This window comes from Microbacterium sp. PI-1 (assembly GCF_004337555.1).
Classification (GTDB): Bacteria; Actinomycetota; Actinomycetes; order Actinomycetales; family Microbacteriaceae; genus Microbacterium; species Microbacterium aurugineum.
On record NZ_SJYZ01000002.1, the window covers coordinates 225,121 to 339,905 of the forward strand.

Below are 114,785 nucleotides of genomic sequence, written 5' to 3' on the forward strand. Positions count from 1 at the left end.
AGCGTGTCCTGCAGGACGGTGTCTTCTACGCGGCGACGCGGCTGTACGGCGTCACCTTCGCCGAGCGTGAGGATCTCGTCGCCTACCACCCGGGTGCGCGGGTCTTCGAGGTGCGCAACGCCGACGGCTCACCTGTCGGCCTCTACGTGCTCGACCTCTACACGCGTGACTCGAAGCGCGGCGGCGCCTGGATGAACGCGATCGTGAGTCAGTCGCGACTGCGCGGCACGGCTCCCGTCGTCGTCAACAACCTGAACGTGCCGCTGCCGGGTGACGGGGAGCCGACCCTGTTGACGCTCGACGAGGTGACGACGCTGTTCCACGAGTTCGGGCATGCCCTGCACGGACTCTTCGCGCGCGTGACGTACCCGCACTTCGCGGGGACGAACGTGTTCCGCGACTTCGTCGAGTTCCCGAGCCAGGTGAACGAGATGTGGATCCTGTGGCCGGAGGTCCTCGACAACTACGCGCGTCATCATGAGACCGGCGCCCCTCTGGATCCCGCGATCGTGGAGCGTCTGCGCGCCACCGAGACGTTCGACCAGGGGCACGCGACGAGCGAGTACCTGGCTGCTGCCTGGCTCGACCAAGCCTGGCACCGGCTGGGCACCGACGCGAAGGTCATCGACGTCGCCGCGTTCGAGGCTGCCGCGTTGGCCGACATCGGCCTCGATGACCCCGCGGTGCCGACGCGCTACTCCTCCACCTACTTCGCCCACGTGTTCTCCGGCGGATACAGCGCGGGCTACTACTCGTACATCTGGAGCGAGGTGCTCGACGCCGATACCGTCGAGTGGTTCCGCGACAACGGCGGTCTCACTCGCGGCAATGGCGATCGGTTCCGCGAGCGGCTGCTCGGTGTCGGGGGCTCGAAAGATCCTCTCGCCGCCTACCGTGACTTCCGTGGACGCGACGCCGAGATCGAACCGCTCCTGAAACGGCGGGGACTCAGCGACGGAATCGTGGGACGCTGACCGCTTTCGTGCCTATCGCGACGATCCCCGCGCCATGCCGATACTCCTCGACGAGGATGGCATCATCGGTCCTCGACGATGGTCTCGCTCGACGGCGTCGTCCAGGGCGCCGGGCGTCCGGTCACGCGCTCTTGCGCTTGCGCTCCATCACGATGGTCGGCGGCGCGCCCTCTTCGACAGCCGCCCGAGTCACGATGACCTTGGCGACGTCTTCCGCCGACGGGATCTCGAACATGATGGGTCCGAGGACATCCTCGAGGATCGCGCGGAGGCCACGCGCGCCGGTCTTGCGCTCCACGGCGAGGTCGGCGATCGATCGCAGTGCGTCCTCTTCGAACTCGAGCTGCACACCGTCGATCTCGAACATGCGCTGGTACTGCTTCACCAGCGCATTGCGAGGCCCCGTGAGGATGTCGATCAGGGCGTCCTGGTCGAGGGGCGAGACGTTCGTGACGACGGGGAGACGCCCGATGAACTCGGGGATCAGGCCGAACTTGTGCAGGTCTTCCGGGAGCACTTCGCTGAAAAGATCGAGGTCTTTGCCCTTGTCATGCAACGGGGCGCCGAAGCCGATGCCGTGCTTGCCGACCCGCGCCGACACGATGTCTTCCAGGCCGGCGAAGGCTCCCGCGACGATGAACAGGACGTTCGACGTGTCGATCTGCAGGAACTCCTGATGCGGATGCTTGCGTCCGCCCTGCGGGGGCACCGAGGCCACCGTGCCCTCGATGATCTTGAGCAGTGCCTGCTGCACACCCTCGCCCGAGACATCACGCGTGATCGACGGGTTCTCCGCCTTGCGGGCGATCTTGTCGACCTCGTCGATGTAGATGATGCCCTGTTCGGCGCGCTTGACGTCGTAGTCGGCGGCCTGGATGAGCTTGAGCAGGATGTTCTCAACGTCTTCACCGACATAGCCGGCCTCGGTCAGCGCCGTGGCATCCGCGACGGCGAAGGGAACGTTGAGGCGCTTGGCGAGCGTCTGCGCGAGATAGGTCTTCCCGCAGCCCGTCGGGCCGATGAGGAGGATGTTGCTCTTCGCGATCTCGACTTCTTCGGCGCGCTGCTCCGCCGTCTGAAGTGTGCCGTGCGCGCGGACGCGCTTGTAGTGGTTGTAGACCGCGACCGAGAGAGCGCGCTTCGCGGGCTCCTGGCCGACGACGTACTCCTCGAGGAAGGAGAAGATCTCACGAGGCTTGGGCAACTCGAACTCCGCTGCCCCGTCGGCGGACGACTCCGCCATCCGCTCCTCGATGATCTCGTTGCACAGCTCCACGCACTCGTCGCAGATGTACACGCCGGGGCCGGCGATGAGCTGCTGGACCTGCTTCTGACTCTTTCCGCAGAAAGAGCATTTGAACAGGTCAGCGCTTTCACCGATGCGTGCCATGCGCGTCCTCCTATGGGGGGATCAGAGATCGTCCTTCGAGCCTAACCGCTGCATGTGACACAGGGCCGCATTGGCGCGGACACGTCGGAAGCCGGACGACGTTGCGGCGCCTCGCCCGGTGCGCACCGGGCGAGACGCCGCAGCATTCGGAGAGATCCGCGGACGCGGATCAGACCATGCTCTTGGTGTGCCAGACGGTCTTCACCTCGGTGAAAGCACCGATCCGCTCCGGGGAGGCGATCACTTCACCCGGCGTGAGCACGCGCTTGAGCGTGTCGGCGGCCGCGATCTGCATGTCGACCCAGTCGAGGTCGCCCGCGCCGGCCAGATCGAGGGCGTTCACGTCCTGATGCGAGGCGAGCCACGGGGCGATCTCGGCCGGCGAACCGGTGAGCACGTTGACGACGCCGCCGGGGACGTCGCTCGTGGCCAGAACCTCCGCAAGGCTGATGGCCGACAGCGGGTGCTGCTCACTCGCGACGACCACGACGGTGTTACCCGCGACCAGAGCAGGCGCGACGACCGAGACGAACCCGAGCAACGACGAGTCCTGCGGGGCGACGATGGCCACCACACCGGTCGGCTCCGGTACGGAGATGTTGAAGTACGGACCGGACACCGGGTTCGCATTGCCCGCCACCTGGGCGTACTTGTCGCACCATCCGGCGTACCAGACCCACAGATCGATCGCCTCGTCGACCTGAGCGGCAGCAGCGGACGACGAAGCCCCCTCCTGCGCCACGATCTCGTCGATGAACTGCGCTCTGCGGCCTTCGAGCACCTCGGCGACACGGTACAGCACCTGCCCGCGGTTGTAGGCGGTCGCACCCGACCAGCCCTTCACCGCGGCACGCGCGGCGACCACGGCATCGCGGGCATCCTTGCGTGACCCCTTGGCGGCGTTCGCGAGGAACGCGCCCTTGGGTGAGAGCACCTCATAGGTGCGTCCGGACTCACTGCGCGGGAAGGCGCCGCCGATCGCCAGCTTGTACGTCTTCGGAACGGTCAGACGCTTGCTCATGCTGCGGCTCCCTTGAGGTAGGCGGTGAGTCCCTGACGTCCGCCTTCGCGGCCGTACCCGGATTCCTTGTAACCGCCGAACGGGCTCGACGGGTCGAATCGGTTGAACGTGTTGGCCCAGATCACACCGGCGCGCAGTCGGTCGGCCACCGCGAGGATGCGCGATCCCTTGTCCGACCAGATGCCGGCGGAGAGGCCGTAGGGCGTGTTGTTCGCCTTCGCGATCGCCTCCGCCGGGGTGCGGAAGGTCAGCACCGACAGCACAGGGCCGAAGACCTCATCGCGGGCGATGCGGTGCGACGCCTCGACCCCGGTGAAGATCGTCGGAGCGAACCAGAACCCCTGTTCGGGGATGGCGCAGTCGGCGGTCCACCGCTCCGCGCCCTCCGCCTCACCGATGTCGCTGAGCTCGCGGATCCGCGCGAGCTGCGCGGCGGAGTTGATCGCACCGATGTCGGTGTTCTTGTCGAGGGGATCCCCCAGCCGCAGCGTCGACAGGCGAGTCTTGAGTCGGTCGACGACCTCGTCGTGGATCGACTCCTGGACCAGCAGACGGCTTCCGGCACAGCACACATGGCCCTGATTGAAGAAGATGCCGTTCACGATGCCCTCGACGGCCTGGTCGATCGGCGCGTCGTCGAACACGATGTTCGCCGCCTTGCCGCCGAGCTCCAGGGTGACCTTCTTGGCGGTTCCTCCCACGGCCCGGGCGATGTCACGACCGACCCCCGTGGAACCGGTGAAGGCGACCTTGTCCACGTCGGGGTGGCGCACCAGCGTCGATCCGGTCGCGCCGGCTCCGGTCACGATGTTCACGACACCGGCCGGAAGGTCGGCCTGCTGCAGGATCTCCGCGAAGAGGAGCGCCGTCAGCGGGGTGGTCTCGGCGGGCTTGAGCACGACGGTGTTCCCGGCCGCGAGAGCGGGCGCGATCTTCCACGCGAGCATCAGCAGGGGGAAGTTCCACGGGATGATCTGTCCGGCGACGCCGAGCGCGCGCGGGTTCGCCCCGAGTCCGGCGTGATCGAGCTTGTCCGCCCACCCTGCGTAGTAGAAGAACCAGGAGGCGACGAGGGGCACGTCGACGTCACGGCTCTCCTTGATCGGCTTTCCGTTGTCGAGGCTCTCGGCGACCGCGAGCTCACGGGCGCGCTCCTGCACGAGGCGGGCGATGCGGAAGAGGTACTTCCCGCGGTCGCGTCCGCTCATCTTCGACCACGTCTTGTCATAGGCGCGGCGCGCGGCGGCGACCGCACGGTCGACGTCCTCGTCGCTGGCGGAGGCGATCTCGGCGATGTGCTTCTCGCTCGACGGCGAGATCGTCGAGAAGGACGAACCGGAGCCGTCGACGAACTCGCCGTCGATGAACAGACCGTAGCTGTCCTTGAGGTTCAGGATCGCGGTGGACTCCGGTGCCGGAGCGTATTCCAGAAATGACATGTTCGTCTTCCCGTCAGTCGATCGTGACGTAGTCGGGGCCCGAGTAGTGGCCGGAAGTGAGCTTCTGACGCTGCAGGAGAACGTCGTTGAGGAGGCTGGAGGCTCCGAAACGGAAGAGGTGCGGCTGCAGCCACTCCTCGCCCACCGTCTCGGCGACGGTGACCAGGTACTTCACCGCGTCCTTCGAGGAGCGGATGCCACCGGCGGGCTTCACACCGATCTTCTCCCCGGTCCCGCGATACCAATCGCGGACGGTCTCGAGCATGAGCAGCGTCGTGGGGAGCGTCGCAGCTGGCTGGACCTTGCCGGTCGAGGTCTTGATGAAGTCGCCGCCGGCAAGGATGCCGAGCCAGGACGCGCGCTTGATGTTGTCGTACGTGTTCAGCTCACCGGTCTCGAGGATCACCTTGAGAGAGGCGTACGAGCCGTCCTCACGCCGGCAGGCTTCCTTGACCTGGGCGATCTGGTCGAACACGAGCCCGTAGCGGCCGGAGAGGAACGCCCCGCGGTCGATGACCATGTCGATCTCGTCAGCTCCGGCGGCGACCGCCTCAGCGGTGTCGGCGAGCTTGATCGCGAGCGATGAGCGCCCACTCGGGAATGCCGTGGCCACCGCCGCGACCGAGATCAGACCGTCGTCGGGGTCGCCGTGCAGACCGCCGAGCGCGCTCACCGCGTCGCCGACCATGTCGCCGTAGACGCAGACCGCCGCAACGCGCGGTGTCGACGGATCGGCGGCATCGGGGGTCTTCGCCTTGGCGACGAGCGAGCGCACCTTGCCGGGGGTGTCCGCTCCCTCCAGCGTCGTGAGGTCGATCAGCTTGATGATGGTGTCGAGCGCCCAGGCCTTCGACGTGGTCTTGATCGAACGCGTGCCGAGTCCGGCTGCGCGCTGTTCCAGACCGACGGCGTCCACTCCCGGAAGTCCGTGCAGGAAGCGCCGGAGAGTGGCGTCGTCCGGCTCGGCGCCGAGAACATCCACCGCCGCCCTGCGGCTGAGTTCTTTGGTCGTCACTGTTCCTCCAACAATGCTCGTGCTGTGGTCTCATCGGTCACCAGAACGCCGCACAGGCCACTGGTCACGACTGTACGTGCGATGTCGTGCTTGGCGGGACCCGCCGTCACGAAGATCGCATGGGTGGCTCCGCGAAGACGGTCGAGCGAGACGCCGACCGTCCGGGCGTCGAGTTGCGAGTCGACGATGTTGCCCTCCGCGTCGACGTAGCGGCCGAGAACGTCGCCGACCGCGCCTCGGCGTGCGAGTTCCTCCACGTCCTCCGCACGGAGGTATCCGTTCTCGACATGGGCGGACGAGGCATCGCAGGGGCCTGCGGTGAAGAGGAACGCCTGCGCCTCCGCAGCCTCTTCGAGCACGGCCGCGACCGTGCGGTCCGACTCGATGGCCTGCTTGGTCTCGACTCGCTCGAGGATGGCGGGACTGGGGAGCAGCGATACCTGACCCGAGGCCCTCTGGGCGATCGTGACGGCCAGCCCCGCGGCGCCACCCGAACGGCGGTTCAGGCTCACTCCCCCATTGAGCTGCACCACGGTGACACCGTTGGCCCACCCGTCGGGAAGGGCCTCCGCGACGGCGCGCAGGGTGCGACCCCAGCTCACGCCGAGGGTGCGGGGAACCGGTCGCAGAGCGGTGAGGAAGTCGGCCGCGGCTTGCGCGACGCGCTCCAGCGTCCCGTCGTCACCCTCCGGCGAAGGAACGACGACGGCGTCCGTCAGTCCGAACCTCTCGACGAGGAGCCGTTCGAGGCCGAGGCGCCGGGCCCGAGGATGCACGATCTCGATACGCACGATTCCACGTTCCCTCGCCTGAGTGAGCAGACGACCGACCTTCCAGCGGGAGATCTTGAGAAGTCCGCCGATCTCGTCCTGGGTCTTGTCCTCGTCGTAATACAGCTCGGCGACGCGAACCATGAGCAGATCTTCTTCCACGGCATCCTCCTTCCTCCTCCAGGGTAGGCCCAATACTGCGTCCGCGCACCTGTGTGCTCATATGCGCAGATCGAGCGAAGGAGGTTGCACATCCGCCGGAGACGACGAAAGGACGCCCGTCAGATCCGACGGGCGCCCTTTCGATGTCATAGACGCTCAGACGCGCTTGCGCGTGGTGAGCACCTGGTCGACGATGCCGTACTCGAGTGCCTGCGTGGCGGAGAGGATGTTGTCGCGATCGATGTCGCGGTTCACCTGCTCCGGGGTGCGGTTCGTGTGCCCGGCCAGGGTCTCCTCGAGCCAGGTCCGCATGCGGAGGATCTCCGCGGCCTGGATCTCGATGTCGGAAGCCTGTCCGTGACCGGCTTCGCCCATCGCGGGCTGGTGGATGAGCACGCGAGCGTTCGGAAGCGCGAGTCGCTTGCCCGGCGCACCGGCCGCGAGCAGCACGGCGGCCGCCGAGGCCGCCTGCCCGAGGACCACGGTCTGGATCTGCGGCGCGACGTACTGCATCGTGTCGTAGATCGCCGTCATCGCGGTGAACGAGCCACCGGGCGAGTTGATGTACATCGTGATGTCGCGCTCGGAGTCCTGGCTCTCCAGGACGAGGAGCTGAGCCATCACATCGTCGGCAGACGCATCGTCGACCTGCACGCCGAGGAAGATCACGCGGTCTTCGAACAGCTTGTTGTACGGGTCCTGACGCTTGAAGCCGTAGGCGGTGCGCTCCTCGAACTGCGGGAGCACGTAGCGGCTGGAGGGCAGGTCACCGGATGAGCGGAAGGTGGGTGTGTACATGAGCGTCCTTTCGCTTTCCGTTACTCGGTGTCCTGGTCGGTTCCGCCGCCGCCGATGACGTCGGAGGCCGATTCGCGGATGTGGTCGACGAAGCCGTATTCCAGCGCTTCCTCGGCGGTGAACCAGCGGTCGCGGTCACCATCGGCGTTGATCTGCTCGACCGACTTGCCGGTCTGGGCCGCGGTGATCTCCGCGAGACGGTTCTTCATCGACATGATGAGCTGCGCCTGGGTCTGGATGTCACTCGACGTCCCGCCGAAGCCACCGTGCGGCTGGTGAAGCAGCACACGCGCGTTCGGGGTGATGTAGCGCTTGCCCTTGGTGCCCGCGGTCAGGAGCAGCTGCCCCATCGATGCGGCCATACCGATTCCGACCGTGACGATATCGTTCGGCACGAACTGCATCGTGTCGTAGATCGCCATGCCGGCGGTGATCGAGCCACCGGGCGAGTTCACGTAGAGGTAGATGTCTCGCTCGGAGTCCTCTGCGGCGAGAAGAAGGATCTTCGCGCAGATCTCGTTCGCGTTCTCGTCTCGCACCTCCGAGCCGAGCCAGATGATGCGGTCCTTCAGCAACCTGTCGAAGACGCTCGTTGCGAGGAGGGGTTCTGCAGCCATGTCAGCTCCTGATTCCGTGTTTCAGTGATTCGAATCTACCGGCGCAGGCGCGGCACCCAGGCCGTGTTCGCCGTCGGCATATCAGGTGTCGGCGTCAGCGATCTCGAGGGCGTATGCCGTCATCGACCGGTGGTAACGCGGAAGGTGGGGCACCAGGGCGAGCAACGCCACGGAGAGGCCCTGTGCCGGCCGACCCGCGCTCGCGAGGATGAGCGCGTGCACCGTGGCGACGGCATCGCGGTACGGACCGTCGGCCGACCGTTCCTCCTCCGCGCGGATGACGGCGAGGGCGTCGTCGTACTCACCGAGGTTCCGCAGCGAACTCGCCAGCTGGATCACGCACTGCGGACGGTGCTCCTCGTCGATCCCCAGCGCGAGAGCACGTCGATACAGCGCGACCGCTTCGGCCGGCAAGCCCGCGGAGTCGCGGGCACCGGCCCGTTCGAACTCCGCACGGGCGTCATCGGGTCCGCGTTCCGCGGCCAGTGCGTCGATGCGCGCGATCGTGTCGGCTCCGACCTCCTCGCCGGAGGCCTGCGCCCACACCTCATCCACGCGCTCGTCCCAGCTCTTCGTCATGGTTGTCCCCTCGATAGGAAAAGAGGGCGGATGCCGCAGCATCCGCCCTCTTCACTGGATCGTGTAGATCACTCGGCCTTGTCGGCAGCCTTCTTGGCCGGAGCCTTCTTGGCAGCCGGCTTCTTGGCGGCCGGCTTCTCGGCCTCGTCAGCCTCGTCGGCCTTCTTGGCCGGAGCCTTCTTGGCGGCCGGCTTCTTGGCCGGCGCCTTCTTGGCGGGCTTCTCCTCGGCCTCGGCGGTCTCAGCCTCAGCCTCAGCGGCCTCGTCATCGGTCACGATGAAGTCGGACAGGTCGACGGCCTTGCCGTTGCTGTCGACGACCTTCACCTTGCCGAGCGCGATCGCGAGGGCCTTGTTGCGGGCGACCTCACCGACGAGCGCGGGGAGCTGGTTCGAGGACTGCAGAGCCTCGACGAACTCCTGCGGAGCCATGCCGTACTGCGCAGCCGACTGGATGAGGTACTGGCTGAGCTCCTCCTGCGAGACCTGCACGTCGGCCTGTTCGGCGATCGTGTCGAGCAGCACCTGCGTGCGGAACTGCTTCTCGCTCGCCTCGGTGACCTCGGCACGGTGCACGTCGTCCTCGAGACGGCCTTCGCCCTCGAGGTGGTTATGGACCTCGTCTTCGATGAGCTGCGGCGGAACCGGGATCTCGATCTGCTCGAGAAGCACCTCGACCAGCTTGTCGCGCGCCGCGGAGCCCTGCGTGAAGACGCCCTGCTGAGCGACACGCTCGGCGAGGCTCTCGCGGAGTTCCGCGATCGTGTCGAACTCGCTCGCGATCTGAGCGAAGTCGTCGTCCGCCTCGGGCAGCTCGCGCTCCTTGACGGCCTTGACCGTCACGGAGACCTCGGCCTCGGAGCCGGCGTGGTCGCCACCGACGAGAGCCGAGCGGAACGTGGTGTCCTCACCCGCGGTGAGGGACTCGATCGCGTCGTCGATGCCCTCAAGCAGCTCGCCGGAGCCGATCTCGTAGGAGACGCCCTCGGCGCGGTCGATCTCGGCGCCGTCGATGGTGGCGACGAGGTCGAGGTCCACGAAGTCACCCTTTGTGGCCGGACGGTCGACCGGGACGAGCGTGCCGAAGCGGGCACGCATGTTGTCGAGCTCAGCGTCGAGCGCAGCGTCATCCGCCTCGACGGCGTCGACGGTCACCGTGATGCCGTCGTAGGAGGGGAGCTCGATCTCCGGACGGACGTCCACCTCGATGTCGACGAGCAGATCGCCCGAGAAGTCCTTCTCGCTCGGCCACTGGGTGATATCCGCCGCGGGACGACCGACGACACGCAGCTTGTGCTCGACCGTGGCGTCGCGGAAGAACTTGTCCAGGCCCTCGTTCACCGCGTGCTCGATGACGGCACCGCGGCCGATGCGCTGATCGATGATGGGCGCCGGAACCTTGCCCTTGCGGAAGCCGGGGATCTGCACGTCCTGAGCGATGTGCTCATAGGCGTGCGCGATGCTGGGCTTGAGGTCGTCCGGGGTGACCGTGATGGTGAGCTTGACCCGGGTCGGGGTCAGCTTCTCGACGGTGCTGTTCGCCATGCTGGTGTGTTCTCCTTGTGATTTCCGCGCGGTATCGCGGCTGTAAGGTCCGTGGGGCCGTGTCGGGGCGACAGGAGTTGAACCTGCGACCTCCCGCTCCCAAAGCGGGCGCTCTACCAAGCTGAGCTACGCCCCGGGGAATCCGCACGCAGATTCAGCCCCACCGAGTCTAACGGACCGGAGCATGCGCCAGAGTCCGGTATAGTCGTTGAGTCGGTACCGAGACTTCCGGAGTCTCGGATCCGGGGCTGTAGCTTAGTGGTAAAGCCTTAGTCTTCCAAACTAATGATGCGGGTTCGATTCCCGTCAGCCCCTCCACTCCAGAAGGCCCCCACCCCCGCGGTGGGGGCCTTCTCGTCTCTCCGCCCGGCAGTCGAATACGCTGACAGCATCGATGCAGGCAGCCACCGGCCGGAAGGCCCCACCGAATGGGCACGATGTGACAATCCCGACCCCGCCACCTCTCGACACGCCGACGCCTTCTTCCGGCGAGCATCGACTACCTGTCGCGTTCTGGTCCACCCCGCCTCCCCTCTCCCCTCCCGCACAGCGGAAAAATCGCCGTGGGCTGATCCTGGGACTGGTCGGCGGCGTCGCGGTGATCGCCGCTCTCTCGATCACGCAGGTGGCTGCGAACCTCGGCTACGACAACGCCGCATCGCGGTACGCCGAGGCCGCGGAGACGGCGTCCACGGCGAAGACGGAGGTCGGCAGCGACATCACCGAACTGCGCGATGTCACCGATGCGGCGGAGCAGATCCTCTCCGTCGAGAAGCCGGCTGTCGCCGTGGATGCGGAGCTGGGGGCCGCGCTGACCATTGCGACCGAGGACGCGGAGATCGTCGCCGTCTCCGCCGAGGAGATCGTGGCGACCGAGGTTCCCTCATCCGGCGAGAAGCCGGTGTGGTTCTGGGAGCTCTTCGGATCGACGACGCTTCTGGAGCAGCACCTGGCATCGACAAGCCGCCTCTCCGACGATCTGCGCACGGTGACGACCGAGATCGCCACCGTCGGTGACGGTGTCTCCCGGAGCGGGGTGGCCCTTCTCGCGACAGCGGGCGAGGCCGCCGCCGGCTTCGAGAAGGCGCATCTCTCCGCGAGGAACGATGCCGTGATCGCGTTGCGGAACGCCGCTGCAGACGCCGCCGCGACGACCACCCTGGACGCCGCTGCGGCGACGACGTACCTGTCCCTGCAGGGAGCCGCCGCCGAGGTCGTCGCCACCGAGGCCCAAGAACTGGCGGAGAAGGCGGGGCCCCTGCAGAACGCGAGACTGGAGATCGAGGCCTTCGCGCGGTCACTCGCCCCCGGAGTCCTGCTGGAGTTCGACTGGGCTCCCGTGGTGAACGGTGCGGGGTACAACGGCAGCATGGGCGGCTACACGACGTGGTGGTGGGACGACCCGGATCGCGCGATCATCGAGTTGTCGAACTCGGTCGCCGAACAGTGGCCCGCCGAGCGGAGCAAAGCACTCGTCGCACACGAGGTGGGCCACGCGATCAGCGTGAAGTGCGAGGACATGTACGACGCCTCCACGCAGGACAGCATCGAGAAGTGGGCGACCGCCTGGGCGATCAGCATGGGATACACCGATGACGCCAACGGAGTCTGGGCATACGGCTACCCGCCGCAGGAGTACATCGACGCCGCTGCCGGGTGCCGCTGAGCCCCGCACCCGGGCGAGACGAGAGAAGCCGCCGCGAGTGATCGCGGCGGCTTCTTCGATGTCAGGTCGAGGTCACTGGCCCCGACGCTCACGCAGCTGCGTGAGCGCGTCGTCGAGCAGCTGGACCGCTTCCTCGTCTGTACGACGCTCCTTCACGTACGCGAGGTGCGTCTTATAGGGCTCCGCCTTCGCGAGCGCAGGCGGATTCTCCTTGTCGCGTCCGGCAGGCAGACCGGACTGCGGGTGGTCGATCGTCTCCGGGATCTCCTCTTCCGGGAGACCGGCTGCGAAGTAGCGCACGGTCTCGTTGCCGAGCCCGTCCCAGTACGAGACCGCGATGCGGTCGGCGTGATAACCGTGGTCCTGCTCCCCCATCGGGCCGGAGCCCACGCGGGTGCCGCGGATCGCGTTTCCACCGGTAGCCATCAGATGACCTCGAATTTCGTGATGAGGCCCAGCGCGACGATGGAGATAAACCACGTCAGAGCCAGGACGACGGTGAAGCGGTTCAGGTTCCGCTCCGCAAGGCCGGAGGAGCCGACGGCAGACGTCATGCCGCCACCGAACATGTCGGACAAGCCACCGCCGCGACCTTTGTGCAAGAGGATGAGGAGGGTCAGCAGGACGCTGGTGATACCCAGCACGACCTGCAGGACGAACTCAAGAATTGCCACGAGAAAGAGCCTTTCGATGGGGCCGGAGCGCCCCCGTAACGGTCAAGTATACGGTGCAGCGGGGCCGCAGCCCCGCTGCACTCACACGCCGACGTGCTTCTCGAAGCGGATGATCGCCGCGAACTCGTCCACGACGAGGCTTGCCCCGCCGACGAGAGCGCCGTCCACATCGGGCTCACGCATGAAGCTGGCGATGTTCGCCGCCTTCACGGACCCGCCGTAGAGGATCCGCGTGCGCGCGGCGGCCTCGTCGCCCAGAACCTTCGCGATGACCCCACGCAGGGAGGCGCAGACATCCTGCGCCTGCTGCGGAGTCGCCGCCTGACCGGAGCCGATGGCCCACACCGGCTCGTACGCCACGACGATGTCCGCCTGCGCGGAGACGCCCTGGAGTGCGGCCTCGAGCTGACCGGCGGGAACCGCGCTCGCCCCGAACTTCTCGAGGTCCTCTGCCGTCTCACCGACGCAGATCACCGGAACGAGGCCATGCTTGAGGGAAGCCTGCACCTTGGCCGCCACGACGTCGTCGCCTTCGGAGTGGTACTCGCGACGCTCGGAGTGGCCGATGATGACGTACTTCGCGTCGAGCTTCGCCAGGAATGCGCCCGATACCTCGCCGGTGTATGCACCGGAGTCGTGCGCCGAGACATCCTGCGCGCCGAGAGCGAAGGGGATCTTGTCCGCATCGATGAGCGTCTGCACGCTGCGGATGTCCGTGAAGGGCGGGAAGACCGCCACCTCGACGGACCCGTCTTCATGCTTCGCATCCTTCAACGTCCAGTGCAGCTTCTGCACGAACGCGACCGCCTGAAGGTGGTCGAGATTCATCTTCCAGTTTCCCGCGATCAGCGGGGTACGGGAGTTCACGCCCATCCGAGGACCTCCAGCCCAGGTAGTTTCTTGCCCTCGAGGAATTCGAGGCTCGCGCCGCCGCCGGTCGAGATATGACCGAACTGTTCATCGGAGAAGCCCAGCTGACGCACCGCGGCAGCGGAGTCGCCCCCGCCGACGACACTGAGACCGTCGACCTCGGTGAGCGCCTGCGCGACGGCCTTGGTCCCCGCTGCGAAGGCGGGGAACTCGAACACGCCCATCGGGCCGTTCCAGAACACCGTCTTCGAGTCGCGGATCACCTCGGCGAATCGCGCAGCCGTCTCGGGACCGATGTCCAGGCCGATGCCCGAGGCGCCGAACGGCGTGGATTCGATGGCATCGGCCGCAGCGACCTCGTGCGCGGCGTCCGCGCCGAAGGACGCGGCGACGACGACGTCGGTGGGGAGCACGAGCTCCACACCGCGCTCGGCGGCTTCGGCGATGTAGCCACGAACGGTGTCGAGCTGGTCCTCCTCCAGGAGGCTCGATGCCACGGCGTGGCCCTGTGCCTTGAGGAAGGTGAACAGCATCCCGCCGCCGACGAGGATCTTGTCGACCCGCGGAAGCAGATGCGAGATGACGCCGAGCTTGTCGCTGACCTTCGAGCCTCCGAGCACGACCGCGTAGGGACGCTCCGGATTCTCGGTCAGACGGTCCAGCACATCGAGCTCGGCTGCGATCAGCAGACCGGCAGCGGAAGGCAGCAACTCGGCGAGTTCGTAGACGCTCGCCTGCTTGCGATGCACCACCCCGAACCCGTCGGAGACGAGCACGTCGCCGAGCTTCGCGAGCTCTGCCGCGAAGGCCGCACGCGTCGCCTCATCCTTCGAGGTCTCCCCCGGGTTGAACCGCAGGTTCTCGATGACGACGACTCCACCGTCCTCGAGCGACTCGACGGCATCCGTCGCCGACTCGCCGACCGTGTCGCGTGCGAACGCGACCGGGGAGCCGAGGAGTTCGGAGAGGCGTTGCGCCACCGGCTCCAGGCTGTACTGCGGGTCGGGCGCGCCGTCCGGGCGTCCGAGGTGGGAGCACACGATGACGCGGGCGCCCGCGTTGATCAGTGTGTTGAGGGTCGGCAGCGAGGCGCGGACACGGCCATCGTCCGTGATGATCCCATCCCGCAGGGGGACGTTGAGATCACAACGGACGATGACACGCTTGCCCTCGAGCGACCCCAGAGTGTCCAGGGTGCGCAGAGTCATGTTTCTGAGTTTAGAGGCGCTCGGCCACGTACTCGGTCAGGTCGACCAGACGGTTGGAGTAACCCCACTCGTTGTCGTACCAGCTGGACACCTTGATCAGGTTTCCGCTGACGTTGGTGAGGGTGGAGTCGAAGATCGACGAGTGCGGGTTGTGCACGATGTCGCTCGAGACGATCGGATCCTCGTTGTACTGGAGGAAGCCCGCGAGGCGACCCTCGGCCGCAGCCTTCTTGTAGGCCTCGTTGACCTCGTCGACCGTCAGGTTCTCGCGGTCGGTGATGAGGGTGAGGTCGACGATCGAGCCGGTGGGAACCGGGACGCGGTAGGACGAGCCGCTGAGCTTGCCCTGGAGTTCCGGGAGCACCTCGCCGATCGCCTTGGCAGCGCCGGTCGACGCGGGCGTGATGTTGATCGCGGCGGCGCGTGCACGACGGAGGTCGCTGTGCGGACCGTCCTGCAGGTTCTGGTCTGCGGTGTAGGCGTGCGCGGTCATCATGAAGCCGCGGTCGATTCCGAACGCGTCGTTGAAGACCTGTGCGAGCGGCGCGAGGCAGTTCGTGGTGCACGACGCGTTGGAGATGATGTGGTCCGTCTCCGGGTTGTACGTGTCCTCGTTCACGCCCATCACGAACGTGCCGTCGACACCGGTACCCGGAGCCGAGATGAGGACCTTCTTCGCACCGGCCTCGATGTGCTTCTTGGCGAGTTCGGCCTTGGTGAAGAAACCGGTCGACTCGATGACGATGTCGACACCCAGCTCACCCCACGGAAGACCGGCGGGGTCGCGCTCGGCGAAGGCCTTGATGGTCTTGCCGTTGACGGTGATGCTGTCGTCGTCGTAGCTGATCTCGGCGTCGAGGACGCCGCCGACCGAGTCGTACTTCAGCAGGTGCGCCAGGGTCTTGTTGTCGGTGAGGTCGTTGACGGCGACGATCTCAAGGTCTGCTCCCTGCGCGAGAGCCGCGCGGAAGTAGTTGCGTCCGATGCGGCCGAAGCCGTTGATACCGATCTTGACAGACACTCAGGTCTCCCTGTTTCTCGTGCGCAGCACGCCACTTTCCAGCATGCGTGATGCGCGGGGGTTTTTTGGCTGAGAGAGCGTCCCGACGAGCCGAGGCCCGCCGGGACGCAACCCGACTACGACAGTACCAGCAGGCCGTTCGTCTGCTTACGGGCGACCTCGAGACGCTGGGCGACGTTCTCCCAGTTCGCGATGTTCCACGCCGCCTTGACGTAGTCCGCCTTGACGTTGAGGTAGTCGAGGTAGAACGCGTGCTCCCACATGTCGAGCTGGAACAGCGGAATCGTGCCCTGCGCGGTGTTCGACTGCTGGTCGAACAGCTGCTGGACGATCAGACGCGAGCCGATCGAATCCCAGCTGAGCACGGCCCATCCGGAACCCTGGATGCCGGTGGCGGCAGCCGTGAAGTGCGCCTGGAACTTCTCGAACGAGCCGAAGTACTCGTCGATGGCGGCCTTCAGCTCACCCTCGGGCTGTCCCCCGCCGTTCGGCGACAGGTTCGTCCAGAAGATCGAGTGGTTCACGTGACCACCGAGGTTGAACGCGAGGTCCTTCTCGAGCTTGTTGACGTTCGCGAGGTTGCCGCTCTCACGGGCCTCGGCGAGCTGGTCGAGAGCAGTGTTCGCGCCGGCGACGTAGGCCGCGTGGTGCTTGTCGTGGTGCAGCTCCATGATCTTGCCGCTGATGTGCGGCTCGAGCGCTGCGAAGTCGTAGGGAAGGTCGGGGAGCGTGTAGGTCGCCATATCGCTTTCATCCAATCCGCGCCGCGCCGCGGCGCTTGCCGATCCTCCGCGCCGCCGATGTGCGGCGTAGAGCGGACGTGATTCATCCTACTGACGACAACGCGGATGCGCCCTCGAACCTTCCGCCACATGACGAAGACCCGCGCCCTCATCGTGGGCGGCGGGTCTTCGTCGAAGGATACGGATCAGACGTCGAGTCCGACGGGGACGGCGGCTTCCGTCCCGGGGATGCCCTCCTGCTGCGCGCGCTTGTCCGCCATCGCGAGCAGACGACGGATGCGGCCGGCGACGGCATCCTTCGTCAGGGGTGGATCGGCGTGGTGACCGAGCTCGTCGAGGCTGGCGTCGCGGTGCGCGAGACGAAGCTCACCGGCGACCTTCAGGTGATCGGGCACCTCGTCGGCAAGGATCTCCAACGCCCGCTCGACACGCGCGCACGCGGCCACGGCAGCCTGAGCCGACCGGCGCAGGTTGGCGTCGTCGAAGTTCACCAGGCGGTTGACACCGGCGCGGACCTCACGTCGCTGACGGAGCTCTTCCCACGCGATGGCGGTCTTCTGCGCGCCCATCTCGTTGAGGATCGTGCGAATCGCCTCACCCTCACGCACCACGACCCGAGGCATGCCCCGCACTTCGCGCGCCTTGGCGGCGACACCGAGACGGTGGGCAGCGCCGACGAGTGCCATCGCCGCTTCCGACGAGGGGCAGACGACCTCGAGCATCGCGGATCGACCGGGCTCGCTCAGGGACCCCGCCGCCAGGAACGCGCCGCGCCAGAGACCGGCGACCTCGGCACGAGAGCCGGTGGTGAGGCGGTTCGGAAGCCCGCGCACGGGGCGACGGCGCTGGTCGAGGAGACCGGTCTGGCGCGCGAGGGTCTCGCCCTGGGCGATCACACGGACGGCCCACCGCGCTCCGTCGTTCGCGGTGCTCGACTGCACCTGCGCGATCTCGGGGCGCACTCCGTAGATCTCGGCGAGGTCTCGTGCGACGCGACGTGCGAGCGTCTCAGCGTCCACCTCGGCCTCCACGGCCACGCGACCGGCGATCGAATGCAGACCACCGGCGAACCGGAGGATCGCGGTGACTTCCGCAACCCGCACCGTCGGGGGTGCGTTGCGGATGCTGACCAGCTCGGCCTTGACGTCGGTGGTTAGTGCCACGACACTCCTTCACGTTCACGCGTCGGATCGCGACGCAAACGTCCAGCTTACTCGGACGGAAGGCTCGCTACTCTCGGCCGAGGTCCCGGTGACGGACGCTCACGGCGACGCCCGGGACGGCGGCGAGCCTGCGCGCAAGCTCTTCCGACATCGCGACCGAGCGGTGCTTCCCCCCGGTGCAGCCGATAGCGATCGTCGAGTGACTCTTGTTCTCGCGCTGGTATCCCTCCAGCACCGGCACCAGCGCCGACGAGTAGGCATCCAGGAACTCCGTCGCACCCTCGCGGGAGAGGACGTACTCCCTGACGCGTTCGTCCTGGCCGGTGAGACCGCGCAGCTCCTCATTCCAGAACGGATTCGGCAGGAACCGCATGTCGGCGACGATATCGACGTCGGTCGGCAGCCCGTACTTGAAACCGAAGCTCAGCAGGGTGACGCGGTGACGGGCTTCGCCCTCTTCCGAGAAGATGTCCGAGACCTGGGTCGCCAGCTGATGGATATTCAGCGTGGACGTGTCGATCACCATGTCGGCGCCCTCGCGGATCGGGGCCAGCCGGGTCCGTTCGACACGGATGCCATCGAGCAGGGTACCTTCGCCCTGCAGCGGGTGCGGGCGTCGGACGGACTCGAACCGTCTCACCAGCACATCGTCGGACGCATCGAGGAACAGGACTCGCACGGAGCCGCGCGAGCGCAGGGCACGCGCCACACCCGGGAAGTCGTCGAAGAGATTGCGGCCGCGCACATCGACGACGGCAGCGACCTTCGGCAATGCGGTGCCGCCCATGTCGGTCAAGTCGAGCAGAGGGCGCAGGATCTGCGGCGGAAGGTTGTCGACCACGTACCAGCCGAGATCTTCCAAAGCGTTCGCCACGGTGGTCCGACCCGCGCCGGACATCCCTGTGACGATGAGGAACTCGCCCTTTTCCTCGTCAGCCATTACTCAGTGCTCCCTCTCCCCCTCGGACTCCAGCCTAGCGAGTGGACAGGTGCGTGTGGATGTTCTGGGCGAGCACGGGGCCGATTCCCTGGACTTCTTCGATCTCCGCTGGTGCGGCCGCACGGAGCGCGGTCACCGAGCCGAAATGCTTGAGCAGCACCTTGATCCGTGAACTGCCGAGTCCCGGCACTTCTGCGAGCACGGAACTGATGTCGTTGCGCCGTTTCTTGCGCTGATGCGTGATCGCGAATCGGTGTGCCTCGTCACGCAGTCGTTGCAACAGATAGAGGGCCTCACTCGTGCGAGGCAGGATGACGGGGAAATCGTCTCCGGGCAGCCAGACCTCTTCGAGGCGCTTCGCGATTCCACAGACCGCGATCTCCGTGTGCCCCGCGTCGCGGAGTGCTCGTGCTGCGGCCTCCACCTGGGGCTGCCCGCCATCGACCAGCAGAAGCTGGGGTGGGTAGGCGAAGCGGGGCTTGCGACGCACCGTCGCTGCGCCGACGTCCTCGGACACGACCTCTTCGGTCGTCGGGTCGACCACCTCGGACTCCTCTTCGGGACGGTCGAGATAGGCCAACCGCCGACGGAGCACCTGGTACATCGAATCGGTGTCGTCCGTGGTCTCGGCGATGTTGAACGACCGGTACTGGTCCTTGCGAGGCAGCCCGTCTTCGAAGACGACCATCGACGCGACGACATTCGTCCCTCCGAGGTGAGAGATGTCGAAGCACTCGATCCGCAGCGGGGCTTCGTCCATGCCGAGCGCTTCCTGCAGGTCGGTGAGGGCCTGGGTGCGGGCGACATAGTCTGTCGTGCGTCGAGTCTTGTGCCGGATCAGCGCCTGTTGAGCGTTCAATGTCGCCGTGCGCATCAGGTCGGCGCGCTGGCCGCGCTGGGCGACGGCGATCTCGACTCTCTTGCCGCGTCGCTCGCGCAACCACGTCTCGAGTTCCGCGGCGTCGTCGGGCAGTGTCGGAACCAGGATGCGACGAGGGACGTCCTGCGCTTCACCGTATGCCTGCTGCAGCACCTGCTCGACGAGCTCGCCACTGGAGATGTCGATCTCCTTCTCGATGGTCAGCGCGCGCACACCCCGCACTCGGCCGCCGCGGATCACGAAGTGCTGCACCGCGGCGGAGAGCTCGTCCTCCGCGATGCCGAACAGATCCGCGTCCTCGTCCGCGGGCAGCACGAGCGCACTCTTCCCCAGCACAGCCTCGATCGCGGAGAGCTTGTCGCGGTACTTCGCCGCGGCCTCGTAGTCCATCGCCGCGGATGCAGCCAGCATCTGCTTCGTGAGTTCCCGGGTGAAGCGCTCGTCACCGCCGGCCATGAATGCGACGAAGTCATCGACCATCGCGCGATGCTCCTCGATGCTCACCGTCATCGAGCACGGGCCACCGCACTTGCCGATCTGTCCGGGGAAGCAGGGTCTGCCCGTCTGCATGGCGCGCCGGTAGCTGGAGTCGCTGCAGGTGCGGATCGGAAACGCCTTGATCATCAGATCGATCGTCTCGTGCACCGCCCAGACCTTCGGGAACGGACCGAAATACCGTGCTCCAGGAATCTTCCTGTTTCGGGTGACGATCACGCGAGGTGCCTCGTCCGCGAGCGTCACCGCCATGAAGGGATAGGACTTGTCGTCCTTGTAGCGCACGTTGAAGGGTGGATCGAACTCCTTGATCCACATGTACTCGAGCTGCAGGGAGTCGACATCCGTGGAGACGACGGTCCACTCGACGGAGGCCGCCGTGGTGACCATCCTTCGAGTGCGCTCATGCAGCGTCCGCAGGGGCGCGAAATAGTTCGAGAGCCGTTGACGCAGGTTCTTCGCCTTGCCGACGTAGAGCACGCGCCCGGCGGCATCCCGGAAGCGATACACACCGGGGTCGGTCGGGATCTCCCCCGGGCGCGGCTTGTACGGCAGCACGTCGGCCATCAGCTGGCCTTCCGCGCAGCGCGCCCCTCACCCAGGATCTCGCCGAGGAACAGGCCGGTGTGGCTCTCCTCGACACGCGCGATCTGCTCCGGGGTGCCCGTGGCCACGATCTGACCGCCGCCGGAACCGCCCTCGGGGCCGAGGTCGATCACCCAGTCGGCGGACTTGATGACATCGAGGTTGTGCTCGATGACGATCACGGTGTTGCCCTTGTCGACCAGACCGTTGAGGACCTCGAGGAGCTTGCGAACGTCTTCGAAGTGCAGGCCCGTGGTCGGTTCGTCGAGCACGTAGATGCTGCGTCCGTTGCTCCGGCGCTGCAGCTCGGTGGCGAGTTTGACACGCTGCGCTTCCCCGCCCGAGAGCGTCGTCGCCGACTGCCCCAAACGCACGTAGCCGAGCCCGACGTCGACGAGGGTCTTCATGTAGCGGTGGATGGCCTGGATCGGCTCGAAGAACTCCGCCGCCTCCTCGATCGGCATCTCGAGGACCTCGGCGATGTTCTTGCCCTTGTAGTGCACCGCCAAGGTGTCGCGGTTGTAGCGCTTGCCGTGGCAGACCTCGCAGTCGACATACACGTCGGGCAGGAAGTTCATCTCGATCTTGATGGTGCCGTCGCCGGAACAGGCCTCACAGCGGCCACCCTTGACGTTGAAGCTGAAGCGGCCGGGGAGATACCCGCGGACCTTCGCCTCGGGCGTCTCACTGAACAGGGTGCGGATGCGGTCGAAGACGCCGGTGTACGTCGCCGGGTTCGATCGCGGGGTGCGGCCGATCGGCGCCTGGTCCACGTGCACGACCTTGTCGAGGTTGTCGAGTCCCGTCACGCGCGTGTGCTTTCCCGGAACCGTGCGGGCACCGTTCAACCGAGAAGCGAGCACCTGGTAGAGGATGTCGTTGACGAGCGACGACTTTCCGGAACCGCTCACGCCGGTGACCGCGGTCAGCACGCCCAACGGGAAGTCAGCCGTGACGTTGCGGAGGTTGTTCGCCCGCGCACCGACGACACTCAGCATCCGCTTCTTGTCGATCTTGCGACGCTTCGTCGGCATCGGGATCTCGCGGCGGCCGGAGAGATACTCCCCCGTCATTGACGCGCTGTCGTTGAGCAGAGCCGAGTAGGGGCCCGAATGCACGACTTCGCCGCCGTTGACGCCGGCACCGGGTCCGATGTCGACGACCCAGTCTGCCGCTTCGATCGTCTCCTCGTCGTGTTCCACCACGATGAGCGTGTTGCCGAGATCGCGCAGCGTGAGCAGGGTCTCGATCAGGCGACGGTTGTCACGCTGGTGGAGTCCGATGGAGGGCTCGTCGAGCACGTAGAGCACGCCGGTGAGGCCGGAACCGATCTGCGTGGCCAACCGGATGCGCTGCGCCTCACCACCCGAGAGCGAACCCGCCGAGCGGCTGAGATTGAGGTACGAGAGCCCGACCTGCAGCAGGAAGTCGAGACGAAGCCGGATCTCACGCAGAACCTGCGCAGCGATCTTCGCCTCGCGGTCGGTGAGGGTCAGCGTCTCCATGAACGCGCGGGCGTCGGCGAGGCTCAGGTGCGAGACCTCTGCGATCGAGTGCCCGTGGACCTGGACGGCGAGCACCTCGGGCTTGAGCCGGTCGCCGTCGCAGACCGGGCACGGCACCTCGCGGAGGTATTCGCCCCACCGGTTGCGCTGGTTATCCGACTCCGCCTGCAGGTACTGCCTCTCGATGTAGGGCACCACGCCCTCGAAACCGGAGGCGTAGCGCATCTCACGCCCGTAACGGTTCTTCCACTTGACGGTGACCTTGTAGTTCTCCCCCCGCAGCACGGCGTCCTGCACATCGGAGTGGAGCTCGCGCCAGGGCGTGTCCAACGAGAAGTCGAGGTCACGCGAGAGCCCTTCGAGAAGGCGCTCGTAGTACTGGAACAGACCCTTGCCCTGGGTGGTCCAGGGGATGATGACACCCTCACGGATCGAGAGGTCTTCGTCGCCGAGCATCAGGTCGACGTCGACGGACATCCGGGTGCCGAGGCCGGAGCACGCGGGGCAGGCACCGAACGGCGCGTTGAAAGAGAACGTGCGGGGCTCGATCTCGGTGAGAGTGAGCGCGTGCCCATTCGGACATGCCAGCTTCTCGGAGAACGTCTGCCACGCGTCGTCGCCCTCGCCGTCGACGTAGTTGATCTGCACCACTCCCCCGGCGAGCCCGAGTGCGGTCTCGACGGAGTCGGTGACGCGACCGAGGATGTCATCGGAAGCGACGAGGCGGTCGACCACCACGGCGATGTCGTGCTTGTAGCTCTTCTTGAGCGTCGGCGGCTCAGCGAGCTGGATCAGTTCCCCGTCGACGATCGCACGGGAGTACCCCTTGGCACCGAGTTCGCGGAACAGGTCGACGAACTCGCCCTTCTTCTGCGAGACGATCGGGGCGACGACCTGGTACCGGGTGCGCTCGGGCAGCTCCATGAGCTGATCGGCGATCTGCTGCACCGTCTGACGCTGGATCCGCTCACCGCACTCGGGACAGTGCGGGACGCCGATGCGCGCCCAGAGGAGACGCATGTAGTCGTAGATCTCGGTGATGGTGCCGACGGTCGACCGCGGGTTGCGGTTGGTGGACTTCTGGTCGATCGAGACCGCCGGGCTCAGCCCCTCGATGAAGTCGACGTCTGGACGGTCGACCTGACCGAGGAACTGGCGCGCATAGGCGCTCAGCGATTCGACATAGCGACGCTGCCCCTCGGCGAAGATCGTGTCGAACGCGAGACTGGACTTCCCCGACCCGGACAGGCCGGTGAACACGACCAGGGAGTCGCGTGGGATGTCGATGTCGACGTTCTTGAGATTGTGGACGCGGGCACCGCGGACACTGAGTTTTCCTGAGGAAGCAACGGGGACGATGGGCACCCGACAAGTCTACGAGGGGCCACCGACATCGGCTCCGCTGGAGCCTCTCGCGATCTCTTCCGCCTCCGACGCGGGTCGAGGCGAAAGCGATGACGAGTCAGCCGAGCTCGGGACGCCGCCCTGCGAACGGGCTGAGGCCGTCCCTGAGTGCCGCGATCTCGTCGACGTCCATACCCACCGCCTCCATGACTCGACGAGGGACGTCGACGGCTCTCTCGCGCAGGGCCGCCCCCGCCGTCGTCAGCGTGATCTCGAGGCGCCTTTCGTCCTCAGTGCTGCGTTGCCTGGCCACCAGCCCCTCAGATTCGAGCCGCTTGACCAGAGGCGATGCCGTGGCCGGTTCGAGTGCGAGGTCGACCGCCAGCTCATTCAACGTGCGCGGGGCCTTCTCCCAGAGCGCGAGCATCACGAGGTACTGCGGATGCGTGAGCCCCAACGGCTCCAGGATCGGTCGGTAGAGGGCGACGACATTGCGCGCCGCGGTCACCAGCGCGAAGCACAGCTGGTTCTCCAACTTGAGCAGGTCATCGGTCGCCGTCACAGGGGAAACTATACATCCGCGCTAATCATTAGTACACTAACCAACATGGCAAAGGACTCGGACCGCCCACCCCTCCGTACGCGCATCCGCGAGGCAGGGGGCGTCTACTCCTGGGTGAACACGAACCTGATCCGGTTCGCGGGCCCCGCCTCGGTCGGTCCGTACGAGAAGACTCCTCCGCCCAGCCCTGCGGAACGAGCCGAACGGGCATGTCCGCTCTGCGGGGCACCCATGACGCTGCACACGATCGACCGTTCCGGGCCGAAACCGCTCGTGCACTGCCCCTGATGTCAGTCCGTCTCCGGCGTCGCCACGGCTGACCCTGTCGACTCCCGCGCGACGTCGAGCCAGAACATCAGCTCGTCGTCGTCTTCGATCACACCGGGCACGACGTCGAGCCAGCCTGAGCTCATCGTGCGTGATCCCATCACCGCGCGCGCGGCTCCCGGTCGGGTGAGCAGCGTCGCCCCGCTCTCGTCATCGACCCGCACCAGGAGGACGCCGCCCGGTCGCGCTCCCAAGAGGATGCGGCCGTCGTCGAGGAAGGCCCGCGTGCCGAACATGCGCCGCTCCTCGATCTCGACGTCGGCGCTCAACAGTGCCCTGATCCGGTCGGCGAGTTCGTCTCCTGCTGCATCCATCGATCCCCGCCTCGCTTACGCGTGTCCCGCGCGCTCCATCGCGCGAAGCTCCTTCTTGAGGTCCTGCACCTCGTCGCGCAGTCGCCCCGCGAGCTCGAACTTCAGCTCGGATGCGGCCGCGAGCATCTGATCCGAGAGATCTTGGATCGTGGCCTCGAGCTGCTGGGCCCCTTCGGCGGCGATGCCGGTCCGGCGAAGGTTCGGCGTCGGCGACTTGCCCTTGCCCGACGCGCGACCACGACCCGACAACATCTCTGCAGTGTCAGCACCTTCGCGTGCCAGCACCTCGGTGATGTCCGCGATGCGCTTGCGAAGCGGCTGTGGGTCGATGCCGTTCTCCTTGTTGTACGCGATCTGCTTCTCGCGACGACGGTCGGTCTCCTCGATGGCCTTCGCCATAGAATCGGTCATCTTGTCGGCGTACATGTGCACCTCACCCGAAACGTTACGAGCGGCACGCCCGATCGTCTGGATCAGTGAGGTTCCCGAACGGAGGAAGCCTTCCTTGTCGGCGTCGAGGATCGCCACGAGCGAGACCTCGGGAAGGTCGAGGCCCTCTCGGAGCAGGTTGATGCCCACGAGCACGTCGTAGACCCCCGACCGCAGCTCGCTGAGCAGTTCCACACGACGCAACGTGTCGACGTCGGAGTGCAGGTAGCGCACCCGCACACCGTGCTCGCCGAGGAAGTCGGTGAGCTCCTCGGCCATCTTCTTCGTCAGGGTGGTCACGAGCACGCGTTCGTCGCGTTCGACGCGGAGGCGGATCTCTTCGAGCAGGTCGTCGATCTGCCCCTTCGAGGGCTTGACGACGATGTGGGGATCCACCAGCCCGGTCGGACGGATGATCTGCTCGACGACGCCGTCAGCGATCCCCATCTCGTACTTGCCGGGGGTGGCCGACAGATACACGGTCTGACCGATCCTGTTCTTGAACTCGTCCCAGCGCAGCGGACGGTTGTCCATCGCGCTCGGGAGTCGGAACCCGTGGTCGACGAGGGTGCGCTTGCGGGAGGCATCTCCCTCGTACATCGCCCCGATCTGCGGCACCGTCACATGCGACTCATCGATCACCATGAGGAAGTCGTCGGGGAAGAAGTCGAGCAGCGTGTGCGGCGGCTCCCCCGGCTCGCGACCGTCCATGTGCCTCGAGTAGTTCTCGATCCCCGAGCAGAACCCCAGCTGCTGAAGCATCTCGAGGTCGAAGGTGGTGCGCATGCGCAGGCGCTGCGCCTCGAGGAGCTTGCCCTGCCGTTCGAACTCCGCCAGACGCTCTTCCAGCTCGGCCTCGATGGTGCCGATCGAACGCTGAATCACATCGGTTCCGGCCACATAGTGCGAGGCGGGGAAGATCGGCACGGAGTCGAGCTTCTCGATGACTTCACCCGTGAGCGGGTGAAGTGAGTACAGCGCTTCGATCTCGTCTCCGAACAGCTCGATCCGGATGGCGTGCTCTTCGTAGACGGGGATGATCTCGATCGTGTCGCCGCGGACACGGAAGTTGCCGCGGGAGAAGTCGACGTCGTTGCGGTTGTACTGCATGGCTATGAACTGCCGGATGAGTGCATCACGGTCGTAGCGCTCTCCCACCTGCAGCGCCACCATCGCCCGGAGATACTCTTCGGGCGCACCGAGACCGTAGATGCACGAGACCGTGGAGACCACGATGACGTCGCGTCGGCTGAGCAGCGAGTTCGTCGTGGAGTGCCGGAGCCGCTCGACTTCGGAGTTGATCGACGAGTCCTTCTCGATGAAAGTATCCGTCTGCGGCACATAGGCCTCGGGCTGGTAGTAGTCGTAGTAGGACACGAAGTACTCGACCGCGTTGTTCGGCATCAGCTCACGGAACTCGTTCGCGAGCTGCGCGGCCAGGGTCTTGTTGTGCGCCAGCACGAGCGTCGGACGCTGCACCTGCTCGACGAGCCACGCGGTAGTCGCCGACTTTCCGGTACCTGTCGCTCCGAGCAGCACGACGTCGGTCTCCCCCGCATTGATACGTGCCGCGAGTTCGGCGATCGCTTGCGGCTGGTCTCCGGCCGGCGCGTACTCGCTGATGACCTCGAAGGGGCGGACGCTGCGCGTGGGTTGCATGACTCCAGCGTATGCCGCCCCTCCGACATCGAGGCCGTGAGCGGCGGACTCGACCTCGAACGGAGAGAGACGCGGGGATCAGGAAGACCGGTGAACGCCCGGAGCGCCACGAAGGACCGAGATGGCGGCGAGAGCCGCGGCCGCGCACATCACGATGACGGCCGCCACGAACCATCCCCAGCTCGCGCCCACGAACACGAGGCCGAGCATCCATCCGAACAGGCTGGATCCGGCGTAGTAGGCGAAGTAGTACAGGGACGACGCCTGGGCCCTGCTGCCGGGGGTGGCCGCGACCGGTGTCCACCCCGAGGCGATGGCATGGGCTCCGAAGAAGCCGCCCGTGAAGAGCACGAGCCCCAACAACACCAACACCGCGACCTGCGCCAGCAGCAGCACGGCGCCCACAGCCATGACGCCGATCGAGGCGAGCAGCACGGGGAAGCGTCCGATCCGCGAAGCGAGCACGCCGGCCCACGGCGAGGACACCGTGCCCGCGAGGTAGGCGAGGAAGAGCATCGTCACCAGCCACGCCGGCAGGTCGAACGGCTCTGCCGCGAGGTGGAAGCCGAGGTAGTTGTAGACCGCGACGAACGCTCCCATCAACAGGAACCCCTGCGCGTACAGCGCCCACTGGCGAGGAGATCGCAACGGCCCACGGAGCTTCTCGAGGATGCCCGGACCCCGATCCGTACGCAGTCGTCCGGGGACGAATCCTCGGGCGCGGGGAGTGAGCCAGAGGAAGAGCACCGCGGCCACCGCGCACATCACGGCGACGGCCAGGACCCCGGCCCGCCATCCGGCCACTTCGCCGACGATCCCCGCGCCGATCCGGCCGAGCAATCCACCCACTGTGGTGCCCGCGATGTAGCTGCCGGCCGCCGCAGCAGCGTAGCCCGCCTCGACCTCCTCGCTGAGATATGCGAGAGCCACTGCGGGGACCGCCCCCAACGCCACTCCCTCCACGAACCGCAGGGCGAGCAGAGCGAAGATCTCGTTGCTCAGCGGCGCCGAGAGACCGACGGCGGTGGCCGTGAGCACACCTGTGGCCATCGCAGGTACGCGACCGATACGGTCCGCCACCATCGACCATGGGACCACGGCCAGCGCCAGGCCGAGGGTGGCAGCCGACACGCTGAGGGCCGCCGTCGCCGGGCTGACCGAGAGGTCGGAGGAGATCTGCGGCAGCACGCCCTGCGCGGAATAGAGTTGCGCGAAGGTCGCGATGCCCGCGAAGAACAGGCCGACGATGAGACGCCGATACTCACGTGAACCACGCGCGTGACCGGAGAAGGTCACTGCGCGCTGATCCGCTCCCAGAGAGCGTCCGTCTGCTCATGAGTCCGCTCGAGGGTATCCGACGTGTCGATCACGACGTCGGCGATGGCGAGTCGCCGATCATCGGACACCTGGGCATCGATGCGGTCCTGCGCCGCACGTTCGTCCAAGCCTCGCAGTTCGACGAGTCGACGGCGTCGAATGGCCGACGGCGCGTGGGCGACCACGATGAGATCCCACGGATCGTCCACTCGGGCCTCGACCAGGAGAGGCACGTCGTACACGACGACGGCGTGCGGATCACCGGCGAAGGCATCGTCGAATCGACGCTGAGACTCCTCGCGCACCGCGGGATGCACGATCGCGTTCAGCTGAGAGAGGAGCTCGGGCTCTCCGAAGACCCTCGAACCGAGGGCGGTGCGATCGAGCGCGCCGTCCTCGCCGATGACCTCGGGGCCGAAGGTCTCCGCGATGCGATCGAGCACCGCTGAGCCCGGAGCCTGCACGTCGCGCACGATCTGATCGGCGTCGACGACGATCGCGCCGTGCTCCGCCAGACGCCGGGCGATGGTCGACTTCCCGGAGGCGATACCGCCGGTGAGCGCGATGAGAGGCATGACGCCAGTCTAGGGTTCGCCCGATTGCGGTTCAGCGTGCGAGCAGCTGCCGCCGTGAGCTGATCACGCCCGTGTCGAAACCTGCGAGGTGGAGCCCGCCGTGGAAGCGTGCGTGCTCGATCTTGATGCACCGATCCATCACGACCGACAATCCTGCCGACTCCGCGATCGCTGCCGCGTCCTCGTTCCAGGAACCCAGTTGCAACCAGAGCGTCCGCGCGCCGATGTCGATCGCCTCCTGCGCGACGCCGGGGAGGTCATCGTGCCGGCGGAACACATCGATGATGTCGGGGACGACGGGCAGATCGCTCAGCGATGCGTAGACGGGCTGCCCGAGGATCTCCTTCTCGCGCGGGTTGACGAGATACACGTCGTACGCTGTGCTGGAGAGCAGATACGTCGCCACGAAGAAGGAGGCGCGCGCAGGGTTGTTCGATGCTCCGACGATCGCGATCGACGTCGCGCGCCGGAGCAGCGAGAAGCGCTCCTGCTGATTCGGTCCCCGCCAGCTCCGCTCCGGATGTGCGGCTGCGGTGCCGGGGAGTGCGCAGGAAACGGCCTCCGTCGTCGACGGCAAGCTGCACGCCTCGCCGCCGGTGGTTTCCGTCGCGGTCATCGGTTCGCTCCCGTCGCGGTCGTGAGTGCCTGGTCGAGGTCCCAGATGATGTCTTCGGGGTCTTCCAGGCCCACGGAGATGCGGATCAGGTCGGGGCGCACACCGGCGGCGACGAGCTGCTCCTCGGTGAGCTGGCGGTGCGTGGTCGACGCGGGATGGATGACCAGCGTGCGGGCGTCACCGATGTTCGCAAGATGAGAGGCGAGCTGCAGGTTCTCGATCACGCTCTCCCCCGCGCGCCGGCCGTCGTCCGCTGCGACGCCGAACGCGAAGACGGAACCCGGTCCGAGAGGCAGGTACTTCGCCGCACGCTCGTGGTGCGGGTGTCCCTCGAGTCCTGCCCAGGTGACGTACGCGACCCGGGGATCGGTGGCGAGCCAGTTCGCGACCACCCGTGCGTTCGCGAGGTGCGCATCGATCCGCTGCGGCAGCGTCTCAATACCCTGCAGCAGATTGAACGCCGCCTGCGGGCTGAGCGCCGGGCCGATGTCGCGGAGCTGTTCGGAGCGGAGCTTGGTGAGGAAGCCGTACTCGCCGAAGTTGTCCCACCACTTGATGCCGCCGTACGACTCGACGGGCTCGGTCATCTGCGGGAACTTGCCGTTTCCCCAGTCGAACGTGCCCTTCTCGATCACGACACCGCCGAGAGTCGTACCGTGACCGCCGAGGAACTTCGTCACGGAGTGGATCACGATGTCTGCGCCGTGTTCCATCGGGCGTGCGAGGTACGGCGTGGCGAGCGTCGCATCCACGACGAGCGGCACCCCGGCCTCGTGCGCGACGGCGGAGAGCCCCTCGATATCGGCGATCTCGCCCGACGGATTGCCGATCATCTCGACGTAGACGACCTTGGTCTCCGGACGGATCGCCGCAGCGAAGTCAGCGGGGTCGGTCGAGGCGATGAACGTGGTCTCGACGCCGAACCTCCGCAGCGTCACGTCCAGTTGCGTCACCGTCCCGCCGTAGAGCTGGGCTGCAGCGACGACGTGGTCGCCGGCACCGACGAGCGCAGCGAAGGTGATGAACTCCGCGCTCATGCCGGACGCGGTCGCCACCGCTCCGATGCCGCCTTCGAGCGAGGCCAGACGCTCCTCGAGTGCCGCGACGGTCGGGTTGCCGATGCGGGAGTAGATGTTGCCGTACTTCTGCAGGGCGAAGAGATTGCCCGCATCCGCGGCGTCATCGAAGACGAAGGACGTCGTCTGATAGATCGGCACCGCCCTCGCGCCGGTCGACGCGTCGGGGGTGCCCCCGGCATGCAGGGCTCGGGTGCGGAATCCGAAACGGTGTTCTTCCGTCATGCTGTCCTCAGTTCGGCGTCGGTGAGCGCGTCGGCGATGTCGTCGACGGCCCAAGGGTTCTGCAGCGAAGTGGTGTCGCCGAGCGGAAGCGGCTCGCGCCCCGCGCGGCGGTCCTGCTCGGCCTCCCACAACTGTGCCAGGAGTCGGCGCATGATCTTGCCCGAACGCGTCTTCGGCAGATCGGGGACGACGACGATGTGCTTCGGCTTGGCGACGGGGCCGATCGCCTGAGCGACCTGGGTGCGCAGATCGGACGGGGTCACGTCTGCACGCCCGGACGGGGTCACGAAGACCGCCACGGCCTGCCCCGTGACCGGGTCGGAGACTCCGGCAGCCCCGGCCTCTCCGACCGTGTCGTGAGCGACGAGCGCCGATTCGATCTCGATCGTGGAAAGCCGATGACCGGAGACGTTCACGACGTCATCGAGACGACCGAGGATCCAGATGTAACCGTCGGCATCCCGCGTCGCGCCATCGCCGGCGACGTAGAAACCGCCGAACTCACCGAGTCCGGCGAACGTGGACCAGTACGCGTCCCGATAGCGCTGCGGATCTCCCCACACGGTGCGGGCCATCCCCGGCCAAGGACGTCGGACGACGAGTGTCCCGGAACGGCCGGGCGGCACCTCGCGTCCGTCCGCATCGACCACCGCGACATCGATCCCCGGAAGCGGCACCGACGCCGACCCCGGTTTGAGGCTCGTGATCCCCGGGAGCGGAGCGATCATCGCGGCACCGGTCTCGGACTGCCACCACGTGTCGATCACCGGCAGTTCGTCGCGACCGAAGTTGCGACGGAACCAGACCCACGCTTCGGGGTTGATCGCCTCGCCGACCGTGCCGAGGAGCCGAAGGGTCGACAGGTCGTGACCGGCGGGAAGCTCGGCACCGAACCACGTCATGAAAGTGCGGATCAGCGTCGGCGCCGTGTAGTAGACGGTCACCCCGTAACGCTCGATGATCTCGAGGTGGCGTTCGCGATGCGGGGTGTCCGGCGTCCCCTCGTAGATGACCTGTGTGAGTCCGTTGGAGAGCGGGCCGTAGATCTCGTAGGTGTGCGCGGTGACCCATGCGAGGTCGGCGGTGCACCAGTGCACATCATCGGGTTTGGCATCGAAATGCGCCCAATGCGCCCAACTCGCCTGGGCGAGGTATCCGCCGGAGGTGTGCACGAGCCCCTTGGGCTTTCCGGTGGTGCCGGAGGTGTAGATGATGAAGAGCGGATGCTCGGCGTCGAACGAGTCCGCCTCATGCACCGGGGAGGCCGAGTCGACGACGTCGTGCCACCACACGTCACGACCGGAGGTCCACGGCACGTCCTGGCCCGTGCGGCGGAGCACGAGAACGTGCTCGAGCTCGGGCAGACCAGCGACGGCGACATCGGCCGTGGACTTGACCTCCGTGGCGACGCCGCGTCGGTACTGACCGTCGCTCGTGACGAGGAGCTTCGCCCCGGTGTCCGAGAGCCGGAACCGCACCGCCTCCGCAGAGAACCCGCCGAAGACGAGAGAGTGCACGGCACCCACCCGCGCGCACGCGAGCGTGATGACGATCGTCTCCACGAGCACGGGGAGGTAGATCACCACGCGGTCACCCGGTCGGATGCCGAGCGCGAGCAAGGCGTTTGCCGCGCGGGCGACACGCTCCTGCAGCTCGGCGTAGGTGACGGCGCAGCGATCGCCCGGTTCGCCTTCGAAGTGCAGTGCGACCTTGTCGCCCCGTCCCGCGTCGACATGCCGATCGACACAGTTGACGGCGACATTGAGACGCCCGCCGACGAACCAGCGCGCGGCGGGGACGGCGTCCCCGACCGGCGGATCCCACTCGTGTGCCGTCTCCCACGGGACAGACCAGTCGAGCCGACGCGCCGCCTCTTCCCAGAACGCGATCGGATCCGCCGCGCCCCGTGCATATGCTTCCTCGGTGACGTTCGCGTCGCCGAACCCGGACGCCGCCGTGTACACCCGCGACTCCTGCAGTCGTGCCTCGGTCACGCTCACACCCATCGGCGGAGCAGGTACTTCTCCAGCAGCGCGAGGATGCCGCTGGTCAGCGTTCCGAGCAGTGCGAGCAGCACGATGGAGAGAAGGATGCGGTCGATGCGCCCCGTGCTCTGCGAGTCGGTCAGCAAGAAGCCGAGGCCCATGGATGAGGCGATCAACTCCGCAGCGACGAGGAACAGCCACGCCTGCGCGAGCGCGAGACGAAGGCCGGACACGACCGAGGGGACGACGGCGGGAAGCTGCACCGTGCGGAACAGAGACCATCCGCGCAGGCTGAACGAGCGTCCGGCTTCGACCAGATGCGGGTCGACGTGCCGCAGAGCCGAGGCCACCGTCGTGTAGACCGGGAAGAACGCGCCGATCGCGATCAGTGTGACTTTCGACTCCTCGCCGATCTGCATCCACAGGATGAGAAGCGGCACCCAGGCGAGCGACGGCACCGCCCGGGCCGCAGCGAGTGTCGGGCTGAGGAGCACATCGCCCCAGCGGGACAGCCCCACGATGCCCGCCGCCGCGAGCCCGATCACCGATCCGATCGCGAACCCGAGGAGGACGCGCTGCACCGAGATCGCGATATGCGTCCAGAGCTGCCCGCTCTCAGCCAGCTCGACGCCCGCCTGATAGACCGAGGCGGGCGTCGGCAGCCGATAGGACTCGACGAGACCGGACGTCGTCGCGAGTTGCCACACGAGGAGGATGACCGCCGGCAGCAGAAGCCCGCCGAGTACCCGCACCGCGGGACGATCCCAGGTGCGGCGACTCGCGCTTGCCGAGCTCGCGAGCTTCCCCGTGGCGAAGTCGAGGGCGTCCTGCGAGTCCGCAGGGACGATCAGCCGATCCGGAATCGTCACTCGCCGCCGACCGCCTTCTTCGCGAACGTGTCGTTCACGATCGATGCCAGCGCCTTGTCGACGGACTCCTTGCCGCCCTGGACGTCGCCGGATTCGACGAGCACGGGAGCGATCTTCTCGAGCACCGCGATCTGGTCATCGCCGGGGATCCCGCTGACGTCGAGGTTCGAACGCTCCTGGATCACCGTCGTCGCGACCTCGGAATCGATACCTGCGACCTCGGCGAGCAGCGCCGCGGTCTCCTCGGGGTGATCGAGCGCCCACTCGCGCGCCTTCTCGTAGGCGTCCACGACGGCCTGCGCGAGGTCGGGGTGGTTGGTGAGGAAGTCCTCGGTGGCGTTGAGGAAGCCGTAGGTGTTGAAGTCCACGTTCCGGTAGATCAGCTTGTCCCCCGACTCGACCTCAGCCGCGGCCATGATCGGGTCGAGTCCGGCCCATGCGTCCACCGAGCCGCCGTCGAGCGCGGCCCTGCCGTCGGCGTGCTGCAGGTTCTGCACTTCGACGTCGGAGAGAGACAGCCCGCCCTCTTCAAGCGCCTGCAGCAGGAAGAAGTACGGGTCCGTGCCCTTCGTGGCCGCGATCGAGGCGCCCTTGAGGTCTTCGATCGAAGCGATGTCACTGTCCGGGCCGACGACGATGGCCGACCATTCCGGCTGCGAGTAGATGTCGATGACCTGGATCGGAGAACCGTTGGCACGCGCGAGCAACGCAGCCGATCCGGCTGTCGAGCCGACATCCACCGACCCCGAACGAAGCAACTCGTTGGCCTTGTTCGAGCCGGCCGACTGCACCCACTCGACGTCCACGTCGTCCCCGAGGATGTCATCGAGAAGGCCCTGGTCGCGGACGACGAGGCTGAGCGGGTTGTATGTCGCGAAGTCGACGGACAGCGTGTCGGACGACCACTCCGTGGACCCCGAGGTGCTCCCGGTGTCGGATGCGGTGGCGTTCTCGCCGGCGACGCAGCCGGTCGCGACGAGCATCATCGTCCCGGCGACCGCGATCGCAGGGATGATTCGGCGGGTGGTGATGCTCATCTGGACTCCTCGGTGATGCGGTGGTGGGTGTCGACGCCGAGGCCTTCGAGAAGCTCGGCGCGCAGGTCGGCGAGTCCGCGATCGGCGCGGTCGCGAGGACGGATGCCCGGCACGAGGATCGTGCGCGAGATGGACGGCTCGTCGACGTCTGCACCGTTCAGCGTTCGCAGCAACAGCACTCGGTCGGCGAGATAGAGGGCCTCTTCGACGTCGTGCGTGACGAGGAGGATGGTGGTGGGCTCGGCCGCATGGATCTTGAGAAGCAGATCGTGCATGCGCAGGCGCGTCAGAGCGTCGAGCGCGCCGAAGGGCTCGTCGAGCAGCAGCACACCAGGGTTCCGGGCGAGAGCGCGGGCGAGCGAGGCACGCTGGGCCATTCCGCCGGAGACTTCGCGCGGACGCTGATCGGCGGCCTGTTCGAGGCCCACCAGGTGCAGCAGCTCCCGCACGCGCTCACGTCCGGCACGACGAGCCGTTCCGCGGGGCAGACCGAGTTCGACGTTCTGGGCGATCGTGCGCCACGGCAGCAACCGGGGCTCCTGGAAGGCGATGGCGGTGCGCTCGTCGACATCGGTGACGCCGACGGCATCGAGGCGGATGTTGCCACGGGTCGGGGTGTCCAGCCCGCCGACGAGGCGCAGGAGCGTCGACTTGCCGCAGCCGGACGGACCGACCACCGCGAGGATCTCGCCGGCGCTGATGTCGAGGTCGATCCCCCGGAGCACGTCGCGTCGCCCGTGCGGCAGCGGGAAGGAGCGCTCAACACCGTCGAGCCGCACGCTCTGCGCCGTCCCGGCCGCAGTCGATGCGTCGGCGAGGCGCGGCGAGGGCAACAGCGTGGTCATACCCTCATGCTGGCCGACGGGCTCCGATGTTACGAATGGGGCCGTAATGTTCCGTCACGCAAGACGTGGAGGGGAACAGCGGGTACGCGAAACGGGCCGCCGCACCCGCCCGAAGGCGGGGCGACGACCCGTTTCAGAGACGTGCTTAAGCGTTGCCGCCCGAGAGCTTCTCGCGCAGAGCTGCGAGAGCCTCGTCGTCCGCCAGGGTGCCGGCGCCGGCAACCTCGGTGGCGAAGGCCTGGCCACCGAAGTCTTCTCCGGCTGCGGCCTCGGCCTCGGCCGCCTTGACGACCTGAGCCTTGTGCGCTTCCCAACGAGCCTGGGCTGCAGCGTACTCCTGCTCCCATGCCTCGCGCTGGGCGTCGAAGCCTTCCTTCCACGCACCGGTCTCGGCGTCGAAGCCCTCCGGGTACTTGTACTCGCCGTTCTCGTCGTACTCGGCGAGCATGCCGTACAGAGCCGGGTCGAACTCGGTGCCGTTGGGGTCGACCGACTCGTTGGCCTGCTTCAGCGACAGCGAGATGCGACGACGCTCGAGGTCGATGTCGATGACCTTGACGAAGACCTCTTCGCCGACGGAGACGACCTGCTCAGCCAGCTCGACGTGCTTGCTGGAGAGCTCGGAGATGTGGACGAGGCCCTCGATGCCGTCTGCGACGCGAACGAACGCACCGAACGGAACGAGCTTCGTGACCTTACCCGGCGTGACCTGACCGATCGCGTGGGTGCGGGCGAAGACCTGCCACGGGTCCTCCTGCGTCGCCTTCAGCGACAGGGAGACGCGCTCGCGGTCGAGGTCGACCTCGAGGATCTCGACGGTGACCTCCTGGCCGACCTCGACGACCTCGGAGGCGTGCTCGATGTGCTTCCAGGACAGCTCGGAGACGTGCACGAGGCCGTCCACGCCACCCAGGTCGACGAACGCACCGAAGTTGACGATCGACGAGACGACACCCTTGCGGACCTGACCCTTGTGCAGGTTGTTCAGGAACGTGGTGCGCGACTCCGACTGCGTCTGCTCGAGCAGCGCGCGGCGGCTCAGGACGACGTTGTTGCGGTTCTTGTCGAGCTCGAGGATCTTCGCCTCGATCTCCTGGCCGAGGTACGGCGTGAGGTCGCGGACGCGACGCAGCTCGATGAGCGAAGCCGGGAGGAAGCCACGGAGGCCGATGTCGACGATGAGTCCACCCTTGACGACCTCGATGACCGTGCCGGTGACGACGCCGTCGTTCTCCTTGATCTTCTCGACGTCTCCCCATGCACGCTCGTACTGAGCACGCTTCTTGGAGAGGATCAAGCGGCCTTCCTTGTCCTCCTTCTGGAGGACGAGTGCCTCGACCAGATCGCCGACAGCGACGACCTCGTTGGGGTCGACGTCGTGCTTGATCGAGAGCTCGCGCGAGGGGATGACACCCTCGGTCTTGTAGCCGACATCGAGGAGGACCTCATCGCGGTCGATCTTGACGATCGTGCCTTCGATGATGTCGCCGTCGTTGAAGAACTTCAGGGTCTTCTCGACCGCGGCCAGGAAGTCCTCAGCAGATCCGATGTCGTTGATGGCGACCTGCTTGGTGGCCGGGGCGGTCGTTGCGGTAGTCATGTAGTGGGTTGTCCTTGTTGAATGGAGACTCGGGCTGAGAGTCAACGACCGCGCACGGCCGACAGCATGCTTCTCAGCAGTTGGATTTTGGTTTTCTCGTCACGAGGGCATGCGCATGCACGCCACGAGTGACGGTTAAGGCTATCAGAAGTTCGCGCACCGCAGGAGTCGGATCCGAACGCCCTCCCTGTGGATAACTCGAACCGACCGAAGCCCATTCCTCCTACGGTGGCGGGGTGACACCGGCTACTCCCCTGACCCCCGCCCTTCCGCCGCGACTTGCGATCCTCGTGGCCGCCGTCGCGCTGCTCGTGGGGTGCGCCCCCGACCCCGGGCCGACCCCGACCCCGACCGCCGCCTTCGCGTCCGAAGAAGAAGCGTTCGCCGCCGCCGAGGCCACCTACCGCGCGTACGCAGATGCGTCTAACTCGACGGACCTCCATGATCCGCAGACTTTTGAATCGGTATATGCCTGGCTCCGCGGTGATGCACTTGCGGCCGCGCGCGAAAACTACAGCCAGTTCTATGCGAGCGGAATGACGCGAACTGGCGACACGTTGTTCGACTCCTTCACGCCGATCAGCTACGAGAATTCGACAGTCACAGCTCGTCTTTGCTTGGACGTTTCGGAGGTCGGTCTAGTGGATGCTGAAGGCATCTCTGTAGTCCCAGACGAACGGGCGCCAAGGCAGGCGCTTGAGGTGCAGTTCACAAACGCCCAAACGTCGTCTTCGCTTGCAATCTCGTCCACGATCGCCACCTCGGAGATCGAATGCTAGGTGCATGGACCAGAGCGATCGGCCTCCTGCTCGCCGCAACCGTCGCGACGGCCGGTCTTCAGAACACGCCGCCTCCCCAGGCCGGAATAGACGAAGTCTGGGCGTCCAACAGGCCCGATGCCCTCGTGATCTCAGCCACCGAAACGGAGAAGTCTCCGGATGGCGCTTCCCCCGGTTCACCAGGCACCCCCGACGCACCGCCGCCGTGTGTTCCCGATCCGGTGCGAACCACGAGTTGTGGGATCTCGGCGGAACGCGTGACGAACGACGACGGCGTGCCGCTCACGATCACCGATGTCGCACAGTTCGCGCCCGCACCCGTGACGACAGTGGGCGAGCCCGGCAACGTGGGCGTCGCAGGGCTGCCGATGAACTTCGTGGCTTCGGCATCGGTGCAGACCCGCAGCGGCACTCTCCTGGGCCGACCGGTCAGCGTGCGGTTCTCCCCCGCTCGTTTCGTCTTCTCCTATGGGGATGGCAGCACAGCGACCACAGCAGGCAGCGGCCAGACGTGGACCGTACTCGGGCAGGCGCCGTTCACTCCGACGCCGACGAGCCATACCTATCGCACCCGCGGAACCTTCCTCACCCACGTCACGGCGTACTACACGGCAGAGGTCGACATCGGTGGAGGCTGGTTCCCGGTGGCCGGCGAACTCGCCATCGAGGGTTCCACGCAGCGGATCCGTATCTATGAGGCCGACACTGCTCTCGTCGCTCGCACCTGTGCCGAACAACCCCGCGCCACGGGGTGTTGAGCGCCAGGACAGTCCGCTCTCCGCACCCTGCGTCGGACCGCCGTGCCAGACTGTCGTTCGTGACCGATCGACTGATGCTGCTCGACACCGCCAGCCTCTATTTCCGTGCGTTCTACGGCGTCCCCGACAAGGTGACGGCACCCGACGGCTCCCCGATCAATGCCGCTCGCGGTCTCCTCGACATCATCGCCAAGCTCGTCACCCTCTACGAGCCCACACACGTGATCGCCTGCTGGGACGACGACTGGCGACCGCAGTGGCGCGTCGACCTCATCCCCACCTACAAGACCCACCGCGTCGTGGAGGTGGTCGCCAGCGGCCCCGATGTCGAAGAGGTCCCCGACCCCCTCGAAGCGCAGATCCCCCTCATCCGCGAGACTCTGGCGGCCATCGGCATTCCCATCATCGGCGTCGCCGAGCACGAGGCCGACGACGTGATCGGCACCCTCGCCACGAAGGCCACGATGCCCGTCGACATCGTGACCGGCGACCGTGACCTGTTCCAGCTGGTGGATGATGCACGTGACGTCCGCGTCATCTACACCGCCCGCGGAATGAGCAACCTCGAGGTCGTGACCGACGCCACCGTCGTCGCGAAGTACGGGGTGCTCCCCTCGCAGTACGCCGATTTTGCGACCATGCGCGGCGATGCTTCGGATGGCCTGCCCGGCGTCGCCGGCGTGGGTGAGAAGACCGCGGCCACCCTGCTGCAGACGCACGCAGACCTGGAGGGCATCCGTGCCGCGGCGAAAGCGGGCGAAGGGATGAGCGCCGGAGTACGGGCGAAGCTGCTCGCCGCGTCCGAGTATCTCGACGTCGCCCCGACGGTGGTCGCGGTCGCGACGTCGCTGCCGATCACGGTCCCCGACGTCCCCCTGCGCGTGCTCGACCCCGCGGAGGCGGATGCCGCAACGGCTCTCGCCGAGAAATGGAACCTCGGCGGCTCGATGACGCGTGCCCTCACTGCCGTGTCGAACGCCGCCCTCGCCGCAGACTGACGGCCGGGGTTCGACGGCGAATCACTCCGCCCAGGCGAGCAGCCGCTCGAGACCCCAGGTCGTGACGATCCGCGCTGACGGGACGCCGGCGCGCTCTGCACGTTCTGCTCCGTGGTCGAGCAGCGAGAGCTGGCCGGGCGCGTGCGCATCCGAATCGATCGAGAACAGGCATCCCTCAGCGAGAGCGATCGCGATCAGATCGTCCGGCGGATCCTGCCGCTCCGGTCGCGAGTTGATCTCGACCGCCACGCCGTTCTCCGCGCAGGCGGCGAAAACGGCCTGGGCATCGAACGTCGACGGAGGGCGCGTTCCTCGGTCGCCCTGCACGAGGCGTCCGGTGCAGTGCCCGAGCACGTTGACCCGAGGGTGCGCGACCGCGGCGATCATGCGTGCGGTCATCGCCCGCGCATCCATGCGCAGTTTGGAATGAACCGACGCCACGACGATGTCCAGCTCGGCGAGCAGACCGTCCTCCTGGTCGAGGCCCCCGTCTTCCAGGATGTCGACCTCGATGCCCGCGAGCAGGGTGAAGCCGTCACCGGATTCCGCGCGGACCAGCGGCATCTGCTCCCGAAGGCGCTCGGCCGACAGCCCCCGAGCGACCCGGAGGCGCGGCGAATGATCGGTGATCGCCTGGTACTCATGTCCGAGCGCCCTGGCAGCGGCAGCCATCACCGAGATCGGTGTGGTCCCGTCCGACCAGTCCGTGTGCGCGTGCAGATCGCCGCGGAGCTTCCCGCGGAGCTCCGACATGCGCTCGGGCTCGACATCACCGCGCAACTCGACGAGGTAGTCGGGGACCTGCCCGGCCTGCGCCTGGCGAATCACCGCGAAGGTGGACTCGCCGATACCTTTGGCTGCACGCAGCCGTGTGGGATCGCGCTGAACGTCGTCGGGCAGATCCCGCAGGGTCGCAGCTGCCTGGCGGAAGGCCTTCGCGCGATACCGCGACGCACGCTCACGCTCCAGCAGGGAGGCGATCTCGAGCAGCGCGTCGACGGGATCCACGGTCACTCCTTCGGTGACGAGAGTTCGCGACTCACACCGATCCACTGGTCGAGCTTCGCGTGCGCGCGCCCGTCGTCGATCGCGGCCGACGCCTTCTCATAGCCCTCGCGCAGGCGCTCCAGAATCGGACGCTGCACCTGACCAGCGTCCTGCGACAGCTCGAAGGCCACGATGCCGGCAGCGGCATTCAGCAGCACGATGTCGCGCACAGCGCCGGGTTCCCCCGCCAGCGTGCGTCGGAGCACCTCCGCGTTGTGCTGGGGCGAGCCACCGATCAGGTCGGCGAGATCGGCGATCGGGATGCCGAGGTCGCGCGGGTCGAGGTCATGCTCGTGGATGTCGCCGCGCGTGACCTCCCAGATCCGGCTGTGCCCGGTCGTGGTGAGTTCGTCGAGGCCGTCGTCCCCACGGAAGACGAGCGCCGTGGCGCCACGGGTCCGGAAGACACCGGTGATGAGCGGAACGCGCTCGATCTGCGCGACGCCGACGGCATTGGCTTCGGCACGTGCGGGATTGCAGAGCGGCCCGAGCATGTTGAAGACGGTGGGGACACCCAGCTCGGCGCGCACGGCGCCCGCGTGCTTGAAACCGGGGTGGAATGCGCCCGCCCATGCGAACGTGATGCCGGTGCGGTCGAGGATGGTCGCGACGGCCGCCGGATCGAGGGAGAGCTCGAGTCCCAGCGCCCCGAGGACGTCGGACGAACCCGAAGCCGAGCTTGCGGCCCGATTCCCGTGCTTGACCACTGGAACGCCAGTCGCACCGATGACGATCGCCGCCGTGGTCGACACGTTCACCGTGCCGACGCGGTCGCCGCCCGTTCCCACGATGTCGAGCACATCCGGCGACACCGGCAGCGGAACGGCCGCCTCGAGGATCGCATCACGGAAACCGACGATCTCGTCGATCGTCTCGCCCTTCGCCCGCAACGCGATGAGGAAGCCTGCGAGCTGGGCTTCGCTGACGTCGCCCTGCATGATCTGGCGCATGGCCCAGGTGGACTCCCAGACGCTGAGATCGCGACGCTCCAGCAGAGAAGTGAGCACGTCGGACCAGGTCAGCGAATCAGCCATGTGTGCGATCCTATCGGCGCGGAGAAAACATGCAGATCCTTCGCATCGGAGCTCCGATCCGCGGCCGACCGCTGTTTCCCGCGGATTCACCAGGTATTCGCAGGGTTTTCTTAGGGTCCCCTAAGTCGCAGACGGGTGAATCGAAGGGCGCTGGTGCAAGAATCACGCCCGAGATCGGCCATAATGGAGGGGTGACGACCTCAGCGACGTATGCCCCGGCGGCGAGAACGATTAAGCGGCCCAACCCGGTAGCTGTCGGCACCATTGTGTGGCTCGGCAGTGAGGTGATGTTCTTCGCGGGACTCTTCGCGATCTACTTCACCCTCCGCAGCACCTCACCGGAGCTGTGGGCTGACCGGACCGAGCTGCTGAACGTCCCGTTCGCCGCAGTGAACACTGCGATCCTGGTCCTGTCCTCGTTCACGTGCCAGATGGGCGTGTTCGCGGCAGAAGACCTGCAGCCCTACAAGATCGGCAAGGGGCAGAAGAACGGCGCCGGCCGCCGTCGTCTGTTCGGCTGGGGAATGGTCGAGTGGTTCTTCCTCACCTTCGCCCTCGGCGCGATCTTCGTGTCCGGCCAGGTCTGGGAGTACGCACAGCTGGTCGCTGAAGGCATGCCGATCGGCGCCGACTCCTACGCCTCGGCGTTCTACCTGACGACCGGCTTCCACGCCCTGCACGTCACCGGTGGGCTCGTCGCGTTCCTGCTCGTCATCGGCCGCGCCTACGCCGTCAAGAACTTCCGGCACAAGGAGGCGACCTCCTCGATCGTGGTGTCCTACTACTGGCACTTCGTCGACGTCGTCTGGATCGTGCTGTTCCTCGTTATCTACTTCCTGAAATAAGAGCGGAGCTGATCCCCGAGATGGCACGAGAGAAGAAGCGCCGTTCCAGCGGTCGTCGCAGCCCTTTGGCGGCGGCCGCGCTCATCGGAGCAGGCCTCATGATCACCGGCGCGGTCTATGCCGGTGCAACCGCCGCATTCGCAGCGTCCGACACGCAGGCTGCGACGACCCAGCTGACCGTCGAAGACGGCGAGAAGCTGTTCACGGCGAACTGCGCCACCTGCCACGGTCTCGACCTGCAGGGAACCGCCAACGGCCCCAGCCTCTACGGCGTGGGCGAGCTGGCGACCGAGTTCCAGCTGTCGACCGGTCGCATGCCTCTGCAGATGCAGGGACCGCAGGCGCCGCAGAAGGAGCCGCAGTTCACCGAAGAGCAGATCCTCGCGATCTCCTCGTTCGTGCAGTCCACGGCCCCCGGCCCGACCTTCCCGGACGAGCGCATCCTCGATGGGGAAGGCGACGTCTCGCACGGAGCCGAACTGTTCCGCGTGAACTGCGCCATGTGCCACAACGTGGCCGCAGCCGGTGGTGCACTCACCGAGGGCAAGTACGCCCCCGCCCTGACCGAGACCAGTGCCCTGCACATCTACGCGGCCATGGTCACCGGCCCGCAGAACATGCCGGTCTTCGGTGACATGAACCTGTCCGACGAGGACAAGCGCGACATCATCTCGGCTCTGCTCTTCCAGCAGCAGTCCGTGCAGGTCGGCGGCTTCTCGCTCGGCTCCCTCGGGCCGGTCTCCGAGGGACTGTTCGTGTGGATCTTCGGTATCGGCGCGCTCGTCGCCGCCACCGTGTGGATCACGGCGAAGTCCAACTGACGCTTATTCATCGAAGAGGAACGTACGAGGAGCACCATGGCACACGACGACGACTCGCAGGCTCTTGACAGGGCCTACCAGCCCTCTCCGGGGCTGGGTGTCGCAGTCAGCGATCCCGTGCAGAACCCCGGGCTTCCGCCGCATCGCGAGCGGATGACCGATAAGGACCCGCGCGCTGAGAAGGCCGCTGTCCGCACTGTCTACACGCTGTTCTACCTCTCGCTCGCGGGAAGCATCTGGGCGGTCGCCGCTTACATGCTGTTCCCGATCGAGAGCGGCGCGCTCATCGACATCCGGCAGAACAACCTCTTCATCGGTCTCGGGATCGCTCTCGCGCTCCTGGCCCTCGGAATCGGTGCGATCCACTGGTCCAAGGCGCTCATGTCCGACAAGGAGTTCATCGAGCACCGTCACCCCACGCGCGGCAAGGACTCGACGCGCGAGGCTGCGATCAAGGCCTTCTCCGACGCGAACGAGGAGTCGGGCTTCGGGCGCCGCTCCATGATCCGCAACTCCCTGTTCGCCGCGATCGTCGCCTCGATCATCCCCGGAGTCACGCTGTTCCGTGGCCTCGCACCGCACTCCACGCCTGACGACCCCCTCGCCGGCGACCCGGTCGCACTCCTCAAGCACACGATGTGGGAAGAGGGCAGCCGCCTCGTCCGCGACCCCGACGGCACCCCGATCCGCGCTGCGGACGTGACCCTCGGATCCGCGTTCCACGTGATCCCCGAAGAGCTCGCCACGCTCAGTCACCACGACGGCTACCTCGAGGAGAAGGCGAAGGCCATCGTCCTCATGATGCGCCTGCGTCCCGAGCAGCTGATCGAAGCTGAGGACCGCAAGGACTGGTCGTACGACGGCATCGTCGCCTACTCCAAGGTCTGCACGCACGTCGGCTGCCCCGTGGCCCTCTACGAGCAGCAGACCCATCACCTCCTGTGCCCGTGCCACCAGTCGCAGTTCGACGTCACGGACCACGCCAAGGTCATCTTCGGCCCTGCGGCACGTCCGCTGCCGCAGCTGCCCATCACCGTCGATGACGAGGGCTACCTGGTCGCACGCAGCGACTTCAAGGAACCCGTCGGCCCGAGCTTCTGGGAGCGCCATTGAGCACCGCAACGCTGTCCAAAGACGACAACGACACCAAGGCACCCCTCGGCGGTCGCTTCGTCGGTGCCGCGTCGAACTACATCGATGAGCGCACCAGCATCTCCGGTTTCGTCAAGGAACTCGGACGGAAGATCTTCCCCGACCACTGGTCGTTCATGCTCGGCGAGATCGCGCTGTGGAGCTTCGTCGTCGTGTTCCTCTCCGGAACCTTCCTGACGTTCTTCTTCGACGCGTCGATGGTCGAGACCCACTACACCGGCGCCTACGCCCCGATGCGTGGGATCGAGATGTCGGCGGCTCTCGAGTCTTCGCTGCACATCTCCTTCGATCTGCGAGGCGGCCTCCTGGTCCGTCAGATCCACCACTGGGCCGCTCTGGTGTTCATCGCCGGAATCGGCGTGCACATGCTCCGCGTGTTCTTCACCGGCGCATTCCGCAAGCCGCGCGAGCTCAACTGGGTCATCGGTTTCGTCCTGTTCATCCTCGCGATGGCAGAGGGCTTCACCGGCTACTCGCTCCCCGACGACCTGCTCTCGGGTAACGGCCTCCGCATCATCGACGGCATGATCAAGGGTCTCCCCCTGATCGGCACATGGACCTCGTTCCTCCTCTTCGGTGGCGAGTTCCCGGGAACCGACATCGTCGGACGTCTGTACACCCTCCACATCCTGTTGCTCCCGATGCTGGTCATCGCGCTGATCGTCGTGCACCTGATGCTGATGATCGTCAACAAGCACACGCAGTTCGCGGGCCCCGGCCGCACGAACGACAACGTCGTGGGCTACCCGATGATGCCGGTGTACATGTCGAAGATGGGCGGCTACCTGTTCATCGTGTTCGGCACCATCGTGCTGATCGCGACGTTCTTCCAGATCAACCCGATCTGGAACTACGGCCCCTACGACCCCTCGCCCGTCTCCGCCGGTACTCAGCCCGACTGGTACATCGGGTTCGCCGACGGCGCGCTGCGCCTGGCTCCCTCGAACTGGGACATCGTGTTCCTCAACCACACGTGGTCGTTCGGGATCATCGCCCCTGTCCTCGTACTCGGTCTGTTCATCGTGATCGTCGCGATCTATCCCTTCCTCGAGGCATGGGTCACCGGAGACAAGCGCGAGCACCACATCGCTCAGCGTCCCCGCAACGCGGCGACGCGTACGGCGATCGGTGCCGCCGGCGTCATCTTCTACGCGGTCCTGTGGGCAGCGGCTTCGTCCGACCTCATCGCGACGCACTTCATGCTCACGATGGAAGGCGTGATCCACACGCTGCAAGCGCTCCTGTTCCTCGGCCCGATCCTCGGATACTTCGTCACCAAGCGCATCTGCATCGCGCTGCAGAAGAAGGATCGTGAGATCGTCCTGCACGGATACGAGTCCGGACGCATCGTCCGCCTCCCCGGTGGTGAGTTCATCGAGGTGCACCAGCCTGTCGACAAGTACGACCGCTGGAAGCTCATCGACGTCGACAGCTACGAGCCCCTCGTGGTTCGCCCGAATGCCAAGGGCCGCATCCCGTGGACGGAGAACCTCCGTTCCTCGATCTCCCGCTGGTTCTTCGAGGACCGTATCGCTCCGCTCACGCAGGCCGAGGTCGAGGCAGCTGACGCCCATCAGCATCACGTCACGGCTCACAACGAGGAGACCGAGGCCGCAGAGATCCAGGGCGCCCACGAGCGCGCCGGCTTCCCTGACGCCCCGCTCACCGTCGATGAGACGCACGTCGACGAGACGCCGAACACCCCCAGCACGGTCATCGCCACCGAGCCGGTGAAGAAGCCTCGGAAGAAGAAGTCGGAGGACGGCGAGTAGTCGCCACTCCCCCATCGAAGAAGGCCCCGCTCACACGAACGGGGCCTTCTTCGTCACCCGCCCGATGAAAGGATCGAACCATGTCATCCGTCGTCCGCCTGATCCGTGCCGACAACCTCGCGGAAACCCCCTACGCTTACGCTGCCACCGCACCGGCCGGATCCCGCCTCATCTTCCTCGCCGGCGCGTGCCCGCTCAACGATGACGGCTCGACCGCTGCGCCCGGAGACTACGCGGCCCAGGCGGCACGCTGCGTCGAGACGCTCAAGGGCGCACTGGAGGTCGCGGGCGCCGACCTGACCGACGTGATCAGCACGCGCGTGCTCGTGGCGTCCACGTCGCAAGCAGACCTCGTCACGGCGTGGGATGTGATCCATGCCGCTTTCGGCGCGCACGATGTGCCCAGCACCCTGCTGGGCGTGACGGTCCTCGGCTATGACGACCAGCTCGTGGAGATCGAAGCGATCGCCGCCGTCGCCGACGGGTGATCATGGAGGTCTTGATCCGCGAGGCACGTCCCGCCGACGACGCAGCCACGGAGCGCATCGAGATCGCCGCGGACGTCCTGCTGGTCGAGAGGTTCGGTGCCGTCGATTGGCCGCCGCCCACGCCCCCGCACGAGCGTGCCACGGTGCCCGGGTTCGTACTCGTGGCCGAGCACGACGGCGATGAGACCTCGTCGTCGGACCTCATCGGCTTCGCGCATATTCTGGAGATCGAGGGAGGCACCCACCTCGAGCAGCTCTCGGTGCTTCCGCAGTTCGGGCGACGCGGTATCGGACGCCGACTGCTGGCGGCTGCGATGGCGGAGGCCCGACGCCGTGGCAGCTCGAGGATGACGCTTCGCACCTATGCGGATGTCCTCTGGAATGCGCCGTTCTACGCGTCCTGCGGTTTCGCCGTGACGACGCCGGACACCCCTCTGCTGTGCAGCCTGGTCCAGGTCGAGGAGGAGCTCGGTCTCCTGCGCCACGGGCCCCGCGTGCAGATGACGGTACGCCTCTGACCGCGGCGGCGATATCGCTGACCGTTTTCGCACGCCGATCGGCAGGAACACGAAGGACGCCGCGGAGCTCGGCGAAATAGGCTGGGCACATGATCGACCGTGCCGACTACTACGCCGCCAAACTCGCCTACGAGACCGACGCCAGCGATGTCCATGCAGCCCGTCAGGCCCAGAGCGACATCGTCGTGGTCGATGTACGGTCCGAAGAGGCATGGGCACAGGGGCGCGTGGCCGGTGCCATCCATATGCACTACAGCGAGATCGCGGCGAGAGCACCGCGTGAGATCTCCCCCGGTGCCGAGGTCGTGGTGTACTGCTGGAGCCCCGGCTGCAACGCCGGCGCCAAGGGCGCACTCGAGTTCTCCCGACTGGGCTACAACGTGCGTGAGATGATCGGCGGCTTCGAGTACTGGGTGCGCGAAGGCCATCCGGTCGAAGACGCCGACGGGACGCACCGACGTCCGGTCGACCCACTGACCGGGATTGCGCGCATCCGAACCCGCGCCTGACCGCCTCGCGCTGAAACATGAAGAAGGCCCCCGGACGGATCCGGGGGCCTTCTCGACGTCAGTCGCGTCAGCGAGCGAAGTAGCCGCGGTAGTACTCGTACACCCAGCCGACGATCGCGACGACGAAGATCGCGAGGCCGATCGGGAGCAGGAAGTGCCCCACAGCCAGGCCGACGACGAAGACTCCCGCAGAAGCGGCGAGCACGATCGGCCACCAGGACCACGGGCTGAACTCGCCGAGCTCGGGGTCACCGTCGTCGATGTCCGCGGTGAGGATGTCTTCGGGGAGCTCACCGCTCTGCGCCTTGTGCGTGCGGTCCAGGTAGAACGCGATCATCGCGGCCATGAACGCCGAGAAGAACAGAGCGACCGTACCGACCCACTCGATCCGCATGGCGAAGTCGTCCGCCGGCGTTGCGAGGATGTGCCAGCCGGTGTAGATGACACCGACGAGGGCGAAGAACGCCGTCAGGATCCACCAGAGAATGACATTGTCGCGCATGACTTAGTGGGCCTCTCGCTCGCCGGGTGCCGTGGTCGCGAACTCGGCGGCCTCCGGGTGGTTCAGGTCGAACGCAGGACGCTCGCTGCGAATGCGCGGGATCGACGTGAAGTTGTGACGCGGCGGCGGGCAGGACGTCGCCCATTCGAGCGAAGCGCCGTACCCCCAGGGGTCGTTGACCGTGACCTTCGGTGCCTTGCGAGCCGTGATCCAGACGTTCAGGAAGAACGGGAGCATCGAAGCGCCGAGGATGATCGCTCCGATCGTCGACACCTGGTTCTGCCAGGTCCAGCCGTCGGCGGCCGAGTAGTCCGCGTAGCGACGGACCATTCCGTCGACACCCAGCCAGTGCTGGATGAGGAACGTCATGTGGAAGCCGATGAAGAGCAACCAGAAGTGCACGTAGCCGAGACGCTCGTTGAGCATGCGCCCGGTCCACTTGGGCCACCAGAAGTAGAAGCCGGCGAACATGGCGAACACGACCGTGCCGAACACCACGTAGTGGAAGTGCGCGACGACGAAGTAGGAGTCGGAGAGCGCGAAGTCCAGCGGCGGGGCTGCCAGGATCACACCGGTCAGACCACCGAAGACGAACGAGACCAGGAACCCGAGGGCGAACACCATCGGCGTCTCGAAGGTCACGGACCCTCGCCAGAGAGTTCCGATCCAGTTGAAGATCTTCACGCCGGTCGGCACCGCGATGAGCATCGTCATCAGAGCGAAGAACGGCAGCAGGACCGAGCCGGTGACGTACATGTGGTGAGCCCACACCGCCACCGAGAGCGCGGCGATCGCGATCGTGGCGTAGACGAGCGTCTTGTACCCGAAGATCGGCTTGCGGCTGAAGACCGGGAAGATCTCCGACACGATGCCGAAGAACGGCAGGGCGATGATGTAGACCTCAGGGTGCCCGAAGAACCAGAACAGGTGCTGCCAGAGCAGGACACCACCGTTGGCCGGGTCGTAGATGTGGGCGCCGAGGATACGGTCCGCGGCTGCGGCGAAGATGGCCGCAGCGAGGACCGGGAACGCCATCAGGATCAGAAGGCTCGTGATGAGCGTGTTCCACGAGAAGATCGGCATGCGCCACATCGTCATACCAGGAGCACGCATCGTGATGATCGTGGTGATGAAGTTGACGGCACCGAGGATCGTTCCGAAACCGGAGATTCCCAGTCCCACCATCCACAGGTTCCCACCGGCGCCCGGAGAGAAGGACGCTCCGGCGAGTGGCTGATAGGCGAACCACCCGAAGGAGGCCGCGCCCTGCGGCGTGAGGAAGCCCGCGACCGCGATGGTCGAGCCGAAGAGGAAGAGCCAGAAGGCGAAGGCGTTCAGACGCGGGAAGGCGACGTCGGGCGCACCGATCTGCAGCGGAAGGATCGCATTGGCGAAACCTGCGAACAGCGGCGTCGCGAACATCAGCAGCATGATCGTGCCGTGCATCGTGAACAGCTGGTTGTACTGCTCCTTGGTCGGGATGATCTGCATTCCCGGCGCGAACAGCTCAGCACGGATGACGAGGGCCATCACACCGCCGAGGAGGAAGAACATCACCGAGGCGATCAGGTACATGTACCCGATGGTCTTGTGGTCGGTGGACGTGATCCACTTGACGACGATGTTGCCCTTCTGCTCCACGCGCGAGGAGCTCATGAGAGCGGCCTGGCGGGCGGGCAGACTGGTGGGACGAGATCTGGGAGCCTCGTCGGTACGGGGAGCTTCAGTGGTCGACATGGCTTACTCCCCTCCTTCCTCGGTGTCGGTCGTCGGGGTCGTTCCCGGGAAGTTCGAGAGACGGTCGTAGGCGTCGGTGATGTCGCCCGTGTTGCCCTTCTCTTCGAGCGTCTGGAGGTAGGCCTCGTAATCGTCCTCGGAGACGACCTTCACGTTGAAGAGCATCATCGAGTGGTATTCACCGCAGAGCTCGGCGCACTTACCGGCGTACTCGCCCTCGCGGGTCGGGATGAAGGACCACGAGTTGTCCTTCCCGATGTACATGTCCTTCTTGTAGAGGAAGTCGATGATCCAGAAGGAGTGGATGACGTCACGCGACTGAAGGTTGATCGTGACCTTCTTGTCGACGGGCAGCACCAGCGTGGGCAGCTGCGCCTGGTCGATGTTGCCGTCCTTGTCCGGCTGAGCCTGGATGCCCATCGTCCATACGGCGTCGGAGTTGTCCTCTTTGTCACCGTCGTACTGGAAGTCCCACGCCCACTGCTTGGCGATCGCGGTGATCTCGACATCGGGGTCGTCCCACTTGGCTTCGATCGCGGTCTGGTCGCGAGCCGTGAAGAAGAACATGCCCAGCACGAGGAAGAGCGGCACGATCGTGTAGAAGATCTCGATCGGCATGTTGTAGCGCATCTGCACCGGCAGGCCGGTCTGGCCCTTGCGACGGCGGTACGCGATCGCAGCCCAGGCCATCAGGCCCCAGGTGATGATTCCGACGGCGAGGAGCACGATCCACGAGTTCACCCAGAGCGACGAGACGCGCTCGGTCTGATTGGTGGCTGCGGGGCCATCCTCCACGAAGCCCGGAAGAAAGCCGTTCAGCTCGGTGGGAGAGCATCCCGCCAGGGCCAAGGCTGCCGCAACTCCCACAGGGAGGGCGGCCCAACGAAGGCTGCGTTTCGAGGGCACGATGCACCTTTCAGATCGCGAACAGAGCACACCCAAGTCTAGGGCAACCTCACACCTGATTCATGCCATCCACGCAGGTTGCTGGATGCAGAACGGCCGCCGTCACCGATCGGTGACGGCGGCCGTGGTCCGCGAAGCGAGGATCAGTGGAAGCTGTCGCCGCACGCGCAGCTACCCGCCGCGTTGGGGTTGTCGATCGTGAAGCCCTGCTCGGAGATCGTGTCCTTGAAGTCGATCGCCGCACCATCGAGGTACGGGACGCTCATGTTGTCGATGATCACCTCGACGCCGTCGAAGTCGACGGTCTCATCGCCTTCGAGGTAGCGCTCGTCGAAGTACAGCTGATAGATCAGGCCCGAGCAGCCACCGGGCTGCACGGCGACACGGAGGCGCAGATCGTCGCGCCCCTCCTGTTCGAGGAGGTTCTTGACCTTCGTGGCGGCAGCGTCGGTCAGGGTGACGCCGTGTGCGCGGGTGGTCTCTGGGGAGAGGGTGGTGTCGCTCATGTCGCTCCTTGTGACGGGCCGCAGGTGCACGGCTTCTCGGACGATTCTACCGCCGCAGACGCTGTGAGGCTCAGAGTTGGGTGGCATTCATCCGAGCCAGGAGCAGAGCCTCGCTCGCGACGGCATGGCGGAACGTATCCAGGTGCAGCGACTCGTTCGGGCTGTGCGCCCGCGAGTGGGGGTCTTCGACCCCGGTCACCAGGATCTGTGCGGCGGGGAACTCCCGCACCAGATCCGCGATGAAGGGGATGGATCCGCCCACGCCGAGGTCGACCGGAGCGACTCCGTAGCCGTCGCGCATCGCGTCACGGGTCAACGCCACGGCCCACCCGCTCGTGTCGACCAGGAAGCCGTCGCCGAGATCGACGTCGGAGAACGTGAGCTCCGCGCCGAACGGTGCATGGGCGCGGAGGTGGGCTTCGAGCGCCTCGTAGGCTTCCTGCCCCGTCTGGCCCGGTGCGACACGAGCACTGATCACCACGGTGACCTCGGGAAGGAGCGTGTTGGAGGCTGCGGCGACGGTCGTGGAGTCGATACCGATGACGGTGACCGCGGGCTTGTTCCAGATCCGGCTGAGGATCGTCCCGTTGCCGATCGGTGTGGTGGCGGGAAGCAGCCCGGCCTCATCCCGCAGCGTCGCCTCGGTGTAGTCCGGAGTGGCCGCATCGCGCGCGGTCATCCCCTCGACCGCGACCGCGCCGTCCTCGTCCCAGAGCGTCGCGAGCAGCGTGACGGTGGCCATCATCGCGTCGGGCACCGCACCGCCGAACATCCCCGAGTGCGACGCGTGGTCGAGTGTGCGCACACGCAGCGTGAAGCGCGCGTTGCCGCGCAGCGAGACCGTGAGTCCCGGCGTCACGGAGTCCCAGTTGCCGGAGTCCGCCACGACGATCGCGTCTGCGCGCAGAGCCTCCTTGTTGTCGGAGAGGAACTGCGCGAAGGAGCGGGAACCGTACTCCTCCTCCCCCTCGATGAACATCGCGATACCCAGGTCGAGATCGTCCCCGAGGACCTCGCTGACCGCCCGGATCGACGCGATGTGCGCCATGACCCCCGCTTTGTCATCCGCCGCACCACGCCCGTAGAGACGTCCGTCCCGCACCGTCGGCTCGAACGGCGGCGTCTCCCATAGGGCGTCGTCCCCCGGAGGCTGCACGTCGTGGTGCGCGTAGAGGAGGATCGTCGGCTTCCCGTTCCGCGCCGCACGGGTGGCGAGGACCGCCGGCTGCCCCTGCTCCTCGGTGCCGGGGATCGCTGCGCGCAGCACACGGACCTCATCGAAGACACCGGTGTCCTCGGCCAGTGACGCGACAGCTGCCGCGCTGCGCTCCAGTTGCGTCTGATCGAACGCCGGCCATGCCATCCCGGGGATCCGCACGAGGTGTCCGAGATCCGACAGCGCAGCGGGGATTCCGGTGGCCACGGCTTCGAGAACGGCGGCATCGGGCTCAGGGGGAAGAACAGGAGAGGTCATGCGAGTAATCTTAAGGTGATCCCCCGCCAGCGAACCGAGGAACTCCGTGTCCACTAACCCCGCCTCCCCTTCGACGAACGACGACGCCTCCGAGACGACTGCCGTCGGCAAGGGGCGCGCGACGCCGACCCGCGCGGAGCAGGAGGCAGCACGTCGCCGCCCCCTGGTCGCCAACACCAAAGAGGCGAAGGCGGCTGCCAAAGCCGAGCTCAACGAGCGTCGCGCTCGCGCCCAGGCCGGCATGGCCGCCGGCGAGGAGAAGTACCTCCCGGTCCGCGACAAGGGCCCGCAGCGCCGCTGGGTGCGCGACTACGTGGACGCGGGGTGGCACCCGGCCGAGTTCGTGATGGGCGTCATGGTGCTGGTCATCCTCGCCTCGCTCCTGCCGACGAACATGATGATCTCGTTCTACGCCTACATCGTCATGATGGGGTATCTCGTGATCGCGATCGGCGGCATGGTGCTGCTCGGGATGCGGGTCAAGCGGAAGGCCGCAGCGAAGTTCGGCAAGGAGCGCCTCGAGCGCGGCCTCGGCTGGTACGCCGCGATGCGCGCGCTGCAGATGCGCTTCATGCGACTGCCGAAGCCGCAGGTCAAGCGCGGCCAGTACCCCGACTGACCAGCCCCCTGTTGATCTCGCGGCCCCAGAACGGACCGCGGTACAGGAATCCCGTGTAACCCTGAACGAGAGTGGCACCGGCCTGCAGACGCTCCTGCACATCGGCCGGGGTCTCGACTCCACCGACCGCGATCACGCAGAACTCTGCCGGTACGGCGTCACGCACGATCCGGAGCACTTCGAGCGAGCGCTTCTTCAGCGGCGCCCCCGACAGTCCGCCCGCGCCCGCGGCTTCGATCGACGCCGCGTCCGTGAGCAGTCCGTCTCGACTGATCGTGGTGTTGTGCGCGATGATTCCGGCGAGCCCCTCGGCCACGGCCAACTCCGCGATGGCGGTGATCTCGTCATCCGGAAGATCCGGAGCGATCTTGACGAGCAGCGGCGTGGACCCCGATGCTTCCTTGACCGCCCGGAGCAACGGTGCCAGCGTCTCCACTGCCTGCAGCCCGCGCAGTCCCGGGGTGTTCGGCGAGGACACGTTCACCGCGAGGTAGTCGGCCAGCGGGGCGAGGCGGGTTGCCGAGGCCACGTAGTCGGCGGTCGCATCCTCGACGTCCACGATGCGGCTCTTACCGATGTTGACGCCGATCACCGTGTCCGGTGCGCCACGGCGCAGTCGAGCGAGGCGACGGGCGACCGCATCAGCGCCGTCGTTGTTGAACCCCATCCGGTTGACGACGGCGCGGTCCGCCAACAGACGGAACAGACGCGGCTTGGGATTCCCCTCCTGCGGGATCGCCGTCACGGTACCGATCTCCACGTGGCCGAACCCGAGGGCCGCCAGTCCGCGGACGCCGACGGCGTTCTTGTCGAAACCGGCCGCGATGCCGAAGGGCGACGGGAAGCTGAGCCCGAGTGCGTCGACACGCAAGGACGGATCCGGCGCGGTCAGGGCACGGGTCGCCCAGGAGAACGGCGGCACTCCGAGGACGCGGATCACCGCCATGCCGGCGTGATGGGTGAACTCGGGATCGAAGCGCGAGAGGACAGCGCGGAAGAGCAGCGGATACATCCCTGCCAGATTACCGCTCCTCGGCCTCCTGCTTCGTGTGGTCGGCGCGGAGGTCGGTGATCGCCGCCTCGAAGTCCTCGAGCGAGTCGAACGCCTGGTAGACGCTGGCGAAGCGGAGGAAAGCGACCTCATCGAGATCACGCAGCGGACCGAGGATGGCCAGACCGATCTCGTTCGTGTCGAGCTGCGACACCCCCGTCTGGCGAACAGCCTCCTCCACGCGCTGCGCGAGGATGGCGAGATCGGCCTCGGTCACCGGCCGCCCCTGACACGCCTTGCGCACGCCGGAGATGACCTTCTCCCGGCTGAAAGGCTCCATCACGCCGGAACGCTTGATGACGTTGAGGCTCGCCGTCTCGGTGGTCGTGAAACGGCCCCCGCACTCTGGGCACTGACGACGCCGCCTGATCGAGAGCCCGTCGTCACTCGTGCGGGAGTCGATGACGCGGGAGTCGGGATGACGGCAGAAGGGGCAGTGCATCTGACCGATCCTACGCGGTGAAGCGCGCCTCGATCGCCTCACCGTGCGCCGGCAGCGCCTCGGACTCGGCGAGAGCGACGACCCCCGCTCGGACAGCGGCCAGTGCGGCCCTGTCGTAGGAGATCACCTGCTGAGGACGCAGGAACGTGTACGCGCCGAGTCCCGGTGCATACCGCGCCTGACCGCCGGTCGGGAGCACGTGGTTGCTCCCTGCCATGTAGTCCCCCAGGCTCACCGGCGTCTGGTCTCCGACGAAGACCGCTCCGGCGCTCGTGAAGGCCGACGCGGCGCTCTCGGCATCGGCGAGGTGGAGTTCGAGGTGCTCGGGCGCGTAGGCGTTGCTGAACGCGGTCGCCATGGCGCGATCGTCGACGAGGACGATCGCCGACTGCGGTCCTCCCAAGGACGCGGCGACACGCTCGCTGTGACGGGTGAGGACGGAGATCCGCTCGACTTCGGTGGCGACGCGTGCAGCGAGCTCCGCGGCGTCCGTGACCAGTACCGCGGATGCCTGTTCGTCGTGCTCCGCCTGGCTCACGAGGTCGGCGGCGATGAGGCGCGGATCGGCATCGGCATCGGCGACGACCAGGATCTCGGTCGCGCCGGCCTCCGAGTCCGTCCCGACGACGCCGGCGACCGCGCGCTTGGCGGAGGCGACGTAGTTGTTGCCGGGCCCGGAGACGACGTCGACGGGGTCGAGCCCGAGCGAGGCGACACCGTGCGCGAACGCGCCGATCGCCCCCGCTCCGCCCATCGCATAGACCTCGGTCACGCCCAGCAGGGCGGCCGCGGCGAGGATCGTCGGGTGGATTCGCCCTCCCTGATCCGCCTGCGGCGGCGATGCCAATGCGATCTGCTCCACACCTGCCACCTGAGCCGGCACGACGTTCATGATCACGCTGGACGGGTAGACCGCTTTCCCACCGGGGATGTACACACCCACGCGGTGGACGGGCTGCCAGCGCTGCGTGATGACGGCACCGTCGCCGATGCGGGTGACCTGCGCGGCCGGAACCTGGGCTGCGGAGGCCAGTCGCACGCGGCGGATCGCCTCCTCGAGAGCGGTACGCACTTCGGGGGCGAGCTCGGCCAGCGCCTCGTCGATGTGGGCGGCGGGAACCCGGACGGAGTGTCCGGCGACCCGGTCGAAGCGTTCCGCCTGCTCACGGAGAGCGGCCTCACCGCGGTCGCGGACGTCGTCCACGAGGCGGGCGGCGGTGTCGAGCGCCTCGGCACGCGCCTGTGTGGCTCGCGGTACGGCGGCGAGCATGTCAGCGGGCGAGAGCTCGCGCCCCCGCAGATCGATCGTGCGCATTTCAGCCTTTCGTGATGTCGGAGATGTCGTGGAGGTAGCCGATCCGCCCGTCGTCATGTCGCACGACGTAGGCACCTCCACGGTCTTCGATCACGAGCGCCCAGGCATTCGGGCCGATGCGGAACAACGCGTCACCGCGTTCGTCGTGGACGTCACGCTCAGAGGGCGCGAGGATCCAGAACGGCTGCGCGACGGGAGTCGACTCGCGCGGGTTCGTCGCATCGAGGTCCGCGTCGGCGAAACCCTCCACGATCGGAGCTTCCGTGTCGTCCGGGACGACAGCGGTCTCGTATGTCGCAGCGGTCTCGAGGAGGGACTCGATGCTCCCGGTGTCCGAGACGATCTCGGGCTCCTGCCCCCGAGAACGCCGAGAGTACGTGGGCACGTACTCCTCGTCATCTGTGCCGTGCACGGTGCCGATGTCACCACCGGACGCGTGTGCCGTGAGGGGCACCTGAGCGGCGAGGTCGACGCGCTCGACCTCGTCCGTGGCCTGGCTCCCGGAATCCCGGCTGTCTGCGTCTGCGACCGGAGGAAGCGCGGAAGCATCCACGCCCACATCCGTCCGGTCGCCGTCGGCGGCGGTCTGTGGCTCGGGCTCCGTGAGGACCGGTTCGGGTCGCGGTCGCGCGATGACGGGGCGCACCGGATTGGCGTTGCGGTGGGCGAGGGTGACCAGACGTCCGTGGAAGTCCTCTTTCAGCCCCGGGATGAGTGGAGCGAAGACCGTGAGCACGACCAGGGCCAGAGCGGCGACGGCCATCACCACCCCGCTCCACGGAAGTGACCAGAACCCGGTGGCGATCAGCCCTGAGATCGTGAGCCACACGTTCCCGGCCCAGACGACGGCTGCGACCGAGAAGGCCACAGAGGCGAATTGGTCGATGCCGAGCGACCCGACGCGACGGATACCGTCAGGCGAGAAGCGACGGAGCACGAGCAGGAACACGGCGACCGTGGGGACACCAACCGGAAGGATCCACTGGATTCCGACGCCCCAGAGCGAGGCGCCCCCGGCCAGCGGGAAGAACGACACGACGAAGGAGACCAGCCACACGCTGACGATGAGAAGCTCACGGAGGGTGAATCCGAGGATCCCGTACTCCGGAGTCACCTCATCGTCGTAGAGGACACCGTCGTCATCGCTGAAATCCGCATCTTCGACACCCGGCTCAGGGAGTTCCGTGCTCATGCGTGGTCCTTTCGTCACCGTGCTCGACGGGGGGATTCGTCGTGCTGCCGACGGCTCATGATCCTACCCGCTCACCCCAGACAGGTGGGTCCGAGAAGGGACTTGAGGTCACCGAAGAGGTCTGCCGAGACCTTCACCGGCATGGGCACCTCGAAGACCTTCGCAGTGCCGCCGCGGTGCACGCGGAGCAGCACCTCCGTGTCGCCGTTGTGCCGACGCAGGACCTCGGCGAGCTCACCCATCACCCGCTCGGTGGCACGTTGCTCCGCCAAGACCAACGACAGTGGCCCTGCGGCGTCGAACGAGCCGATGTCGGGCGCGAACGCGGACTGCGCGTGCAGGTTGAGGCCGTCATCACGACGGGACACGCGCCCGCGCACGGCGAGGATCGCGTCCTGTTGCAAGGTGTGCTGGAACTCGGTGTACGTCTTGCCCATGAACATCACGGTGACCTCGCCGTTGAAGTCCTCGACCGTGATCATGCCGTACGGATTACCGCTCGCCTTGGCCACGCGGTGCTGCACACTGGTCACGAGGCCCGCCACAGTCACCTGATCGCCGTCCTGCAGGTCTTCGGAGTTGTTGAGGTCATGGATCGAGATCGACGCATGCTTCGCGAGCGGCACCTCGAGCCCGGCCAGCGGGTGATCGGAGACGTACAGGCCGAGCATCTCCCGCTCGAAGGCGAGCTTGTCCTTCTTGACCCACTCGGGGCGGGCCGGCACCTTGGCCGGAGCGGCCTCTTCCATGCCGTCGTAGAGACTGTCGAAGTCGAACCCGATCGCGCCCTGTGCCTCGTTGCGCTTGCGGTCGACGGCTGCCTCGACCGCGTCTTCGTGCACTTCCATGAGCGCTCGGCGGGTGTCGCCCATCGAGTCGAAGGCGCCGGCCTTGATCAGGGACTCCACGGTGCGCTTGTTCGAGACATGCAGCGGCACGGTGTCGAGGAAGTGGTGGAACGAGGTGAACCGCTCCCCCTTGCGCGCCTGCACGATCCCTTCGACGACGTTGCTGCCGACGTTGCGCACAGCGCCGAGGCCGAAGCGGATGTCGTCTCCGACGGCCGCGAAGAAGTTGATCGAGTCCGAGACGTCGGGCGGAAGGACTTTGATCCCCATGCGACGGCACTCGTTCAGGTACAGGGCCATCTTGTCCTTGGAGTCGCCCACGCTGGTGAGCAACGCCGCCATGTACTCGGCGGGATAGTGCGCCTTGAGGTATGCGGTCCAGTACGACACGAGTCCGTACGCCGCGGAGTGGGCCTTGTTGAAGGCGTAGTCGGAGAAGGGCAGCAGGATGTCCCACAGCGCCTTGATCGCGTCCTCGCCGAAGCCGCGCTCCTTCATCCCGCCCGCGAAGCCCTCGTACTGCTTGTCGAGCTCCGACTTCTTCTTCTTGCCCATCGCGCGACGGAGGATGTCTGCTTGTCCGAGGCTGAAGCCGGCGACGGCCTGAGCGATGGCCATGACCTGCTCCTGGTAGATGATGAGCCCGTACGACTCCTCCAGGATCTCCGCGAGCGGCGCTTCGAGCTCGGGATGGATGGGGGTGATCTCCTGCACCCCGTTCTTGCGCAGTGCGTAGTTGGTGTGCGAGTTCGCGCCCATCGGACCCGGGCGATACAGGGCGATGAGGGCCGAGATGTCACCGAAGTTGTCCGGCTTCATCAGGCGCATCAGCGAGCGCAGCGGCGGACTGTCGAGTTGGAAGACGCCCAGGGTGTCTCCGCGCGCGAGCAGCTGATACACACCCGGGTCGTCGAGACCGAGGTGCTCGAGGTCGAGTTCTTCGCCCCGGTTCGTCCGGATGTTGTCGAGCGCATCGGAGATGATCGTGAGGTTGCGCAGCCCGAGGAAGTCCATCTTGATCAGCCCGAGCGACTCACACGACGGGTAGTCGAACTGCGTGACGATCTGGCCGTCCTGCTCGCGCCTCATGATCGGGATGATGTCGAGCAGCGGATCGGACGACATGATCACGCCGGCGGCGTGGACGCCCCACTGACGCTTCAGCCCTTCGAGACCGAGAGCGCGGTCGAAGACGGTCTTGGCCTCCGGGTCGGTCTCGATCAGCGTGCGGAACTCGCTCGCTTCCTTGTACCGGGGGTGCGCCGAGTCGAACATGCCGTCCAGGGGCATGTCCTTGCCCATCACGGGCGGCGGCATCGCCTTCGTGAGGCGCTCCCCCATGCTGAAGGGGAACCCGAGAACGCGCCCGGCGTCCTTCAGCGCCTGCTTCGACTTGATCGTGCCGTAGGTGACGATCTGGGCGACGCGCTCGGATCCGTACTTCTCGGTGACGTATTCGATGACCTCGCCGCGGCGACGATCATCGAAGTCGACGTCGAAGTCGGGCATCGAGACACGGTCGGGGTTGAGGAAGCGCTCGAAGATCAGACCGTGCTCGAGCGGGTCGAGGTCGGTGATCCGCATCGCGTAGGCGACCATCGACCCGGCACCCGAACCACGGCCGGGACCGACACGGATGCCGTTGTCCTTGGCCCAGTTGATGAAGTCTGCGACGACGAGGAAGTAGCCGGGGAAACCCATCTGCAGGATGATGCCGGTCTCGTACTCGGCCTGCTTGCGCACCTTGTCGGGGATGCCACCGGGGTACCGGTAGTGCAGGCCGGCCTCGACCTCCTTGATGAGCCAGCTGTCCTCGGTCTCACCGTCTGGGACCGGAAAGCGCGGCATGTAGTTCGCCGAGGTGTCGAACTCGACCTCGCAGCGCTCGGCGATCAGGAGTGTGTTGTCGCAGGCCTCGGGGTGATCGCGGAACAGCTGCCGCATCTCGGCGGCGGTCTTGATGTAGTAGCCGTCGCCGTCGAACTTGAAGCGGTTCGGATCGTCCATGGTGGAGCCCGACTGCACGCACAGCAGAGCCTCGTGAGCGTCGGCCTCGTGCTGGTGCGTGTAGTGCGAGTCGTTGGTCGCGACGAGCGGGATGTTGAGGTCTTTCGCGAGGCGGAGCAGGTCGGTCATCACCCGTCGCTCGATGGAGAGACCGTGGTCCATGATCTCGGCGAAGTAGTTCTCCTTGCCGAAGATGTCCTGGAACTCTGCAGCCGCCGCGCGTGCCGCGTCGTACTGCCCCAGCCGCAGCCGCGTCTGGATCTCGCCGGAGGGGCATCCTGTGGTCGCGATGATGCCCTTGCCGTAGGTCTGGAGCAGCTCGCGGTCCATGCGGGGCTTGAAGTAGTAACCCTCCATGCTCGACCGGGAGCTGATCCGGAAGAGGTTGTGCATGCCCGCGGTGCTCTGGCTCCACATCGTCATGTGGGTGTACGCGCCCGAACCGGAGACGTCGTCGCTCTTCTGGTCGGGTGAGCCCCACTGCACGCGCGTCTTGTCGCTGCGGTGCGTGCCCGGGGTCATGTATGCCTCGAGCCCGATGATGGGCTTGATGCCCGCGTTCCGCGCCGCGTTGTAGAACTCGAATGCCGCGAAAGTGTTGCCGTGATCGGTCACTGCGATGGCCGGCATCCCGTATTCGGCGGCTGCCTGGGTCATCGCATTGATCTTCGCCGCACCGTCCAGCATGGAGTACTCGCTGTGCACGTGCAGGTGGACGAAGGAGTCGGATGCCATGCCTTCGAGTCTACGGCGGAGCCCCGACACCGGAGGTCGGCGGGGGGCTGCGTCGAGGTTCCCTCACGGCAGTGAATCGACGACGCCTAACTCCGAAAGTCATGTAGGAATTGAGACGTCAGCCTCGCTCTGTCTGTGGTCACGCTTTCTTCGACGATCTCTGTGGCGTCCCCAGGTCGAGCCTCATCAGCACCCGCGGGAACCCGTCGAGTACGGAACCCGTATCCGCGGCCTTCACGAATCCTGCACTCTCGAAGAGCGCTCGCGTGCCGACGTACGCCATCGTCAGATTCACCTTCTCGCCCCCGTTGTCTACCGGATACCCCTCGATGGCGGGCGCGCCGCGCTCCGTCGCATATGCGACAGCACCGTCGATCAGCGCATGGGAGATGCCCTGCTTCCGGTACCCGGGGCGTACCCGGAGACACCACAGCGACCAGACGTCGAGGTCATCGATCCGCGGGATGAGCCGATTGCGGGCGAAGCTCGTGTCGCGTCGCGGATGCAGTGCCGCCCAGCCGACAGGCTCGTCGTCGAGATAGGCGATCACGCCGGGGGGAGGGTCCTCGTGGCACAGCTCACGCACCCGGTCGGCGCGGGCCGGACCCTTCAGCGCAAGGTTCTCCTTGTTGCCGATGCGATAGCTCAGGCAGAAGCACACGTTCGACGTCGGCTTCTTCGGCCCGACGAGGGTTGCGACGTCGTCGAACACGGTTGCAGGACGAACCTCGATGCTCATGCGCTCAGTGTCGCGCACGACACCGACATCGGGCCGGCGCAGCGCCGACTATTCGCCGCGCAGGACGTCCAACGCGTGGCGGAAGTCTGCCGGATAGGGCGACTCGAACTGCACCCAGTCCCCCGTCGCCGGGTGCGCGAACGCGAGCTGATGTGCGTGCAGCCACTGACGTGTGAGCCCGAGCCGGGCTGACATCGTGGGGTCGGCGCCGTACAGCGGATCGCCGACGCACGGATGCCGATGAGCAGCCATGTGCACGCGGATCTGATGCGTGCGCCCCGTCTCGAGATGGATCTCGAGGAGCGAAGCGCCCGGAAAAGCTTCGAGCGTCTCGTAGTGGGTCACCGAGGGCTTCCCGTCGGGAACGACGGCGAACTTCCAGGAGTGGTTCGGATGGCGCCCGATGGGCGCGTCGATCGTTCCCGCCAGCGGATCAGGATGCCCCTGCACGACCGCGTGATAGATCTTCTCGACCGTACGGTCCTTGAACGCCTGCTTCAGCGTCGTGTACGCCTGCTCAGACTTCGCCACGACCATGAGGCCGCTCGTGCCGACGTCCAGCCGGTGCACGATCCCCTGACGCTCGGCGGCACCGCTCGTCGCGACGCGGAATCCGGCGGCCTCGAGTGCGCCGACGACGGTGGGGCCCTCCCACCCGACGGACGGATGCGCGGCCACGCCCGTGGGCTTGTCGACCACGATGATGTCGTCGTCGTCGTACACGACCCCGAGCTCGGGAACCGCGATCGGAATGACTCGCGGCGCCTCCTTCGGCGCCCATTCGACTTCGAGCCAGCCACCACCGCGCAAGCGGTCAGACTTGTCGAGCGTCACGCCGTCCAGACGGACTCCGCCGGCCGCGGCGACATCCGCAGCGAAGGTGCGGGAGAAACCCATCAGCTTCGCGAGCGCGGCATCCACCCGCGTGCCGTCCAAGCCGTCAGGAACCGGCAGAGATCGGGACTCCACGTCAGCGGCCTTCCGATGCGGGAGCCGCATCCTCCGAAGGTGCGTCATCGTCGCCCGCGTCCACCTCGTCCGCGTCCGTCTCTGTCGCCCCCTCGGCGGCGATCGCCGCAGCTTCCGCCTCTTCCTCGGTCTCGACCACCGCGTGATCGCGCTCGCGCGTACCGTCGAAGCGCAGGCCGAAGACCACGAGCAGGGCCACCGAGATCATGCCGGTGACGATGAAGATGTCCGCGACGTTGAAGATGGCCGGCATCATCCACGGCATCGAGATCATGTCGACGACATGTCCCACCGGGAACCCGGGCTCCCGGAACAGTCGATCGGTGAGGTTGCCGAGCACGCCGCCGAGCAGGCAGCCGAGAACCACGGCCCACAGCCGGGACTTGAGCCCGAACGCCTTCCAGATGATGATCGACGCGACGACCGCGAGGGCGATCGTGAAGATCCAGGTGACCTCGGAGCCGAGCGAGAATGCCGCGCCGGGGTTGCGGACGTAGTACAGCTGAAGGAACTCACCGAGAACCGGGACCGGTACCTGCAGCGGCAGGTTCTCGATCGTGAGGTACTTCACAAACTGATCGGCGGCCAGTACGAGCGCTGCGAGGATCGCAACGATCGCACCGGCCGCCGACCGACGAAGGGGACGACGTCCTGACAAGAGGGCGCCTTACAGACCGATCGCGGAGACGGGCGTGGAGTCCGTGGACGCCGACTTCTCGTCGAGCTCGCGGAGCTGGCCTTCGATGTATCCGCGCAGCTGCGAGCGGTAGTCGCGCTCGAAGTTGCGGAGTTCGGTGATGCGAGCCTCGAGCGTGTTGCGCTCGCGCTCCAGGCGTGCCGACTCCTCGCGCTGCTTGGCCTCGGCCTCGGTGCGGATCCGGGCGACCTCGGTCTCGGCCTCGGCGATGAGCGCGTTGCGCTTCGCCTCACCCTCGGCGACGTGCTCGTCGTGCAGACGCTGTGCGAGCTCGATGATGCCGGCGGTCGCGGTCGCGGAGCCGGTCGGAGCAGGCTCTGCGGGAACCTCGGCCACGGGAGCCGGAGTCTCGGGCGCCGCAGGTGCCGCGGCCGGAGCGGCGGCCTCGCCGGACTCGTAGGCGGCCAGCTTGGCTTTCAGCTCGACGTTCTCTTCGAGAGCCTTGCGCCACTCGATGACGATCTCGTCGAGGAAGTCGTCGACCTCATCCGGGTCGAAGCCGTCCTTGAAGCGGACGTGCTGGAACTGCTTGGTGACGACGTCATCCGGGGTAAGTGCCATGAGTGGCTCCTCTTTCGATGAGTACGAATGCCAGTATCGATGTATGGCGTGGTCGTGATGTGGCGCGAACCCGGGGCGCGCACCTGGGTGCCAGCATAGCCCCCGCGCCTCAGCGCCGCGATGTCACGACACCCAGAGAACACGAAGTCCACGTGGCGGATCCGGGCGGATCGCCGGGAGTTCAGCGGATGAACAGCCGCACGATGTTCATCAGGACCAGCACGATCAACAGGGTGAGCGTGAACCCGAAATCGAGCGACAGGGAACCGATCCGCAGTGGCGGGATGAGCCGCCGGAAGAACCGGATGGGCGGATCCGTGACCGTGTAGACAGCCTCAGCGGCGACCAGACCGAACCCCTTGGGACGCCACTCCCGATTGAAGAGGGGGATGTAGTCCAGGATGAGGCGCGCGAAGAGCACGAAGATGTAGAGCAGCAGCACCAGATGAACGATGCTCGCTGCGACGGAGACCAACTCCACGAGCTACGACTGGTCGAAGCCCGCAGACTCAGCGTCTGCGTGCGCGATGCCCCCGTGGCCCGAAACGGCGATGTTCTCCGGCGAGAGCAGGAACACCTTCGAGGTGACCCGCTCGATGCGGCCGTACAGGCCGAGGGAGAGTCCGCTCGCGAAGTCGATGAGACGGCGCGCGTCGGCATCGCTCATCTGGGAGAGGTTGATGATGACCGGGACGCCCTCGCGGAAGCTCTCCGCGATCAGCTGAGCGTCGCGGTACTGCTTGGGGTGGACGGTGAGGATCTCGTTCACGGCTCCTGCAGAGGGCTGGCGGACGGCGACGGGACGACGGAGGGGCGTGACGGGAGCCGGAGCCGGCTCTTCGCGCTCGCGGTCGCGCTCGCGGTGAGCGCGCGCAGGAGCCTGCGTCTCCTCCTCGTAGACCTCTTCCTCGTCGGCGAGGCCGAGATACACCATGGTCTTCTTCAGCGGGTTACCCATCGTGTCCTCCGGTTCGAACGTTTGGGGCTGGTCTTTTCACAGGTTAACCCCGGTCGGGCCGGGGGCCGGTGATTGCGGAGCCGATCCGCAGGTGTGTCGCGCCGGCGTCGATCGCCTCCACGAAGTCGCCGGTCATCCCGGCGGAGATCCACGATGCGGAGGGCTGAACGGCGCGGACGCCCTCAGCGACGGCACGCAAGCGGGCGAATGCGGCGCCGGGTTCCTCATCCAGTGGCGCGACCGCCATGACGCCCCGCAGACGGAGCGATGGCAGCGCCAGCACGTGCTCGGCGAGTGCGACGGCGTCAGCGGGTGCCACTCCCCCTCGACCAGGATCGTCGGTGAGGTTGACCTGTACGAGCACGTCGAGGAGGCCATCGTCCTGGGCCGCGCGGTCCAGCGCGTCGGCGAATCGGCCCCGGTCGACGGAATGCACGACGTCGGCGCTGCGCCGGATGGCCGCGGCCTTGTTCGTCTGCCCCTGGCCGATGAAGTGCCAGGTCAGGTCGAGGGCTGCGAGTTCCGCCTGCTTCGCCGACAGTTCCTGTTGCCGGTTCTCTCCCACGTCGTGCACGCCGAGCGCGTGCAGTTCACGGACCAGAGACGCCGGATGGAACTTCGTCACGACGATGCGGGTGAGCTCCGCCGGATCCCGCCCCGCGGTGCGCGCGGCGACGGCGATGCGTTCGTCGATCGCCGTCAGCCGCGCCGCCAGGTCCGACCGCCCCTGCCCGTCGGCCGCAGTGGTCACTTCAGGAATTCGGGGATGTCGATGTCGTCGTCTGCGAAAGCCGGCTCGATGCTGGTGGTCGGCACTCGCTGCTGCACCGGCTCTGCCGGTGCCGCGTCGCTCTTCGCCTGCGGCTCCTCCTCGAGGGAGACCTCGGGGAGAGTCGCCGCCGAGGGCCGGGAGACGACCATCGGGTCCAGTCGGAGCGAAGGCTCACCACCGTCGAATCCGGCCGCGATGACGGTCACGCGCACCTCGTCGCCGAGAGTGTCGTCGATGACGGTACCGAAGATGATGTTCGCCTCGGGGTGTGCCGCTTCCTTGACGAGGTCAGCCGCGTCGTGGATCTCGAAGATGCCGAGGTTCGAACCTCCCTGGATCGAGAGCAGCACGCCGTGCGCACCCTCGATGGAGGCCTCGAGCAGCGGCGATTCGACCGCGAGCTCGGCGGCCTTGATCGCGCGATCGGCACCGCGGGCGGAGCCGATGCCCATGAGGGCGGAACCTGCGCCCTGCATGACCGACTTGACGTCGGCGAAGTCGAGGTTGATCAGGCCCGGGGTCGTGATCAGGTCGGTGATGCCCTGGACACCGGCGAGGAGCACCTGGTCCGCGGTGGCGAAGGCCTCGATCATGGAGATCCCACGGTCGCTGATCTCGAGCAGACGGTCGTTCGGCACCACGATGAGGGTGTCGACCTCTTCCTTGAGCTTCGCGACGCCCGCCTCTGCCTGGCTCTGGCGACGGCGACCTTCGAACGAGAACGGCTTGGTGACGACACCGATGGTCAGCGCGCCGATGGACTTCGCGATGCGGGCCACCACGGGAGCACCACCGGTTCCGGTGCCGCCTCCCTCGCCGGCGGTCACGAAGACCATGTCCGCACCGGTCAGGGCCTGCTCGATCTCCTCGGCGTGGTCCTCCGCGGCACGGCGCCCCACCTCGGGGTCTGCTCCGGCGCCGAGACCACGCGTGAGTTCCCGACCGACGTCGAGCTTGACGTCGGCATCGCTCATGAGCAGCGCCTGGGCGTCGGTGTTGACGGCGATGAACTCGACTCCGCGGAGACCGAGATCGATCATGCGGTTGACGGCGTTGACGCCGCCACCGCCGACGCCGACGACCTTGATCACGGCGAGGTAGTTCTGGTTCTGGCTCATGGCCGGCCTCCGATTATTCGAGCCTGAAAAGGATGAACCTTAAACCTCAACTAGAGGTGTAAAGTATTTCCCGGTATTGCGTTCTCTTGATCGAAGGTAAGCGCCGCCTGGCCGCGCGCACGCAACCACTTGGGCGTGTCGCGCCATTCCCCACGAAAGAGGTCAGCCGACGACGGCGACTTCGGGCGACGTGACGTCGATCGACCGTGCCCCGGGATGGGCGCCCATCGCCGCTGAGAGGGTCAGCGCCTTGAGACCCGAGTCCTCCGCGCTCCCCCAGACCACTGTCAGCCCACTGCTCAGCGTCAGGGTCACGTCGTCCTGGGTGGTCGCCGCGACCCCCGCCAACTGTGATCGGACATCGGCGGGCAAGGACCTCACCACGAGCCCCGCGCTGCGGAACGCGGCGGAATCGACCCCGCTGTCGATCTCGATCAGAGGCTGCCCTGCGGGCTGATCGGGCGTGGTCGAAAGCGCCACCCCCGCCGCGTCCACGAGCGTGAATCCGGCGTTCGAGCGGATCACGCCGACCGGGGTGCGTTCGACGATGCGCACCGTCAGGTCATGCGGAGGCCGCGCCTCCAGCGCATACGTCTCGATGAGAGGGAACGCCAGCAGCGCGGCCTTCACCTCACTGGAATCGACCAGAGCCAGCGGCGTGCCGAGCTGATCGCTGAGCGCCGCCTCGACCGCGGAGGGATCGAGGCTGGTCGCCCCGACGACCGTGATCTTCTCGACGGCGAACAGCGGGCTGTACGCGGCCGCGATGCTCCCTCCGATCACGACGACCACGGCGGCGAGGCTGCTCCACCAGATGATCCGTCGTCGCCGAGAGCGTTGGGTGAACCGGCGGATCTCTGCGCGGAGAGCCTTGCGCCGCGCGCGCGCCGCGCGCCAGACATCCCTCGTCGAGGTCGGTTGCGGCGCATCGACCGTCGCTTCCTCCGCCGGTGCGCGCTCCTCGGCGACAGCGGGCTTCTCCTCCGCCGCGGCAGCGGGCTTCTCCTCCGCCGCGGCGCCGGGCCGACTCGGACGCCGCGTCGCCTGCGTCGCGGCGCCCTCCTCCCCCGAACTCTCCGGGGTGGACGGAAGCGGTGCGGGCCGACGCATCGGCTATGCCTCGTCGGTCCGGCGGAGGGACTCCAAGACCTGCGGGATGATCTGATACACGTTGCCGCAGCCGAGTGTCACGACGAAGTCTCCGTCGCGCGCCACGGTAGCCGTGTAGTCGGCAGCCTGTTGCCAATCCGCCACGAAGTGCACGTGCGACGGGTCGCGGAACGCGTTGCTCACCAGTTCGCCGGTGACTCCGGGGACCGGATCCTCACGAGCCCCGTAGACGTCCAGCATCACCGTGTGGTCGGCGAACTCCTCGAGAACGTCGGCGAACTCCTGGTACATGTGCTGCGTGCGGGAGTAGGTGTGCGGTTGCTGGATCGCGATGACCCGCCCCGTGCCCGCGATGCTGCGCATCGCCTCCAGTGCCGCCCTGACCTCGGTCGGATGGTGCGAGTAGTCGTCGTACACGGTCACGCCGCGCGCGACCCCGTGCTGTTCGAGGCGGCGAACCGTTCCCGCGAAACCTTCGACGGCGCGGACCGCGTCGACGAGCGGATACCCGAGGGCGCGCAGCACCGTGACGACGCCGGCCGCGTTGATGGCGTTGTGCACACCGGGGACGGCGAGCTGCATCCGCACCTGCTCGCCACCGTGGGTGATGGTCGCTGCGACGCCTCCGACGGTCACGAAGTCGGTGACGCGCACATCCGCATCCGCCGCTTGACCGAACGTGAGAACGTTCGGGTGGGTGATCCCGGCGCCGACTCGGAGCGCCCCGGCATCGTCGCTCGAGATCACGACGGCCTCCGAGGCGGCATCCGCGAACCGGACGAACGCGTCGTGGAAGGCCTCGTCCGAACCGTAGTGGTCCAGATGATCGGGATCCACATTCGTGATGAGAGCGACCGCGGTGTCGTAGAGCAGGAAGGTGCCGTCCGATTCGTCTGCTTCGACGACGAACAGGTCGCCCGATCCGGTGGCGCTCGACGTTCCGAGCTGCTCGATCACACCGCCGTTGACGAAATGGGGGTCGGCCCCGAGCTCCCGCAGTGCGGTGACGATCATGCCCGTCGAGGTCGTCTTGCCGTGCGCGCCGGCGACCGACACCAGGCGACGGGACCCGATCAGCCAGTGCAGCGCCTGGGAACGGTGGATCACGTGCAGGCCACGCGCCTTCGCGGTGACGAACTCGGGGTTCTCGGGCCAGATCGCGCCGGTGTGCACGACCGTGTCGGCGTCGCCCAGGTACGCGGCATCGTGACCGACATGGACCGTGGCTCCCGCCGCGGCCAACGCCCGCAGGTTGTCACTGTCGGCGCGGTCGCTTCCGGAGACGCGGATGCCCGCGTCGAGGAACATCTTCGCGAGCCCGCTCATGCCGGAACCGCCGATGCCGATGAAGTGCGCGGAGGTGATCGTCTCGGGAAGAGGGAGGGAGAGGTCGGGTCTGATCATGTCCGCTTCAGTCTACTTTTCGTTCGGTGGTGTCGACCGCGTCAGGCCGCATGCAGCGCGCGGTCGATCAGGGTGATCACGTTCTCCGTGCCGTTGCGGGTTCCTGCCGTCGCGGCGGCGGCCGCCATCCGGCCGATCCGCGCCTGGTCCCCCAAGAGGGGCACGACGATCCGGCGTACCGCGTCGCCGTCGAAGGTGGCGTCGTCCAGGAGCTCGGCAGCACCGGCCGCCACTGCAGAGGCCGCGTTCAGTCGCTGCTCACCGTTGCCCACCGAATAGGGCACGTAGAGTGCGGGGATCCCCAACGCGCTGATCTCGCTCACCGTCGCCGAGCCGGACCGCGACACGATCAGGTCTGCGAGCGCGAAGGCCAGGTCCATGCGATCCACGTACCGACGCAACGCGTAGCCGTCGACTCCGGGATCCGCCAGATCGCTGCGTTCGCCGGTCACATGCAGCAGCTGCCAGCCCGCTGCGAGGATGTCCTGCCAGGAATCCGCCAGAGCCTCGTTGAGGCGCTGTGCACCGAGCGAACCACCGAAGACGAGCAGCACGGGACGCTGGGCATCGAGCCCGAAGTGCTCCGCGGCCTCCGCGCGCGCCGCCGAACGATCGAGCGCGATCACCTCGCGGCGCAGGGGCATCCCGACCACTTCGCTGCCACGGAGAGGCGTACCCTCGAACGCGACGCCCACGGCCGCCGCCCGGCGGGCACCGAGCACGTTGGCCAGTCCGGGCTTGGCATTGGCCTCGTGCACCACGAACGGAACACCCTCGCGACGAGCGGCGACGTACGCCGGCGCCGACGCATACCCGCCGAACCCGACGACGACGTCGATGTCGTGCCGACGGATGTGCTCGCGCACTTGGGCGATCGCCCGACGGAACTTCCCGGGGAAGGCGGCCGCCTGGCGGTTCGGGCGGCGCGGGAACGGAACCTTGTCCACGATCAGTAGTTCATAGCCTCGCTCGGGCACGAGTCGCGATTCGAGCCCCTCCGCCGTGCCGAGCACGAGGACCGAGTCGTCGGGGACGCGCTCACGAAGCGCATCCGCGACGGCGAGCAGGGGATTCACATGGCCGGCGGTGCCACCGCCGGCGAGGAGATACGAGGTCACCTGGCGACCCTACCCCGCTCCGCTGACTGCTTCTCGGTCACGGGAATCGTGCGTGCGAACGCGAGCAGCACGCCGCAGGCGATCAGCACGGCGAGCAGTGCTGTGCCTCCCTGCGACATGAACGGGAGAGGGACGCCCATCACGGGGAAGATACCGATGACGACGCCGATGTTCAGGACGGCCTGACCGACGATCCACACCGTGATTCCCCCGGCCGCGACGCGGATGAAGGCATCCGGCGTCTTCCGGATGATGTGGAACGCACCGACCGTGAAGAACGTGAACAGGGCCAGGACGACGATGCAGCCGATCAGCCCGAGCTCTTCTCCGACGATGGCGAAGATGAAGTCGTTGCCCGCTGCAGGCAGCCATCCGTACTTCTCCTGGGAGTTGCCGAGCCCGAGTCCGAAGATCCCCCCGGATGCCATGCCCCAGATGCCGTGGATCGACTGATAGCAGTCGCCCTCGTACAGCGCCATGTCGTCGCACGTGGCGACGATGCGGCGCATGCGGTCCTGGCTGGACAGCGCGTAGGCGAGCACCGCGATGACGCCGAGAATCACGGGCAGGATGAACAACCGGAGCTTGACCCCGGAGAAGAACAGACACCCCAGGAGGATGAGGACCAGCACCATCGCGGTGCCGAGGTCCTTTCCGGCGAGCACGGTACCGATCGCGAGCGCACCGACCGGGATCACGGGAATGAAGACGTGATGCCAGGTGCCGAGCATCGCCTGTTTGCGCAGCAGCACCGCCGCGATCCAGAGGGCCAGGGCGAGCTTGAGGAACTCGGAGGGCTGCAGCGTGAACCCGGCGATCTGGATCCAGTTCCGGTTTCCGCCGTCCTCGATACCCAGCGGCGTGAACACGAGCAGTTGCAGAGCGACCGCGCCGAACAGTGCGGGCCACGCCATCTTCTTCAGGAACGCGACCGGCATCCGACTGACGAGGAACATCAGCGGCACACCCAGGAGGGCGAACACCCCCTGACGCAGCACGCCGCCCATCGGGTCCTTGCCGCTCGCGACCGCGGAGGCGCTCGTGGCGGACAGCACCATGACCAGACCGAACAGCGTCAGCAGCAGGGCGGTCGACGCGATGAGGAGGAACTCCGTCGACACCGGAGTGAACCGGCGCCCGAGGGAGACTCGGGCTGCGAGCCCGCCGGACTCAGAGCGCGGAGGGCGGGACACCTGTGTCATCGGCGCTCCCCCGGTCGATCCAGTCCTGCACCGCCTCGGCGAAGCGATGCCCGCGATCCGCATAGCCGGAGAACTGATCGAAAGACGCCGCAGCCGGGGCCAGCAGGACTGTGCCCTCGCCGTCGACGATCCCCGACGCGATCTCCACGACACGGTTCATGACCTGACCAGTCTCGCCAGCATCCACCTCGAACACCGGCACCGTCGGCGCGTGTCGCCGGAATGCCGCGACGACGGAGGCACGTTCGACGCCGATCACGACGGCCGCACGAGCCGTGGTGCCGACCTCGGCGACGAGCTCGGCGATGTCCACGCCCTTGAGGTCGCCCCCGACGATCCACACGGCCCCCGGGTAAGCACGCAGCGACGACGCTGCCGCGTGCGGATTCGTCGCCTTGGAATCGTCGACCCAGGTGATCCCCCGGTGTCGCGCGACCACCTGGATACGGTGGGCGTCGAGGCGGAAGGACTGGAGCGCTGCGTGGATCGCCTCCGGCTCCACACCGAGGGAGCGCGCCAACGCACTCGCTGCGAGGATGTTCTGCACGATGTGCGGAGCCGCGAGGCCCGCCTCATCGAGAGCGGCGACGGTCGTGAGCTCGAGGGCGCTGCGTGCACGGTCGTCCAGGAAGGCCCTGTCGACCAGGAGCCCCTCCACGATGCCGAGGTCGCTCGGACCTGGGATCCCGAGATCGAAGCCGATGGCGCGGGCCCCCTCGACGACCTCCGCCTCCTCCACCATGTGGCGGGTGGCCTCATCCGCCTTGTTGTAGACGCAGGCGACACGGGTGTTCCGATAGACCACGGCCTTCGCATCGCGGTACGCCTGTGCACTGCCGTGCCAGACCAGGTGATCGTCGGCGAGGTTGAGGCAGACGGCGGAGTACGGGAACAGCTCACCCTCGGGGCGGGACTGTCCGAGGTACCAGAGCTGATGGCTCGAGAGCTCGACCACCAGCACGTCGAAGCCCGCCGGGTCGCGCACGGCATCGAGCACCGGCACGCCGATGTTGCCGCACGGTGCCGCACGCAGGCCCCCCGCCACGAGGAGTGACGCGGTCAGCTGAGTCGTGGTCGTCTTGCCATTCGTCCCGGTGATCAGCACCCAGTCGGCCGGCGAACCGTCGGCACGGACGACCTTGTCGCGGACGCGCCACGCGAGCTCCACGTCGCCCCAGATCGTCACGTCCGACTCCTGTGCCCACCGGATGAGCGGGTGCGAGGGCGGGAACCCCGGCGAAGCGATGACGACCTCCGGCGCGAAATCCACCAGCACGGCGGGGACTTCGGCGAGTGGGCCGAGCTCGAGGCGTGCACCGATCACCGGAAGCAGCCGCTCGTACTCCTCCTCCGCGGATTCGCTGAGCACCAGCACGTCCGCGCCGAGCTCGGTGAGCGTATCGGCCACGGAGAAGCCGGTCATGGACAGCCCGAGAACCGCGACCCGGAGACCCCGCCAGTCGGCGTTCCAACTGGTGAGTCCGGCGAGGCGCTCAGTCGACACGGGTGAGCCATTCGACGTAGAACAGGCCGACGGCCGACACGGCGAGCAGACCGGCGATGATCCACATGCGGACGACGATCGTGACCTCGGACCAGCCGCGCATCTCGAGGTGGTGATGGAACGGGCTCATCAGGAAGAGGCGCTTGCCTCGGGTGAGTTTGAAGTAGCCCCGCTGCAGGATGACCGAACCGGACGACAGCACGAACACCCCGGCGATCACGAGGAGGAGGAGTTCGGTGCGGGTGAGGATCGCCATGGCGGTGATCACGCCACCGATGGCCATCGAGCCGACGTCACCCATGAAGACCTTCGCCTTGGGGGCGTTCCACCAGAGGAACCCGATGAGGCTCGCCGCGACCGAAGCCGCGATGATGGCGAGGTTGAAGGGATCGCGTACCTCATAGCATCCGCCGAGCGCATCGGGGTCTCCGCCGATGCAGGGCTGCTTGAACTGCCAGAACGCGATCACGCTGTACGCACCGACGACGATGACGCCGGCACCGGCGGCGAGGCCGTCCAGACCGTCCGTCAGGTTGACGCTGTTCGACGTGGCGACGCCGATGACCGAGATCCACACCAGATAGAGGATCCAGCCGAGCACGACACCGAAGGCGAACAGGTTGAGCCAGGTGATGTCGCGGAAGAGGGAGATCGCGGAGCTCGCAGGCGTCTGCCCCCACTTGTTGGGGAAGTTGAGCGCGACGATGCCGAAGGGCACGATCACGATGAGCTGGCCGATGACCTTGCGCCAGCCCGACAGCCCGAGGCTCCGCTGGCTGCGCACCTTCATGTAGTCGTCGATGAAGCCCACGGCACCGAAGCCGACCATCAGCCAGATCACCAGAAGCGCCGAGAGGGCGGGAACCTCGCCGCTGACGAGGACGCCCGTAAAGTAGCCCACGATCGAGCCGAGGATGAAGATGACGCCGCCCATCGTGGGGGTCCCCCGCTTCGCCTCATGGCTCGGGTTGTGGACCGACTCCGGGGTACGGATGACCTGTCCCCAGCCCCACTTCCGGAAGAGCCGGAGGAAGACGGGGGTCAGGAACAGGGTGAAGGCGAGCGAGATCGCCGCCGACATGATGAGAGACCTCACGAGAACAATTCTCCCAGACGATCGCCGAGATGCCGGAGGCCCACGGAATTGGATGACTTCACGAGCACGCGATCGCCGTCGCGGAGCTCGGTGCGGAGGTACTCGTACGCCGCGTCCTGGTCGGGAAGGTGCACGGCCTCACTGTCCCAGGAGCCTTCGCCGACGGCGGCGAGATAGAGCCGCCTGGCCTCCGGTCCGACGACGACGATTCGCTGGATGTTCAGACGCACGGCGAGCAGACCGATCCGATCGTGCTCCTCCCCCGCGCTCTCGCCGAGTTCACTCATGGCCCCGAGCACGGCGACCGTCCGCTCGTCGGGACCGGTGATCTGGGCGAGGGTGCGCAGCGCCGCAGCCATCGAGTCCGGGCTGGCGTTGTAGGCGTCGTTGATGATGCGGACGCGATCGCTGCCGAGCGGTTGCATACGCCATCGTTCGGCGATCTCCACCGTCTCCAGACGCGCGACGGCGTCTGCCGGGGCGATGCCGAGGACGAGGGCGGAGGCGATCGCCGCCAGGGCATTGGTGATGTGATGTGCACCGAGCACGCGAAGTCGCAACGGGAGCCGCTCCCCGCCGACCTCGATGACGCAGGACGTGCCCGAGGCCGATACCTCGATGTCGACCGCGCGCACGTCGGCGGCGTCACTCTGCCCGAAGCCGATGACGTCCAGGCCGCGCGAGAGCGCGAGATCCTTCATCGCGGCCACTCGGGGATCGTCGATGTTGAGCACGGCCGTGCCGGGCACGCGGGCTGCCGAGACGAGCTCCGACTTCGCCTTGGCCGTCGCCTCGATCCCGCCGAACCCTCCGGCATGAGCCATGCCGACCATGAGGACCACGGCGAGATCCGGCTCCACCAGGCCCGCGAGGTGCGCGATGCTCCCCGGCGCGGCCGCACCGAACTCGCTCACGAGGAAACGGGTGCTCTTCGTCACGCGGAGCATGGTGACGGGAGCGCCGACCTCATTGTTGAACGACTTGACGGGAGCGACGGTCTCGCCCTCGTCCTCCAGGATGCGCGCGAGGAAGTTCTTGGTCGTCGTCTTGCCGTTCGACCCGGTGATGCCGACGATGCGGAGGCTCCCCTCGGCACGGACGCGAGCGACCACCTCGCGCGCGAGGGCGCCGAGGGCCACGACGGCGTCCGGCACGACGACCTGGCTGACGGGGACGTCGACGGTGTGCTCGACGATCGCCACGGCGGCCCCTGCTGCGACAGCCGCACCCACGAACCGGTGGCCGTCGGTCTCCGCGCCGGGCTTCGCGACGAAGACCGAGCCGGGAGTCATCGTGCGGGAGTCGGTGTCGACGATCCCGTCGACGACGGTCTCGGTCGTGTCCTCTCCGGCCACGCGCAGTTCACCGCCGACTGCGGCGGCGATCTCAGCGAGCGTCAGGGCGATCATTTCATCTCCATGCGCGGCTCTCGCCGACTATCCGAACTTGGGAAGGAGCTCGTCCATCGGGACAGTGGACGGCATCACGCGATAGGTCTTCATCACCTGCGTCATCGCCTTCTGGAAGGCGGATGCGGTGGCCGCGGACGATACAACCTTAGTCGGCTCGTCCAGGGTGACCACGACGACGTACTGCGGATCGTCCACCGGGGCGAACCCCACCATGCTGGTGTAGTAGACGCCGGCCTTGTAGCCGCCGTTGCCGTCGGACACCTGCGCGGTACCGGTCTTGCTGGTCACGCGGTAGCCCGGCACCTGGATGCGGTCCGCGTTGCCGCCCTGCACCGCCACGTTCTCCAGCATGCGCGTCAGCTCGGCGGCGGTCTGCTTCTTGATGATCTGCTCATGCTTCGGCGCCTCGGACTTCACGACGGTGCCGTCCTCGGCCGTGCACGATTCGACGAGGGAGAGATCGATCTTCTCCCCGCCGTTGGCGATCGCCTGGTAGGCACCGGCGAGTTGCGGCGCCGTCACCGTGAAGTACTGGCCGAACGTCGTCGTGTAGAGGGACTGGCTGTCCCAGTCGCTGACCGGGTGGAGGATGCCGCCGACCTCCGAGGGGAAGTCGAGCGTCTTCTGGCCGACTCCGAACCTCTCGAGGTAGTCGTAGCGCACGTCCGGGGAGACCATGGTGCCGAACTTCGACAGCGCCACGTTCGACGAATCGATGAGCCCACCGGCGAGCGTGTAGTTGTAGGCGGGGTGACTGAATGCGTCGTTCACGACGGCTCCGTTGGGGAACGTCTCCCGCGACGACGCGGTGACCGTGCTCCGCGGCGTGAGGCCCGCGCCCTCGATGACGGCGGCGGCCGTGATCGCCTTGAACGTGGATCCCGGCTCGAAGTCCTTGTGGAAGATCTGGCTGTACCGGGTCTCCGGCGTCGAGGAGTCCAGATCGTTGGGGTCCATCGAGGGCCACTCGGCTGCCGCGCGGATCTTGCCGGTCTTGACCTCGACGACCGTGACGGTGCCACCCTTGGCGCCCTGCTTCTGCGCCTCCTCACCGATCATCTGCTGCAGATACCACTGGAGGTCGCTGTTGATGGTGAGCTCCACGGAACCGCCGTCGACGGCCTCCACCGTGCGTTCACTGCCGGGGATCACCACGCCGTTCGATCCCCTGCGGTACGACTCCTCGCCGTCGATGGGTGCGAGGCACTTCTCACTCAGCTGCTCGATCCCGGCCTGCGCCTTCCCTGATCCGTCCAGGAAGCCGAGGATGTTCCCGGCGACCGCACCGTTCGGATAGACGCGGGTCTCCCTTCCCGCCATGTGGAGGTAGGCGAGCTTCAGGTCGCGGAGTTCGATGTACTGCTCCGTGGTGAGCGAATTCTTGAGCGGTGCGTACTGACTCTGCGGGTCGTTCGCGAGCGCATCCGACACGAGGGCGCGCACGTCGTCACCGCTCTGCCCGGTGATCGCGGCGATCTTGTCGGACGCCTCGGCCCACGGCACCTTGGGATCCTTCTCCTCCAGCTGCATGATGACCTTCGGATTCAGCTGCGCGTCGTAGACCAGCACGCTCGATGCGAGCACGGTGCCCCCCGCGTCGACGATCGATCCGCGTCGGCCGGGGATCGTGTCCCCCGCGCCGATCTTGGTGAGGGACTGCGCGACGTGCTCGTCGGCGCTCACGATCTGGATGTCGATCAGGCGTACGACGAAAGCCGCCAACACGGAGAGGATGACGGCGAGGGCGACGACGGTCCGTCGCCGAGGACCGCGGGTTGCTCGTGTCGTCATGCGATCTCTCCATCGATCATTTCGTGCGGGTCAGTGCGTGGTGGGACTCGGGAGCCCGTCGGTGATGGCCGGCGGAAGGTCCGGCGTCGTCTGGGCCGTGTCGCCGTCGTCGGTCACGGTCTCCGCCGGCGGCGGTTCCACGATCAGGGAGTTGGCCACAGCCGCCGCGCCGTCGGGGTTGACGGTCGAGATCCCCTCCGCGCCGGCTCCGGTGCCGAAGAGCGCTCCGTCGCTGAGCCGCAGGTACGAGGGAGAACCGGCGACGACCATGCCGAGATCGGCAGCGCTGCTGGCGAGCACCTGCGGCGAGCTGAGGCCGGTGAGCTCTTCCTGCAGCGCGTGGGACCGGAGATCCAGTTCACGCTGCTGCGAGGAGAGCCCGGCCAAGGTGAACGAATCCTGGGTGATCGCGAGCGAAAACCCCACCTGTGCCGCACCGATCGCCAGGGCCCCACCCAGGGCGACGAGCGCGTACGCGAGCTTCGGCTTGCGACGGACCGCCGGCCGCGTGACGGGCTGCAGCCGCCTCTGTGGCTCACGGGTCGGTGTGAGGGGCGTCGCGGGCTTGCGGACCACCGCGTTCAGACTCATGCGCTCTCCCGGAGTTTCTCGGCGGCGCGCAGCCGCACCGGGATCGCCCGGGGGTTGCGCGCGCGTTCGTCGTCGCCGGCGAGTTCCGCACCCTTGGTGAGGATGCGGAACCGCGGAGCATGTTCGGGCAGTTCCACCGGAAGCCCGGCCGGCGCCGTCGAGGCCGACGCCGCGGCGAAGGCCTGCTTGACGAGCCGGTCCTCGAGCGACTGGTACGACATCACCACGATGCGTCCGCCGACATCGAGCGCATCCATCGCTGACGGGATCGCGTCGGCCAGCACGTTGAGCTCGGTGTTCACCTCGATGCGCAGGGCCTGGAACACGCGCTTGGCCGGATGCCCGGCACGCTGTGCGGCAGCGGGAGTCGCCGCGATCAGGATCTCGACGAGCTCGCCGGAGCGGGTGATCGGCTGCTTCTGACGCGCCTCGATGATGAAGCGCGCGTAGCGACCGGCGAGCTTCTCCTCCCCGTACCGCTCGAAGATGCGGCGCAGGTTGCCTTCGCTGTACGTCGCGATGACATCGGCAGCGGTGACGCCCTTGGTCTGGTCCATGCGCATGTCGAGAGGAGCATCCTTCGAGTATGCGAATCCGCGCTCGGCCTCGTCGAGTTGGAGGGAGGAGACCCCGAGGTCGAAGAGGATCCCTGCCGCGCCCTGCGCGTGCAGTCCGATCTCGTCGTACACCGTGTGCACCAGCGTGACGCGGTCCCCGAAGCGGGCGAGCCGCTCCCCCGCGATGCGCAGCGCGTCGGTGTCGCGGTCGAGCCCGATCAGTCGGATGTTCGGAAAACGCTCGAGCAGAGCTTCGGAGTGGCCGCCCATACCGAGCGTGGCGTCCACGAGCACCGCTCCGTCCGCGTGAAGGGCGGGAGCGAGCAACTCGACGCAGCGGTCGAGCAGGACGGGGGTGTGGATGTCTCGGAGGTTCATGATCTTTCTCGGGGTGACCATCGGCTCTGATCCCCCTCCGCTTCTCGACCCGGCACCGGGGAAGTGTGTCGGGGCGGGAGCGGCGGGGCATCACAGCCGTGGTCAGAAGAGTCCCGGAATCACCTCCTGCTCGAGGTCGGAGTAGGTCTCCTCACCAGCGGCGAGGTAGGCGTTCCAGCTCTCCGCGTCCCAGATCTCGGCGTGGGCGCCGACTCCGGTGACGATGAGCTCCTTCTGCAGCCCTGCGTACTGACGCAGGTGCGCGGGGATGGTGATGCGGTTCTGACTGTCGGGCATCTCCGCACTCGCACCGGAGAGGAACAGACGCATGAAGTCACGCGCCTGCTTGTTGGCGAGCGGAGCCTGGCGGATCCGCTCGTGCATCGCCTCGAACTCGGCCGTGCTGAACACGTAGAGGCACCGCTCCTGGCCGCGGGTGACGACGATGCCGCCACCGAGGTCCTCGCGGAACTTCGCAGGAAGGATGACCCGTCCTTTGTCGTCCAGCTTCGGAGAGTGCGTACCCAGCAACATCGGCCATCACCCCCTCTGCGTCCGGCCAACTCGAGGTGCGCCCCACTTTACTCCACTTTCCTCCACTTACCTACGACCAATCCAGGAAATCACGGGTCACGAGCAAAAGGGCATGCCGAAATCCCGCGGAATTCCGCGGTGGAGTGAAGTGGAGGCTCAGTGGAGGAGCGTGGCGGCCCGCGCGTTAACGACAGAAGCCCGGATGCTCAGCATCCGGGCTTCTGTCGTGAGAAGTGAGTGGGGGTGTCAGTGACCGTCCTGCCGACGATCCCAGCGGTCGTTCATACGGTCCATGAACGAGGCCGAATCCTGCCGCTTCGCCGCAGAGCGTTCCCGAGGCTGCACAGGAGCCGTGCGCCGCACGGGCGTGACGGCCACGATGACACCGGCGAGCATCGCCACGAATCCGATCACGCCGACCACGATGCCCCATACGCCGCCGAGGATGACGCCGGCCACGAGGCCGCCGACACCGGCGAGGAGAAGGAGAGCACCGTAGACCAGATTTCGGTAGCTCAGTGCGCGATCGCCGGACGGCGCGCTCACGACGTCGGCATCATTGTGAAGGAGATGGCGTTCCATCTCGTCGAGCAGACGCTGCTCCTGTTCGGAGAGTGGCATTTCGTCCCCCTCGGGTATCGTGCCTCCCATTCTACGCGCGCGGAGGCGTCCGGGGCTAGCAGTTCGACGTCCCCTTGCTTTACGTATGCTGGGAGTCGTGTCGTCCTCCTCCCCCGTCCCCGGCGCGGTCGCCGCTCGCCTCGACCGCTTCCTCGCACGGATGCGCGACGAATCCGCCGACTACGGCCCGGACGCCGTCTCGTTTCTCGATGCCGCGGCCGGCACCCTCGAAGGAGGGAAGAGACTGCGCGCCCGGTTCTGCCACGCCGGCTGGCGCGCCGTCGCACGCTTCCACGAGCGTGACGCGGCAGAGACCGAGGCGCTCTGGGACGTGTGCACCGCGTTGGAGATCTTCCAATCCGCGGCTCTCGTGCACGACGATCTGATCGACAACTCCGACACCCGTCGCGGGAGGCCGGCGGCCCATCGCGCGCTCCAGACGTCGCACGACGAAGCCGGGTGGTCGGGAGATGCCGAGTCGTTCGGCCGCGCCTCCGCGATTCTTCTCGGCGACCTTCTCGTCGCCTGGAGCGACGATCTGCTCGAGGCCGCGCTGGACGACCAGCCGCACGCGCGCGCCGTGCGCTCCGAGTACGCCCGGATGCGCCGGGACGTGACCACGGGGCAGTTCCTCGACATCGCCGAGGAGTCGGCCTGGAGTGTCAACGACGGAGCCCTCCACGCCGATCGGGCGCTGCGGGTGGCATCTCTCAAGTCGGCCAGATACAGCATCGAGCAGCCACTGGTCCTCGGCGGCGCACTCGCCGGCGCCGACGCCGATCAACTGGACGCGCTTCGCCGTTTCGGTCACCCGATCGGGATGGCCTTCCAGCTGCGCGACGACGTGCTCGGAGTGTTCGGCGACGCCTCCGTCACCGGGAAACCGGCCGGTGACGACCTTCGGGAAGGCAAGCGCACGGTTCTGATCGCTCTCACGCGGCAGGCGCTCGACACCTCAGCGAGGAACCTGCTCGACGAGATGCTCGGAGACGTCGAGCTGACACCGCAGCAGGTGACCTCCTTGCAGGCGACGATCACCGACTCGGGTGCGCTCGCTCAGGTCGAGACCATGATCGCGGACTACGCCCGGGACGCCGACCGCGCCCTCTCGGGCGCCCGGCTCGACAACGCCGCGGTCGGCGAACTGCGTGAACTCGCACGCGCAGCGACGGTCCGTTCCGCCTGACCCGACGGACCCCTCAGGCGAGAGTGCGTGCGAGTCGACGCACGGCGCTCTTGTGCCCCGCCAGCAGTGCGTCGATCGGCGAACGCCCCAGGCTCTCCTCGTCCGCGAGCAGCCAGTCGATCAGCTCGTCGTCGGTGAAGCCCGCATCCTGGAGCACGATGATCGTTCCCCGCAAGGAGCTCAGTGGACGCCCGTCGACGATGAACACCGCCGGCACGGCGAAGGTACCGGTGCGACGGGACCCGACCAGGTAGTGCTCGTCGATCAGACGGCGCACGCGACCGAGCGGCTCGTCGAGCACCTCGACGAGGTCGGGCATCGTCAGCCACTCGACGGCAGCGGCGGCAGGGGTTCCAGCAACGTTCTCAGACACGTTGCCCACTATCTCATCTCCGCCGGGATGCCGCATATCGACCCATCAGCCCCATGCGTCACTTCCGTCACTTCTGTTGACTTCCGTTTACATCCGTGTCAGCGTGAAGTGCTCGAAAAGGGGGCTCGCCTTGGGAATCAAGACCGCCACGCGTCGAACGCGCAACCTGCAGCTCGGACTGCCTGCGGCCGTCCTGGGGGCTCTGGCCGCCACGCTCACCAGCGCTCCCGCCGACGCCGCCTCGACGACGACGACGGACTTCTCGCCGATCGAGCGCCCGCGCAGCGTGCCCGTGCGCACAGTACCCGCCCAGTCCGCACCGTCGAACTATGTCGTCCAGCCCGGTGACACCGTCTCGGCGATCGCCTCACGCTTCGGGCTCCGCACGGTCGACGTGCTGTCCTGGAACGGGCTCTCGTGGCGTTCGGTCATCTACCCGGGCCAGACCCTGACCCTGCAGGCGTCGGCCGCACCGGCCGTCGCGCCGGCGCCGGCTCCGACGGCGACCTCGACATCGCATCAGGTCGTCGCCGGCGACACCGTGTACGCGATCGCCCGGAAGTACGGCACCACCGTGGATGCCGTGCTCGCTGCGAACGGGCTGACACGCGCTTCGGTGATCTATCCGGGACAGCGCCTCGTCGTCTCCGGCTCCGCTGCGCCGCAGGCGGCCGCCGCGCCGGCTGCCACGCCTGCCACTCCCCCTGCATCCGCGGCGGCCCACACCGTCGTCGCGGGTGACACCCTGTTCGGCATCGCGCAGAAGTACGGGACCACCACCCACGCGCTGTTCACCCTGAACGGACTCGGCCCGTCATCGATCATCTACCCCGGTCAGCGACTCGCCGTGCAGGCCGCCCCTGCCCCTGCGGCGTCGAGCACCGCCACGACCGGCGGGCAGCGCTCCACGAGCCTCACCGCCGAGCAGGCGTCGAACGCCGCCCTCATCATCCGCATCGGCCGCGAGCTCGGTGTGAGCGATCGCGCCATCGCTCTGGCACTCGCGACCGGCATGGTCGAGTCGGGACTCCGCAACCTCGACTGGGGCGACCGCGATTCACTCGGGATCTTCCAACAACGCCCGAGCACCGGATGGGGAACGCCCGCGCAGATCATGGACGCGGACCGCAGCACGCGAGTGTTCTTCGGTGGTCAGCACGATCCGAACGGGCAGGCGACGCGAGGGCTCCTCGACATCCCCGGCTGGGAGAGCATGCCGTTCACCTCGGCCGCTCAGGCCGTGCAGATCTCGGCCTATCCCGACCGATACGGCCAATGGGAGACGCAAGCTTATGCCTGGCTCGCGCTCTACGGGTGACGACATCCGGAAAACCGACACCGCCGAGAGGTGAGCCGCTCCCCTGACTTTCAGGCAGTCCTCCATAGAATTCTGACGTGACGACCAATCAGCAGGCCGACCCCCTCATCGGGCGGCTTGTCGACGGCCGCTACCGTGTGCGTGCTCGCATCGCCCGTGGCGGGATGGCGACGGTGTACGTCGCCACCGACCTTCGGCTGGAGCGGCGCATCGCCCTCAAGGTGATGCATGCGCACCTCAGCGATGACTCCGCGTTCCAGAGCCGCTTCATCCAGGAAGCCCGCGCGGCCGCCCGCCTGGCGGATCCGCACGTGGTCAACGTCTTCGACCAGGGGCAGGACGGCGAGCTCGCCTACCTCGTGATGGAGTACCTCCCCGGGATCACTCTGCGCGAGCTGCTGCGCGAGCAGAAGCGCCTCACCATCCCGCAGACCATCACGATCATGGATGCGATCCTGGCCGGGCTCTCCGCCGCGCACCGGGCCGGCATCGTGCACCGTGACGTCAAGCCGGAGAACGTGCTCCTCGCGGAGGACGGACGCATCAAGATCGGCGACTTCGGCCTCGCCAGAGCGACGACGGCGAACACGGCGACCGGACAGCAGCTGCTCGGGACCATCGCGTACCTCGCGCCTGAACTCGTCACCCGAGGCACGGCCGACGCGCGCAGCGACATCTATGCGCTCGGCATCATGCTCTACGAGATGCTCGTGGGTGAGCAGCCGTACAAGGGCGAGCAGCCGATGCAGATCGCCTTCCAGCACGCCACGGAATCCGTTCCGCGTCCGAGCGTCCGCAACCCCGCGGTGCCGGAGCAGCTCGACGAACTCGTGCTCTGGGCGACCGAGAAGTCGCCGGACGAGCGCCCGGACGACGCCCAGCAGATGCTCGAGCGTCTGCGCGAGATCGAACGCGAACTCGGCATCACCCCGATGGCCGCCCGCGCAACCGCTCCGCAGCACAGCCCCGGCGACTCCGGCGACCTCACCAAGGTGATGCCGAGCACGATGGTGATCGCGGATCCTGCCGCCCCCGTGGCCGCCCCGATCGACAACGCGACGCTCCTTCGACGGCGCGCGTCGAAACGACGCGCGCGCGGCGCCTTCCTCCTCACGCTCGTGCTGCTGCTGGCCGTGCTCGCGGGTGGCGTCGGCTGGTGGTTCGGCTCCGGCCCCGGGTCGCTCATCGCTGTGCCCAGCGTCGCCGGCAAGACCTACGACGACGCCGCGGCCGTGCTGGTGGATGCCGGCTTCGTCCCCACGCAGAAAAACGAGTTCTCCGTCGACATCGACGCCGGAACCGTGATCGAGACCGACCCCGGCGAAGGCACTCGGCTCGACAAAGGTGACGCCGTCACGGTGATCGTGTCCGCAGGCCCCGCCTCGCACGATCTCGAAAAGCTCAACGGACGAACGGAGCAGGACGCGCGCGACTATCTCGCCGGGGTCAACGTCAACGTCGACGACGAGACCCTCATCCTCTTCTCGAATGCCGACGCGGGCATCGTCATCAACGCCTACGTCACCCCGCGCGCAGGCGGTGACGCCTATGCCTGCGGTGACGGATGCACCGTCTTCGAAGACGACTCCGTGGAACTGTACGTCTCCGCGGGTGCTTTCCCCGACGTGTCCGGCATGTCGGTCGACGAGGCGACCTCGACCTTGACCGGAAAGGACCTGGTCGTCAACGAGGAGTCCCAGTACGCCTTCAGCAACGATGTCGCCAAGGACATCGTCATCGGCGTGGCGGACCGGGCTTCCGAGGGCAATTGGCGCCCCGGAGACACGGTGCAGCTGATCGTCTCGAAGGGACCCGAACTCTTCCCGGTCCCCGATGTCACGAACAGGACCCTGAACGAAGCGAAACAGATCCTCTCCGACAACGGCTTCACGGCGAGCTACGCGGCCTGGGGCGACCTGCCGGGGTTCGCGGAGATGGCCACGGTGACCGGCCAGGACCCGGGAGCGGACAAGTCACTGCCGCGAGGGGGCACGGTGAACCTCTCCATTCAGCTCACCGGCTGATCCCCCAGCCCACACGAGAGAGCCGCCCTCCCGAGGTTCGGGGAGGGCGGCTCTCTTCGTGACGCGAGGAGCAGATCAGCGCTTCTCGAGCTCCTCAGCCACCAGGAACGCGAGCTCCAGGGACTGCATGTGGTTCAGGCGCGGGTCGCACAGGCTCTCGTAACGCGTCGCGAGAGCCGCCTCGTCGATCTGCTCGGATCCACCCAGGCATTCCGTGACGTCGTCGCCGGTGAGCTCGACGTGGATGCCACCCGGGAACGTCCCGACTGCGCGGTGCGCCTCGAAGAAGCCGCGCACCTCGTCGACCACGTCGTCGAAGCGACGCGTCTTGTAGCCCGTCGGGGTGGTGATGCCGTTGCCGTGCATCGGGTCCGTGACCCACAGCGGCTGCGCACCGGAATCGCGGACCGCCTCCAGCAGGGGCGGCAGGGCGTCACGGATCTTGCCCGAGCCCATCCGCGTGATGAACGTGAGTCGGCCGGGCTCGCGGTCCGGGTCGAGCTTGTCGATCAGCTGGAGCGCCGTCTCGGGCGACGTCGTCGGTCCGAGCTTCACGCCGATGGGGTTGCGGATCTTGGAGAAGTAGTCGACGTGCGCGCCGTCGAGCTCGCGGGTGCGCTCGCCGATCCAGAGGAAGTGAGCCGACGTGTTGTACGGAGTGTCCGTGCGCGAGTCGATACGCGTCATCGGTCGTTCGTAGTCCATCAGCAGGCCTTCGTGACCGGTGAAGAACTCGACGCGCTTCAGCTCGTCGAAGTCGGCGCCGGCCGCCTCCATGAACTTGATCGCGCGATCGATCTCGGCCGCCATGCGCTCGTAGCGCTGATTGGCGGGGTTCTGCGCGAAGCCCTTGTTCCACGAGTGCACCTCGCGGAGGTCGGCGAATCCACCCTGGGTGAACGCGCGGATCAGGTTCAGCGTCGACGCGGCGGTGTGGTAGCCCTGGAGCAACCGACCCGGGTCGGCCGTACGAGAGCCCTCGGTGAAGTCGTAACCGTTGACGATGTCGCCCCGGTACGCCGGCAACGTGACGTCGCCGCGCGTCTCGGAGTCGCTCGAGCGCGGCTTCGCGAACTGACCGGCCATGCGGCCCATCTTGACGACCGGCATCGATGCGCCATAGGTGAGCACCACGGCCATCTGCAGCACCGTCTTGATGCGGTTGCGGATCTGCTCGGCCGTCGCGCCGGCGAAGGTCTCGGCGCAGTCGCCGCCCTGGAGCAGGAACGCCTGTCCCGAAGCCGCGCGGGCGAGCCGGTCGCGGAGGTTGTCGACCTCACCCGCGAAGACCAGCGGCGGGAGGGTTGCGATCTGGCGCGAGACGTCGGCGACGCGGTCCGCGTCGGGCCACTGCGGCTGCTGCTTGATGGGAAGCGAACGCCATGCATCAAGTGCTTCGATGTGGTGCGGGAGCATGCCTTCCAGCCTAGTGGTCGCAGGGACCACGCAGATGCGCGCGGGAGGCTATGTGACGCGGGTGGGGAGCCGGTCCTTGACCGTCGACGCGTAGACGTCTTCGTACTTCTGCTCACCGAGGCGCTGCAGGGCCACCATGATCTCGTCGGTGACGGAGCGGAGGATGTAGCGGTCGTTCTCCATCCCGGCGTAGCGGGAGAAGTCGAGAGGTTCCCCGATGACGATCCCGACGCGGACGATGCGCGGCAACCGCCGCCCGATCGGCATCGCCGTATCGGTGTCGACCATGATCACGGGGATCACCGGGACCTTGGCTTCGAGAGCCATGCGGGCGATCCCCGTGCGGCCGCGGTACAGCGTGCCGTCGGGACTCCGCGTCCCCTCCGGATAGATGCCCAGGAGGTCGCCTCCGCCGAGGACCTGGAGGCCCGTGTTCAGGGACGCCTCCGAAGCCTTCCCCCCGGAGCGGTCGATCGGGATCTGTCCGGTGGCTTTCATGAAGAACTTCGTGGACCACCCCTTCAGGCCCCGGCCCGTGAAGTAGTCGCTCTTGGCCAGGAACGACATCGACCGGTCGATCATGAGCGGAAGGAAGATGGAATCGGCGAAGGACAGATGGTTGCTGGCGAGGATCGCCGCACCGCTTGCGGGCACGTTCTTCCGCCCCACGATCCACGGTCGGAAGACCGCCTTGACCACGGGGCCGATCACCACGTACTTCATCAGCCAATAGAACATCGAGTGGAAGTCTAGCGCCGAGGGTCGCATCCACCCCGGTCTTCTCCACGGCGCTTCCGCGTGAGCGACCCAGTTTCACCCCGGACGCAACTCGGTTCCATGCCCTAGACTCGAAGCCACGCCCTGCCCGACCGGTACCGAAGGAGCTGCCGTGGTCCAGTTTGAAGTCCCTGCGATCGTCCCCGCCGACCCCGATGCGAACGTCGCCGACCTGCTGGTCAAGCGCGTCGAAGCCACGCCGGATCGCGCCCTCTTCTCCGTGCCGGAGGGCGACGGCTGGCGCGACATCTCCGCCGCCGACTTCCAGACGGCGGTCGTCGCCCTGGCGAAGGGCTTCGCCGCCGCCGGGATCCAGCCCGGTGAGAAGGTCGGCTTCCTGGCGCGCACCACGTACGAGTGGACGCTCATCGACTTCGCCCTCTTCTACGCCGGCGCCGTGATGGTGCCGATCTACGAGACGAGTTCGCCCTCGCAGATCCAGTGGATCCTCGAAGACTCGGGTGCGATCGCGCTGATCGTGGAGTCCCCCGAGCACTTCGCCCGCTTCGATGAGGTCCGCGGCGACCTGCCGCTGATCCGGGAGGTCTGGCAGCTGCACCTCGGAGCGATCGACACCCTCACCGCGCAGGGTGCGTCGGTGACGGACGGAGAGATCGAGCGCCGCCGCAGCCTCGCCGTCGGATCCGACATCGCGACGCTCATCTACACCTCCGGTTCGACCGGCCGCCCGAAGGGGTGCGTGCTCACGCACAGCAACTTCGTCGAGCTCTCCCGGAACTCGGCCAAGGCCCTGGACGAGGTCGTGCAGACGCCCGGCGCGTCCACATTGCTGTTCATCACGACCGCACACGTGTTCGCCCGCTTCATCTCCATCCTCGACGTCCACGCCGGCGTCCGCACCGGACACCAGCCCGACACCCGTCAGCTGCTGCCGGCGCTCGGTTCCTTCAAGCCGACCTTCCTCCTCGCGGTCCCGCGCGTCTTCGAGAAGGTCTACAACTCCGCGGAGCAGAAGGCGGAGGCGGGCGGCAAGGGCAAGATCTTCCGCTCGGCCGCCGACGTCGCCATCGAGCATTCGAAGCTGCTCGAGCAGGGCAAGAAGATCCCGTTCGGCATGAAGCTCAAGTTCGCGCTGTTCAACAAGCTCGTCTACAGCAAGCTCCGCGAGGCGATGGGCGGCAACGTCGTGTATGCCGTCTCGGGCTCCGCTCCCCTGGGCTCGCGCCTCGGCCACTTCTTCCACAGCCTGGGCGTCGTCATCCTCGAGGGCTACGGCCTCACCGAGACGACTGCCCCGGCGACGGTCAACCTGGCCGACAAGTCGAAGATCGGCACGGTCGGCCCCGCTCTCCCGGGTGTCGGACTGCGCCTCGCCGAGGACGGCGAGATCGAGGTCCGCGGCATCAACGTGTTCAAGGAGTACTGGAACAACCCCGAGGCGACGGCCGAGGCCTTCAGTGACGGCGGCTGGTTCCACACCGGCGACATCGGCAGCTTCGACTCCGAAGGCTTCCTCACGATCACCGGGCGCAAGAAGGAGATCATCGTCACCGCCGGAGGGAAGAACGTCGCTCCCGCTGCGCTCGAGGATCCGATCCGTGCGAACCCGATCATCGGGCAGGTCGTCGTGGTCGGTGACCAGCGTCCGTTCATCTCCGCTCTGATCACGCTCGACCCGGAGATGCTTCCGACCTGGCTCGCGAACAACGGCCTCGATGCCAAGATGTCGCTGGCGGATGCATCCACGAACGCCGCCGTCCGCGCGGAGGTGCAGCGGGCGGTCGACGCCGCGAACGACCGGGTGTCGCGCGCGGAGTCGATCCGGAAGTTCACGATCCTCGACTCCGAGTGGACGGAGGCCTCCGGCCACCTCACCCCGAAGCTCTCGATCAAGCGCAACGTCATCATGAACGACTTCGCCGACGAGATCGCCGCGATCTACGACGAGCCGGTCGCCACGACCAACGTCGCCATCGGCGGCTGACACCCCGGACAGCAAGAAGGGCCCCGCTCGCGCGGGGCCCTTCGTCGTGCGGTGGGAGTTCAGGCCGTCAGAACCAGGCGCTCTCCCGCACCTCGCGCATGGCGACCTTGCGCGTCTCGGCATCGAGCCTTGTCAGGAAGAGCTTGCCGTCGAGATGGTCGGTCTCGTGCTGCAGAGCCTGCGCGAGGAGTCCCTCCCCCTCGAGCACCACGGCATTGCCGTCGAGATCGATGCCCTCCACACGCGCCCACGGATGCCGCAGTGCGTCGTGCCACAGTCCGGGTACCGAGAGGCATCCCTCGCCCGTCGGCTCCGGCTCCCCCCGCGCTTCGGTGAGGACGGGATTGAGCACGTAGCCGATGTCGCCGTCGATGTTGTAGCTGAACGCACGCAGCGCGACGCCGATCTGCGGTGCGGCGACGCCGGCGCGACCCGGCAGCTCCACCGTGTCGACCAGGTCGGTCACGAGTGCGCGCACCCCCTCGTCGATCTCCTCGATCGGGGCACACACCGTGCGCAGGACGGGGTCGCCGAAGATGCGGATCTCTCGGACCGACATCAGGCGGCCCTGGCCCGCAGGCCCTCGACCAGGAGCGCCGCCAGCTCACGCGCAGCGACGCGGGTCTCCGGCAACAGGTTCGCGAAGACGATCGTCCCCCCTCCCGCGATCTGCGGGTCGTAGGGGACGCGGACGACGCTCCGCGCACGGGTGGCGAAGTGGGATTCCAGCTCGTTCAGCCGCACCAACGGGGTCCCGGGCGTGGACTGGTTGAGGACGACGATCGCCTCACGCGCCTGCTCCGCGAAGCCGTTCGTCTCGAGCCAGGTGAGCGTCTCGGATGCCAGACGGGCCTCATCGACGCTCAATCCCGAGACGATGACGATCTGGTCCGCGAGGTCGAGCGTCGCCGACATCACGGAGTGGACGATCCCGGTGCCGGTGTCGGTCAGGACCAGCGAGTAGTAGTGGGCGGCCACGCCGGCCACGTCACGGTAATCACTGTCGCTGAACGCCTCGGCGACGCGGGGATCGGAATCGGAGGCGAGGACATCGAGACGGGTCGCGTCACGCGCGACGATGGCGGAGATGTCGTGGTATCCCTTGACGTCATCGTGGATCCGGACGAGATCGCGCACCGACTTGCTGTGATGCGGCCGCACGATGCGCTCGGCGAGGGTTCCTCGATCGGGATTGGCATCGACGGCGATCACCCGGTCCTCGCGGGCGTCCGCGAGTGCCATCCCCAGCAGCGCGGTGATCGTCGTCTTGCCGACACCGCCCTTGCGGGAGAGCACCGGGACGAAGCGTGCACCGCCCGCGAGCGGAGCCGCGATCCGCGCCGAGAGCGCCTTTCGCTCCCGCGCGCGCCTGCCGTCGCCGATGTTGATCCGACGCCCGGAGATCGTGTACAGGAAGTGGCTCCACGCTCCCTCCGGTTCCGGCTTGGCCACCCGATGCGGATCGAGCAGTCTGTCGGCGGTGAGGAGATCCGCGGACTCGCGCGAGGACTCTCCCAGGTCGTCCAGACGCTTGGACGTCAGCGTCACGTCGGTGCGCGGTGTCGTGCGGGTGGACTGCGAGATGACGGTCTTCTTCTCCTCCGGAGCGGACACGGATCTGTTCTCCTTCTCGACGGATGTTCGTACGGGAGCAGATGTCGACGGAGACGGCGGCGCTTCCGCGCTCGCTCGTGCGAGGAATCGTGCCGCGGCGGCTGCCTCTTCGGCCTGGTGCCGCGCGTCGTCGGTGACTTCGACGACCGCAGGCGTCTCGGGGGTCTCGGGCTCGTCGACCACGACGGCATCGATGACCTTCTCCGAAGACGGCCGCACGATTCGAGGCGCCGCGACGGCGGGGGGCTCGACCGGACGGGCGTCGGTCGCCTGCTCCTCGACGCGAGGCGGATCGATCACGAGCTCGCCGACGACCTCGCCGTCCACGACCCCGTCGTCGGCGAGGTCGTCGTCCTCGTCCTTCGGCAGCGTCACACTGACCTGCGCGGTCGCCCCGAGGATCCCGATGCCTGCCGTGTCGAGTGACGCGGCTTCGTCGAGCACCCCCAGCGGGTTATCCTCGGGGTCCGTGGTGTTCTTCGGTGTCACGATGTCGCTCCCAGCCTGTGCGGGCCCCGGGTACGCACATCGTGCGCTGGCCTCGCCCGCACAAGATTAGTGCGCTGGACGGATCACGACCAAAAGATCTCCGGCATCCACCTGCTGCGTCTCGGCGATCGCGTGACGTTCGATGACGCCGTCCACGGGGGCCGTGATGGCCGCCTCCATCTTCATCGCCTCGATGGATGCGACGGGTTCGCCGGCGCGGACGGCTGCACCCACCTCGGCCTTCAGCGTGACCACCCCGGAGAAGGGCGCCGCGACCTGGCCGGGCACGGAGGTGTCCGCCTTCTCGACTTCGTGCACGTCCACGACGATCGACCGATCCCTCACGAAGACGGGCCGGAGCTGCCCGTTGAGGGTCGTCATCACGGTGCGCATCCCCTTGTCGTCCGCGTCCCCGATGGCTTCGAGACCCACGTAGAGCTGGACGCCGCGATCGATCTCGATCAGGTGCTCCTGCCCGGCCACGAGCCCGTACAGGTAGTCGGCCGTGTCGAGCACGGAGAGGTCTCCGAACAACTCCCGCCGCTCCGCGAACTCGGCGCTCGGACCGGGGAACAGCAGGGTGTTCAGCCGTGCACGGCGTTCGGCACTGGTCCCGGCGAGTGCGGCCTCATCGTCAGCACTGATCTCGGTGAGGCCGACGCGCACCGTGCGTCCGGCGAGCACCTTGCTGCGGAACGGCTCGGGCCATCCACCCGGAAGGTCGCCGAGTTCGCCCGCCATGAAACCGACGACCGAGTCCGGCACGTCGTACTTCTCGGGGTTGGCCTCGAAGTCGGCCGGATCCGCCTTCACCGCGGCCAGGTGCAGGGCCAGATCACCGACGACCTTGGAGGACGGAGTGACCTTGGGAACGCGACCGAGCATGCGATCGGCCGCGGCATACATGTCCTCGATGAGCTCGAAATCGTCGGCGAGCCCCAGCGCCTTGGCCTGCTGGCGCAGGTTCGACAGCTGGCCACCGGGAATCTCGTGGTGGTAGACACGTCCCGTGGGTCCCGGAAGCCCGGATTCGAACGGCGCATACTGCCGCCGCACCGCCTCCCAGTAGGGCTCGAGATCGGAGACGCCGTCGAGGGAGATGCCGCTGTCCCGGTCGGTGTGGGCGAGGGCGGCGACGAGGGACGACAGCGATGGCTGGCTCGTGGTGCCGGAAAGCGGCGCGGACGCGGCATCCACCGCATCCACCCCGACGGCGCTCGCGGCGAGCAGGGTCGCCAGCTGCCCGCCGGGGGTGTCATGCGTGTGCAGATGCACCGGCAGGTCGAACCGCTCCCGCAGCGCTGCGACGAGCTTCGCTGCGGCGGCCGGGCGCAGCAGCCCCGCCATGTCCTTGATGGCGAGGATGTGCGCCCCCGCGTCGACGATCTGGTCTGCGAGGTGCAGGTAGTAGTCGAGGGTGTAGAGGTCTTCGGCCGGATCGAGCAGGTCCCCGGTGTAGCAGAGCGCCACCTCGGCGACCGCCGTTCCGGTCTTGCGCACGGCCTCGATCGCCGGCCGCATCTGCTCCACGTCGTTGAGCGCGTCGAAGATGCGGAAGATGTCGACACCGCTGGCCGCCGCCTCGGCGACGAACGCCTCGGTGACCGCCGTCGGGTAGGGCGTGTAGCCGACCGTGTTGCGCCCTCGCAGGAGCATCTGGATCGCGACATTCGGCAGTGCGGCGCGCAGCTTGTCGAGGCGCTCCCACGGGTCCTCACCGAGGAAGCGGAGGGCGACATCGTAGGTCGCCCCGCCCCACGCCTCGACGGACAGGAGTCCGGGGGTCGACCGGGCGAGGTAGGGCGCCGCGGCCACGAGGTCCTTCGTGCGCACCCGCGTCGCCAGGAGGGACTGATGCGCGTCGCGGAAGGTCGTGTCGGTGATCGCGAGCGCCGTCTGTTCCCGGAGGCTGCGGGCGAATCCCTCGGGCCCGAGCTCGAGGAGGCGCTGGCGTGAGCCGGGAGCCGGCTCCGCGCTCAGATCGATCGCCGGCAGCTTGGATGCGGGATCGATCACACCGGGGTGGGCACCGTTCGGCTTGTTGACCGTGACGTCGACCAGCCAGTTCAGGAGCTTCGTCCCGCGGTCCTTCGAGACACGGCCGCGAAGCAGTCCGGGGCGCTCGTCGATGAAGGAGGTGCTCACGTCTCCGGCGATGAAGGCGTCATCCTCGAGGAGAGCCTGCAGGAAGGGGATGTTGGTCGCGACGCCGCGGATGCGGAACTCGGCGAGTGCTCGGCGCGCCCGAGCGACCGCGGCCGGGAAGTCCCGCCCGCGACAGGTGAGCTTCGCCAACATCGAATCGAAATGCGGGCTGATCTGTGCCCCCTGGTGCACGGTGCCGCCGTCGAGACGGATCCCGGCCCCACCGGGAGAGCGGTACGTGGTGATCTTCCCCGTGTCGGGACGGAAGCCCTGCGTCGGGTCCTCGGTCGTGATCCGGCACTGCAGCGCGGCGCCGCGCAGGTGCAGATTCTCCTGCTGCAGACCGAGGTCGGCCAGCGTCTGCCCCGAGGCGATCCGCATCTGGCTCTGCACCAGGTCGACGTCGGTGACCTCCTCGGTCACGGTGTGCTCGACCTGGATGCGGGGGTTCATCTCGATGAAGACGACTTCGCCTGCCCGCTCCCCCGCCGTCTCGAGGAGGAACTCGACCGTGCCCGCGTTCTCGTACCCGATGGAGCGGGCGAACGCGACGGCGTATCCGTGCAGTGCCGTGCGGATGTCGTCGTCAAGGTTCGGCGCCGGAGCGATCTCCACGACCTTCTGGTGACGACGCTGCACGGAGCAGTCGCGCTCGAACAGATGCACAGTCTCGCCGGTCTTGTCGGCGAGGATCTGCACCTCGATGTGCCGGGGGCGGACGACGGCCTGCTCCAGGAACATCCGCGCATCACCGAACGCGCTGGCGGCCTCGCGCATGGCCTCGGCCAAGGCCGGAGCGAGGTCACCGGACGTCTCGACGCGGCGCATCCCCCGGCCACCGCCACCCGCGACCGCCTTCGCGAAGAGCGGGAACCCGATGTCCTCTGCCTGGGCGACGAGTGCGTCGACGTCGTCGGAGGCCTCCGTGGACCGCAGGACCGGGACTCCCGCGTCGATCGCGTGGCGCTTGGCCTCGACCTTGTTGCCCGCCATCTCCAGCACGTTCGAGGGAGGACCGATGAAGACGATGCCGTTCGCCGCGGCTTTCTCCGCGAGCTCGGGATTCTCTGACAGGAAGCCGTAGCCCGGATAGATGGCATCCGCTCCCGATTCCAGCGCGACGCGGATGATCTCGTCGACATCGAGGTACGCCCGCACCGGGTGCCCGCGCTCGCCGATCTCGTAGGCCTCGTCGGCCTTGAGACGATGCACAGAACCCCGGTCTTCATGGGGGAAGACCGCGACGGTGCGCGCCCCCACCTCGACAGCCGCACGGAAGGCGCGGATCGCGATCTCGCCGCGGTTCGCCACAAGGATCTTCTGGAACATGCACACCTCTGGGAGCTCGATGCACAGCGTTTTCGATGCGCATGGGGCGGGGCTGAGTGTTCCCCCAGCCTAGGGGAAGGTAACGTGGTGTCCGTGCACGTACTCAGCGTCAGCTCTCTCAAGGGGGGCGTCGGCAAGACGACCGTGACACTCGGGCTGGCCTCCGCGGCTTTCGCTCGGGGCGTCCGGACTCTCGTCGTCGACCTCGACCCTCAGTCCGACGTCTCCACCGGGATGGACATCCAAGTGGCAGGTCGGCTCAACATCGCCGACGTCCTGGCGAACCCGAAGGAGAAGGTGGTCCGGCAGGCGATCACGTCGAGCGGATGGGCGAAGGTCCACCCCGGCACCATCGATGTGCTGATCGGGAGCCCCTCCGCGATCAACTTCGACGGGCCGCACCCGAGCGTGCGTGACGTGTGGAAGCTCGAGGAGGCGCTCGCCTCGGTCGAGGCCGACTACGACCTCGTCCTCGTCGACTGTGCTCCCTCCCTGAACGCGCTCACCCGCACCGCCTGGGCCGCCAGCGACCGCGTCATGGTGGTCACGGAACCCGGACTGTTCTCCGTCGCCGCCGCCGACCGTGCCCTCCGCGCCATCGAGGAGATCCGTCGGGGACTCTCGCCCCGACTCCAGCCCCTCGGCATCGTCGTGAACCGCGTGCGCCCGCAGTCCATCGAGCACCAGTTCCGCATCAAGGAGCTGCGCGACATGTTCGGACCTCTCGTGCTCTCCCCTCAGCTGCCCGAGCGCACCTCGCTGCAGCAGGCCCAGGGTGCCGCGAAGCCGCTGCACATCTGGCCCGGCGATTCCGCGCAGGAACTCGCCGCCGACTTCGACCAGCTCCTGGACAGGATCATCCGCACCGGTCGGATCGCCGTTCCGGAGAACGGCCCGCAGAGCTGATCCGCACGACGCGCACGACGAAACGGCCGCCCTCATCGAGGGCGGCCGTTTTCCGTCTGAAGCGGAAAGTTGTGGTCAGGCGGAACGCTTCGCGCGACGAGCGGTGAGTTCGTCGACGGGGTCCGGAGCGGTCGGGTCGAATGCCACGAGGGTCGACTCCACCTCGCGGAGGACCTTGCCGACGGCGATGCCGAAGACACCCTGGCCGCGGCTCACGAGGTCGATGACCTCGTCGTTCGACGTGCAGAGGTAGACCGACGCACCGTCGCTCATCAGCGTGGTGCCCGCGAGGTCGCGGATGCCTGCGCGGCGCAGCTCCTCGACGGCGGTGCGGATCTGCTGGAGGGAGATGCCGGTGTCGAGAAGGCTCTTCACCAGCTTCAGGACGAGGATGTCGCGGAAGCCGTAGAGGCGCTGCGAGCCGGAGCCGCTGGCGCCGCGCACGGTGGGCTCCACCAACTCGGTGCGCGCCCAGTAGTCGAGCTGACGGTACGTGATGCCAGCTGCACGAGCGGCGACCGCACCGCGGTATCCGACCTCGTCGTCCATGGCCGGGAGGCCGTCGGTGAAGAGGAGTTCGGGCACGAACCGCGGGTCTCCTGCGAGCTCATCCGCATTCATCTGAAATCCTCCCTGGAACGGTTTCTTCCACGGTAGAGCAGTGCCTGGGCACCAGCAATGACATCCGTGCGACAACGAAGGTGTGTCGCAATCAGTTCGTTACGAAAGCACTCGCGACAGCGCATCCTTGACGAAGAGCGAGCGCACTTCATCGATCCGCGTCGCCAGTTCCGGCGCCAATTCGCTGGCCTTCGCCCGGGACGCGGCGTCGGTCCGCCGCAGGAGTGCGGACATCGCCGACTCGATGAGCGCGACTTCCCGCTCAGCCCCTTGGCGCAACGACCGCAGGTGCCGAGGTTCGATGCCGTGGCGGTCGAGGGCGACGAGACCGCGCAGCAGCGTGACGGTGGCTTCCGGGTAGCTCTCCTGCGCCGTGATGACGCCGGTGCTGATCGCATCGTTGAGCAGCTGCGGCCCCGCGCCGGCGGCGGCGAGCAACTCGTCTCGGCGGTAGCGACGCGGCGCCGGTGTGATCGAGGGCGGCGGGGCGAGGGCGGACGCCTCCCCGCCGGCGGCGGCGTCATCGAGCTGCTCCCGGATGACGCTCAGCGGAAGATAGTGATCGCGCTGCAGCGTGAGACCTAGGCGCAACCGCTCGATGTCCGAGGCGGAGAACTTGCGGTAGCCCGACTCCGTGCGGGAGGGGCTGACGATGCCCTGCACTTCGAGGAAGCGCAGCTTGCTGGACGTGAGGTCGGGGAACTCCGGTGTGAGCCGAGCAAGGACCTGGCCGATACTCAGCAAGCCCGCGGACGCGGAACGTTCGCGGGCGGGAGTGGCCGCCATCAGTCGTTCGCCGCCGCGCGATCGTGAGGGGAGACGAAGAAGTTCAGACGGAACTTGCCGACCCGCACTTCGGAGCCGTCGACCAGCGCGCTGCGGTCGACGCGCTCCCCGTTGACATACGTCCCGTTGAGGGAGCGCTGGTCGATGATCTCGAAGGCGGATCCGCTGCGGGTGATCTCGGCGTGCCGACGCGAGACGGTCACATCGTCGAAGAAGATGTCGGCCTCGGGGTGCCGCCCGACCGTGGTCACATCGGTGTCGAGCAGATAGCGCGCACCGGCGAGAGCGCCTGAGCGCACCAGCAGCAACGCGGATCCCGCAGGCAGTGCGGCGATGGCCGTCTGCTCCACGTCGGTCAATTCCACCCCGAACGGCACGAAAGACAGGTCGGAATCGTGTCCGAACGTCTGCGTCACGTCGTGTTTCTGCTCGCCGGAACGGTGGATCGCGTCCTCACCGGCCGGTCGGCTGTCGCTGTCTGTCACTGTGCCCTCCTGATCATCCAGACTAACGGATGCCGAGGCGCTCGCGGGAGGCCGCATTCACACTCAGCCGTCACATACTGCTTATCCATAAGGTGGAGTGGTGAAGACCAAAGCTCTGCGCCCGTCGGCCACCCCGATCGCCCTCGCCGCGACCCTGCTCGCCGCGTTCCTCGTGCTCTTCTCCCCGCTCTCGGCGTCCGCGCACGACGCGCTCGTGTCGTCGTCTCCCGCTGCCGACGAATCGGCCGAGACCGTCCCCGAAGAGCTCACGCTGACCTTCAGCGCCAAGCTCATCGACGGGGAGGGTGCGACGGAGGTCGTCGTGACCGCCCCCGATGGCACGTCGGTCACCGAGGGCGCGGCGACGGTCGAAGGCGCGATCGTCACCCAGCCCTTGCAGGGGTCCGGTCCGGCCGGCGAGTACCACGTGATCTGGAAGGTCGTCTCCAGCGACGGACACCCCACTTCCGGCGAGTACTCCTTCATGGTGACCGTCGGCGACGACGGGTCTGCGACCGCGGAGCCCACGGCGGCCCCGACCAGCGCAGCGCCGACGGCGGAGGAGACCACGGAGCCCGAGGTGACCTCGACGCCCACACCGGTCCCCGACGATGCCGACACGGGTTCCGCATGGGTCTGGGTGCTCGCGATCATCGCTGTCCTGGTCGTCGCCGGAGTGGTCATCTGGATCGTCGCGAGCCGCCGCCGAGGTGGGGCTCCGACCGATTCCGACACCCCGTCGGAGCGATAGGCTTAAGGCATGCCACACTACGACGTCGTCATCCTTGGTGCAGGTCCTGGCGGATACGTCGCTGCGGTTCGCAGCGCGCAGCTCGGTCTGTCCACCGCCATCATCGAGGAGAAGTACTGGGGCGGTGTCTGCCTCAACGTCGGCTGCATCCCCTCCAAGGCGCTCCTGAAGAACGCGGAGCTCGCGCACACCCTGAACCATAAGGCGGACTTCTTCGGGATCTCCGGCGAGTTCACGATCGACTTCGGCAAGGCGTTCGATCGCAGCCGCGAGGTCGCCGAGGGTCGCGTCAAGGGCATCCACTTCCTGATGAAGAAGAACAAGGTGACCGAGTACAACGGTCGCGGCACCTTCACCGGCCCGAAGGCGATCTCGGTCGCCAAGGCCGACGGCACGTCCGAAGAGGTCACCTTCGACAACGCCATTATCGCCACCGGCTCCAAGGTCCGTCTGCTGCCGGGCGTGACGCTCAGCGAGAACGTCGTCACCTACGAAGAGCAGATCATGACCCGTGAGCTGCCGAAGTCGATCGTCATCGTCGGCGCGGGCGCGATCGGCATGGAGTTCGCCTATGTGATGACGAACTACGGGGTCAAGGTCACGATCATCGAGTTCCTCGATCGCGCGCTCCCCAACGAGGACGCGGACGTGTCGAAGGAGATCACGAAGCAGTACAAGAACTACGGCGTCGACATCCTGACCTCCACCAAGGTGGAGACGGTCGTCGACAACGGCTCCTCCGTCACCGTCACCTACACGGGCAAGGACGGTCAGCAGTCGTCGATCGAGGCCGACAAGGTGCTGATGTCGGTCGGCTTCGCGCCGAACATCGAGGGCTTCGGCCTCGACAAGACCGGTGTGAAGCTCACCGAACGCGGCGCGATCGACATCGACGATCACATGCGCACGAACGTCGAGGGCATCTACGCGATCGGCGATGTGACCGCCAAGCTGCAGCTCGCCCACGTGGCGGAGGCACAGGGCGTCGTCGCCGCCGAGACGATCGGTGGCGCGGAGACGCAGACCCTCGGCGACTACCGGATGATGCCGCGTGCGACGTTCTGCTCGCCGCAGGTCGCATCGTTCGGGCTCACCGAGCAGCAGGCCAAGGACGAGGGGCGCGAGATCAAGGTCGCGACCTTCCCGTTCATGGCCAACGGCAAGGCGCACGGCCTCGGCGAGCCGGTCGGCTTCGTCAAGCTGATCGCCGACGCGGAGCACCTCGAGCTCATCGGCGCGCACATGATCGGCCCCGACGTCTCCGAGCTCCTGCCCGAGCTGACGCTGGCCCAGAAGTGGGACCTGACCGCACTCGAGCTCGCCCGCAACGTCCACACCCACCCGACGCTGTCGGAGGCACTGCAGGAAGGCTTCCACGGCCTCGCAGGACACATGATCAACTTCTGATCCTCACATCACGAAGGCCCGGTTCGCAGAGTGCGGACCGGGCCTTCGTGCGTCACAGGCCGCGCATCGTGAGGAGCCCTGCCGTCCAGCCGCGCAGCGGAGCGGACCCGAGTGCACGCATCAGCATCTCCCTGCCGCGCACCACCGGCGCCGGGGCGGGCGCCCCCATCGCCATGTAGAACGCGGAGCGGCGCTGCGCCCGGGATGCCGATCGGCGCACCCGTCGGTCGTACGGCCCCAGCTCCGGCACCGCGCCGGGCCGCATGCAGGAGAGTCGTTCCGCGAGACGAACGGCATCGACCCACCCGAGGTTCATGCCCTGTCCGCCGATCGGACTGATCTCGTGTGCGGCATCGCCCAGAAGCACCACCCGGCCCTGATGGAGGCGCGTCGCCGCATGCTGTGCGGCGAGAAAGGGAGTGGGGGCGTCCGTGGCGGCCGGTTCGATGCCGATCCCGGTACGCCGCTCGATCGTCGCACGGAAGTCATCGGCGGTGCGAAGGGCGTCTGCACCGCCCCGCACCACCCATCGACGGCGACCACCGGGGAGAGGGAAGGACTCGACCAGACCCTCCGGCTCGCAGTGCAGGACGGCCCGGTTCTCCGACGTCGGCTCCTCGACATCGAGCATCGAATACGCGGCGCGTCCGGCCCGACGACGCCATCCGGTATCGAGCCCCTCACGCAGACGGCTCCGCACGCCGTCGGCCACCACGACCACGGCCGCCGAGATCATGCGGGTTCCCTCCGCGGAGTCCGCCGTGACGTGCACGGCATCCGCGTCCTGCCGGACGAGGCGAACGGCGCATCCGGTGATCAGGGCCTCCTCCGAGAGCGAGTGCATCCGGCCCCGCAGCAGCGCGCCGCTTCGCGGCTGCGGGAGGATCAGGACCGGACGATCCGATGCGAAGTCGACGGACGCCAGGGTGCGCCGACGGCTGCGCACCTCCCCACCTTCGAGCCGAAGCGCCTCCGCGCGCACCTCGTCTCCGACGCCCGCGGCGTCCAACGCGTCCAACCCGGGGCGGTGGATGCCGATCGCCCTGGTCCGCTGATCCGCGTCCGCTCGACGTTCGCACACCACCACCCGCAGACCGCGCTGCAGCAGCAGGCAGCCCAGCAGCAGACCCACCGGCCCCGCGCCGACGATCAGCACGTCATGGTCGGGCATGTGCCCCGTCCCATCGCAGCTCCACGCGGAAGGGTGCACCGCCGCGTACGCTCCACCCGTCTGGGGCGACCGCCGCGAGCTCGGCGAGGGTGTAGGAGCGACGGATGCTGAGGAGCCCGTCCTCGCGGATGAACGAGTCGGCGAGGAGGTTGCGGGAGATGGGCCAGGTGGCCGCGGCGAACAGGGCGTACGCGGTGTGGCTGCGGGCGATGTCGTGGTGCGCCACCACTCCGTCCGCAGCGACGAGGCGCACGGAGTCGCTGAGCACGCCCTGGAGCTCGTCGTCATCGAGGTGGTGCAGCACGTGGTTGGACAGCACGACGTCGTAAGTCTCCCCCGCGGCGACGAGCTCCGCGGTCAGCGCGCAGCGGTATCGCACGCCCGCACCGCCATCATGCGCCGCTGCCCAGCGGATCGCACGGTCGTCGGCGTCGAGCGCGGTGACCTCCGCCGAGAGACCGTCTCGACACAGACGCCACGCGAGCAATCGGCAGAGGTCTCCCCCACCGGCCCCCACATCGAGGATCCGCAGTCGCCCGGTACGCGCCGCGCGAGGACGGATGTCGCGCCGATACATCGCCCCGGGCCGGGAGACGAGCGCGTTGACGAGACCGAACCGTCCGTAGGTCCGCGCCAGCTTCCGAGCGTCCGCATGCGGATCGTCCATCCGCTCGCGGACCTCCCCATCTCGCAGCGTGAGATCGGGGCTCATGACCCGGTCGGCGCGACGACGGTCATCAGCGCGCTCTCGGCCGTGAGCCCTGGCCCGAAAGCCATCGCCGCCACGCGCTCTCCGCCACTGGCCCCCTCAGCCTCCAGGATCCGTTTGAGGACGAAGAGCACCGTCGCGCTCGACATGTTGCCGTTCTCCCGCAGGACCTCCCGCGCCGGGTGCAGCTGCGCGTCGCTGAGCTGCATCCGCTCCTGCACCCGGTCGAGGATGCTGCGGCCGCCGGGGTGGATGGCCCAATGCTGCACCTGGTCCCCCACCGTCCCGGCCTCGAAGGCTTCGGCCAGGCCATTTTCGGCCGAGTACAGCGGTCGAAGGGCACCGATGATCGTCTCCCCGATGATCTGCGGAACAGACGTCGAGAGGATCATCTCGAAGCCGGTGTCACCGATCGTCCAAGCCATGTCCTTCTCGCCCTCCGGCGCGATGGCCGTGTGGAAACGGTCCAGCTGCAGCGAGGAGGACGGCGACGGAAGATCACGGGACGTCACGATGCCGGCTGCCGCACCGTCGGCGAACAACGAGGACGCGACGATCGTGTCCGGGTCCTCGGAGGAACGCAGATGGAGGGTGCACAGCTCGACGCTGACGACCAGGACCACGGCGTTCTCATCGGCGACGCAGAACTGGCTCGCCGCACGCAACGCCGGCATCGACGCGTAGCAGCCCATGAAGCCGAGATGGAAACGCTGCACCGCATCGGACAGTCCGAGTCCGCGGACGATCTCGTACTCCGGACCCGGGGCGTGGAACCCGGTGCAGGAGACCGTGATGACGTGGGTGACGTCTTCGGGGCCGATCTCAGGATCGGCGTCGAGGGCCTGCCGCGCGACCTCGACGAAGAGCTTCGCCGCCTCCCGGGTGTACAGGTCGTTGCGTGCTCTCGTGCCGGGCGCGAGGAGCATCCCGGTACGACGGTCGAAGAAGACGGGGTCGGCCGGTTCCGACTCCAGCGACAGCTCATCGATCACGGTGTGCCGGGTGTCGATGCCCGAGACGTTGAACGACGTCGTCACGATCCGCTGCGCGAGCCGTCCGAGATCGGGCTGCTGCGCGAAGACGTCGCGCACCTGCTCCTGCACGAGAACGGTTTCGGGGACGATCGTCTGCAGCGATCGAAGCACAGGCGGTCGGCTCATGCTGTCACTCAAGCATGCGCCGCGCCCCTGGGGGAAGGGGTTGCGTTCGCGAGCGGCCTCTGCCTAGAAACCGAGCGCGCGAGCGAGCTTGGAGCCGGATGCCGATTCGCGGCCGCCCGCGGCGAGGACGGCGTGCTCCACGGCGTCGAAGAACGCCGTGCGCCGCAGCTCATCGTCGGGAGCGGCGGGCCCCAGCTCCATCTCCCACTCGCGCCATTGGCGCTGCACGCCGCCGCGGAGGTCGGTGGCCCGCACCCGGTCGTCGACGAACTCGGCCACGACCCCGTCCGGACCGCTGAGCAGATAGGCGGTGCGATCGTTCTCGATGCGCGCCAGCGGGGTGAGCGGTGCGGTCGTCCAGGTCGCGACGGTCTCCGCGACGGCCGGAGGAAGGTCGTCACCGTCGCCGAGCGGCCAGCCGAGTTCGAGCCGGCCGTCGCCCTGGCGAGGACCCTTCACGTGCCAGCCCGCGTCCGGCCCGCCGGTACGACGACGCAGCGCCACGCCGTCACGAGCGAGCGCACCGTCGGCGGTGTCGAAGTATCGGGCGTCCAATGCGCGACGCTCGCCGGCGGTGACGGCGTCGACGCCGGGGATCGCGTCCCAGCGCGGCAACGGGGTCTCGATGTCGACGTCGTACTTGCGTTCGACCTCGACGGTGCGAGACGGTTCAGTCATCGTCGAGCGTGAGATCCTCGAGAGACTCCTCGAACCAGTAGTCGACCTCCGTGGGCCCGTCATCCGGACCGGTGTTCTGAGGCCCACCGCGGCGGTTGTACACCACCTGCGTCTCGCTGTAGGGGACGATCAGCTTGTCGTCCGCATCGCCGAGAGGGATGATCTGCCCGTCCAGCGGGCCGCCGTGAAGTCGTGCGAGTGCCATGTGCTCAGGGTAGCCCGTCCTCGCGGTGTCGGCACGAGGACGGGCGGATTCAGCCGAGGACGATGCCGAGAAGGGCTCCGGCGATCATCCAGGGCCCGAAGGCGATGCGGGTCGCCCCCGTCGCGCGACGCAGGAGGATGAGCGCCAGTGCGTAGAACGCGCCCAGCACGAATGCCGCCGCGGCACCGATCACGAGCGAATCCCACCCGTGCCACCCCAGCACGAGGCCGATCACGGCAGCGAGCTTCACGTCGCCGCCGCCCATCCCTGCGCGGCTGATCGCTCGCAGCACGGCATAGAACCCGCCGAGGATCACCAGGCCGAGGAGGGCGCGGAGGAGCGCGTCGCCGCGCCCGGTGAGGAAGGCGTCGACCGCGGTGAGGGCCGCGAGTGATGCGAGCGTCGGCAGCACGATCAGGTCGGGCAGTCGGTGCGTGCGGGCGTCGATCACGATCAGTGCGCCGCCGACGACGACCAGGGCGACGTGCACGAGGGCGATGAGGGCGAACCGGATGTCCATCCCCGCAGGTTAGGAGATGGGCGGATCGCCCGCGTGGGCCCTGTGGAGAACTCGACGCGATGTCCGATGTACGAACTATCGTCATCTGTGCGACTTGTTTTATTCGTACATATCTTCGAGAATGGACGCATGGTGATCGGGCTCGATGCGGTGACCTCGCTCTCTCCGGCGAGCGACTCCCGCGCGGGTGAAGTACTGCGACTGCGCCGCGAGATCAGCAGGATGCAACGACGTCGCAGCGAGCATACGCTGCTCCCCCTCGATCCCGCCTTCGCGGCGCTCCTGCCGGAAGAGGGCCTGCAGACCGGCACGTCCTATACCGTCTCCCCCTCGCCGAGCCTGGTGCTCGCGCTGCTCAGCGCCGCATCCCGGAAAGGGCACTGGTGCGCGGTGGTGGGCATGCCCACGCTCGGCGTCGAAGCAGCGGCCGCGTTCGGCATCGACCTCGCCCGCCTGATCCTCGTGCCCACCCCCGGCGAGCGCTGGCTCGCGGCGACCTCCGCGCTGGCCGAGGTCGTGCCTCTGATCGTCGTCGCCCCCGGCGCCCGGGCCGGAGACGCCGACGTCTCCCGACTGAGCGCTCGCCTGCGTGATCGCGGCTGCACGCTTCTGGTCACCGAGTCCCCCGGCGCCGGACGATGGCCGCAGAGCGAGGGCACGATACGCCTTCATGACCCGCACTGGCACGGTCTCGGCGCCGGCTGGGGGTTGCTCTCCGACTGCACCGTGACGGTGACGGCGCAAACACGACACAGCCCTCGCCCCTCGAGTGTGCGCGTGCAGCTGCCGGGAGGGCACGGCGCTCTCGAGGCCGTCGGGGCAGAGCTCACCGCACTCCCTGCGCTCTCGCCGGAGAGGTCCTCCCTCGGGGAATCCGCTCCCCCGGAGCTGTTGCGATGGGCGGAAGCAGGATGAACGCCCCTCTCCGTGTCCTCGTGCTGTGGTTCCCCGACTGGCCGATGCGAGCCGCGCTCGGCGGCGCATCTCCACATCCGCCCACCGCCCTGGTGCAAGCCAACACGATCGTCGCCTGCACCGCCTCCGCCAGGGAGCACGGCGTCCGCACCGGTCAGCGCCGCCGAGTCGCGCAGGGCCACCTCTCCTCCCTCCAGGTCCTCCCGCACGACCCGGCCCGTGACGAACGCGCCTTCCTTCCCGTGCTCCAACTCATCGAGAAGCACGCCCCGGGAGTCACTCTGCTGCGCCCCGGACTCGCGATCCTCCGCGCCAGAGGCATCTCCCGCTATCACGGTGGGGAAGCGGAGGCCGCCGCGTCACTCGCCACCGTCCTCGGAGAGGCCGGTTTCCCCGAGGTGCGCATCGGCATCGCAGACGGCCCCTTCACCGCCGAGATCGCCGCTCGAGGCCCGACGCCCTGGACGGTCGTACCGTCCGGCACCGCCCGGGAGTTCTTGGCCCCCTACCCCGTGCAGGTGCTGCGCGACGAACAGATCACCGGACTCCTCCTCCGGCTCGGCATACGCACCCTCGGCGAGTTCACCGCCCTCGCCGCGCCTGACGTGCGCGACCGCTTCGGTGAACACGGTGCGCGTCTGCACGCGCTCGCCGCGGGTGCCGACTCCCGCCCCCTGACCCCGCGCCCACCCGACCCCGAGCTCGTGCGCAGCGTCGAGTTCGACTCGCCGCTGGGCGGAGCCGATCAGATCGCCTTCGCGGTGCGGCAGACAGCCGACGCGGTGATGCTCGCTCTCGGTGAGGCCTCGGTCGTCTGCACGGAGGTGCGGATCGATCTGACCGACGACAACGGGGCGGTCTTCTCGAGATCCTGGCTGCACCCCACCTGTTTCGACGCCTCCGACCTCGTCGATCGGGTGCGCTGGCAGTTGGAGGCCTTGGCCACGCAGTCCGCGAAGGAACCGGTCGACGAGGCACGAGCGTTCGGCGGCATCACCGCCGTACGGATCACCCCCGCCGCTGTGGATGATGCCGCCCATCACCAACCGGGGCTCTTCGGCTCCGGCACCGATGAGCGCCTGCACCACGCGGTCTCGCGCGTGCAGACCATGTTGGGCCATCAGGGCGTGGTCACCGCGGCGATCTCCGGTGGTCGCTGGCTCGCCGACCGTCAGGTGCTGACCCCGTGGGGGGAGCGCGCCGTCCCTCCACGGGATCCGGGGTCGCCGTGGCCCGGCAGCCTCCCCGACCCTCTGCCCGCCGAGGTGTTCCACCCCCCGCGCCCCATCGGAGTCCTCGCCGCGGATGAGACCACGGTCAGCGTCGATGAACGCGGAACCCTCTCGCAAGACCCCGCCCGCATCGAGGGTGTCTCCGTGCAGGCCTGGGCCGGTCCCTGGCCCGTTCACGAACGCCGCTGGGCAGCAGGGGGCGGAAAACGCGGGCATCGGCTCCAGATCGTCGATGACCAGGATCGCGCCTGGCTGGTCTTCCACACCGGCGAGCGCTGGTGGGCCGAGGGGAGGTATCGCTGATGGGCTGGCACAATCCGCCCCTGTCGTGGAACGAGTTGGAGCGCACCCTCAGCGGCGAGGAGTCCCCCTCGCCCCCTCCGGGCGCCGAGCCGAAGAACACACGGAGCGATCCCGGACCGGTCAGCCGTCGCCGCAAGCGCACTCCCCCCGTCGGCATCCCCCGTCCGCACGATGCCGTGCCCTACGCCGAGTTGCACGCCCATTCGTCCTACTCGTTCCTCGACGGGGCCTCTTCCCCCGAAGATCTGCTCGCCGAAGCCGACCGCCTCGGACTGACCGCACTCGCGCTCACGGACCACGACGGCTTCTACGGTGCCGCACGCTTCGCCGAAGTCGCCGACCTCATGGAGAGTCCGCTGCAGACCGTGTTCGGGGCCGAGCTGTCCCTCGATCTGCCCGCGCCGCAACGAGGTTCCGCCGACCCCGCGGGAGAACATCTGCTGGTCCTCGCCAGGGGGAAGGAGGGGTACCACCGCCTTTCGGGGGCGATCACCGCGGCGCAGTTGCGCGGGGGCGAGAAAGGACGACCGGTATACGACCTCGACGATCTGGCCGAACGTGCAGGAGGCCACTGGACGATCCTGACCGGTTGCCGCAAAGGTGCCGTGCGCCGCGGGCTCGAAGCAGGCGACGGCCTCACCCCGCTGCGAACCCTGGTCGACCTGTTCGGAAGCGATCACGTCGCCGTCGAACTCTTCGACCACGGGGACCCGTTGGACACCCGCCGCAACGACGCTCTCGCCGGGCTCGCACGACGGATGCGGTTGCCGGTGGTGGCGACCAACAACGTGCACTACGCCACTCCTGCACAGGCGCCACTCGCCGAGGCCGTGGCTGCGGTCCGCGCGGTGCGGAGCATGGATGAGCTCGACGGCTGGCTGCCCGCGCACGGGGGCGCCCATCTCCGCAGCGGCGCAGAGATGTCGGCGCGCTTCCACCGGCATCCCGGAGCGATCTCCTACGGGCTCGAATTGGCGACGGCTTCCGCCTTCCCCCTGCGCCTGGCACGACCCGCGCTCCCGCAGCAGAAGGTGCCGGAGGGGCATACACCGATGAGCTGGCTGCGTCACCTGGTCTGGGCGGCCGTGCCGTCGAAGTATCCCCGCCTGGACGAGGAGGGCAAGCACCGGATCGCCCGTGAGCTGGATGTGATCGAGGAGAAGGACTTCCCCGGATACTTCCTGATCGTGCATGGCATCGTCACCGAGGCACGCAGACGCGGCATCCTCTGCCAGGGGCGAGGTTCGGCTGCGGCGAGCGCGGTCTGCTACCTGCTCGGGATCACGGCGGTCGACCCGATCCTCTACCGTCTCCCCTTCGAGAGGTTCCTCGCGACCACGCGGACGGAGGAGCCTGACATCGACGTCGACTTCGACTCCGACCGTCGCGAGGAGATCATCCAGTGGGTCTACCAGGAGTATGGCCGGGAGCGGGCGGCCCAGGTGGCGAATGTCATCCAGTACCGGCCGAAGAACGCGGTGCGCGACATGGCCAGAGCGCTCGGTCACTCCCCCGGTCAGCAGGACGCCTGGTCCCGCCAGGTCGACGGCTGGGGTGCGGGGCTGGAGCCGGCCGAGGACCACGACATCCCCGAGAACGTGCTCGCCTATGCCGGCGAACTGCTGAAAGCCCCCCGCCACCTCGGCATCCACTCCGGCGGCATGGTGCTCACCGCACGTCCGGTCGGCGAGGTCGTACCGGTGGAGCATGCGCGCATGGAGAACCGCACCGTCATCCAGTGGGACAAAGACGACTCCGCGTTCATGGGGCTCGTGAAGTTCGACCTCCTGGGCCTCGGGATGCTCGCCGCCCTCCAGCACTGCTTCGATCTGATCCGACAGGCCACGGGTGAGGAGTGGCGGCTCGAGACCATCCCCAAGGAGGAGCCCGCCGTCTACGACATGCTCTGTCGCGCGGACTCCATCGGTGTCTTCCAGGTGGAGTCCCGCGCACAGATCGGGCTGCTCCCCCGTCTGCAGCCGCGGAGCTTCTACGACCTCGCCATCCAGATCGCCCTCATCCGTCCCGGCCCCATCCAGGGCGGTGCGGTGCATCCGTTCGTGCGGCGGAAGATCGCCAAGGACCGGGTCGACGAGGAGAACCGGGAGCGCGCACGGCGTGGTGAAGACCCCGTGGAGTTCACGATTCCCTACCCGCACAGCGATCTGGAAGACATCCTGAAACGCACGCTGGGCATTCCGATCTTCCAGGAGCAGCTCATCCAGATGGCGACGGCGATCGGTGACTGCACCGCGGATGAGGCCGACCTGCTGCGGCGCGCCATGGGCTCCAAGCGCGGGCTGGAGAAGATCGAGAAGGTCAAGGACAAGCTCTACGCGGGCATGAGCAGACGAGGGCTCGATGCCGACGCCGCTGACCGGATCTACGCGCAGATCCAGGCGTTCTCGAACTTCGGGTTCGCCGAGTCGCACTCGCTGTCGTTCGCCCTGCTGGTCTACGCCAGCTCCTGGGTGAAGCTGCACTATCCCGCCGCGTTCCTCGCCGGGCTGTTGCGCGCGCAGCCGATGGGCTTCTACTCCGCCGCGACCCTCACTGCGGATGCACGGCGGCATGGAGTGGAGGTCCGTCGGCCCGATCTGCACCTGTCCGGAGCGACGGATTCGTTGGAGCCGCTCGCCGATGACTCCGAAGGCGGACCCACCGGCCGGACGCAGTGCCTCGCCGCTCCTCAACCTGCTGTCCTCCGCTTCGACCGGGAGGCTCCCGACGAGTCCGCTGCCCACCGCAGGGACGGCGGATTCGCGGTGCGACTGGGCCTCAGCGGCATCCGGGGGATCGGTGTGCCGTTGGCGGAGAGGATCGTCGCGGAACGTGACGCACACGGTCCTTACCGGGATCTGCACGATCTGGTGCGGCGTACGGATGCCACCGCCGCACAGCTGGAGGCCCTCGCCACGGCAGGGGCCTTCGACTGTCTGGGGCTGGAGCGCCGAGAGGCGATCTGGCTGGCCGGAGCCGCGGCGGACGACCGCTCACGCTTCCTCCCGGGGACCACGGTCGCCGTGCAGCCTCCCCTGTTCGCCGACCAGACCAGCTACGAGCGTCTCTCCGCCGATCTCTGGGCGACCGGCGTGTCCACCGATGACCATCCGATGGCGCATTTCCGGGAGGCACTGCGCACCCGCGGGGTGCTCACCGCCGTCGATCTGCAGAGCCACGAGGTCGGTCGGCGCATCGAGGTCGCGGGACTCGTCACTCACAGGCAACGACCGGCGACGGCCGCCGGGATCACCTTCGTGAACCTCGAGGACGAGAGCGGTCTGGTGAACGTCGTCTGCTCGGCAGGGGTCTGGAACCGCTACCGTCGCGTCGCCCGGGATTCACCGGCTCTCATCATCCGCGGCATCCTGGAGCGGTCGAGCGAGGGGGTGGTCAATGTGCTCGCCGACGGGTTCGAGGATCTCCGCACCGGCCTCACACACCGGTCCAGGGACTTCCGATGAGCGACGGGAGCCCTGCACCCGGCTTCGGCGTCACCAGAAGCGTTCGTGTTCCTCGGGAGGTGGACGGTCGGCGCCGCCCCATCTGTCGGCCTCGGCCTTCGCGGCATCCGCGGCGGCGTCCGCGCCACGCAGAGCGCGCTTCGCTCCGGTCGCCCCCGGACCGATGGGATCGACGAGCAAAGAGGTGCGGGAGTCGGCTCCCCCGATGGTCACCGTGCACTCCAACACACGTCCGATCCACCGAGAGAGGTCGCCACTCGGATCCTCTGCACGTCGGTAGCGGATACCGGTGTCGAGGTCGACGATGGACAGGACCACAGGCTCCCCGGCGAGCGGGTCGATCTGCTCCGTCACCTCGACCCGGTGCCCATGAGCGATGGCGACCTGCGCGGCGACGACGAGCAACCTGTCCATGTGTCCACCCTAGGCAACGCCGCCCGGAAGGCAACAGAACGTCTCAGCGAGAAAGTTCCGAAAATATCTTTGTCCCCCAAATGGCGGACAAGGCGATTAAGCGATACTCTGCTCACGTAGCGGGGGCTACGAGGCTGATGGACTGGGGATTCAGCCGTGAGCGCAGCGAACTTCGCCGCCTCCCCCACCGTCCGGGAAGGACGGAGAGCCCTCTCGGCGATACGTCTGGGGCGGATCGTTCGGGAGGGCCCACTCCCGCGCCGCACCCGACGCCTCGGAACCGCACTCAGTCGATCGGGATGACCTCGAGGGTGTTCGACCGCACCGGTTCCTGTCCCATCTCCGGCGCGTAGGGGCTCGGCGTGTACTTGTCGAGGTACTCGGCATCGATCGCCACATTGGTCGCCTCGTCGGTGACGGGCTCGAAGCGGACGTCCTTCGTGATGCCGCCCGCCGAGACACGCCCTCGCAGGCTCGCGAGAGCCGGGGCGTACCACTTGCCGGCAATGCCCGTGTAGGAGCGAACGAACAGGCGACCATCCACGGCGACCGCCCAGATGCCGACCGTCTTCGGCGTCGTGCCGTCTGCGAGCTGCGCGGAGAGGTCGAACATCTCCGGCGCGGCGATGCGGGCCAGCTCCTCGGGGTTCCAGGTCGTCATGTGTCCTCCTCGAGATCGGTGGATGAGGCAGAGTGCATGCTACGTCAGATCGAGGAGGATCTCACGATCGCTCACCGGGTGAGCCGTGCACGCAGGGAGTCGATGAGAAGACCGACGCCGAGCTCGAACGTGCGATCCGATCGCGCACTCCCCTGTTCGGCTCCGTCGATGAGCCGACCGAGAGTGCGCGTCTCGCCCTCGGGCTGCCAGATCTCGTCGGGTGAGGCGAGGTCGAGACCGAAGCCGATCGCGAAGGCGTCGAGCACGGCGATGACCGAGAGCACCTCATCTTCGGGGAACCCCCCGTCGACGAGCACCGATGCCAGGTCGTCGTACACGGCGATCACCGCGGGGCTCGTGATCGTCTTGCCGACCAGCAAGGGCACGAGCTGCGGGTGATCCGCGTACATCCGACGCTGCGTGCGGAGCATCACGTGCAGGAACTCGGGCCAGGGTTCGCCCCGCCACTCGACGCGGTATTCCTCCACGAGCCTGCCGCGCATGAGCTCGAGGATCTCATCCATGCCGTCCGCGTGGTTGTACAACGAGGACGGCCGCACGCCCAACTCGCGCGCGATCGCGTTGACCCCGAACGGCTTCCCCGCCTTCGCGAGCGCCAGCCCGGCGGATCCGATGATCTCCGGAGAGAGCAGCGGGGAAGAGGGCCTGGGCATGGTGGGCTCGCTTTCTCCGGAAGACCGGACATGAAGATCGGGGTTCCGCACGAACCCTCTCCTGTGCATAATAGTGAACACCATTCGTTGACGAACACCATTCGTTTATGAAGTCGTGCCCACCGACGCACGCCCACTGCCCTCCCTCGCGCACAATGCCGTGCCCTCCCCTTGGAGCCTCATGACCACTCTCGACCTCCGCACCCGGATCCCCCTCCGTCTCCCCACCGCCACCGCCACCTTCGCCATCGGGATCGCGGGATACCTCGGGGTCAACCTGTCGCCGTACATGATCTCCGCCGCCCAGAGCGGCCTCGGAATCGACGTCCTCTCCGCGAGCTGGCTGGTCACCGCGACCCTCCTCCTCACCGCGGTCACCGGATTGGCCATCGCTCCGCTGTGCGCCGGGATTCACCGTCGGACCGTGGCACGCGCCGGCCTCAGCCTCGCCGTGATCGGCTTCGCGACCGCCGCGCTCGCCCCCGCGGCCATACTCCCGGGCCTGCTCCTGGGAGGAGCAGGAGCCGGCGGTGCCGTCGCCGCCTCTGGCGCCGCCCTCGCCGCCTTCCGGAACCCGGACCGGGTCGCCGGCTTCAACGGGCTCGCCAATCGCGGGGTCATCACCGTGGTGCTCGCCGTGATCCCCCTCATCGGGCTCGCGCCGATCGACGTCTTCGGCGCGCTGGCCCTGTTCAACCTGATCGGCCTGGTCGCTTCGGTGTGGCTCCCCGCCGCACCGGTCGTCGCTCCACAGGCGGGAGCAGCCGTCGCCGAGGCGATGCCGATCGAGATCCCGCCGACCGGGACGGTTCGCGTCTCCCCGGCCCGCTCGCGGAAGGTCACGATCGCGGGCTTCGGGCTCCTCATCACGTTCGCGCTGTGGGCGGTGAGCGAGGATTCGCTCTGGGCCATGGCCGGGGTGATGGGCGCGGAACAAGCAGCCCTGACACCGGAAGGCCTCGGGATCGCACTCAGCGGTGCGACCGCCGGCGGACTCCTCGGTTCGATCCTGCTCATGATCGTCGGTGCCCGTTTCGGGCGCGCCGTCCCTCTCGTGATCCTGCTGATCGCCGGTGGAGTCCTGAAGATCTGCGAAGGCTTCGTGACCGACCCGACCACCTTCATCGTCGTCTTCATCGCCTGGAACTCCGTGTATGCCATCGCGTTCATGTACTTCGTCTCGACCTCTGCCGCGCTGGATGCCGACGGCCGTTGGTCGGGCCCGCTGCTGGCGGTGTACCTCGTCGGATCAGCGCTCACGCCGGTGATCGGCGCAGCGCTCGTCGGAGCCCTCGGCTACCAGGGCTTCGCCGTCGCACTCGGGATCGCGAGTTTCGTCCTGGCCATCCCCACCGGAGCCATCGCCCTGGTCTCGACCCGCTTGGAACGCCTCACCGCACAGGAGAACGACGCATGACCCGCACCCTCTACCGCAACGGCCGGATCTTCACCGGAGACGAATCACGATGGGCCGACGCGGTCGTCGTCGACGACGACGTGTTCGTCCACGTCGGATCCGACACCGACGCGCCCGCCGCGGACACGGTGGTGGACCTGGAAGGTCGCACCGTGCTCCCCGGATTCACGGACGCGCACACCCACCTGCTGATGATGGGCGAAGCCCTGGGGCAGGTGGGGCTCACGGATGCCACCTCTCTCGAGGAGATACAGCGCCGACTTCGCAGGGCTCGCGAGGCGGCATCTGGCGTGCTTCGCGGGCGCGGCTGGCTCTTCGATGCGATCCCGGACGGAGAGCCGACCGCCGCGATGATCGACGCGGTCGTCGCCGACATCCCGGTCTACCTCGACGCGAACGACTACCACTCATGCTGGGTGAACACGGCGGCTCTCGCGGAGCTGGGGATCACGCGGGACACGCCCGATCCCCTCGGCGGACGCATCGCCCGCGACGCATCCGGTGAGCCGACCGGAATGCTCTACGAGACCGCCGCACAGTTGCATGCCTGGGCGCACCGCGACGCGAACACGACCGACGCGCAGCGCGATGCGGCGGTCCGGCGAGTCGTGTCCGCCTACATCGCCGCCGGCGTGACGGGGGCGGTGGACATGGCCTTCGATGAGCTCGGGCTCGCCGCACTCGCACGCGCCGCCGAGCGCGGCGAACTGCCTCTGCGTGTCGCCGCGCACTGGTTCGTCGCGAACATCGGCGACGATGCCGCGAACCTCGCGCAGGTCGAGCAGGCCGCCGCGCACGCCTCGACACCGACGGCGGGGGCACGCGTGCTCGGCATCAAGCTCGTCCTCGACGGCACCATCGATGCCTGTACGGCAGCCATGGGCGCGCCGTACGCGGACGGCACCAACGCGGGGCCGATCTGGCCCGCCGAGCGCCTGTTCCCGGTCGTCGCGGCGGCGGATGCGGCCGGGTTGCAGATCGCCATGCACGCGATCGGGGACGCCGCGAGCACGCTCGCCCTCGACGCGATCGAGCACGCGATCGCGACCAACAGTGAACGACCGCGCCGACACCGCATCGAACACCTCGAGTACGCAGCGCCGGGAACGGCGGAACGGATGGCGCGCCTCGGCGTCACCGCCTCCATGCAGCCTGTGCACGCCGACCCGGCGATCTTCGGGAACTGGGCGGCACGCCTCGGAGACGAACGCGTCGACCGCGCGTTCGCCTGGTCGGAGTACGAGCAGGCGGGTGCGCTCCTCGCCTTCTCCACCGATGCGCCGACCGCTCCGCATCAGGCGCTCCCGAACATGTTCGTCGCGTCGACCCGAGCGTCCGCGCTGGTGCCCGGTATGGCAGGCGTGCACCCGGAGCAAGCGCTCCCGCTCGAACGGGCGATCGCGCATGCCACGCGAGATGCGGCGACGTCGATGGGCGACGGAAGCTGGCGCGGACGTATCACCCCCGGATCCGCGGCCGATTTCGTGGTCCTGGACGCCGATCCGTTCAGCAGGGATCTCGAGACGCTGCTGAGCGCCCGGGTCGTGCAGACCGTGATCGCGGGACGCACGGTCTTCGCCGCGTCGTCTCCGCCCGCGCGACGCGAGAACTCGTGATCCTCACCTGACGGGCGCGCCGCCTATCCCGGGTCGCGGACGTGCCCC

Annotated in this window: 107 protein-coding genes and 2 tRNA genes (1 of these 109 running past the window's edge); 27 read left to right on the forward strand and 82 right to left on the reverse strand. The window is 67.4% G+C overall.

Going from position 1 to position 114,785, the window contains the following annotated elements:
- Nucleotides 1-974: the 3' end of a M3 family metallopeptidase gene (locus tag E0W80_RS03010; RefSeq protein WP_131491244.1), read on the forward strand. 1,093 nt of this gene lie to the left of the window's left edge; the window shows 974 of its 2,067 coding nt (coding positions 1,094-2,067); its start codon lies beyond the left edge, outside the window; the stop codon is at nt 972-974.
- Between the two features lie 121 nt (nt 975-1,095).
- Here E0W80_RS03010 and clpX read toward each other — a convergent pair whose 3' ends face one another.
- The 10 genes from clpX to E0W80_RS03060 form a co-directional block, all read right to left on the reverse strand.
- Nucleotides 1,096-2,364 carry an ATP-dependent Clp protease ATP-binding subunit ClpX gene (gene clpX, locus E0W80_RS03015; protein WP_047524015.1) on the reverse strand — a complete coding sequence of 423 codons (1,269 nt, stop codon included), beginning with the start codon at nt 2,362-2,364 and terminating at the stop codon, nt 1,096-1,098.
- Nucleotides 2,365-2,533: 169 nt separating this feature from the next.
- Nucleotides 2,534-3,385 carry an aldehyde dehydrogenase family protein gene (locus E0W80_RS03020; protein ID WP_131491245.1) on the reverse strand — a complete coding sequence of 284 codons (852 nt, stop codon included), beginning with the start codon at nt 3,383-3,385 and terminating at the stop codon, nt 2,534-2,536.
- Complete coding sequence (locus E0W80_RS03025) at nt 3,382-4,824, reverse strand: aldehyde dehydrogenase family protein (RefSeq protein WP_131491246.1); 1,443 nt, start codon at nt 4,822-4,824, stop codon at nt 3,382-3,384. Before E0W80_RS03025 ends, E0W80_RS03020 begins: the two co-directional genes overlap by 4 nt.
- A 13-nt stretch (nt 4,825-4,837) precedes the next feature.
- Entirely contained in the window at nt 4,838-5,839 is a 1,002-nt protein-coding gene (deoC, locus tag E0W80_RS03030; protein ID WP_047524018.1) for a deoxyribose-phosphate aldolase, read from the reverse strand.
- The gene (locus tag E0W80_RS03035; RefSeq protein ID WP_047524019.1) at nt 5,836-6,771 is read right to left on the reverse strand and encodes a sugar-binding domain-containing protein; all 936 of its coding nucleotides are present in this window, start codon (nt 6,769-6,771) and stop codon (nt 5,836-5,838) included. The genes deoC and E0W80_RS03035 overlap by 4 nt, the downstream gene beginning before the upstream one ends.
- Nucleotides 6,772-6,927: 156 nt before the next feature.
- Nucleotides 6,928-7,569 carry an ATP-dependent Clp protease proteolytic subunit gene (locus tag E0W80_RS03040; RefSeq protein ID WP_047524020.1) on the reverse strand — a complete coding sequence of 214 codons (642 nt, stop codon included), beginning with the start codon at nt 7,567-7,569 and terminating at the stop codon, nt 6,928-6,930.
- A 20-nt stretch (nt 7,570-7,589) separates the two neighbouring features.
- Nucleotides 7,590-8,186 (reverse strand): ATP-dependent Clp protease proteolytic subunit, encoded by a 597-nt coding sequence (locus E0W80_RS03045; protein WP_017830295.1) that lies wholly within the window; start codon nt 8,184-8,186, stop codon nt 7,590-7,592.
- 81 nt (nt 8,187-8,267) lie between these two features.
- The gene (locus tag E0W80_RS03050) at nt 8,268-8,765 is read right to left on the reverse strand and encodes a tetratricopeptide repeat protein (RefSeq protein ID WP_131491247.1); all 498 of its coding nucleotides are present in this window, start codon (nt 8,763-8,765) and stop codon (nt 8,268-8,270) included.
- Between the two features lie 68 nt (nt 8,766-8,833).
- Nucleotides 8,834-10,309, reverse strand: a complete 1,476-nt coding sequence (gene tig, locus E0W80_RS03055) for a trigger factor (protein WP_131491248.1) — start codon at nt 10,307-10,309, stop codon at nt 8,834-8,836.
- 62 nt (nt 10,310-10,371) lie between these two features.
- A tRNA-Pro gene (locus tag E0W80_RS03060) sits at nt 10,372-10,445 on the reverse strand.
- 108 nt (nt 10,446-10,553) lie between these two features.
- Here E0W80_RS03060 and E0W80_RS03065 point away from each other — a divergent pair.
- Nucleotides 10,554-10,627: transfer RNA gene (locus E0W80_RS03065), tRNA-Gly, on the forward strand.
- A 121-nt stretch (nt 10,628-10,748) separates the two neighbouring features.
- Nucleotides 10,749-11,975: a hypothetical protein gene (locus E0W80_RS03070; protein WP_131491249.1), complete on the forward strand. Its 1,227-nt coding sequence runs from the start codon at nt 10,749-10,751 to the stop codon at nt 11,973-11,975.
- 72 nt (nt 11,976-12,047) lie between these two features.
- Here the strand turns inward: E0W80_RS03070 and E0W80_RS03075 are convergent, their stop codons facing one another.
- From E0W80_RS03075 to E0W80_RS03125, 11 genes are all read right to left on the reverse strand, one after another.
- The gene (locus E0W80_RS03075; protein WP_017830291.1) at nt 12,048-12,401 is read right to left on the reverse strand and encodes an RNA polymerase-binding protein RbpA; all 354 of its coding nucleotides are present in this window, start codon (nt 12,399-12,401) and stop codon (nt 12,048-12,050) included.
- On the reverse strand, nt 12,401-12,649 hold the full coding sequence (gene secG / locus E0W80_RS03080) for a preprotein translocase subunit SecG (protein WP_047524024.1): 249 nt from the start codon (nt 12,647-12,649) through the stop codon (nt 12,401-12,403). Before secG ends, E0W80_RS03075 begins: the two co-directional genes overlap by 1 nt.
- Nucleotides 12,650-12,730: 81 nt before the next feature.
- Complete coding sequence (gene tpiA / locus E0W80_RS03085; protein WP_131491250.1) at nt 12,731-13,522, reverse strand: triose-phosphate isomerase; 792 nt, start codon at nt 13,520-13,522, stop codon at nt 12,731-12,733.
- The gene (locus E0W80_RS03090; RefSeq protein WP_131491251.1) at nt 13,513-14,727 is read right to left on the reverse strand and encodes a phosphoglycerate kinase; all 1,215 of its coding nucleotides are present in this window, start codon (nt 14,725-14,727) and stop codon (nt 13,513-13,515) included. Before E0W80_RS03090 ends, tpiA begins: the two co-directional genes overlap by 10 nt.
- A gap of 10 nt (nt 14,728-14,737) precedes the next feature.
- A complete protein-coding gene (gap, locus tag E0W80_RS03095; protein ID WP_047524027.1) occupies nt 14,738-15,748 on the reverse strand; it encodes a type I glyceraldehyde-3-phosphate dehydrogenase in 1,011 nt (336 codons plus the stop codon).
- Nucleotides 15,749-15,864: 116 nt separating this feature from the next.
- Nucleotides 15,865-16,491, reverse strand: coding sequence for a superoxide dismutase (locus E0W80_RS03100; protein ID WP_131491252.1), 627 nt, complete (start codon nt 16,489-16,491; stop codon nt 15,865-15,867).
- Between the two features lie 185 nt (nt 16,492-16,676).
- Nucleotides 16,677-17,654 (reverse strand): DNA-binding protein WhiA, encoded by a 978-nt coding sequence (gene whiA / locus E0W80_RS03105; RefSeq protein WP_017830285.1) that lies wholly within the window; start codon nt 17,652-17,654, stop codon nt 16,677-16,679.
- 67 nt (nt 17,655-17,721) lie between these two features.
- Complete coding sequence (gene rapZ, locus E0W80_RS03110) at nt 17,722-18,594, reverse strand: RNase adapter RapZ (protein WP_047524029.1); 873 nt, start codon at nt 18,592-18,594, stop codon at nt 17,722-17,724.
- A gap of 34 nt (nt 18,595-18,628) precedes the next feature.
- Complete coding sequence (gene uvrC / locus E0W80_RS03115) at nt 18,629-20,536, reverse strand: excinuclease ABC subunit UvrC (RefSeq protein ID WP_131491253.1); 1,908 nt, start codon at nt 20,534-20,536, stop codon at nt 18,629-18,631.
- Nucleotides 20,536-23,424 carry an excinuclease ABC subunit UvrA gene (uvrA, locus tag E0W80_RS03120; RefSeq protein WP_047524031.1) on the reverse strand — a complete coding sequence of 963 codons (2,889 nt, stop codon included), beginning with the start codon at nt 23,422-23,424 and terminating at the stop codon, nt 20,536-20,538. Before uvrA ends, uvrC begins: the two co-directional genes overlap by 1 nt.
- A gap of 97 nt (nt 23,425-23,521) precedes the next feature.
- The gene (locus E0W80_RS03125) at nt 23,522-23,965 is read right to left on the reverse strand and encodes a MarR family transcriptional regulator (protein ID WP_131491254.1); all 444 of its coding nucleotides are present in this window, start codon (nt 23,963-23,965) and stop codon (nt 23,522-23,524) included.
- A 45-nt stretch (nt 23,966-24,010) separates the two neighbouring features.
- Here E0W80_RS03125 and E0W80_RS03130 point away from each other — a divergent pair, with 45 nt between their 5' ends.
- Nucleotides 24,011-24,253, forward strand: a complete 243-nt coding sequence (locus tag E0W80_RS03130; protein WP_081997077.1) for a hypothetical protein — start codon at nt 24,011-24,013, stop codon at nt 24,251-24,253.
- 2 nt (nt 24,254-24,255) lie between these two features.
- Here the strand turns inward: E0W80_RS03130 and E0W80_RS03135 are convergent, their stop codons facing one another.
- The 11 genes from E0W80_RS03135 to rpsA all read right to left on the reverse strand — a co-directional run bounded on the left by E0W80_RS03135 (nt 24,256) and on the right by rpsA (nt 36,839).
- Entirely contained in the window at nt 24,256-24,606 is a 351-nt protein-coding gene (locus E0W80_RS03135; RefSeq protein WP_240740444.1) for a TfoX/Sxy family protein, read from the reverse strand.
- A gap of 15 nt (nt 24,607-24,621) precedes the next feature.
- A complete protein-coding gene (gene uvrB / locus E0W80_RS03140; RefSeq protein ID WP_047524034.1) occupies nt 24,622-26,694 on the reverse strand; it encodes an excinuclease ABC subunit UvrB in 2,073 nt (690 codons plus the stop codon).
- Between the two features lie 78 nt (nt 26,695-26,772).
- Nucleotides 26,773-27,990 carry an MFS transporter gene (locus E0W80_RS03145; protein WP_131491255.1) on the reverse strand — a complete coding sequence of 406 codons (1,218 nt, stop codon included), beginning with the start codon at nt 27,988-27,990 and terminating at the stop codon, nt 26,773-26,775.
- Nucleotides 27,987-28,586 (reverse strand): dephospho-CoA kinase, encoded by a 600-nt coding sequence (gene coaE, locus E0W80_RS03150; RefSeq protein WP_131491256.1) that lies wholly within the window; start codon nt 28,584-28,586, stop codon nt 27,987-27,989. Before coaE ends, E0W80_RS03145 begins: the two co-directional genes overlap by 4 nt.
- A gap of 31 nt (nt 28,587-28,617) precedes the next feature.
- Nucleotides 28,618-29,202 carry a CoA-binding protein gene (locus E0W80_RS03155; protein ID WP_165875377.1) on the reverse strand — a complete coding sequence of 195 codons (585 nt, stop codon included), beginning with the start codon at nt 29,200-29,202 and terminating at the stop codon, nt 28,618-28,620.
- Nucleotides 29,199-30,503, reverse strand: coding sequence for an O-acetylhomoserine aminocarboxypropyltransferase/cysteine synthase family protein (locus tag E0W80_RS03160; protein ID WP_131491257.1), 1,305 nt, complete (start codon nt 30,501-30,503; stop codon nt 29,199-29,201). Before E0W80_RS03160 ends, E0W80_RS03155 begins: the two co-directional genes overlap by 4 nt.
- Entirely contained in the window at nt 30,500-32,509 is a 2,010-nt protein-coding gene (acs, locus tag E0W80_RS03165) for an acetate--CoA ligase (RefSeq protein WP_131491258.1), read from the reverse strand. The genes E0W80_RS03160 and acs overlap by 4 nt, the downstream gene beginning before the upstream one ends.
- Nucleotides 32,500-33,357, reverse strand: a complete 858-nt coding sequence (locus tag E0W80_RS03170) for an ABC transporter permease (protein WP_194239258.1) — start codon at nt 33,355-33,357, stop codon at nt 32,500-32,502. The genes acs and E0W80_RS03170 overlap by 10 nt, the downstream gene beginning before the upstream one ends.
- Complete coding sequence (locus E0W80_RS03175; protein WP_131491259.1) at nt 33,354-34,394, reverse strand: aliphatic sulfonate ABC transporter substrate-binding protein; 1,041 nt, start codon at nt 34,392-34,394, stop codon at nt 33,354-33,356. The genes E0W80_RS03170 and E0W80_RS03175 overlap by 4 nt, the downstream gene beginning before the upstream one ends.
- Nucleotides 34,391-35,239 carry an ABC transporter ATP-binding protein gene (locus E0W80_RS03180; protein ID WP_131491260.1) on the reverse strand — a complete coding sequence of 283 codons (849 nt, stop codon included), beginning with the start codon at nt 35,237-35,239 and terminating at the stop codon, nt 34,391-34,393. Before E0W80_RS03180 ends, E0W80_RS03175 begins: the two co-directional genes overlap by 4 nt.
- Before the next feature lie 145 nt (nt 35,240-35,384).
- Nucleotides 35,385-36,839, reverse strand: a complete 1,455-nt coding sequence (rpsA, locus tag E0W80_RS03185) for a 30S ribosomal protein S1 (RefSeq protein WP_047524042.1) — start codon at nt 36,837-36,839, stop codon at nt 35,385-35,387.
- A gap of 290 nt (nt 36,840-37,129) precedes the next feature.
- On the opposite strand from rpsA, the gene E0W80_RS03190 reads away from it, so the two are divergent.
- The 3 genes from E0W80_RS03190 to E0W80_RS03200 all read left to right on the forward strand — a co-directional run bounded on the left by E0W80_RS03190 (nt 37,130) and on the right by E0W80_RS03200 (nt 39,374).
- Nucleotides 37,130-37,618 carry a hypothetical protein gene (locus E0W80_RS03190; RefSeq protein WP_165875372.1) on the forward strand — a complete coding sequence of 163 codons (489 nt, stop codon included), beginning with the start codon at nt 37,130-37,132 and terminating at the stop codon, nt 37,616-37,618.
- Nucleotides 37,619-37,875: 257 nt separating this feature from the next.
- Nucleotides 37,876-38,376, forward strand: a complete 501-nt coding sequence (locus E0W80_RS03195) for a hypothetical protein (protein ID WP_240740445.1) — start codon at nt 37,876-37,878, stop codon at nt 38,374-38,376.
- Between the two features lie 59 nt (nt 38,377-38,435).
- A complete protein-coding gene (locus tag E0W80_RS03200; protein ID WP_131491262.1) occupies nt 38,436-39,374 on the forward strand; it encodes a 5'-3' exonuclease in 939 nt (312 codons plus the stop codon).
- 21 nt (nt 39,375-39,395) lie between these two features.
- Here the strand turns inward: E0W80_RS03200 and E0W80_RS03205 are convergent, their stop codons facing one another.
- Both E0W80_RS03205 and trpD read right to left on the reverse strand, forming a co-directional pair.
- The gene (locus tag E0W80_RS03205) at nt 39,396-40,382 is read right to left on the reverse strand and encodes a PHP domain-containing protein (protein ID WP_205802293.1); all 987 of its coding nucleotides are present in this window, start codon (nt 40,380-40,382) and stop codon (nt 39,396-39,398) included.
- A 2-nt stretch (nt 40,383-40,384) separates the two neighbouring features.
- Nucleotides 40,385-41,455 carry an anthranilate phosphoribosyltransferase gene (gene trpD, locus E0W80_RS03210; RefSeq protein WP_131491264.1) on the reverse strand — a complete coding sequence of 357 codons (1,071 nt, stop codon included), beginning with the start codon at nt 41,453-41,455 and terminating at the stop codon, nt 40,385-40,387.
- Between the two features lie 287 nt (nt 41,456-41,742).
- Here trpD and E0W80_RS03215 point away from each other — a divergent pair, with 287 nt between their 5' ends.
- The 7 genes from E0W80_RS03215 to E0W80_RS03245 all read left to right on the forward strand — a co-directional run bounded on the left by E0W80_RS03215 (nt 41,743) and on the right by E0W80_RS03245 (nt 47,560).
- Nucleotides 41,743-42,300, forward strand: coding sequence for a heme-copper oxidase subunit III (locus tag E0W80_RS03215; protein ID WP_226533298.1), 558 nt, complete (start codon nt 41,743-41,745; stop codon nt 42,298-42,300).
- A gap of 20 nt (nt 42,301-42,320) precedes the next feature.
- Entirely contained in the window at nt 42,321-43,121 is an 801-nt protein-coding gene (locus E0W80_RS03220) for a c-type cytochrome (RefSeq protein WP_047524047.1), read from the forward strand.
- A 36-nt stretch (nt 43,122-43,157) separates the two neighbouring features.
- The gene (locus tag E0W80_RS03225; protein WP_131491266.1) at nt 43,158-44,234 is read left to right on the forward strand and encodes a Rieske (2Fe-2S) protein; all 1,077 of its coding nucleotides are present in this window, start codon (nt 43,158-43,160) and stop codon (nt 44,232-44,234) included.
- Nucleotides 44,231-46,045: a ubiquinol-cytochrome c reductase cytochrome b subunit gene (locus tag E0W80_RS03230; protein ID WP_131491267.1), complete on the forward strand. Its 1,815-nt coding sequence runs from the start codon at nt 44,231-44,233 to the stop codon at nt 46,043-46,045. The genes E0W80_RS03225 and E0W80_RS03230 overlap by 4 nt, the downstream gene beginning before the upstream one ends.
- An 80-nt stretch (nt 46,046-46,125) precedes the next feature.
- Nucleotides 46,126-46,533 (forward strand): Rid family hydrolase, encoded by a 408-nt coding sequence (locus tag E0W80_RS03235; RefSeq protein WP_131491268.1) that lies wholly within the window; start codon nt 46,126-46,128, stop codon nt 46,531-46,533.
- 2 nt (nt 46,534-46,535) lie between these two features.
- The gene (locus E0W80_RS03240) at nt 46,536-47,051 is read left to right on the forward strand and encodes a GNAT family N-acetyltransferase (protein WP_131491269.1); all 516 of its coding nucleotides are present in this window, start codon (nt 46,536-46,538) and stop codon (nt 47,049-47,051) included.
- Between the two features lie 89 nt (nt 47,052-47,140).
- Complete coding sequence (locus E0W80_RS03245; RefSeq protein WP_131491270.1) at nt 47,141-47,560, forward strand: rhodanese-like domain-containing protein; 420 nt, start codon at nt 47,141-47,143, stop codon at nt 47,558-47,560.
- A gap of 67 nt (nt 47,561-47,627) precedes the next feature.
- Here the strand turns inward: E0W80_RS03245 and E0W80_RS03250 are convergent, their stop codons facing one another.
- The 5 genes from E0W80_RS03250 to E0W80_RS03270 all read right to left on the reverse strand — a co-directional run bounded on the left by E0W80_RS03250 (nt 47,628) and on the right by E0W80_RS03270 (nt 52,685).
- Nucleotides 47,628-48,062: a cytochrome c oxidase subunit 4 gene (locus tag E0W80_RS03250; protein ID WP_131491271.1), complete on the reverse strand. Its 435-nt coding sequence runs from the start codon at nt 48,060-48,062 to the stop codon at nt 47,628-47,630.
- Between the two features lie 3 nt (nt 48,063-48,065).
- Entirely contained in the window at nt 48,066-49,799 is a 1,734-nt protein-coding gene (ctaD, locus tag E0W80_RS03255; RefSeq protein ID WP_047524054.1) for a cytochrome c oxidase subunit I, read from the reverse strand.
- Between the two features lie 3 nt (nt 49,800-49,802).
- Nucleotides 49,803-50,705, reverse strand: a complete 903-nt coding sequence (gene coxB / locus E0W80_RS03260) for a cytochrome c oxidase subunit II (RefSeq protein WP_131491272.1) — start codon at nt 50,703-50,705, stop codon at nt 49,803-49,805.
- A 143-nt stretch (nt 50,706-50,848) separates the two neighbouring features.
- Complete coding sequence (erpA, locus tag E0W80_RS03265; RefSeq protein WP_017830247.1) at nt 50,849-51,211, reverse strand: iron-sulfur cluster insertion protein ErpA; 363 nt, start codon at nt 51,209-51,211, stop codon at nt 50,849-50,851.
- Between the two features lie 70 nt (nt 51,212-51,281).
- Complete coding sequence (locus E0W80_RS03270; protein WP_131491273.1) at nt 51,282-52,685, reverse strand: dipeptidase; 1,404 nt, start codon at nt 52,683-52,685, stop codon at nt 51,282-51,284.
- Between the two features lie 46 nt (nt 52,686-52,731).
- Between E0W80_RS03270 and E0W80_RS03275 the strand changes: the two genes are divergently transcribed.
- Complete coding sequence (locus tag E0W80_RS03275) at nt 52,732-53,304, forward strand: DUF3043 domain-containing protein (RefSeq protein ID WP_047524057.1); 573 nt, start codon at nt 52,732-52,734, stop codon at nt 53,302-53,304.
- Here E0W80_RS03275 and E0W80_RS03280 read toward each other — a convergent pair.
- From E0W80_RS03280 to E0W80_RS03400, 25 genes are all read right to left on the reverse strand, one after another.
- The gene (locus tag E0W80_RS03280; RefSeq protein ID WP_131491274.1) at nt 53,279-54,316 is read right to left on the reverse strand and encodes a quinone-dependent dihydroorotate dehydrogenase; all 1,038 of its coding nucleotides are present in this window, start codon (nt 54,314-54,316) and stop codon (nt 53,279-53,281) included. The genes E0W80_RS03275 and E0W80_RS03280 overlap by 26 nt on opposite strands.
- 10 nt (nt 54,317-54,326) lie before the next feature.
- Nucleotides 54,327-54,797, reverse strand: coding sequence for a transcriptional regulator NrdR (nrdR, locus tag E0W80_RS03285; protein WP_047524059.1), 471 nt, complete (start codon nt 54,795-54,797; stop codon nt 54,327-54,329).
- A 10-nt stretch (nt 54,798-54,807) separates the two neighbouring features.
- Entirely contained in the window at nt 54,808-56,112 is a 1,305-nt protein-coding gene (hisD, locus tag E0W80_RS03290) for a histidinol dehydrogenase (protein ID WP_131491275.1), read from the reverse strand.
- A gap of 1 nt (nt 56,113) precedes the next feature.
- Nucleotides 56,114-57,304, reverse strand: coding sequence for a hypothetical protein (locus E0W80_RS03295; protein ID WP_131491276.1), 1,191 nt, complete (start codon nt 57,302-57,304; stop codon nt 56,114-56,116).
- Between the two features lie 71 nt (nt 57,305-57,375).
- Entirely contained in the window at nt 57,376-60,894 is a 3,519-nt protein-coding gene (dnaE, locus tag E0W80_RS03300; protein WP_047524062.1) for a DNA polymerase III subunit alpha, read from the reverse strand.
- 139 nt (nt 60,895-61,033) lie between these two features.
- Entirely contained in the window at nt 61,034-61,633 is a 600-nt protein-coding gene (locus tag E0W80_RS03305) for a GNAT family N-acetyltransferase (protein ID WP_131491277.1), read from the reverse strand.
- 48 nt (nt 61,634-61,681) lie between these two features.
- Entirely contained in the window at nt 61,682-62,602 is a 921-nt protein-coding gene (locus E0W80_RS03310; protein ID WP_131491278.1) for an RluA family pseudouridine synthase, read from the reverse strand.
- Nucleotide 62,603: 1 nt separating this feature from the next.
- Nucleotides 62,604-63,260 (reverse strand): signal peptidase II, encoded by a 657-nt coding sequence (gene lspA / locus E0W80_RS03315; protein ID WP_240740446.1) that lies wholly within the window; start codon nt 63,258-63,260, stop codon nt 62,604-62,606.
- Between the two features lie 9 nt (nt 63,261-63,269).
- Entirely contained in the window at nt 63,270-63,860 is a 591-nt protein-coding gene (locus tag E0W80_RS03320) for a DivIVA domain-containing protein (RefSeq protein ID WP_131491279.1), read from the reverse strand.
- Nucleotides 63,861-64,041: 181 nt separating this feature from the next.
- A complete protein-coding gene (locus E0W80_RS03325; protein WP_047524064.1) occupies nt 64,042-64,341 on the reverse strand; it encodes a YggT family protein in 300 nt (99 codons plus the stop codon).
- A gap of 3 nt (nt 64,342-64,344) precedes the next feature.
- Nucleotides 64,345-64,818 (reverse strand): cell division protein SepF, encoded by a 474-nt coding sequence (sepF, locus tag E0W80_RS03330; RefSeq protein WP_131491280.1) that lies wholly within the window; start codon nt 64,816-64,818, stop codon nt 64,345-64,347.
- 43 nt (nt 64,819-64,861) lie between these two features.
- Nucleotides 64,862-65,569, reverse strand: a complete 708-nt coding sequence (locus tag E0W80_RS03335; protein WP_131491281.1) for a YggS family pyridoxal phosphate-dependent enzyme — start codon at nt 65,567-65,569, stop codon at nt 64,862-64,864.
- The gene (gene ftsZ, locus E0W80_RS03340) at nt 65,566-66,708 is read right to left on the reverse strand and encodes a cell division protein FtsZ (RefSeq protein ID WP_131491282.1); all 1,143 of its coding nucleotides are present in this window, start codon (nt 66,706-66,708) and stop codon (nt 65,566-65,568) included. Before ftsZ ends, E0W80_RS03335 begins: the two co-directional genes overlap by 4 nt.
- A 162-nt stretch (nt 66,709-66,870) precedes the next feature.
- Nucleotides 66,871-67,818 (reverse strand): FtsQ-type POTRA domain-containing protein, encoded by a 948-nt coding sequence (locus E0W80_RS03345; protein ID WP_131491283.1) that lies wholly within the window; start codon nt 67,816-67,818, stop codon nt 66,871-66,873.
- Nucleotides 67,819-67,821: 3 nt separating this feature from the next.
- Nucleotides 67,822-69,222 carry a UDP-N-acetylmuramate--L-alanine ligase gene (gene murC, locus E0W80_RS03350; protein ID WP_131491284.1) on the reverse strand — a complete coding sequence of 467 codons (1,401 nt, stop codon included), beginning with the start codon at nt 69,220-69,222 and terminating at the stop codon, nt 67,822-67,824.
- A 41-nt stretch (nt 69,223-69,263) separates the two neighbouring features.
- Nucleotides 69,264-70,340 carry a UDP-N-acetylglucosamine--N-acetylmuramyl-(pentapeptide) pyrophosphoryl-undecaprenol N-acetylglucosamine transferase gene (locus E0W80_RS03355; protein WP_131491285.1) on the reverse strand — a complete coding sequence of 359 codons (1,077 nt, stop codon included), beginning with the start codon at nt 70,338-70,340 and terminating at the stop codon, nt 69,264-69,266.
- Nucleotides 70,337-71,542 (reverse strand): putative lipid II flippase FtsW, encoded by a 1,206-nt coding sequence (gene ftsW / locus E0W80_RS03360; RefSeq protein WP_047522004.1) that lies wholly within the window; start codon nt 71,540-71,542, stop codon nt 70,337-70,339. Before ftsW ends, E0W80_RS03355 begins: the two co-directional genes overlap by 4 nt.
- Nucleotides 71,511-73,046, reverse strand: coding sequence for a UDP-N-acetylmuramoyl-L-alanine--D-glutamate ligase (murD, locus tag E0W80_RS03365; protein WP_131491286.1), 1,536 nt, complete (start codon nt 73,044-73,046; stop codon nt 71,511-71,513). The genes ftsW and murD overlap by 32 nt, the downstream gene beginning before the upstream one ends.
- Nucleotides 73,036-74,142, reverse strand: a complete 1,107-nt coding sequence (gene mraY, locus E0W80_RS03370; RefSeq protein WP_047522001.1) for a phospho-N-acetylmuramoyl-pentapeptide-transferase — start codon at nt 74,140-74,142, stop codon at nt 73,036-73,038. Before mraY ends, murD begins: the two co-directional genes overlap by 11 nt.
- Nucleotides 74,139-75,551, reverse strand: coding sequence for a UDP-N-acetylmuramoyl-tripeptide--D-alanyl-D-alanine ligase (gene murF / locus E0W80_RS03375; RefSeq protein WP_131491287.1), 1,413 nt, complete (start codon nt 75,549-75,551; stop codon nt 74,139-74,141). Before murF ends, mraY begins: the two co-directional genes overlap by 4 nt.
- Before the next feature lie 27 nt (nt 75,552-75,578).
- Nucleotides 75,579-77,345: a penicillin-binding protein 2 gene (locus tag E0W80_RS03380; protein WP_131491288.1), complete on the reverse strand. Its 1,767-nt coding sequence runs from the start codon at nt 77,343-77,345 to the stop codon at nt 75,579-75,581.
- A gap of 30 nt (nt 77,346-77,375) precedes the next feature.
- On the reverse strand, nt 77,376-77,936 hold the full coding sequence (locus E0W80_RS03385; protein WP_131491289.1) for a hypothetical protein: 561 nt from the start codon (nt 77,934-77,936) through the stop codon (nt 77,376-77,378).
- Nucleotides 77,933-78,871: a 16S rRNA (cytosine(1402)-N(4))-methyltransferase RsmH gene (gene rsmH / locus E0W80_RS03390; RefSeq protein WP_153244378.1), complete on the reverse strand. Its 939-nt coding sequence runs from the start codon at nt 78,869-78,871 to the stop codon at nt 77,933-77,935. The genes E0W80_RS03385 and rsmH overlap by 4 nt, the downstream gene beginning before the upstream one ends.
- A 102-nt stretch (nt 78,872-78,973) precedes the next feature.
- A complete protein-coding gene (mraZ, locus tag E0W80_RS03395; RefSeq protein WP_017830220.1) occupies nt 78,974-79,405 on the reverse strand; it encodes a division/cell wall cluster transcriptional repressor MraZ in 432 nt (143 codons plus the stop codon).
- Nucleotides 79,406-79,651: 246 nt separating this feature from the next.
- Nucleotides 79,652-80,026, reverse strand: coding sequence for a DUF3040 domain-containing protein (locus tag E0W80_RS03400; protein ID WP_131491291.1), 375 nt, complete (start codon nt 80,024-80,026; stop codon nt 79,652-79,654).
- Nucleotides 80,027-80,123: 97 nt separating this feature from the next.
- On the opposite strand from E0W80_RS03400, the gene E0W80_RS03405 reads away from it, so the two are divergent.
- Nucleotides 80,124-81,212 (forward strand): polyprenyl synthetase family protein, encoded by a 1,089-nt coding sequence (locus E0W80_RS03405; protein WP_240740447.1) that lies wholly within the window; start codon nt 80,124-80,126, stop codon nt 81,210-81,212.
- 13 nt (nt 81,213-81,225) lie between these two features.
- Here E0W80_RS03405 and E0W80_RS03410 read toward each other — a convergent pair whose 3' ends face one another.
- On the reverse strand, nt 81,226-81,594 hold the full coding sequence (locus E0W80_RS03410; protein ID WP_323131586.1) for an Rv2175c family DNA-binding protein: 369 nt from the start codon (nt 81,592-81,594) through the stop codon (nt 81,226-81,228).
- Nucleotides 81,595-81,715: 121 nt separating this feature from the next.
- Between E0W80_RS03410 and E0W80_RS03415 the strand changes: the two genes are divergently transcribed.
- Entirely contained in the window at nt 81,716-82,903 is a 1,188-nt protein-coding gene (locus E0W80_RS03415) for a LysM peptidoglycan-binding domain-containing protein (RefSeq protein ID WP_131491293.1), read from the forward strand.
- 77 nt (nt 82,904-82,980) lie between these two features.
- Nucleotides 82,981-84,927, forward strand: coding sequence for a Stk1 family PASTA domain-containing Ser/Thr kinase (pknB, locus tag E0W80_RS03420; protein WP_131491294.1), 1,947 nt, complete (start codon nt 82,981-82,983; stop codon nt 84,925-84,927).
- A gap of 75 nt (nt 84,928-85,002) precedes the next feature.
- On the opposite strand, the gene E0W80_RS03425 is transcribed toward pknB, so the two are convergent.
- Entirely contained in the window at nt 85,003-86,343 is a 1,341-nt protein-coding gene (locus tag E0W80_RS03425) for a 3-deoxy-7-phosphoheptulonate synthase class II (protein ID WP_131491295.1), read from the reverse strand.
- Between the two features lie 48 nt (nt 86,344-86,391).
- Nucleotides 86,392-87,081, reverse strand: a complete 690-nt coding sequence (locus E0W80_RS03430) for a lysophospholipid acyltransferase family protein (protein ID WP_052193411.1) — start codon at nt 87,079-87,081, stop codon at nt 86,392-86,394.
- Between the two features lie 151 nt (nt 87,082-87,232).
- On the opposite strand from E0W80_RS03430, the gene E0W80_RS03435 reads away from it, so the two are divergent.
- Complete coding sequence (locus tag E0W80_RS03435) at nt 87,233-89,065, forward strand: AMP-dependent synthetase/ligase (RefSeq protein WP_047521985.1); 1,833 nt, start codon at nt 87,233-87,235, stop codon at nt 89,063-89,065.
- 67 nt (nt 89,066-89,132) lie between these two features.
- Here the strand turns inward: E0W80_RS03435 and E0W80_RS03440 are convergent, their stop codons facing one another.
- From E0W80_RS03440 to E0W80_RS03450, 3 genes are all read right to left on the reverse strand, one after another.
- Complete coding sequence (locus tag E0W80_RS03440) at nt 89,133-89,624, reverse strand: peptide deformylase (protein WP_131491296.1); 492 nt, start codon at nt 89,622-89,624, stop codon at nt 89,133-89,135.
- Nucleotides 89,624-91,168, reverse strand: coding sequence for a MinD/ParA family protein (locus tag E0W80_RS03445; protein ID WP_131491297.1), 1,545 nt, complete (start codon nt 91,166-91,168; stop codon nt 89,624-89,626). The genes E0W80_RS03440 and E0W80_RS03445 overlap by 1 nt, the downstream gene beginning before the upstream one ends.
- A gap of 66 nt (nt 91,169-91,234) precedes the next feature.
- The gene (locus E0W80_RS03450) at nt 91,235-94,642 is read right to left on the reverse strand and encodes a pyruvate carboxylase (RefSeq protein WP_131491298.1); all 3,408 of its coding nucleotides are present in this window, start codon (nt 94,640-94,642) and stop codon (nt 91,235-91,237) included.
- A 93-nt stretch (nt 94,643-94,735) separates the two neighbouring features.
- On the opposite strand from E0W80_RS03450, the gene E0W80_RS03455 reads away from it, so the two are divergent.
- A complete protein-coding gene (locus E0W80_RS03455) occupies nt 94,736-95,548 on the forward strand; it encodes a ParA family protein (protein WP_047521976.1) in 813 nt (270 codons plus the stop codon).
- A gap of 75 nt (nt 95,549-95,623) precedes the next feature.
- Here E0W80_RS03455 and E0W80_RS03460 read toward each other — a convergent pair whose 3' ends face one another.
- The 3 genes from E0W80_RS03460 to E0W80_RS03470 form a co-directional block, all read right to left on the reverse strand.
- On the reverse strand, nt 95,624-96,169 hold the full coding sequence (locus tag E0W80_RS03460; RefSeq protein ID WP_047521931.1) for a MerR family transcriptional regulator: 546 nt from the start codon (nt 96,167-96,169) through the stop codon (nt 95,624-95,626).
- Nucleotides 96,170-96,268: 99 nt separating this feature from the next.
- Entirely contained in the window at nt 96,269-96,955 is a 687-nt protein-coding gene (locus tag E0W80_RS03465; RefSeq protein WP_131491299.1) for a MerR family transcriptional regulator, read from the reverse strand.
- Nucleotides 96,955-97,440, reverse strand: a complete 486-nt coding sequence (locus E0W80_RS03470; RefSeq protein WP_047521927.1) for an FHA domain-containing protein — start codon at nt 97,438-97,440, stop codon at nt 96,955-96,957. Before E0W80_RS03470 ends, E0W80_RS03465 begins: the two co-directional genes overlap by 1 nt.
- 100 nt (nt 97,441-97,540) lie before the next feature.
- On the opposite strand from E0W80_RS03470, the gene E0W80_RS03475 reads away from it, so the two are divergent.
- Together E0W80_RS03475 and lpdA are read left to right on the forward strand one after the other, a co-directional pair.
- Nucleotides 97,541-98,191 carry a copper resistance CopC family protein gene (locus tag E0W80_RS03475; protein WP_131491300.1) on the forward strand — a complete coding sequence of 217 codons (651 nt, stop codon included), beginning with the start codon at nt 97,541-97,543 and terminating at the stop codon, nt 98,189-98,191.
- Nucleotides 98,192-98,200: 9 nt separating this feature from the next.
- Nucleotides 98,201-99,598, forward strand: coding sequence for a dihydrolipoyl dehydrogenase (gene lpdA, locus E0W80_RS03480; protein WP_047521923.1), 1,398 nt, complete (start codon nt 98,201-98,203; stop codon nt 99,596-99,598).
- A 52-nt stretch (nt 99,599-99,650) separates the two neighbouring features.
- On the opposite strand, the gene E0W80_RS03485 is transcribed toward lpdA, so the two are convergent.
- The 6 genes from E0W80_RS03485 to E0W80_RS03510 form a co-directional block, all read right to left on the reverse strand.
- Entirely contained in the window at nt 99,651-100,769 is a 1,119-nt protein-coding gene (locus tag E0W80_RS03485; protein ID WP_131491301.1) for an NAD(P)/FAD-dependent oxidoreductase, read from the reverse strand.
- The gene (locus tag E0W80_RS03490) at nt 100,756-101,481 is read right to left on the reverse strand and encodes a methyltransferase domain-containing protein (RefSeq protein WP_131491302.1); all 726 of its coding nucleotides are present in this window, start codon (nt 101,479-101,481) and stop codon (nt 100,756-100,758) included. The genes E0W80_RS03485 and E0W80_RS03490 overlap by 14 nt, the downstream gene beginning before the upstream one ends.
- Nucleotides 101,478-102,638, reverse strand: coding sequence for a type III polyketide synthase (locus tag E0W80_RS03495; RefSeq protein WP_240740448.1), 1,161 nt, complete (start codon nt 102,636-102,638; stop codon nt 101,478-101,480). The genes E0W80_RS03490 and E0W80_RS03495 overlap by 4 nt, the downstream gene beginning before the upstream one ends.
- Nucleotides 102,639-102,701: 63 nt before the next feature.
- Nucleotides 102,702-103,316: a CYTH domain-containing protein gene (locus E0W80_RS03500; protein WP_131491303.1), complete on the reverse strand. Its 615-nt coding sequence runs from the start codon at nt 103,314-103,316 to the stop codon at nt 102,702-102,704.
- Nucleotides 103,309-103,521 (reverse strand): hypothetical protein, encoded by a 213-nt coding sequence (locus E0W80_RS03505; RefSeq protein ID WP_047521915.1) that lies wholly within the window; start codon nt 103,519-103,521, stop codon nt 103,309-103,311. The genes E0W80_RS03500 and E0W80_RS03505 overlap by 8 nt, the downstream gene beginning before the upstream one ends.
- Before the next feature lie 49 nt (nt 103,522-103,570).
- Entirely contained in the window at nt 103,571-104,041 is a 471-nt protein-coding gene (locus tag E0W80_RS03510) for an A24 family peptidase (RefSeq protein ID WP_131491304.1), read from the reverse strand.
- A 129-nt stretch (nt 104,042-104,170) separates the two neighbouring features.
- On the opposite strand from E0W80_RS03510, the gene E0W80_RS03515 reads away from it, so the two are divergent.
- From E0W80_RS03515 to E0W80_RS03525, 3 genes are read left to right on the forward strand one after another with little or no spacing between them, the layout of a single operon-like run.
- Entirely contained in the window at nt 104,171-104,956 is a 786-nt protein-coding gene (locus E0W80_RS03515) for a hypothetical protein (RefSeq protein ID WP_240740449.1), read from the forward strand.
- Nucleotides 104,953-106,491, forward strand: coding sequence for a DNA polymerase Y family protein (locus E0W80_RS03520; RefSeq protein WP_131491305.1), 1,539 nt, complete (start codon nt 104,953-104,955; stop codon nt 106,489-106,491). The genes E0W80_RS03515 and E0W80_RS03520 overlap by 4 nt, the downstream gene beginning before the upstream one ends.
- Nucleotides 106,491-109,955 (forward strand): error-prone DNA polymerase, encoded by a 3,465-nt coding sequence (locus E0W80_RS03525; protein ID WP_131491306.1) that lies wholly within the window; start codon nt 106,491-106,493, stop codon nt 109,953-109,955. Before E0W80_RS03520 ends, E0W80_RS03525 begins: the two co-directional genes overlap by 1 nt.
- Before the next feature lie 30 nt (nt 109,956-109,985).
- Here the strand turns inward: E0W80_RS03525 and E0W80_RS03530 are convergent, their stop codons facing one another.
- From E0W80_RS03530 to E0W80_RS03540, 3 genes are all read right to left on the reverse strand, one after another.
- Nucleotides 109,986-110,369: a hypothetical protein gene (locus tag E0W80_RS03530; RefSeq protein WP_047521905.1), complete on the reverse strand. Its 384-nt coding sequence runs from the start codon at nt 110,367-110,369 to the stop codon at nt 109,986-109,988.
- 286 nt (nt 110,370-110,655) lie between these two features.
- On the reverse strand, nt 110,656-111,030 hold the full coding sequence (locus E0W80_RS03535; protein ID WP_131491307.1) for a DUF2255 family protein: 375 nt from the start codon (nt 111,028-111,030) through the stop codon (nt 110,656-110,658).
- 71 nt (nt 111,031-111,101) lie between these two features.
- On the reverse strand, nt 111,102-111,704 hold the full coding sequence (locus E0W80_RS03540; protein ID WP_165875378.1) for a TetR/AcrR family transcriptional regulator C-terminal domain-containing protein: 603 nt from the start codon (nt 111,702-111,704) through the stop codon (nt 111,102-111,104).
- A gap of 181 nt (nt 111,705-111,885) precedes the next feature.
- Between E0W80_RS03540 and E0W80_RS03545 the strand changes: the two genes are divergently transcribed.
- Both E0W80_RS03545 and E0W80_RS03550 read left to right on the forward strand, forming a co-directional pair.
- Nucleotides 111,886-113,121, forward strand: coding sequence for an MFS transporter (locus tag E0W80_RS03545; protein ID WP_131491309.1), 1,236 nt, complete (start codon nt 111,886-111,888; stop codon nt 113,119-113,121).
- Nucleotides 113,118-114,737: an amidohydrolase gene (locus tag E0W80_RS03550; protein ID WP_131491310.1), complete on the forward strand. Its 1,620-nt coding sequence runs from the start codon at nt 113,118-113,120 to the stop codon at nt 114,735-114,737. Before E0W80_RS03545 ends, E0W80_RS03550 begins: the two co-directional genes overlap by 4 nt.
- The last annotated feature ends 48 nt before the right edge of the window (nt 114,738-114,785 follow it).

Bases quoted from the DNA above. Each gene is read 5' to 3' on its own strand.
- clpX (WP_047524015.1), bottom strand. From the start codon at position 2,364: ATGGCACGCATCGGTGAAAGCGCTGACCTGTTCAAATGCTCTTTCTGC.
- E0W80_RS03020 (WP_131491245.1), bottom strand. From the start codon at position 3,385: ATGAGCAAGCGTCTGACCGTTCCGAAGACGTACAAGCTGGCGATCGGC.
- E0W80_RS03025 (WP_131491246.1), bottom strand. From the start codon at position 4,824: ATGTCATTTCTGGAATACGCTCCGGCACCGGAGTCCACCGCGATCCTG.
- E0W80_RS03040 (WP_047524020.1), bottom strand. From the start codon at position 7,569: ATGTACACACCCACCTTCCGCTCATCCGGTGACCTGCCCTCCAGCCGC.
- E0W80_RS03045 (WP_017830295.1), bottom strand. From the start codon at position 8,186: ATGGCTGCAGAACCCCTCCTCGCAACGAGCGTCTTCGACAGGTTGCTG.
- E0W80_RS03050 (WP_131491247.1), bottom strand. From the start codon at position 8,765: ATGACGAAGAGCTGGGACGAGCGCGTGGATGAGGTGTGGGCGCAGGCC.
- tig (WP_131491248.1), bottom strand. From the start codon at position 10,309: ATGGCGAACAGCACCGTCGAGAAGCTGACCCCGACCCGGGTCAAGCTC.
- E0W80_RS03075 (WP_017830291.1), bottom strand. From the start codon at position 12,401: ATGGCTACCGGTGGAAACGCGATCCGCGGCACCCGCGTGGGCTCCGGC.
- tpiA (WP_131491250.1), bottom strand. From the start codon at position 13,522: ATGGGCGTGAACTCCCGTACCCCGCTGATCGCGGGAAACTGGAAGATG.
- E0W80_RS03090 (WP_131491251.1), bottom strand. From the start codon at position 14,727: ATGACTCTGCGCACCCTGGACACTCTGGGGTCGCTCGAGGGCAAGCGT.
- E0W80_RS03100 (WP_131491252.1), bottom strand. From the start codon at position 16,491: ATGGCGACCTACACGCTCCCCGACCTTCCCTACGACTTCGCAGCGCTC.
- rapZ (WP_047524029.1), bottom strand. From the start codon at position 18,594: ATGGCTGACGAGGAAAAGGGCGAGTTCCTCATCGTCACAGGGATGTCC.
- uvrC (WP_131491253.1), bottom strand. From the start codon at position 20,536: ATGGCCGACGTGCTGCCGTACAAGCCGCGCCCGGGGGAGATCCCGACC.
- E0W80_RS03130 (WP_081997077.1), top strand. From the start codon at position 24,011: ATGGCAAAGGACTCGGACCGCCCACCCCTCCGTACGCGCATCCGCGAG.
- E0W80_RS03135 (WP_240740444.1), bottom strand. From the start codon at position 24,606: ATGGATGCAGCAGGAGACGAACTCGCCGACCGGATCAGGGCACTGTTG.
- uvrB (WP_047524034.1), bottom strand. From the start codon at position 26,694: ATGCAACCCACGCGCAGCGTCCGCCCCTTCGAGGTCATCAGCGAGTAC.
- coaE (WP_131491256.1), bottom strand. From the start codon at position 28,586: ATGCCTCTCATCGCGCTCACCGGCGGTATCGCCTCCGGGAAGTCGACC.
- E0W80_RS03155 (WP_165875377.1), bottom strand. From the start codon at position 29,202: ATGACCGCGACGGAAACCACCGGCGGCGAGGCGTGCAGCTTGCCGTCG.
- E0W80_RS03160 (WP_131491257.1), bottom strand. From the start codon at position 30,503: ATGACGGAAGAACACCGTTTCGGATTCCGCACCCGAGCCCTGCATGCC.
- acs (WP_131491258.1), bottom strand. From the start codon at position 32,509: ATGGGTGTGAGCGTGACCGAGGCACGACTGCAGGAGTCGCGGGTGTAC.
- E0W80_RS03175 (WP_131491259.1), bottom strand. From the start codon at position 34,394: ATGAGCATCACCACCCGCCGAATCATCCCTGCGATCGCGGTCGCCGGG.
- E0W80_RS03180 (WP_131491260.1), bottom strand. From the start codon at position 35,239: ATGACCACGCTGTTGCCCTCGCCGCGCCTCGCCGACGCATCGACTGCG.
- rpsA (WP_047524042.1), bottom strand. From the start codon at position 36,839: ATGACTACCGCAACGACCGCCCCGGCCACCAAGCAGGTCGCCATCAAC.
- trpD (WP_131491264.1), bottom strand. From the start codon at position 41,455: ATGGCTGATTCGCTGACCTGGTCCGACGTGCTCACTTCTCTGCTGGAG.
- E0W80_RS03215 (WP_226533298.1), top strand. From the start codon at position 41,743: ATGTTCTTCGCGGGACTCTTCGCGATCTACTTCACCCTCCGCAGCACC.
- E0W80_RS03220 (WP_047524047.1), top strand. From the start codon at position 42,321: ATGGCACGAGAGAAGAAGCGCCGTTCCAGCGGTCGTCGCAGCCCTTTG.
- E0W80_RS03225 (WP_131491266.1), top strand. From the start codon at position 43,158: ATGGCACACGACGACGACTCGCAGGCTCTTGACAGGGCCTACCAGCCC.
- E0W80_RS03235 (WP_131491268.1), top strand. From the start codon at position 46,126: ATGTCATCCGTCGTCCGCCTGATCCGTGCCGACAACCTCGCGGAAACC.
- E0W80_RS03240 (WP_131491269.1), top strand. From the start codon at position 46,536: ATGGAGGTCTTGATCCGCGAGGCACGTCCCGCCGACGACGCAGCCACG.
- E0W80_RS03245 (WP_131491270.1), top strand. From the start codon at position 47,141: ATGATCGACCGTGCCGACTACTACGCCGCCAAACTCGCCTACGAGACC.
- E0W80_RS03250 (WP_131491271.1), bottom strand. From the start codon at position 48,062: ATGCGCGACAATGTCATTCTCTGGTGGATCCTGACGGCGTTCTTCGCC.
- ctaD (WP_047524054.1), bottom strand. From the start codon at position 49,799: ATGTCGACCACTGAAGCTCCCCGTACCGACGAGGCTCCCAGATCTCGT.
- erpA (WP_017830247.1), bottom strand. From the start codon at position 51,211: ATGAGCGACACCACCCTCTCCCCAGAGACCACCCGCGCACACGGCGTC.
- E0W80_RS03270 (WP_131491273.1), bottom strand. From the start codon at position 52,685: ATGACCTCTCCTGTTCTTCCCCCTGAGCCCGATGCCGCCGTTCTCGAA.
- E0W80_RS03280 (WP_131491274.1), bottom strand. From the start codon at position 54,316: ATGTATCCGCTGCTCTTCCGCGCTGTCCTCTCGCGCTTCGATCCCGAG.
- nrdR (WP_047524059.1), bottom strand. From the start codon at position 54,797: ATGCACTGCCCCTTCTGCCGTCATCCCGACTCCCGCGTCATCGACTCC.
- hisD (WP_131491275.1), bottom strand. From the start codon at position 56,112: ATGCGCACGATCGATCTGCGGGGGCGCGAGCTCTCGCCCGCTGACATG.
- E0W80_RS03295 (WP_131491276.1), bottom strand. From the start codon at position 57,304: ATGAGCACGGAACTCCCTGAGCCGGGTGTCGAAGATGCGGATTTCAGC.
- dnaE (WP_047524062.1), bottom strand. From the start codon at position 60,894: ATGGCATCCGACTCCTTCGTCCACCTGCACGTGCACAGCGAGTACTCC.
- E0W80_RS03305 (WP_131491277.1), bottom strand. From the start codon at position 61,633: ATGAGCATCGAGGTTCGTCCTGCAACCGTGTTCGACGACGTCGCAACC.
- E0W80_RS03320 (WP_131491279.1), bottom strand. From the start codon at position 63,860: ATGGCACTTACCCCGGATGACGTCGTCACCAAGCAGTTCCAGCACGTC.
- sepF (WP_131491280.1), bottom strand. From the start codon at position 64,818: ATGGGTAACCCGCTGAAGAAGACCATGGTGTATCTCGGCCTCGCCGAC.
- ftsZ (WP_131491282.1), bottom strand. From the start codon at position 66,708: ATGAGCCAGAACCAGAACTACCTCGCCGTGATCAAGGTCGTCGGCGTC.
- E0W80_RS03345 (WP_131491283.1), bottom strand. From the start codon at position 67,818: ATGCGTCGGCCCGCACCGCTTCCGTCCACCCCGGAGAGTTCGGGGGAG.
- murC (WP_131491284.1), bottom strand. From the start codon at position 69,222: ATGATCAGACCCGACCTCTCCCTCCCTCTTCCCGAGACGATCACCTCC.
- ftsW (WP_047522004.1), bottom strand. From the start codon at position 71,542: ATGACACAGGTGTCCCGCCCTCCGCGCTCTGAGTCCGGCGGGCTCGCA.
- murF (WP_131491287.1), bottom strand. From the start codon at position 75,551: ATGATCGCCCTGACGCTCGCTGAGATCGCCGCCGCAGTCGGCGGTGAA.
- E0W80_RS03380 (WP_131491288.1), bottom strand. From the start codon at position 77,345: ATGACGACACGAGCAACCCGCGGTCCTCGGCGACGGACCGTCGTCGCC.
- E0W80_RS03385 (WP_131491289.1), bottom strand. From the start codon at position 77,936: ATGAGTCTGAACGCGGTGGTCCGCAAGCCCGCGACGCCCCTCACACCG.
- rsmH (WP_153244378.1), bottom strand. From the start codon at position 78,871: ATGAACCTCCGAGACATCCACACCCCCGTCCTGCTCGACCGCTGCGTC.
- mraZ (WP_017830220.1), bottom strand. From the start codon at position 79,405: ATGTTGCTGGGTACGCACTCTCCGAAGCTGGACGACAAAGGACGGGTC.
- E0W80_RS03400 (WP_131491291.1), bottom strand. From the start codon at position 80,026: ATGCCACTCTCCGAACAGGAGCAGCGTCTGCTCGACGAGATGGAACGC.
- E0W80_RS03425 (WP_131491295.1), bottom strand. From the start codon at position 86,343: ATGCTCCCGCACCACATCGAAGCACTTGATGCATGGCGTTCGCTTCCC.
- E0W80_RS03430 (WP_052193411.1), bottom strand. From the start codon at position 87,081: ATGTTCTATTGGCTGATGAAGTACGTGGTGATCGGCCCCGTGGTCAAG.
- E0W80_RS03440 (WP_131491296.1), bottom strand. From the start codon at position 89,624: ATGTCGGTCCGAGAGATCCGCATCTTCGGCGACCCCGTCCTGCGCACG.
- E0W80_RS03450 (WP_131491298.1), bottom strand. From the start codon at position 94,642: ATGTTCCAGAAGATCCTTGTGGCGAACCGCGGCGAGATCGCGATCCGC.
- E0W80_RS03460 (WP_047521931.1), bottom strand. From the start codon at position 96,169: ATGAATGCGGATGAGCTCGCAGGAGACCCGCGGTTCGTGCCCGAACTC.
- E0W80_RS03465 (WP_131491299.1), bottom strand. From the start codon at position 96,955: ATGGCGGCCACTCCCGCCCGCGAACGTTCCGCGTCCGCGGGCTTGCTG.
- lpdA (WP_047521923.1), top strand. From the start codon at position 98,201: ATGCCACACTACGACGTCGTCATCCTTGGTGCAGGTCCTGGCGGATAC.
- E0W80_RS03485 (WP_131491301.1), bottom strand. From the start codon at position 100,769: ATGCCCGACCATGACGTGCTGATCGTCGGCGCGGGGCCGGTGGGTCTG.
- E0W80_RS03490 (WP_131491302.1), bottom strand. From the start codon at position 101,481: ATGAGCCCCGATCTCACGCTGCGAGATGGGGAGGTCCGCGAGCGGATG.
- E0W80_RS03495 (WP_240740448.1), bottom strand. From the start codon at position 102,638: ATGAGCCGACCGCCTGTGCTTCGATCGCTGCAGACGATCGTCCCCGAA.
- E0W80_RS03500 (WP_131491303.1), bottom strand. From the start codon at position 103,316: ATGACTGAACCGTCTCGCACCGTCGAGGTCGAACGCAAGTACGACGTC.
- E0W80_RS03505 (WP_047521915.1), bottom strand. From the start codon at position 103,521: ATGGCACTCGCACGACTTCACGGCGGCCCGCTGGACGGGCAGATCATC.
- E0W80_RS03510 (WP_131491304.1), bottom strand. From the start codon at position 104,041: ATGGACATCCGGTTCGCCCTCATCGCCCTCGTGCACGTCGCCCTGGTC.
- E0W80_RS03515 (WP_240740449.1), top strand. From the start codon at position 104,171: ATGGTGATCGGGCTCGATGCGGTGACCTCGCTCTCTCCGGCGAGCGAC.
- E0W80_RS03520 (WP_131491305.1), top strand. From the start codon at position 104,953: ATGAACGCCCCTCTCCGTGTCCTCGTGCTGTGGTTCCCCGACTGGCCG.
- E0W80_RS03525 (WP_131491306.1), top strand. From the start codon at position 106,491: ATGGGCTGGCACAATCCGCCCCTGTCGTGGAACGAGTTGGAGCGCACC.
- E0W80_RS03530 (WP_047521905.1), bottom strand. From the start codon at position 110,369: ATGGACAGGTTGCTCGTCGTCGCCGCGCAGGTCGCCATCGCTCATGGG.
- E0W80_RS03535 (WP_131491307.1), bottom strand. From the start codon at position 111,030: ATGACGACCTGGAACCCCGAGGAGCTGGCCCGCATCGCCGCGCCGGAG.
- E0W80_RS03540 (WP_165875378.1), bottom strand. From the start codon at position 111,704: ATGCCCAGGCCCTCTTCCCCGCTGCTCTCTCCGGAGATCATCGGATCC.
- E0W80_RS03545 (WP_131491309.1), top strand. From the start codon at position 111,886: ATGACCACTCTCGACCTCCGCACCCGGATCCCCCTCCGTCTCCCCACC.
- E0W80_RS03550 (WP_131491310.1), top strand. From the start codon at position 113,118: ATGACCCGCACCCTCTACCGCAACGGCCGGATCTTCACCGGAGACGAA.